This is a genomic window from Enterobacter wuhouensis, from assembly GCF_035835995.1.
GTDB lineage: Bacteria > Pseudomonadota > Gammaproteobacteria > Enterobacterales > Enterobacteriaceae > Enterobacter > Enterobacter wuhouensis.
In genome coordinates this window covers 4464241-4579583 of sequence record NZ_CP142124.1, presented here as the reverse complement: position 1 = coordinate 4579583, position 115343 = coordinate 4464241, and the positions used below count along the sequence as shown (strand labels likewise).

Sequence of the window (115343 nt, the reverse complement as noted above, 5' to 3'; positions counted from 1 at the left end):
AAGTGGTGCGCGAATATGAAAAAACGCTGATAGATGAGCTGAACCTGCTTCGCGAATCCGCGAACGCCATCCAGCTGCGCCGTAACTTCGAAGACAGCCCGATGCTCTATGTGCCTGAGGTCTATTCTGACTACTGCAGTCAGAACATGATGGTCATGGAGCGTATTTACGGCATTCCAGTTTCGGATGTGGTTGCGCTGGAGAAGCAGGGTACCAACATGAAGCTGCTGGCCGAACGCGGTGTGCAGGTCTTCTTTACCCAGGTCTTTCGCGACAGCTTTTTCCATGCGGACATGCACCCCGGCAATATCTTTGTCAGCTATGAACATCCCGAGGATCCGAAGTATATCGGCATCGACTGCGGCATTGTTGGCTCGCTCAACAAAGAGGATAAGCGTTACCTCGCGGAGAACTTCATCGCCTTCTTTAACCGTGACTACCGCAAGGTGGCGGAGCTGCACGTGGACTCCGGATGGGTTCCGCCAGACACCAACGTTGAAGAGTTTGAATTCGCTATCCGCACCGTCTGCGAGCCGATTTTTGAAAAACCGCTGTCAGAGATCTCTTTTGGCCACGTCTTGTTGAACTTGTTTAACACGGCGCGCCGCTTCAATATGGAAGTGCAGCCACAATTAGTTTTACTCCAGAAAACATTACTTTACGTTGAGGGCGTAGGCCGCCAGCTCTATCCTCAGTTAGACTTGTGGAAAACCGCGAAACCTTTCCTCGAATCCTGGATTAAGGATCAGGTCGGCATTCCCGCGCTGGTTCGCTCTCTCAAGGAGAAAGGCCCGTTCTGGATTGAAAAAATGCCTGAAATTCCTGAACTGGTTTACGACAGTTTGCGTCAGAGCAAGAACCTTCAGCACAGCATGGATAAAATCGCGCACGAGCTTCAGACCAGTCGTGCTCGCCAGGGTCAATCACGCTATCTCTTTGGCATTGGCGCGACACTGCTGCTGAGCGGTACGCTGCTGCTGATCAATCGCCCGGACTGGGAGATGATGCCCGCCTGGCTTATGGCCGCAGGCGTCGTGGTGTGGCTTGCAGGTTGGAGAAAAACGCGCTGAATTGGCGTCGCTATCACCGGGTTGCATTTGTATAATGCGATCTGACTAATTAATCATCTATCACTGGGGAATACGTATGGGTGGTATCAGTATCTGGCAATTAGTAATCATTGCCGTCATCGTTGTGCTGCTGTTTGGCACAAAAAAACTCGGTTCTATTGGTTCCGATCTTGGCGCGTCAATCAAAGGCTTTAAGAAAGCCATGGGTGATGACGAGAACAAGCAGGACAAAAACAGCCAGGATGCTGATTTTACTGCAAAGTCTATCTCTGAAAAGCAAGATGACGCCAAAAAGGAAGACGCTAAACGCCACGACAAAGAGCAGGTGTAATTCGTGTTCGACATTGGTTTTGGTGAGCTGCTGCTGGTCTTTGTGATTGGCCTGATTGTACTGGGGCCGCAGCGTTTACCCGTTGCGGTGAAAACCGTCGTGGGTTGGGTGCGTGCGCTTCGCTCGCTGGCAACGACCGTGCAAAACGAACTGGCTCAGGAGCTTAAGCTCCAGGAATTTCAGGACAGCCTGAAAAAGGTTGAGAAGGCGAGCATGGAGAACCTGACGCCGGAGCTGAAAGCTTCTATGGATGAGCTGCGCGAAGCGGCAGAGTCGATGAAGCGCTCTTACAGCATCAACGATCCTGAAAAGGCGAGCGACGAAGCTAACACTATCCATAACCCGGTAGTGAAGGGCAGTGAAGAGGAGCGCGAAGGGGTAACGCCTTCCAGCGCCGAGCATCAGGCTGACGCGCCAGAACAGACGCCGCAGGAGCCTGAAGTGAAAAAGCAGGTACCGTCAGACGAGCCCGTGGTAAAAGCGGCGGAAGCCAAACCTGCCGCACCCGTTTCCGAATCATCCCCATCCTCAAGTGATAAAGCGTAAACATGGCAGTAGATGATACCCAACCGCTCATCGCGCACCTCATTGAACTGCGCAAGCGCCTGTTAAACTGCATTATTGCGGTTTTCCTCATATTCCTGTGCCTGGTCTATTTCGCCAACGATATCTACCAGGTGGTCTCTGCGCCCCTGATTAAACAGATGCCGCTGGGCGCGACGATGATTGCGACGGACGTGGCCTCACCGTTCTTCACCCCAATCAAGCTGACCTTCTGGGTCTCGTTGATTGCGTCTGCACCGGTGATTTTGTACCAGGTCTGGGCCTTCGTCGCCCCGGCGCTGTATAAGCATGAACGCAAGCTGGTGATCCCGCTGCTGGTATCCAGCTCGCTGCTGTTCTATATCGGCATGGCGTTTGCCTATTTCGTTGTCTTCCCCCTGGCCTTTGGCTTCCTGACGCATACCGCGCCGGAAGGGGTTCAGGTATCGACAGACATCGCCAGCTATCTCAGCTTCGTCATGGCGCTGTTTATGGCGTTCGGCGTGGCGTTCGAAGTGCCGGTAGCAATCGTCCTGCTCTGCTGGGTTGGGGTGACCACGCCTGACGATCTCCGTAAGAAGCGCCCCTACATTCTTGTGGGTGCGTTTGTAGTGGGCATGCTGCTGACGCCACCGGATGTCTTCTCCCAGACCCTGCTGGCAATACCGATGTACTGTTTGTTTGAAGTTGGCGTGTTCTTCTCGCGCTTCTACGTGGGCAAACGACGTCCGCAGGAAGATGAAGAAGACGGGTCAGAAAAGACCACAGAAGAGTAAAACCAGCCGCCCGTCAGGGCGGTTGTCATATGGGGATTTGCATGTTTGATATCGGACTTAATCTGACCAGCTCGCAGTTTGCAAAAGATCGCGATGAGGTCGTTGCACACGCCTTTGCTGCCGGGGTGAAAGGGCTGCTGCTGACCGGAACCAACCTGCACGAGAGCGAACAGGCGCAGCTGCTGGCGCAGCGCTATGACGACTGCTGGTCAACCGCAGGTGTCCACCCGCACGACAGCAGCCAGTGGTCGAATGAAAGCGCTGAGTCGCTTTATGCTCTGGCGAAAACGCCCGAGGTGGTGGCTATCGGCGAGTGCGGCCTCGATTTCAACCGCAACTTTTCTACGCCAGAAGAACAGGAAAAGGCATTTACCGCACAGCTCGCGCTGGCCGCAGAACTCGGAATGCCGGTATTTATGCACTGCCGCGACGCGCACGCTCGCTTTCTCACCCTGCTGGAGCCATGGTTGGATAAACTGCCGGGTGCCGTGCTGCACTGCTTTACCGGGTCACATCAGGACGCGCTGGAGTGTCTGGATCGCGGGCTGTATCTGGGCATTACCGGCTGGGTTTGCGATGAACGACGCGGGCTGGAGCTGCGTGAGCTGCTGCCGGCGATACCGGCTGAACGCCTGCTGGTTGAAACCGATGCGCCCTACCTGCTGCCGCGCGATAGGAAGCCCAAACCACCTTCGCGGCGTAATGAACCGGCGTATCTTGGGCATATTGTTGAAAGGGTGGCACTCTGGCGTGGGGAAGATCCACGCCAGCTGTCGGCGCAAACGGATGACAACGTGCGTCGCCTGTTCGGGATAGACTTTTAAACTTTGCGGAAGTCGGTGTTTTTAACGCTCTGCAGCACCTGCTTGTTTAGCAGGTTAAGCAGCAGCATAGAGCGTGCTTCGCCGTCTGGCTCGGCGAATATGGCCTGCAAGCCTTCGAAGGCACCTTCCGTGATCACCACGCTGTCACCTTCATAGGGCGTTTCCGGGTCGGTAATGCCTTCCGGCTGTTGGTAGACAGAAAGTTGATGAATGACCCTGGAAGGAACCGTCGCCGGGCTGGCGCCAAAGCGGACGAAGTGGCTGACCCCGCGCGTTGCGCTGATGGTGGTGGTATGGATCACCTCCGGGTCAAATTCGACGAACAGGTAGTTTGGGAAAAGAGGTTCGCTAACGGTTGCACGTTTCCCGCGCTGCATTTTTTCAAGCGTGATCACGGGTGTCAGACAGTTTACGGACTGACGTTCAAGATGTTCCTGCGCGCGCTGAAGTTGCCCGCGTTTGCAATACAGTAAATACCAGGCCTGCATAATCACTCTTTCCCTTAGTTTCGGGCGCAAGCATATCAAAACCCTGGCGGGATCGCTAAGGTGATTATAATGGCCGATAAGGGGGTAAGTCGCGGAAGTTCACGCTAATTTAACAAAATTACAGCATCCCGCAGGCTTACGCCGTATAATGAAGCGCTTACAGAGAGGCCATGACTAACTGCATGAAATACCACGATCTACGCGACTTCCTGGCGCTGCTGGAAAAGCAGGGCGAACTCAAACGCATTACTCAATCTGTTGATCCTTATCTGGAAATGACAGAGATTGCTGACCGCACCCTGCGTGCCGGTGGCCCTGCTCTGCTGTTTGAAAACCCTAAAGGCTATTCCATGCCGGTGCTGTGCAACCTGTTTGGCACGCCGCGCCGCGTGGCAATGGGTATGGGGCAAGAAGACGTCGCGGCGCTGCGTGAAGTCGGCAAACTGCTGGCCTTCCTGAAAGAACCGGAGCCGCCAAAGGGTTTCCGGGACCTGTTCGATAAGCTGCCGCAGTTTAAGCAGGTGTTGAACATGCCAACCAAACGCCTGCGCGGTGCGCCGTGCCAGCAGAAAGTGCTGGAAGGCGATGCGGTCGATCTGACAAAAATTCCCATCATGCAATGCTGGCCTGACGATGCCGCCCCGCTTATCACCTGGGGGTTGACCGTCACGCGCGGTCCCCACAAAGAGCGCCAAAATCTGGGGATTTACCGCCAGCAGCTGATTGGTAAGAATAAGCTCATAATGCGCTGGCTATCCCATCGCGGCGGCGCGCTTGATTTCCAGGAGTGGTGTGCGGAGCATCCCGGCGAGCGATTCCCGGTATCGGTGGCGCTGGGCGCAGACCCGGCGACCATTCTGGGCGCGGTCACGCCTGTGCCTGATACGCTGTCCGAATACGCCTTTGCAGGCCTGCTGCGCGGGACGAAAACGGAAGTGGTGAAGTGTATTTCGAACGATCTTGAAGTACCGGCCAGCGCAGAGATTGTGTTGGAAGGGTACATTGAGCAGGGTGAGATGGCGCCGGAAGGGCCATACGGCGATCACACGGGTTATTACAACGAAATCGATAATTTCCCGGTGTTTACCGTCACGCACATCACCCAGCGTGAAGACGCTATTTATCACTCCACCTATACCGGCCGACCGCCGGATGAACCGGCGGTGCTGGGCGTGGCGCTGAATGAAGTCTTTGTGCCAATTTTGCAGAAACAGTTTCCGGAAATTGTTGATTTCTACCTGCCACCTGAGGGATGTTCGTATCGTCTGGCGGTAGTAACAATCAAGAAGCAGTATGCGGGTCACGCCAAACGCGTGATGATGGGCGTATGGTCATTCCTTCGCCAGTTTATGTATACCAAATTTGTGATTGTTTGCGATGATGACGTTAACGCCCGCGACTGGAATGACGTTATCTGGGCCATTACCACGCGTATGGACCCGGCGCGCGACACGGTGTTAGTCGAAAACACGCCGATAGATTATCTGGACTTTGCCTCGCCGGTTTCAGGGCTTGGCTCAAAAATGGGACTGGATGCCACAAACAAATGGCCTGGCGAAACCGATCGTGAATGGGGTCGCCCGATCAAAAAAGATCCTGCCGTGACCGCGCGAATTGACGCGATCTGGGACGAACTGGCCATAATGAATAACGGTAAACCCGAATCTGACCGTTAAGCCCTTTAGACTTCCCGACAGAGAGAGCGAATGACAACCTTAAGCTGTAAAGTGACCTCGGTAGATGCTATTACCGACACCGTATATCGCGTCCGTTTAGTGCCAGAAGCGGCATTCTCTTTCCGCGCCGGTCAGTACTTAATGGTCGTGATGGATGAACGTGATAAACGTCCTTTTTCTATGGCCTCTACGCCAGCGGAGCAGGAATTTATTGAGCTTCACATCGGTGCGTCAGAGCTTAACTTGTACGCGATGGCGGTTATGGATCGTATTCTGAAGGAACGCGAAATCGTCGTGGATATGCCGCACGGCGAGGCGTGGCTGCGTGATGATGAAGACCGTCCGCTGATCCTGATTGCCGGCGGCACGGGCTTCTCTTACGTACGCTCCATTCTGCTGACCGCACTGGCGCGTAATCCAGACCGTGATATCACTATCTACTGGGGCGGCCGCGAAGAGAAACATCTGTACGATCTGTCTGAACTGGAAGCGCTGAGCGTAACCCATTCCAACCTGCGCATTGAGCCGGTTGTCGAACAGCCGGAAGAGGGCTGGCGTGGGCGCAGCGGCACGGTGTTGACGGCGGTATTGCAGGATCACGGTACGCTGGCCGGACACGATATCTATATCGCTGGCCGTTTTGAAATGGCGAAAATTGCCCGTGACCTGTTCTGTAACGAACGTGACGCGCGCGAAGACCGCCTGTTCGGCGATGCGTTTGCCTTCATTTAAATAAAAAACCCGCCCCTGACAGGCGGGAAGAACGGCAACTAAACTGTTTCTCTTCGCCAATGACGCCAGTGGCGGTGAGATTCCTCTCGTAGGCCGGGAAAGCGCAGCGCCTCCCGGCAAAAGCCCGATGGCGCGATGCCTATCGGGCCTACGTTATAGCCTTACACTCTCTCAAATACCGTCGCGATACCCTGACCCAGCCCGATACACATCGTTGCCAGACCAAACTGGGCATCTTTGCGTTCCATCAGGTTAATCAGCGTGGTGCTGATACGCGCCCCGGAGCAGCCCAGCGGGTGACCGAGGGCGATCGCGCCGCCGTTGAGGTTAATCTTCTCGTCGATCTGCTCCATCAGCCCCAGATCTTTAATGCACGGCAGTATTTGCGCGGCGAAGGCTTCGTTCATCTCAAACAGGTCGATATCGCTGGCGGTTAAACCCGCTTTTTTCAGCGCCAGCTTCGAGGCCGGAACCGGGCCGTAGCCCATGATTGAAGGATCGCAGCCCACGACCGCCATCGAGCGTACGCGAGCGCGCGGCGTCAGGCCCAGCTCGCGGGCACGGCTTTCGCTCATCACCAGCATCGCGGCGGCACCGTCTGACAGCGCCGACGACGTACCTGCCGTTACCGTGCCGGTAACCGGATCAAATGCCGGACGCAGTGCGGAAAGAGCTTCAACCGTCGTTTCCGGGCGGATGACTTCATCGTAGCTGAACTGCTTCAGTACGCCGTCTGCGTCGTGACCGCCGGTCGGGATGATCTCATTCTTAAAGGCGCCGGACTGTGTCGCCGCCCATGCGCGAGCGTGAGAGCGCGCGGCAAAGGCATCCTGCATTTCACGGCTAATGCCGTGCAGACGAGAGAGCATCTCGGCGGTCAGTCCCATCATGCCCGCGGCTTTCGCCACGTTACGGCTCATGCCCGGGTGGAAATCGACCCCGTGGCTCATCGGAACGTGGCCCATATGCTCCACGCCGCCGACCAGACAGGCCTGCGCATCGCCGGTCATGATCATGCGCGCCGCGTCGTGCAGCGCCTGCATCGACGACCCACACAGGCGGTTCACGGTGACGGCCGGAACCGAGTGGGGGATCTCCGCCAGCAGCGACGCGTTACGGGCGATATTGAAACCTTGCTCCAGGGTCTGCTGCACGCAGCCCCAGTAGATATCGTCCAGCGCAGCAGGATCCAGCGCCGGGTTGCGCGCCAGCAGGCTGCGCATCAGATGCGCGGAGAGGTCTTCCGCGCGCACGTTACGGAACGCGCCGCCTTTTGAACGGCCCATCGGGGTGCGAATCGCATCAACAATGACAACCTTTTCCATTGTGACTCCTTAAGCCGTTTTCAGCTCGCCAACCGGACGGGCTGGCTCAACTGATGGATAGTAGGGTTCGTTATGGCGCGCTTTGTTACGCAGCCCTTCCGGCACGTCGTACAGCGGGCCGAGGTGCTGGTATTGCTGAGCCATATCGAGATAGCGGGCGCTGCCGAGCGTATCCAGCCAGCGGAACGCGCCGCCGTGGAACGGAGGGAAGCCCAGACCATAAACCAGCGCCATGTCGGCTTCCGCCGGGCTGGCGATAATGCCTTCTTCGAGGCAACGCACCACTTCGTTGATCATCGGGATCATCATGCGGGCGACGATCTCATCGTCCGTGAAGTCGCGTTTCGGCGGGCAAACGTCGGCCAGCAGGCCATCGACCACGGCATCTTCTTCTTTCTTCGGTTTGCCTTTGCTGTCTTCTTTATAGCGCCAGAAGCCCAGACCGTTTTTCTGCCCGAAGCGGTTGGCATCGAACAGGGCGTCAATGGCGTCGCGATAATCTTTCTGCATGCGCTGCGGGAAGCCTGCCGCCATGACAGCCTGAGCGTGGTGGGCGGTGTCGATGCCGACCACGTCCAGCAGATACGCCGGGCCCATCGGCCAGCCGAACTGTTTTTCCATCACTTTGTCGATTTTGCGGAAGTCCGCCCCGTCGCGCAGCAGCTGGCTGAAGCCGGCGAAGTACGGGAACAGCACGCGGTTGACGAAGAAGCCCGGGCAGTCGTTGACCACAATCGGCGTTTTGCCCATTTTGCTGGCCCACGCCACCACTTTGGCGATGGTTTCGTCAGAGGTTTTTTCCCCACGGATCACTTCGACCAGCGGCATACGGTGTACCGGGTTGAAGAAGTGCATCCCGCAGAAGTTTTCCGGACGCTTCAGCACGCTCGCCAGTTCGCCGATTGGGATGGTGGAGGTGTTAGAGGCCAGCACGGTTTCCGGACGAACCTTATCTTCCGTTTCGGCCAGCACCGCTTTTTTGACTTTCGGGTTTTCCACGACCGCTTCAACGACCACGTCCACGCGGTCAAAACCGCTGTATTCGAGCGTCGGCTGAATGGTGGAGATCACGCCTGCGAGCTTCAGACCATCAATTTTGCCGCGCTCCAGCTGTTTATTCAGCAGCTTGGCGGCTTCGTTCATGCCGAGCGTCAGGGATTTCTCGCTGATGTCCTTCATCACCACTGGCACGCCTTTCCAGGCAGACTGGTAAGCGATGCCGCCGCCCATAATGCCGGCGCCGAGAACCGCCGCGTGTTTTGGCGTTTCGACGTTTTTAGTCAGCTGTTTGGCTTTGCCTTTAACGAACTGATCGTTGAGGAAGATGCCAACCAGCGCGCGGGCTTCATTGGTGTGGGCCAGCGGCACAAAGCTCTGATTTTCGAGCTTCAGCGCTTCATCGCGGCCCAGACGGGCAGCGGCTTCAATGGTTTTTACCGCCGTGATCGGCGCCGGGTAATGTTTGCCCGCGGTCTGCATCACCATGCCCTTGGCGATGGTAAAGCTCATGGTGGCTTCAATTTTGCTGAGCTTTAACGGCTCCAGCTTCGGCTGGCGTTTGGCTTTCCAGTCGAGATCGCCGTTAATGGCCTGACGCAGAATGGCGAGTGCGCCTTCAACCAGTTTCTCTGGTTTCACGATGCCGTCGACTAGGCCGATTTTCTGCGCCTGTTCGGCGCCAACGTCTTTACCCGCCGCGATGATTTCCAGGGCGCTGTCTGCACCCAGCATGCGCGGCATACGTACGGAGCCGCCGAAGCCCGGCATGATGCCCAGCTTGGTTTCCGGCAGGCCAATGCGCAGATCGGGCGTCGCCAGACGGTAGTCGGTGGCAAGCACGCATTCGCACCCGCCGCCCAGCGCGTAGCCGTTCACGGCGGAGATCGTTGGCACAGGTAAATCTTCCAGACGATTAAAGACGCTGTTAGCAAAGTGCAGCCACTGGCTCAGCTGTTCTTCAGGAACCAGGAACAGCGACAGGAATTCGGTGATATCAGCACCGACAATAAAGGCCGCTTTGTTGGAGCGCAGCAGCAGCCCTTTTAATTCGGATTGTTTTTCCAGTACGTCCAGCGCCTGGCCAAGACTGGCCACCGTCGCGGTATCGAGCTTGTTTACTGAGCCGGGGGCATCGAACACCAGTTCGGCAATGCCGTCTTCCAGCCAGTTAAGATATAGGGTGTCGCCTTTGTAGAGCATGTCAGTCTCCTGAATCCAGCAAGTGGATCTGGTCATACCAGATGAGACGGAGTGTGGAATTTATGTTAATAAAATGCAAATTACTCATTAAGAAATTGCTGCATTGATCACGGTCGGTGGAAATCACGCAGTCGGAGTGAGGTGTGCTAAGATGCGTTGACTTGAGGTCAAAAAAACGAAAGGAAGAATGATGGACTCACTGGCTTCGCTTTATAAAAATCATATCGTTACCCTACAGGAACGTACCCGCGATGTACTGGCGCGCTTCAAGCTGGATGCTCTGCTGATCCACTCCGGCGAGCTGATGAATACGTTCCTTGATGACCATGCCTATCCGTTCAAGGTTAACCCGCAGTTTAAAGCCTGGGTGCCGGTCACGCAGGTGCCAAATTGCTGGCTGCTGGTGGACGGCGTGAACAAGCCAAAACTGTGGTTCTATCTGCCGGTGGATTACTGGCACAACGTGGAGCCGCTGCCGACCTCGTTCTGGACCGAAGAAATTGATGTGATTGCCCTGCCAAAAGCGGACGGTATTGGCAGCCAGCTGCCTGCGGCGCGTGGCAACATCGGCTATATTGGCCCTGTACCGGAACGTGCGCTGGGTCTGGATATTGCAGCCGATAAACTCAACCCGAAAGGGGTGCTGGATTATCTGCACTACTACCGCGCGTATAAGACTGATTACGAACTCTACTGCATGCGTGAAGCGCAAAAAACGGCGGTCAATGGTCATCGTGCGGCGCATGAAGCGTTCCAGTCTGGTATGAGCGAATTCGATATCAACCAGGCCTACCTGACGGCCACCGGCCACCGTGATACCGACGTGCCTTACAGCAATATCGTCGCGCTCAACGAGCATGCGTCCGTTCTGCACTACACCAAACTGGATCACCAGGTTCCGTCCGAGATGCGCAGCTTCCTGCTGGATGCGGGTGCAGAGTATAACGGCTATGCGGCTGACCTGACCCGTACCTGGGCGGCTAATTCAGATACCGATTTCGCGCAGCTGATTAAAGACGTTAATGACGAACAGCTGGCGCTTATCGGCACCATGAAGGCCGGCACCAGCTATGTGGATTACCACATCCAGTTCCATCAGCGCATCGCCAAACTGCTGCGTAAGCATCAGATTGTGAAGGACATGAGCGAAGAGGCGATGGTCGAGAACGATCTGACCGGGCCATTTATGCCGCACGGTATCGGCCACCCGCTGGGCCTGCAGGTTCACGACGTGGCGGGCTTTATGCAGGATGATACCGGCACGCATCTGGCGGCGCCGTCTAAATATCCTTACCTGCGCTGCACCCGTATTCTCCAGCCGCGCATGGTATTGACCTTCGAGCCGGGCATCTACTTTATCGAGTCTCTGCTTGCGCCGTGGCGCGAAGGCCAGTTCAGCAAGCACTTCAACTGGGAAAAAATTGACGCGCTGAAGCCGTTTGGCGGCATTCGCATCGAAGATAACGTGGTTATCCATGAAAACGGTATCGAGAACATGACGCGAGACCTGAAGCTGGCCTGATGGATAGCTGGCTGATACCGGCTGAACCGGTCACCTTTGTTGAGGAAATCAAGAAAAGCCGCTTCATCACGCTGCTGGCGCATACCGACGGCGTAGAGGCGGCAAAGGCGTTCGTTGAGTCCGTGCGCGCTGAGCATCCTGATGCCCGCCACCACTGTGTGGCCTGGGTCGCGGGGCCGCCGAACGATTCACAGCAGCTGGGATTTTCCGATGACGGTGAACCGGCGGGCACGGCCGGTAAACCTATGCTCTCCCAGCTTATGGGCAGCGGCGTGGGTGAAATCACCGCCGTAGTGGTGCGCTACTACGGCGGCATTTTATTGGGCACGGGTGGGCTGGTGAAAGCCTACGGTGGCGGTGTCCAGCAGGCGCTTAATCTGCTGATAACGACCCGCAAAACGCCGCTGACCGAATATACTTTGTTATGCGATTACGCCCAGCTCTCGGGCATTGAATCACTGCTTAAACAGTTTAACGGCGTGATTGCGCACAGTGATTACCAGGCGATGGTGCAATTACGCGTGGCGCTTCCACAGGCGGAACTGGCTGCTTTTTCAGCAAAACTGGCTGATTTTAGTCGCGGTTCGTTGCAATTGCTGCCGATTGAAGAATAATCCCCACCTCACTTTTTGAATACCAAAGGAAGCGGCAGAGATGCATTTTCGTGCCATAACCCGAATCGTTGGACTGCTGGTCATACTTTTCTCCGGGACGATGATTCTCCCTGGATTGGTGGCACTTATCTACCGGGACGGCGCGGGGCGGGCATTTACCCAGACCTTTTTTGTTGCGCTGGCAATCGGTTCGCTGCTGTGGTGGCCAAACCGTCGCGAAAAAGGGGAGCTGAAGTCCCGCGAAGGGTTTCTGATTGTGGTCCTGTTCTGGACGGTGCTGGGAAGCGTCGGTTCGCTGCCCTTTATCTTCTCTGAGCAGCCCAATCTGAGCATTACGGATGCCTTCTTCGAATCCTTCTCGGGTTTAACTACCACCGGTGCCACCACGCTGGTGGGGCTGGATTCGCTTCCGCACGCCATTCTCTTTTATCGTCAGATGCTGCAGTGGTTCGGCGGTATGGGGATCATCGTCCTGGCGGTCGCTATTCTGCCGATTCTGGGCGTGGGGGGGATGCAGCTCTATCGCGCCGAAATGCCCGGGCCGCTGAAAGATAACAAAATGCGCCCGCGTATTGCCGAGACGGCGAAAACCCTCTGGCTTATCTATGTCTTGCTGACGGTAGCCTGTGCGCTGGCGCTATGGTTCGCCGGGATGCCCGCTTTCGACGCCATCGGACACAGCTTTGCGACCATCGCCATCGGCGGGTTCTCTACGCACGATGCCAGCGTGGGCTACTTCGACAGCCCAACGATTAACACGATTATTGCCATCTTCCTGCTGATTTCAGGCTGTAACTACGGTCTGCACTTCTCTTTACTGAGCGGGCGCAGCCTGAAGGTGTACTGGCGTGACCCTGAATTCCGCATGTTTATTGGCGTCCAGCTGACGCTGGTGATCATCTGTACCCTGGTCTTGTGGTTCCACGATGTGTATAGCTCGGCGGTGACGACGCTAAACCAGGCCTTTTTCCAGGTGGTGTCGATGGCGACAACCGCCGGATTTACTACGGATAGCATTGCGCGCTGGCCGTTGTTCCTGCCGGTACTGCTGCTGTGTTCTGCTTTTATCGGGGGCTGTGCGGGATCAACGGGCGGTGGTCTGAAGGTGATTCGTATTTTACTGCTGTTTAAGCAGGGGAACCGTGAGCTGAAACGTCTGGTGCACCCGAACGCGGTATACAGCATCAAGCTCGGGAACCGAGCCCTGCCGGAACGCATTCTGGAAGCCGTGTGGGGATTTTTCTCTGCCTATGCGCTGGTCTTTATCGTCAGCATGCTGGCGATTATCGCGACAGGGGTTGATGATTTCTCCGCCTTTGCTTCCGTCGTGGCAACGCTCAATAACCTTGGACCCGGACTGGGCGTGGTGGCGGATAACTTTGCCAGCATGAACCCGGTTGCGAAATGGATCTTAATAGCCAACATGCTGTTTGGTCGTCTTGAGGTCTTTACGCTGCTGGTTCTGTTTACCCCTACATTCTGGCGCGAGTAAGGAGTCGTCGGTGAAAACACTTATTCTTTTCTCTACGCGAGACGGGCAAACGCGCGAGATTGCCTCTTATCTTGCATCTGAACTCAAAGAGCTGGGGATTTACTCGGATGTCGTGAACCTGAACCGCGCTGAACAGATCGCCTGGCAGGATTACGATCGCGTGGTGATTGGGGCATCTATTCGTTACGGTCATTTCCATCCGGCGCTGGATCGCTTTGTGAAAAAGCATACGGCGGTACTTAGCTCGTTGCCGGGGGCTTTCTATTCTGTAAACCTGGTTGCCCGTAAAGCGGAGAAGCGCACGCCGCAGACCAATAGCTACACGCGTAAGTTCTTACTGAATTCGCCCTGGCAGCCAGACCTGTGCGCGGTCTTTGCCGGAGCGCTGCGCTATCCACGCTATCGCTGGTACGACCGCTTTATGATTCGTCTTATTATGAAGATGACCGGCGGTGAAACCGATACGCATAAAGAAGTGGTTTATACCGACTGGACGCAGGTAGCCGGTTTTGCGCGGGAAATCGCACATTTAACGGGCGATTCGCGGTTTAAATAGGCGTGAAGTTTGAAAATTGAGCGAACGAAAAGTTTTTTGTATTTTATGCTTGTCACTTCAGAATAACTCCCTATAATGCGCCTCCACTGACACGGAACAACGGCTTACAGGCCGCCGGGTTAGCGGGGTTCAGCGATGAACGCCAGCAGAGAAAAGCGAAATAAAAGCTTGACTCTGTAGCGGGGAAGCGTAATATGCACACCCCGCGCCGCTGAGAAAAGCGAAGCGGCACTGCTCTTTAACAATTTATCAGACAATCTGTGTGGGCACTCAAAGTGACATGGATTCTTAACGTCCTCGGACGAAAAATGAATACCAAGTCTCTGAGTGAACATACGTAATTCATTACGAAGTTTAATTCACGAGCATCAAACTTAAATTGAAGAGTTTGATCATGGCTCAGATTGAACGCTGGCGGCAGGCCTAACACATGCAAGTCGAGCGGTAGCACAGAGAGCTTGCTCTCGGGTGACGAGCGGCGGACGGGTGAGTAATGTCTGGGAAACTGCCTGATGGAGGGGGATAACTACTGGAAACGGTAGCTAATACCGCATAACGTCGCAAGACCAAAGAGGGGGACCTTCGGGCCTCTTGCCATCAGATGTGCCCAGATGGGATTAGCTAGTAGGTGGGGTAACGGCTCACCTAGGCGACGATCCCTAGCTGGTCTGAGAGGATGACCAGCCACACTGGAACTGAGACACGGTCCAGACTCCTACGGGAGGCAGCAGTGGGGAATATTGCACAATGGGCGCAAGCCTGATGCAGCCATGCCGCGTGTATGAAGAAGGCCTTCGGGTTGTAAAGTACTTTCAGCGAGGAGGAAGGTGTTGAGGTTAATAACCTCAGCAATTGACGTTACTCGCAGAAGAAGCACCGGCTAACTCCGTGCCAGCAGCCGCGGTAATACGGAGGGTGCAAGCGTTAATCGGAATTACTGGGCGTAAAGCGCACGCAGGCGGTCTGTCAAGTCGGATGTGAAATCCCCGGGCTCAACCTGGGAACTGCATTCGAAACTGGCAGGCTAGAGTCTTGTAGAGGGGGGTAGAATTCCAGGTGTAGCGGTGAAATGCGTAGAGATCTGGAGGAATACCGGTGGCGAAGGCGGCCCCCTGGACAAAGACTGACGCTCAGGTGCGAAAGCGTGGGGAGCAAACAGGATTAGATACCCTGGTAGTCCACGCCGTAAACGATGTCGACTTGGAGGTTGTGCCCTTGAGGCGTGGCTTCCGGAGCTAACGCGTTAAGTCGACCGCCTGGGGAGTACGGCCGCAAGGTTAAAACTCAAATGAATTGACGGGGGCCCGCACAAGCGGTGGAGCATGTGGTTTAATTCGATGCAACGCGAAGAACCTTACCTACTCTTGACATCCAGAGAACTTAGCAGAGATGCTTTGGTGCCTTCGGGAACTCTGAGACAGGTGCTGCATGGCTGTCGTCAGCTCGTGTTGTGAAATGTTGGGTTAAGTCCCGCAACGAGCGCAACCCTTATCCTTTGTTGCCAGCGGTTAGGCCGGGAACTCAAAGGAGACTGCCAGTGATAAACTGGAGGAAGGTGGGGATGACGTCAAGTCATCATGGCCCTTACGAGTAGGGCTACACACGTGCTACAATGGCGCATACAAAGAGAAGCGACCTCGCGAGAGCAAGCGGACCTCATAAAGTGCGTCGTAGTCCGGATTGGAGTCTGCAACTCGACTCCATGAAGTCGGAATCGCTAGTAATCGTAGATCAGAATGCTACGGTGAATACGTTCCCGGGCCTTGTACACACCGCCCGTCACACCATGGGAGTGGGTTGCAAAAGAAGTAGGTAGCTTAACCTTCGGGAGGGCGCTTACCACTTTGTGATTCATGACTGGGGTGAAGTCGTAACAAGGTAACCGTAGGGGAACCTGCGGTTGGATCACCTCCTTACCTTAAAGAACCTGCCTTTGTAGTGCTCACACAGATTGTCTGATGAAAAATAGCAGTAAAAATCTCTGCAGGCTTGTAGCTCAGGTGGTTAGAGCGCACCCCTGATAAGGGTGAGGTCGGTGGTTCAAGTCCACTCAGGCCTACCAAACTCCTTTTAAAGGATGAGCGGTACAGAGATTGCAAACGATGGGGCTATAGCTCAGCTGGGAGAGCGCCTGCCTTGCACGCAGGAGGTCTGCGGTTCGATCCCGCATAGCTCCACCATCCTTTTACTGCGAAATACAAGAAAACTTCAGAGTGAACCTGAAAAGGTGCACTGCGAAGTTTTGCTCTTTAAAAATCTGGATCAAGCTGAAAATTGAAACGACACACCTTAATGGTGTGTTCGAGTCTCTCAAATTTTCGCAATCATGAAGTGAAACATCTTCGGGTTGTGAGGTTAAGCGACTAAGCGTACACGGTGGATGCCCTGGCAGTCAGAGGCGATGAAGGACGTGCTAATCTGCGAAAAGCGCCGGCGAGGTGATATGAACCTTTGACCCGGCGATGTCCGAATGGGGAAACCCAGTGTGTTCCGACACACTATCGTTAACTGAATACATAGGTTAACGAGGCGAACCGGGGGAACTGAAACATCTAAGTACCCCGAGGAAAAGAAATCAACCGAGATTCCCCCAGTAGCGGCGAGCGAACGGGGAGCAGCCCAGAGTCTGAATCAGCTTGTGTGTTAGTGGAAGCGTCTGGAAAGTCGCAGGGTACAGGGTGATACTCCCGTACACGAAAGCACACATGCTGTGAACTCGAAGAGTAGGGCGGGACACGTGGTATCCTGTCTGAATATGGGGGGACCATCCTCCAAGGCTAAATACTCCTGACTGACCGATAGTGAACCAGTACCGTGAGGGAAAGGCGAAAAGAACCCCGGCGAGGGGAGTGAAAAAGAACCTGAAACCGTGTACGTACAAGCAGTGGGAGCCTCTTTATGGGGTGACTGCGTACCTTTTGTATAATGGGTCAGCGACTTATATTCTGTAGCAAGGTTAACCGTATAGGGGAGCCGAAGGGAAACCGAGTCTTAACTGGGCGTTAAGTTGCAGGGTATAGACCCGAAACCCGGTGATCTAGCCATGGGCAGGTTGAAGGTTGGGTAACACTAACTGGAGGACCGAACCGACTAATGTTGAAAAATTAGCGGATGACTTGTGGCTGGGGGTGAAAGGCCAATCAAACCGGGAGATAGCTGGTTCTCCCCGAAAGCTATTTAGGTAGCGCCTCGTGAACTCATCTTCGGGGGTAGAGCACTGTTTCGGCTAGGGGGCCATCCCGGCTTACCAACCCGATGCAAACTACGAATACCGAAGAATGTTATCACGGGAGACACACGGCGGGTGCTAACGTCCGTCGTGAAGAGGGAAACAACCCAGACCGCCAGCTAAGGTCCCAAAGTCATGGTTAAGTGGGAAACGATGTGGGAAGGCACAGACAGCCAGGATGTTGGCTTAGAAGCAGCCATCATTTAAAGAAAGCGTAATAGCTCACTGGTCGAGTCGGCCTGCGCGGAAGATGTAACGGGGCTAAACCATGCACCGAAGCTGCGGCAGCGACGCGTATGCGTTGTTGGGTAGGGGAGCGTTCTGTAAGCCGTTGAAGGTGGCCTGTGAGGGCTGCTGGAGGTATCAGAAGTGCGAATGCTGACATAAGTAACGATAATGCGGGTGAAAAGCCCGCACGCCGGAAGACCAAGGGTTCCTGTCCAACGTTAATCGGGGCAGGGTGAGTCGACCCCTAAGGCGAGGCCGAAAGGCGTAGTCGATGGGAAACAGGTTAATATTCCTGTACTTGGTGTTACTGCGAAGGGGGGACGGAGAAGGCTATGTTAGCCGGGCGACGGTTGTCCCGGTTTAAGCATGTAGGCGGAACGATTAGGTAAATCCGGTCGTTTATTAACGCTGAGGTGTGATGACGAGGCACTACGGTGCTGAAGTAACAAATGCCCTGCTTCCAGGAAAAGCCTCTAAGCATCAGGTAACACGAAATCGTACCCCAAACCGACACAGGTGGTCAGGTAGAGAATACCAAGGCGCTTGAGAGAACTCGGGTGAAGGAACTAGGCAAAATGGTGCCGTAACTTCGGGAGAAGGCACGCTGATATGTAGGTGAAGCCCCTGCGGGTGGAGCTGAAATCAGTCGAAGATACCAGCTGGCTGCAACTGTTTATTAAAAACACAGCACTGTGCAAACACGAAAGTGGACGTATACGGTGTGACGCCTGCCCGGTGCCGGAAGGTTAATTGATGGGGTTAGCGGCAACGCGAAGCTCTTGATCGAAGCCCCGGTAAACGGCGGCCGTAACTATAACGGTCCTAAGGTAGCGAAATTCCTTGTCGGGTAAGTTCCGACCTGCACGAATGGCGTAATGATGGCCAGGCTGTCTCCACCCGAGACTCAGTGAAATTGAACTCGCTGTGAAGATGCAGTGTACCCGCGGCAAGACGGAAAGACCCCGTGAACCTTTACTATAGCTTGACACTGAACACTGGTCCTTGATGTGTAGGATAGGTGGGAGGCTTTGAAGCGTGGACGCCAGTCTGCGTGGAGCCGTCCTTGAAATACCACCCTTTAATGGCTGGTGTTCTAACGTAGACCCGTAATCCGGGTTGCGGACAGTGTCTGGTGGGTAGTTTGACTGGGGCGGTCTCCTCCCAAAGAGTAACGGAGGAGCACGAAGGTTAGCTAATCCTGGTCGGACATCAGGAGGTTAGTGCAATGGCATAAGCTAGCTTGACTGCGAGAGTGACGGCTCGAGCAGGTGCGAAAGCAGGTCATAGTGATCCGGTGGTTCTGAATGGAAGGGCCATCGCTCAACGGATAAAAGGTACTCCGGGGATAACAGGCTGATACCGCCCAAGAGTTCATATCGACGGCGGTGTTTGGCACCTCGATGTCGGCTCATCACATCCTGGGGCTGAAGTAGGTCCCAAGGGTATGGCTGTTCGCCATTTAAAGTGGTACGCGAGCTGGGTTTAGAACGTCGTGAGACAGTTCGGTCCCTATCTGCCGTGGGCGCTGGAGAATTGAGGGGGGCTGCTCCTAGTACGAGAGGACCGGAGTGGACGCATCACTGGTGTTCGGGTTGTCATGCCAATGGCATTGCCCGGTAGCTAAATGCGGAAGAGATAAGTGCTGAAAGCATCTAAGCACGAAACTTGCCCCGAGATGAGTTCTCCCTGACTCCTTGAGAGTCCTGAAGGAACGTTGAAGACTACGACGTTGATAGGTCGGGTGTGTAAGCGCAGCGATGCGTTGAGCTAACCGATACTAATGAACCGTGAGGCTTAACCTTACAACGCCGAAGGTGTTTTGGCGAAGAGACGACACGATTTTCAGCTTTGATACAGATTTAACAGAATTTGCCTGGCGGCTTTAGCGCGGTGGTCCCACCTGACCCCATGCCGAACTCAGAAGTGAAACGCCGTAGCGCCGATGGTAGTGTGGGGTCTCCCCATGTGAGAGTAGGGAACTGCCAGGCATCAAACAAGTGAAGAGGCCATCCGGAAGGATGGCCTTTTTGCGTTTTTGTATCCTCTTCTTCTCCATAAACAAATCACCTATCCCCCCGTATATACGGTAAACTATCCCGGTTTTTGCATCAGGATAGCGTCTATGAACCACTCCCTTAAGCCCTGGAATACCTTTGGTATTCAACGGAATGCTAATCAAATTGTACGTGCCGATAATGCTCAGCAGCTACTGGATGCATGGCAAAACGCAACAGACAACGGTGAACCCGTTCTGATTCTGGGCGAAGGAAGTAATGTCCTGTTTCTTGAAGATTTTGCAGGCACGGCGATCGTCAACCGCATCATGGGCATCGATGTCTCAGAAAGCGCTGACAGCTGGCATCTGCACGTGGGCGCTGGAGAAAACTGGCATCAGCTGGTGCAATACACCCTGGATAAAGGGATGCCCGGCCTGGAAAACCTCGCGCTTATACCTGGCTGCGCCGGATCGTCACCTATCCAAAATATTGGTGCCTACGGCATCGAACTCAAACACGTCTGTGAATATGTCGACTGCATTGAACTGGTGACCGGCACGGCTCTGCGCTTAACGGCAGAAGAGTGTCGTTTTGGCTATCGTGACAGTATCTTCAAACACGAATATCAGGATCGCTACGCGATAGTGGCCGTGGGCCTGCGTCTGTCGAAAAGCTGGAAGCCTGTACTGACCTACGGTGATTTAACTCGACTCGATCCCGCGACGGCTACCGCCCGCGACGTTTTTGATTCCGTATGTCATATGCGCATGACTAAACTTCCCGATCCGAAAGTGAACGGAAATGCCGGAAGTTTCTTTAAAAATCCCGTTATCAGCAGCGAAAGTGCAAAAGAATTCCTCGCCAGCTTTCCAACGGCACCGCACTATCCGCAGCCTGATGGCAGCGTAAAGCTGGCTGCAGGCTGGCTTATCGATCGGTGCCAGTTGAAAGGCGTTGCTGTAGGGGGAGCTGCAGTTCATCGTGAGCAGGCGCTGGTTCTGATTAATCAGGACAATGCGACCAGTGATGATGTTGTGCAGCTAGCGCACCATGTTCGCCAGCGTGTAGGCGAAAAATTCAACGTCTGGCTTGAGCCTGAAGTCCGCTTCATTGGTCGTACAGGTGAAGTCAGCGCCGTGGAGGCTATCGCGTGAAGGACAATACCGTCCCCTTAACCCTGATCGGCATCCTTGCCGACGGCGAGTTTCATTCTGGCGAGCAGTTGGGCGAGCAGCTTGGCATGAGCCGCGCCGCCATCAACAAGCATATTCAGACGCTTCGCGACTGGGGTGTGGATGTATTCACGGTTCCTGGAAAAGGCTACAGCCTGCCGGAGCCGATACAGTTGCTGAATGAAGAGGCGATCCGCAGCCAGGTTGGCTCGGGCAACGTTGCGGTGCTGCCGGTCATTGATTCAACGAACCAATACCTGCTGGATCGGCTTAACGAACTCAAGTCAGGCGATGCCTGCGTTGCCGAGTATCAGCAGGCCGGACGTGGTCGCCGTGGACGTAAGTGGTTTTCCCCTTTTGGCGCCAACCTTTATCTTTCCATGTTCTGGCGTCTCGAGCAGGGACCGGCCGCCGCCATTGGTCTGAGCCTGGTTATCGGCATTGTGATGGCGGAAGTTCTGCACGATCTGGGCGCGGATAACGTACGCGTAAAATGGCCAAACGATCTCTACCTCAACGATCGCAAACTTGCGGGTATTCTCGTCGAGCTGACGGGAAAAACGGGGGATGCAGCGCAGATCGTCATCGGTGCTGGCCTGAATATGGTTATGCGCAACGTACAGAATGATGTCGTAAATCAGGCCTGGACTAACCTGCAGGAGGCGGGGATCACCATCGACCGCAACACGCTTGCTGTACGGATGATTAAAGAACTGCGCAGCTCATTATCGCTCTTTGAGCAGGACGGGCTGGCACCGTTCCTGTCTCGCTGGGAAAAGCTGGATAACTTTATCAATCGCCCGGTGAAGCTGCTGATTGGCGACAAAGAGATCTACGGCATTTCCCGCGGTATCGACGCACAGGGGGCGCTGTTGCTTGAACAGGACGGCGCGATCAAGCCCTGGGTAGGCGGGGAAATTTCGTTAAGAAGTGCAGAATAAGAAAGACCCTCTCCCGGCCGGGAGAGGGTATAGAGCACGTTACTGAGGATAAGGCACCCAGTCGCCGCCGTTCAGGCGAACATAGGGCTTGCCCTGATATTGAATGACGACCGCGTTGGCGTTCTCGGAGACTTCAGCCGTTTGCGGCAGGTTGCTGGTAAGCTGATCCCAGTTCACGCTATCTTCCACAAACAGTTTGCCATCCACCGCGCGGGCAACCAGCTCTGAAATCGCCAGATAGCTGCTTGGCTGGGTAATCTCAACAGGCGCCCCCTGATGCGGAGCCTTCATGCCGAAGAACTTAATCCCGGCGGGCACGTTGGTAATGGACGGGCTTGGGATATCACGCAGGCCGGACACCTGCATCCTGTCGCCTTTTAGCGCGCCGCCGTGTTCTGGCACCATCACCACCATCACTTTACGGCCCGATTTTTCCAGCTCGGTGAAGAACGCGTCCAGCTCGTCAAACAGCTTCTGCGCGCGAACTTTATAATCCGCCGTTTTGCTCACGCCCGGGAAGTGGTTACCGTCGTGCAGCGGCAGCGTGTTATAGAAGGTGGCGCTGCGGGTATTACCGTCCACCTTCTGCAGCCAGCGCTGCAGGACGGCAGTATCGTCGTAGACCGGTGAACCGTCAAAGCCCAGCAGAGACACCGGCAGACCGGTCTGATCCATCAGCGGTGCCTGCATTCCCCCTTCCTGACGTATCTCTTTGAGGAAATCGCCAAACACGCCGTTATGGCCCAGCATCAGGTTCTGCGTGAAGCCCAGTTTGGACAGATTATCGAACAGATAACACTGGTTTCCGGCTGGCTGATACAGGTTCTTGTGCGACGGCTGACCGCAGCTTGCGCGCAGCAAACGAATTGCCGCCGGACCGCTGTACGAGGTGGCAGAGTTGAAGTCTTTAAACTGAATATCAAAGTGCGACCACAGCGGATGCGACATTAAACCAGCAGCATCCACGTCTGCCCATGAGAGGGAGCAGATGTTAATCACCAGCAGCTCGAACGGCTGGGCATCTGCTGGCAGCGCATCCGGGAATTTAGTCTGACGTTTATCTTCTGCGCTGTAGAAGCTGGAAAGCCAGGCGTTAAGATTCGTGGACGTTGGCGGGGCAGTCTGCGTCGGGATGTCACCCACCACCGGCGTATTGCCCGCCGTCGCGACGGTTGCCGCCGCACTGCCACCGGTGGTGGTAACGGTCGTTGTCGCCTGGCCGGCTGGCCACAGGGAGAAGCTTGGGCCTGCCAGCGTCAGCACGTTCAGCCAGATCAGGATCGCCACGACAAACACCGTGACGCGGATCCACTGGGACAGAAAAAGCCATGCAACCAGCAGCACAAACACCGCGCCGATCATCTGCCAGTTAATAAAGCGCTCGGTGAGGTCAAGTATGTAGTCAGCGCTAAAGCCCGCGACCTGCGAGCCCTGGCTCATGATGCTTTCCGGCCCGGGTAGCCAGGTATCATGCCAGAACAGCCCAAAGCCAATGGGGATGGCAATCCAGTGACGCAAGCGGTGCAGCCTGATGTTTGGGATGGGCATCAGGAGGAAGGCCATAAACACCAGGTTAAGCAGCGGATGGAAGTTCAGATAGCCAGCCCACAGCAGGCCAAACTTCACCAGAAAGTAGAAGTTCCAGCCGGAAAGGCCGCGCCAGTATTGCCACAGCGGCGATGGTGACGAAGCGGTGTGAGTAGAATTAGTCATGTTTTCGGTTTGCCTTGACGTGTGAAGCCCGTGTCAGTGTTCCGGCTGGTTTAACGTAGCGAGGTTTTACAAACAGCATTCTGGCCGTATCGCGAATACGACGCAGCGAATGGCGCGCATAGTAGCCAAGCGGGAAAAAGATCAGCGCACAGAGTACGACCAGTTGAATGATATCGCTGAGATTCATGATGATGCGTTCTCCCCATTCTCAGACAGTAAGCGCAGCGGCTCTGGAACCCGACGCCAGACATGTCCGTCATGCTTAGCATTGAGAATCGGTTTGAAATCGCTGGTGATAGCGAGCGGCTTCGTCCAGTTTTCAGGGGTAAGCGTGCGCATTTGCACCAGCTCTGCACTAATCAGGTTATCTTCGAACCAAATCATGCGGTTCGAGAAAATATCCCCGGTAGGCAGGGGGAAAATATGGTTAAGCGCCGTATCGAGGTCGTTAACCCGACAGAAGGATAAAAACAGCACCAGACGATTGTCGCCAATCGTCATGATATCCCCGGTGCGGTTTGGGCGGCACAGGGTTAGCGCTTGCTCAACGCGGATACCCGGTACAGGGCGAAGCGCCACCATAACCCCTTTTCCGTCTGCCGGCAGCAGCGTGTTGTTCATCATGTTGCCAACGGCATCGCAGAATGTATCCCACTTCTGATACCCGCGCAGCTTCATCGGCTGCGTCATGGAGAGCAGCGTTGAAATATCTTCCGGCACGTGGCGATTGAACTGCTGGCCCTGAATGCTCTCGATAAGCGTCAGGCAGCGCGACAGCGGGGCATTCCACGGAATAACCATATTCGCACCGCAGCCCAGCAGAAGGCGTTCATCCGTGGCGCGCAGGCTGGTGGTATTTTCGCGTACGACAATTTTCAGCGCGCTGCCGCGCTGGCGGCGCAGCGTGTGAATGTGCCTGGCCAGCGTTTCGATCTGGTTATTTTGCATCAGCGAGAAAACGATGGTCGCCGCCTGCGTGGTGCGGGCTTCATTAAATAGCGCTTCGTTCGTTTCGAACAGCGACCAGTTTTCAGAAAGCGCGGGTGCACCTTCTAATACCGCGAGATGGCTCAGGATGCGTTTTTCATCGCTGCGCGGCTGCACCACGGTCTCTTCAAGGTGTGCGAGATGCCACTGGCCGTCAATCTGTTTGAGGTTGAGCTGCTGTCTGGCGCTGACGCCTTTTTCATTACACCAGAAGGCAATATCGTAAAGATAGCTGTCGGTCTGGTCATGTATACTCGACAGACCAAAAAGAGAGCGATATTCACCCATTAATAGCGAAAAGAGCTTGTCATTATTACTACCGGGATAAACAACCAAAAGTGTGCAATTTTGAAATCTTGCCCATTTATTGATTTTTTCCAGCCAGCGCAGCAGTTTTTCCGTTGGGATATTCTGAAGTGCGTTATTTGCACATTTTAGTATCACTAAATAGTGATCCGGATCAATTGAGCACTGAATGTCGTGGGTCAAAAAGTATAGACTATCTGCTTCGGCTGGCATGGAAAATAACCGTACAGTCTGTGGGCCACGGTCGTTTTCAAGCGTAATGATTTTTTTCGGATCTTCGCCCATGGTAATGACCGCGACGCGAGAATCCTTTTCCTGCGCGGCGATTGTCTGATTAACCAAACTGATGGCATTTTCGTTGCGATCCGTATTAATCCACCAGACTCCTCCGACTGGCATGTGTCGCAATTCGTCCCATAATGACTGGATGCCAATAGAAAATATGGAGTCCACGGTGTCCCTCTTTTCGTCGAATTTATCTGTATCTCAGTTTACTAGCGAAAGCGTAGAAATAAACCTAACATTGAAATTAAAGAACATCAGATTTAGCATGTAAACGAAATTTGATAGGGCAGGAAGCCTCGTACATCCGATCTTGCGGTTTTACTCAAATGGATGGATTAAGAATGCATAATAATGAATCCGGAACGCCTGTCGACTCTAGCCTGGGTTACACATTCCAAAATGATTTTCTGGCGCTGACGCAGGCCTTTTCATTGCCTGAAATAGATTACACCGATATTTCCCAGCGGGAACAGTTGGCCGCGGCTATTAAACGCTGGCCGTTATTAGCTGAATTTGCCCAACAACAATAAGGGAGCCATTGATGGCCATACTAGGATTACAGGGCGTCCGGGGGGGAGTGGGTACCACTTCCATTACCGCGGCGCTGGCGTGGTCATTGCAGGTATTAGGTGAATCGGTGCTGGTTATTGATGCCTCCTCCGATAATTTGTTGCGCATGTCCTTCAACGTCGACTTTACCCGTACCGAAGGCTGGGCCCGCGCGCTGCTTGATGATAAAGACTGGCGCGATGCGGGGCTGCGCTACACGTCCCAGCTTGATTTGCTGCCGTTTGGTCAGCTAACTGAAGCCGAGCGTGGGAATGAAGCCGCGTACCAGCGCCTGTTTTCCCGGTTTGTCAATGCGCTCCAGAGCCTGAAAGAGCAGGGCCATTACAAGTGGATCCTGCTGGATCTGCCGCACGGTGCTGCCCAGCTGACGCGCCAGCTGATGGCGAAATGCGATCATGTACTCTCCATTGTGAACGTGGATGCGAACTGTCATATCCGCCTGCATCAGCAGGCGCTACCCGCGAACGCCCATCTCCTGATCAACGATCTTCGCATCGGCAGTCAGATTCAGGACGATCTATACCAGGTTTGGCTGCAAAGTCAGCGTCGGCTGCTGCCGATGGTGATCCATCGTGATGAGGGCATGGCGGAGTGCCTCGCCTCCAAGCAGCCGCTCGGCGAATACCGTAGCGATTCACTGGCAGCAGAAGAGATCCTGACGCTGGCGAACTGGTGTCTTCTGCACTTCGCAAGTGAGGCGGAGCCAGCCGGGAGTTCCGTATGAGTCGTCTGTCCACCTGGTTACTCATCCCGCCGGTCAGTTCGCGTTTAAGCGAACATTATCGGCACTACCGCCGACATGGCGCGTCGGCGTTTAGCGCCGCGCTTGGCTGTTTCTGGATGATTCTGGCGTGGATGTTCATCCCCCTTGAACACCCGCGCTGGCAGCGTATTCGCGCGCGGCATAGCGAACTCTATCCGCATATTCATCCTGACAGGCCGCGTCCTCTCGATCCGGCCCGCTATCTCATACAGGCTATCTGGCTGGTGGCAACGACCTCCAGCCCTGATAAAAAGGCCCCGCGCTGGCGCAGCTTCAATCGCGTGGCGAATTTACGTGAACGCTATCACCAGTGGCTGGACAGGCTACCCGATAGCGTCAGCGATAAGACAAGCCATCTGGATAACCACAAAGAGCTCGGACACCTGCATCCGGGCCTTCGCCGTTTTATTCTCGGCGTAATTGTCGTCTTCTCGCTTATTCTGGCGCTGGTCTGTATCACGCAGCCCTTCAACCCGCTGGCGCAGTTTACCTTCCTGATTTTGCTCTGGGGCGTGGCCCTGCTGGTCCGGCGTATTCCTGGGCGTTTCTCTGCCCTGATGCTGATTGTACTGTCGCTAACCGTCTCCTGCCGCTACATCTGGTGGCGCTATACCTCCACGCTGAACTGGGACGATCCGGTGAGCCTGGTGTGCGGGCTGGTGCTGCTGTTTGCCGAAACCTACGCCTGGATTGTGCTGGTCCTGGGCTATTTCCAGGTGATATGGCCGCTCAACCGCCAGCCGGTTCCGCTACCGAAAGACACCGGTCAGTGGCCATCCGTCGACCTGTTTGTTCCCACCTACAACGAAGACCTGAGCGTGGTGAAAAACACGATTTACGCCGCGCTGGGTATCGACTGGCCAAAAGATAAGCTCAAAATCTGGATCCTCGATGACGGGGGTCGCGAAGAGTTCCGTCAGTTTGCGGCAGAGGTGGGCGTGGAGTATATCGCCCGCACCACCCACGAACACGCGAAGGCCGGGAACATCAATAACGCCCTCAAATACGCTAAAGGCGAGTTCGTCTCGATCTTTGACTGCGACCACGTGCCGACGCGCTCGTTCCTGCAAATGACCATGGGCTGGTTCCTGAAGGAGAAAGAGCTGGCAATGATGCAGACGCCGCACCACTTCTTCTCGCCGGACCCGTTTGAACGTAACCTGGGCCGTTTCCGTAAAACCCCGAACGAAGGCACGTTGTTCTACGGCCTGGTGCAGGACGGAAACGACATGTGGGATGCAACCTTCTTCTGCGGCTCCTGTGCGGTTATCCGCCGCGGTCCGCTGGATGAAATTGGCGGTATCGCCGTTGAGACGGTGACCGAAGATGCCCACACCTCGCTGCGCCTGCACCGCCGGGGCCATACCTCCGCGTATATGCGTATTCCGCAGGCCGCGGGTCTGGCAACGGAGTCGCTGTCGGCGCACATCGGCCAGCGTATTCGCTGGGCGCGCGGCATGGTGCAGATTTTCCGTCTCGATAACCCGCTGATGGGGAAAGGGCTTAAACTGGCGCAGCGCCTGTGCTACGTCAACGCCATGTTCCACTTCCTCTCCGGTATCCCGCGGCTTATCTTCCTCACGGCACCGCTGGCGTTCCTGCTCCTTCACGCCTATATCATCTACGCGCCCGCGCTGATGATTGCGCTGTTTGTTCTGCCGCACATGATCCACGCGAGCCTGACGAACTCGAAGATTCAGGGGAAATACCGCCATTCGTTCTGGAGTGAAATCTACGAAACGGTGCTGGCCTGGTACATTGCGCCGCCAACGATGGTGGCGCTGATTAACCCGCATAAAGGCAAATTCAACGTTACCGCGAAGGGGGGGCTGGTGGAGGAGGAGTATGTCGACTGGGTGATCTCCCGTCCGTACATCTTCCTGGTGCTGCTCAACATTGTGGGGGTGATCGCAGGTATCTGGCGCTACTACTACGGTCCTGAAAACGAGATCCTGACGGTCTTCGTGAGTATGGCATGGGTGTTCTACAACCTGATTATCCTCGGCGGCGCGGTGGCGGTATCGGTAGAGAGCAAGCAGGTGCGTCGCGCGCATCGCGTTGAAATCAGCATGCCGGCGGCAATCGCGCGTGAAGACGGCCATCTCTTCTCCTGTACGGTGCACGACTTCTCTGACGGCGGTCTGGGCATCAAAATCAACGGCCAGGCGAAGGTGCTGGAAGGGCAGAAGGTCAACTTACTGCTCAAGCGCGGCCAGCAGGAGTACGTCTTCCCTACGCAGGTGGTGCGTGTGTTAGGCAATGAAGTCGGTCTGCAGCTGATGCCGCTGACCAAAAAGCAGCATATTGATTTTGTGCAGTGTACGTTCGCCCGCGCGGATACGTGGGCTCTCTGGCAGGACAGCTTCCCGGAAGATAAACCTCTGGAAAGCCTGCTTGATATTCTGAAGCTGGGGTTCCGTGGCTATCGTCACCTTGCAGAATTTGCCCCGTCGTCGGTGAAAATAATTTTCCGGTCACTTACTTCGCTGGTTTCCTGGGTCGTGTCGTTCATTCCTCGCCGACCTGAGCGGGATGAGGCGAAGCAGGCGGACCCGGTTATGGCTCAACAATGATGATAACGCGATGAAAACAAAACTTTCCTGGTTATGTGCAGTGGCAATGGGGATGAGTGCGCTCCCCGCAACAATGGCTAACGCAGCGCCCGATGATGCTGCTGCCACACCTGCTCCTACGGTTCCCGTGGTCGCCCAGGCGACCGATCCGGTTATCACCGCGGCGCCGGGTCAAACGGAAAACGTCGTTCCCAACCAGCCGACAGAAGGTAACGTCGTCGGGCAGGTGATGCCGGGCGTGCCGGGCGCCAACGCGCCTGTTGTCGCCCAGAATACCCCATCGCGTGACGTGAAGCTGACGTTCGCGCAGATTGCGCCGCCTCCGGGCAGCATGGTGCTGCGCGGTATCAACCCGAACGGCGGGATTGAGTTTGGGATGCGCAGCGATGAAGTCGTTTCGAATGCCGTGCTAAACCTCGAATACACGCCTTCGCCCGCGCTGCTGCCCGTGCAGTCGCAGCTCAAGGTTTACCTGAACGACGAGCTGATGGACGTTCTGCCGGTGACCAAAGAGCAGCTGGGCAAAAAGACCCAGGCTCAGGTACCCATCAATCCGCTGTTCATCACCGACTTCAACCGCGTTCGTCTGGAGTTTGTGGGCCACTATCGTGACGTCTGCGAAAACCCGGCCAGCAGTACGCTGTGGATGGACGTGGGGCGTAACTCATCGCTGCAGATGACCTACCAGTCGCTGGCGTTGAAAAACGATCTCTCCGCGTTCCCGATCCCGTTCTTCGATCCGCGCGATAACCGCCAGTTAACCCTGCCGATGGTGTTTGCCTCCTCGCCGGACGTTACCGAACAGCTGGCCGCCACCATTGTGGCCTCCTGGTTTGGCTCCCGCTCCGCCTGGCGCGGCCAGAACTTCCCGGTCGTGTATGACAAAATGCCGGACAGAAACGCGATTGTCTTTGCCACCAACGCCAAACGCCCATCCTTCCTGCGCGACTATCCGGATGTTAAAGCACCTACCATCGAGATGATCAGCCATCCTGATAATCCGTACGTGAAGATGCTGGTGGTCTTTGGCCGTGACGATAAAGATCTGGTGCAGGCGGCAAAAGGGATTGCCCAGGGCAATATCCTGTTCCGCGGCAATAGCGTTATCGTGGATGAGGTTAAGCCGCTGCTGGCGCGTAAGCCTTACGATGCGCCAAACTGGGTGCGTACAGACCGCGCCATTACCTTTGGCGAGCTGAAAACCTATGAAGAACAGCTTCAGTCCACGGGGCTTGAGCCTTCGCCCGTTAGCCTGTCGCTCAATCTGCCGCCGGATCTGTATCTGCTGCGCACCAACGGTATTGATATCAATCTGAACTACCGTTACACCGCGCCGTCTACCAAAGACAGCTCGCGCATGGATATCAGCCTGAACAACCAGTTCCTGCAATCCTTCAGCCTGACCAGCAACCAGGACACCAACCGCCTGATGCTGCGTCTGCCGGTCCTGCAAGGCCTGCTGGACGGGAAAACCGATGTGTCTATCCCGGCCCTGAAGCTTGGCGCGATAAACCAGCTGCGGTTTGACTTCCAGTACATGAACCCGATGCCCGGCGGCTCGGTGGATAACTGCATCACCTTCCAGCCGGTACAAAATCACGTTGTGATTGGCGATGAATCCACCATCGATTTCTCAAAGTATTATCACTTCCTGGCGATGCCGGACCTGCGCGCGTTTGCTAACGCCAGCTTCCCGTTCAGCCGCATGGCCGACCTGTCTGAATCCATTGTTGTGATGCCAAAAGCGCCAAATGAAGCTCAGGTCACCACTCTGCTGGATACGATGGCGACCGTTGGCGCGCAGACGGGCCTCCCGGCGATTAACGTCACGTTGACCGACGATGGTAGCCAGATCCAGAACAAAGATGCCGACATCATGGTGATCGGCACCATTCCGGATAAGCTCAAAGACGATAAGCGCGTCGATCTGCTGGTGCAGGCGGCGCAGTCCTGGGTGAACACGCCGCTTCGTCAGACAGAATTCCCGAGCATCATGCCGGATAATAACGACCGTCAGGCCAGCGCGCAGACCACCGTTACGTCTCAGGGACCCATGGCCGCCGTTGTTGGCTTCCAGTCGCCTTACAACGATCAGCGTAGCGTGATCGCCCTGCTGGCAGACAGCCCGCGCGGGTATGAACTGCTCAACAACGCGATGAACGACAGCGGTAAACGCGCGTCCATGTTCGGCTCCGTCTCCGTCATTCGTGAATCGGGCGTCAACAGCCTGCGCGTCGGGGATGTCTACTACGTGGGCCACCTGCCGTGGTTCGAACGCCTGTGGTATGCCCTGTCTAACCATCCGGTGCTGCTGGCGATTCTGGCCGCCGTCAGCGTTGTATTGCTGGCATGGGTGCTGTGGCGTCTGCTGCGTATTATCAGCCGTCGTCGCCTGAACCCGGATAATGAGTAAGCCGTGATGAAAGCCTTTCGCTGGTGTGTATTAGCAGCGTTGATGCTGGCGGCGACGAATCTCCGCGCCGCCTGTACCTGGCCTGCCTGGGAGCAGTTTAAAAAGGATTACATCAGCGAGGGCGGGCGCGTCATTGACCCCAGCGACACGCGCAAAATCAGCACCTCGGAAGGGCAGAGCTACGCGCTGTTCTTCGCGCTGGCCGCGAATGACCGTAAGGCCTTCGATCGGCTGCTGGCCTGGACGCGCGACAACCTTGCTCAGGGCAGCCTGGACGACCATCTGCCCGCCTGGCTATGGGGACAGAAGGATAACGAGACCTGGGCGGTGATTGACACCAATTCCGCCTCGGATGCCGATATCTGGATTGCCTGGACGCTGCTCGAAGCGGGTCGGTTATGGAAAAATCAGGACTACACCCGCATCGGAAAGGCCCTGCTCAAGCGCATTGCCAGCGAAGAGGTGGTGAACGTACCCGGACTTGGCTCAATGCTGCTGCCGGGTAAAGTGGGCTTTGCCGAAGAGCATGCCTGGCGCTTTAACCCCAGCTATCTGCCCCCTCAGCTGGCGAGCTATTTCACCCGTTTTGGCGCCCCCTGGACCACGCTGCGTGAAACCAACCTGCGTTTACTGATGGAGACCGCGCCAAAGGGCTTTTCACCGAACTGGGTGCAGTACCGTAAGGACAAGGGCTGGCAGCTCCAGCAGGATGCGTCGCTGCTGGGCAGCTACGATGCCATTCGCGTCTATCTCTGGGTGGGGATGATGAGCGACAAAGACCCGCAGAAAGCCCGACTCCAGGCGCGTTTCCAGCCGATGGCCGCAATGACGGCAAAACGGGGCCTGCCGCCGGAAAAAGTGGATGTGGCAACCGGGAAACGCACGGGCGATGGCCCGGTGGGGTTTTCCGCCGCTATGCTGCCGTTTTTACAACAGCGTGATGCGCAAGCGGTACAACGCCAGCGCGTTGCCGACCATTTTCCCGATAACAACGCCTACTACAGCTACGTGCTGACGCTCTTTGGGCAAGGATGGGATCAGCATCGTTTTCGCTTCACCAGCAAAGGTGAATTAATACCGGATTGGGGCCAGGAATGCGCAAGTTCACAGTAAATCTACTCAGTTTATCGCTAGGCCTTGCGCTGATGCCGCTGGCCGAGGCCGCCAATTCTCCCCAGCAGCAACAGCTGCTGGAGCAGGTGCGTCTGGGTGAATCGACGCAGCGTGAGGATCTGGTTCGTCAGTCGCTCTATCGTCTTGAGCTGATTGATCCGAACAACCCCGACGTGATTGCTGCCCGCTTCCGCTATCTGCTTCGCCAGGGCGATACCGGCGGGGCGCAAAAAGAGCTGGATCGCCTGAAGGGGATTGCGCCGGGCTCCACTGTCTATCAGTCGTCACGCACTACGATGCTGCTTTCAACGCCCGATGGACGTCAGGCGCTTCAGCAGGCTCGCTTGCTTGCCACGACGGGCCATACGCAGGAAGCGATTGCCGCCTATGACAAGCTCTTCGCCGGCAATCCGCCGAGTGGAGAAGTGGCCACCGAATACTGGAACGTGGTGGCAAAAGATCCTGCCCGCCGCGCGTCGGCGATCGACCAGCTGAAGAAAATCAATGCCAGCAATCCGGGCAATACGCAGCTGCAGGCCACGCTGGCGCAGCTTCTGTTCCAGACCGGACGCCGTGATGAAGCCTTTGCGGTGCTGCAGGAGATGGCAAAATCCAACAGCGGCCGCAATCAGGCGTCTGATATGTGGTATCAGCAGATTAAGGATCAGCCAGCCAGCAGCGCCAGCGTAAGCGCGCTGCAAAAATATCTGAGCGTGTTCAGCGATGGCGATAACGTGACGGCCGCGCGTTCGCAGCTGGAAGCGCAGCAAAAACAGCTTGCCGATCCCACCTTCCGCGCGAAAGCGGAAGGATTAGCCGCGGTGGACGCCGGGCAGGGCGGTAAGGCGGTGGCGGAGCTGCAGAAAGCCGTCAGCGCCAACCATGCCGACAGCGAAGCCGTTGGCGCGCTGGGTCAGGCCTATTCACAAAAAGGCGATCGCGCCCGCGCGGTGGCGCAGTTTGAAAAAGCGATCGCCCTCGATCCCCAGAGCGATAACCGCGGCAAGTGGGATAGCCTGCTGAAGGTTAACCGCTACTGGCTGCTGATCCAGCAGGGCGATGCGGCGTTAAAAGCGAATAATACGGCCCAGGCCGAGCGCTATTACCAGCAGGCGCGCAGCCTCGACAATACCGACAGCTACGCGGTGCTGGGGCTCGGTGACGCGGCGGCGGCGCGCAAAGATAACGACGCTGCCGAACGTTATTATCGCCAGGCGCTGCGCATGGACAGCGGCAACAGCAATGCGGTGCGTGGTCTTGCCAATATTTACCGCACGCAGTCCCCGGAGAAAGCCTCGCAGTTTATCCAGTCGCTCTCGGCCAGCCAGCGCCGCAGCATTGATGACATTGAGCGAAGCCTGACGAACGAACAGCTTTCTGCCCAGGCGGAGCAGCTTGAAAACCAGGGGAAATACGCCCAGGCCGCTGAAATTCAGCGCCGCCGTCTGGCGCTTTCTCCGGGCGACGTGTGGATCACCTATCGTCTCGCGCGCGATCTCTACAGCGCGGGTCAGCGCAGCCAGGCCGATACGCTGATGCGTCAGCTTGCCAGCCAGAAGCCGACCGATCCGGATCAGGTATACGCCAACGGCCTTTATCTGTCGGGTAACGATCGGGACAGGGTCGCGCTGGCACACCTGAACACGCTGCCGCGTAGCCAGTGGAACGGCAATATCCAGGAGCTGGCGGATCGTCTGCAAAGTAACCAGGTGCTGGAAACCGCCAACCGCCTGCGCGACGACGGAAAAGAACGGGAGGCGGAATCCCTGCTTCGCCAGCAGCCCGCGTCAACTCGCATTGATTTAACCCTTGCGGACTGGGCGCAGCAGCGTGGCGACCGCACGGCGGCAAAAACCGCCTACAGCACCGTGCTGCAGCGCGAGCCGCAAAACGAAGATGCTATCCTCGGTCTGACCGAGGTCTATATCAGCGAAGGCAACAAAGACGCGGCCCGCGCCGAGCTGGCAAAACTGCCTGCCGCGCAGAACGGGCAGCCGCTATCGCTCAACGTGCAGCGTCGAATCGCGATGGCGCAGGCTGGCCTGGGCGATACCGCTGCGGCAGAGCAGACGTTTGGTAAAATCATCCCGCAGGCTAAATCACAGCCTGCGTCGATGGAAAACGCGCTGGTATTACGTGATGCTTCCCGCTTCCAGGCACAAAACGGCCAGCCTCAGCAGGCGCTGGAGACGTATAAAGACGCGATGGTGTCGTCCGGCATCACGACGACGCGTCCGACCGACAACGACAGTTTTACCCGTCTGACCCGCAATGATGAAAACGACGACTGGCTGAAGCGCGGCGTGCGCAGCGATGCGGGTGAGCTTTACCAGCAGCAGGACCTGAACGTCACGCTGCAGCATGATTACTGGGGCTCCAGCGGCACGGGCGGTTATTCCGATCTCAAGGCGCACACCACCATGCTGCAGGTTGATGCACCGCTCTCCGACGGACGGATGTTCTTCCGCAGCGATCTGGTGAATATGGATGCGGGTAGCTTTGCGACCAAGGACGGGAAATACGATCCCAAATGGGGGACCTGCGCCGAAACGCCGTGTAGCGGCAACACCAACCAGTCTGCCAACGGCGCAAGCGTGGCGGTTGGCTGGCAGAATAAAACCTGGTCATGGGATATTGGCACCACGCCGATGGGGTTCGACGTGGTGGATGTGGTTGGTGGCGTAAGCTACAGCAATGACCTCGGGCCGATTGGCTACACCCTGAATGCGCATCGTCGTCCGATCTCCAGCTCTGTTCTGGCCTTCGCTGGTCAAAAAGACACCAATACCGATACCACCTGGGGCGGCGTACGTTCGACCGGCGGTGGCGTGAGCCTAAGCTATGACAAAGGTGAGGCGAACGGCATCTGGTCGAGCCTGAACGTGGACAGCCTGACCGGTAAAAATGTGGAAGATAACTGGCGCATCCGCTGGATGACCGGCTATTACTACAAGCTGATCAACGAGAACAACGAACGCCTGACGGTCGGCGTCTCCAACATGCTTTGGCACTACGATAAAGATCTGAGCGGCTACACCCTGGGCCAGGGCGGTTACTACAGCCCGCAGGAGTACGTCTCTTTCGCCCTGCCGGTGACCTGGCGTAAGCGCACCGATAACTGGTCATGGGAGCTGGGCGGCTCCGTCTCCTGGTCGCACTCTAAAACCAAGGATGGCATGCGCTATCCGATCCAGAGTCTGATTCCGGATAACCAGGTGGATGCCGACGGTAAGGACATGTATTCCGACAAAGGCGAGCCTGAAAACGGCAGTTCCTCGTCGGGTACGGGTTACACCGCACGAGCGATTATTGAGCGCCGCGTGACGTCTAACTGGTTCGTGGGTCTGGGCGTCGATATTCAGCAAGCAAAAGACTATACCCCGAGCCATGCCCTTCTGTATGTTCGTTATTCCGCCGCGGGATGGCAGGGCGATATGGACTTACCGCCGCAGCCGCTCATACCCTATGCTGACTGGTAATCAGATTTTACTTAATCCAGCAGCATGTCTCTCTTAAAAGTACAGCAATCGGGTATACTCAGGCGCACCAGGTTTACACCCTGGTGCGCCTTGCGCTTCGAGTTTTGTGGAGAGTCATTTTGCGTGTCAGCCGTTCTTTAACGATCAAACAGATGGCGATGGTGTCTGCCGTCACTATGCTGTTTGTCCTCCTTTTCTGCGTAATTTTGCTGTTTCATTCCGTACAGCAGAATCGCTATAACACGGCTTCGCAATTAGAGAGCATCGCCCGCGCGGTGCGTGAACCGCTTTCTTCCTCCATTTTGAAAGGGGATATCCCGGAAGCGGAAACCATTTTGAAACGCATTCAGCCTGCGGGGATTGTCAGTCGGGCAGACGTGGTACTGCCTAACCAGTTTCAGGCACTGCGGATGAGCTTTATCCCTGAACGTCCCGTTCCGGTAACCGTCATGCGGCTGTTCGAGCTGCCGGTACAAATTTCCTTGCCCATCTATTCCCTTGAGCGGCCCGCTAACCCGCAGCCGTTAGCCTATCTGGTCCTGCAGGCAGACTCCTATCGGATGTATAAATTCGTCATGAGCTGGGTTGTTACGTTAGTGACCACTTGCTTACTTATGACGCTGATCCTGAGCGTGGCGCTGACCTGGTGTATTAACCGGCTGATCGTGCACCCTTTGCGGAAAATCGCCCGCGAACTGAACAACCTCGCTCCGCAGGACCAGGCTAGCCATCAGCTGACCTTGCCCCGCCTCCATCACGACGATGAAATCGGCATGCTGGTGCGCAGCTACAACATAAACCAGCAGCGTATACAGCGTCATCAGGATGAACTGAACAGCAGCGCCACGCGCTTTCCGGTGTCTGATCTGCCTAATAAAGCGTTTCTTATGGCGCTGCTGGAGCAGACCGTTGCGCGCCAGCAAACCACCGCGCTGATGGTGATTGCCTGCGAAACGCTGCAGGATACGGCGGGCGTGCTTAAAGAGAGCCAGCGCGAGATCCTGCTCCTGACGCTGGTGGAAAAGGTCAAATCCGTGCTTGCCCCGCGCATGGTGCTGACCCAGGTCAGCGGCTACGACCTGGTCGTCATCGCCCACGGCGTGAAAGAGCCGTGGCATGCGATTACGTTAGGTCAGCAAGTGCTCACTGTCATTAATGAGCGGCTGCCAATTCAGGGTATCCAGCTGCGCCCGAGCGCCAGCATTGGGATTGCGATGTTCTACGGCGACCTGACCGCAGAGCAGCTCTACAGCCGAGCGATTTCGGCGGCCTTCACCGCCCGTCGGAAAGGTAAAAATCAGATCCAGTTCTTCGACCCGGAACAGATGGAAAAGGCGCAGAAGCGCCTGACCGAAGAGAGCGACATCCTTACCGCGCTTGACAACCGTCAGTTTGCTATCTGGCTCCAGCCGCAGGTGAATTTACTGACGGGAGAAGTCAAAAGCGCGGAAGCACTGCTGCGCGTGCAGCAGCCGGACGGCTCGTGGGAGCTGCCGGAAGGGCTAATCGAGCGCATCGAGTCCTGCGGCCTGATGGTGACCGTCGGTTACTGGGTGCTGGAGGAGTCGTGCCGCCAGCTTGCTGCCTGGCAGGAGCGCGGCGTCACTCTGCCGCTATCGGTGAATCTTTCTGCCCTGCAGCTCATGCACCCGACGATGGTGTCCGAGATGCTCGAGCTTATCCATCGTTACCGAATTCAGCCCGATACCCTCATTCTGGAAGTCACGGAAAGCCGACGTATCGACGATCCCAACGAGGCGGTCGCTATCCTGAAGCCGCTGCGTAACGCCGGTATTCGCATTGCGCTGGACGATTTCGGCATGGGCTATGCCGGGCTGCGCCAGCTTCAGCATATGAAAACGCTGCCGGTGGATGTCCTGAAAATCGACAAAGCCTTTGTCGAAGGGCTGCCGAATGACAGCAGCATGGTGCAGGCGATTATTCAGATGGCGCGAAGCCTGGAACTGCACGTGATTGCAGAGGGCATCGAAACGGAGGCCCAGCGCCGCTGGCTGGCCGAGGCGGGGGTGGAGAGCGGTCAGGGCTTCCTGTTTGCCCGTGCCGTACCTTCTGACGTCTTTGAACAGCGTTACCTTACCGACGCAGACAACCACGCAAAAGCGTAATTTTGTTGCTGGCTTGTGCGAGTCAGCTCAAAGTTCTTAACATTTGTGTTTCAAATTTGAACCTGGTTTATTTCTGTCCTGTTATACGGGTGTTATTTTAAAGCCGCAGGTTAACCATAACCTTAAAAAGCCTGTGGTTTTTCTTTCCAAGGACACCCTATGAAAACCTCTCTCTTCAAAAGCCTTTACTTTCAGGTCCTGACGGCCATCGCAATCGGTATTTTGCTTGGCCACTACTACCCTGAACTGGGCGCACAAATGAAACCGCTTGGCGACGCGTTCGTTAAGCTGATCAAAATGGTCATCGCTCCGGTGATCTTCTGTACGGTAGTGACCGGCATCGCGGGCATGGAAAGCATGAAGGCGGTTGGTCGTACCGGCGCAGTGGCCCTTCTCTATTTTGAGGTGGTCAGCACCATTGCCCTGATTATCGGCCTCATTATTGTTAACGTTGTTCAGCCCGGCGCGGGAATGAACGTTGACCCGTCAACGCTGGATGCCAAAGCGGTGGCGATTTACGCCGACCAGGCGAAGGACCAGGGCGTGGTGGCCTTCCTGCTGGACGTCATTCCTGGCAGCGTTATCGGCGCATTCGCCAGCGGGAACATCCTGCAGGTGCTGCTGTTTGCCGTGATGTTTGGTTTTGCCCTGCATCGCCTGGGCAGCAAAGGCCAGCTCATCTTCAACGTGATTGAAAGCTTCTCGCAGGTCATCTTCGGCATCATCAACATGATCATGCGCCTGGCACCGATTGGGGCCTTCGGCGCGATGGCCTTCACGATTGGTAAATACGGCGTCGGTACGCTGGTACAGCTGGGCCAGCTGATCGTCTGCTTCTACATTACCTGTATCCTGTTTGTGGTGGTGGTGCTCGGTTCCATCGCCCGTGCGGCGGGCTTCAGCATTTTCAAATTTATCCGCTATATCCGCGAAGAGCTGCTGATTGTTCTCGGGACCTCGTCCTCTGAATCGGCGCTGCCGCGTATGCTCGATAAGATGGAAAAGCTGGGCTGCCGGAAATCGGTGGTGGGGCTGGTAATTCCGACGGGCTACTCGTTCAACCTGGACGGCACCTCGATATACCTGACGATGGCGGCGGTATTTATCGCGCAGGCCACCAACAGCCATATGGATATCTTCCACCAGATTACGCTGCTGGTGGTGCTCCTGCTGTCGTCCAAGGGGGCGGCTGGGGTCACGGGCAGCGGCTTTATCGTGCTGGCAGCCACCATCTCTGCCGTGGGGCACCTGCCGGTGGCGGGTCTGGCGCTCATTCTGGGGATCGACCGCTTCATGTCTGAAGCCCGCGCGTTAACCAACCTGGTCGGTAACGGCGTGGCAACGGTAGTGGTCGCGAAGTGGGTGAAAGAGCTGGATCATAAAAAGCTCGACGATACGTTAAACAACCGTAACGCGGGTGACAAAACCGCCGGTTTATCCTCCTGATATCCTGAAAATACCCGCATTCCCTTGTCGGAATGCGGGCTCCTGCGCATAATAACCGCTCATACCTGTCATACTTCGACAAGATTTTTTTTGGGTATATTTCACTTCGAACCGTGACGTTTTGCCGAACACGCGGTCTAATCGACGTGTTTTCATCGTCATCTTTTAGAGTGAAGCGCGTCGCGAGACACTCTTTTTAACCAGGAATGTTGATCAGGGGTTCACATGCAGGGCACAAAAATTCGACTCTTAACCGGCGGTTTGCTGATGATGGCAGCAGCCAGTTATGTGCAGGCAGATGCGCTCCAGCCAGACCCGGCCTGGCAACAAGGGACGTTGGCGAATGGTTTTCAGTGGCAAGTTTTAGCCACCCCGCAGCGTCCCAGCGACCGTATCGAAATCCGTCTGTCAGTGAATACCGGCTCACTCACTGAAAGCACCCAGCAGACCGGCTTTAGCCATTTTATTCCTCGACTGGCGCTCACCCAGAGCGGCAGTTTGCAGGCGGTTCAGGTGCGTTCCCTTTGGCAACAGGCCATCGATCCGAAACGCCCGCTGCCTCCGGCTGTGGTCTCTTACGACTACACCATGTTTAACCTGAGCCTGCCGAACAACCGAAACGATCTGCTAAAAGAAGCGCTAACCTATCTCTCCGATGCCACCGGCAAGCTGGCGATTACGCCGGACACCGTGAATTACGCGCTCAGCAACAGCGATATGGTCGCGACCTGGCCTGTGGACACCAAAGAGGGCTGGTGGCGCTATCGCCTGAAAGGCTCAACGCTGCTCGGGCACGATCCGGCAGAGCCGCTGAAGCAGCCGGTGGACGTTGAGCAGGTCAACTCCTTCTACCAGAAATGGTACACCCCGGACGCAATGACGCTGATCGTGGTCGGCAACGTAGACAGCCGCGCGGTAGTTGAGCAGATCAACAAAGCGTTTGGCGACCTGAAAGGCAAGCGTGAGACGCCAGCCCCTGTACCGACGCTCTCTCCGCTGCGTGCAGAGCCCGTCAGCATCATGACGGACACCGTGCGCCAGGACCGTCTCTCCATGATGTGGGACACCGCATGGCAGCCTATCCGCGAATCAGCCGCGCTGCTGCGCTACTGGCGCGCCGATCTGGCGCGTGAGGCGCTGTTCTGGCACGTCCAGCAGACGCTGAGCAAAAATAACGTGAAGAATATCGGCCTGGGCTTTGACTGCCGCGTGCTGTTCCAGCGTGCGCAGTGCGCCATTAACGTCGAGTCGCCGAGCGATAAGCTGAATGCGAATCTTGGCGTGGTCGCGAAAGAGCTGGAAAAAGTGCGCAAAGATGGCCTCTCTGAAGAAGAGTTCAACGCGCTGGTGGCGCAGAAAAAACTCGAGCTGCAGAAGCTGTTTGCAACCTATGCCCGCGCCGATACGGACATTCTGATTAGCCAGCGCATTCGCTCCTTGCAAAACCAGGTTGTGGATATTGCACCCGAGCAGTATCAGAAGCTGCGTCAGGACTTCCTGAACGGTTTGACCGTTGAAATGTTGAATCAGGATTTACGTCAGCAGCTGTCGCAGGATATGGCGCTGATCCTTCTGCAGCCGAAAGGCGAACCGGAATATGACATGAAGGAGCTGCAGGCGACCTGGAATGGAATTATGGCGCCGGTATCTCAGGCAGCGCAGCCTGCGGTGGCAGATGATTTACACCAGGATGCGACGGATATTCCGCAGGGGCAGTAATCCCCTCACCCTGGCCCTCTCCCTGTGGGAGAGGGAACTACAAACACCCTCGCCCCTTTGGGGAGAGGCAGGGGTGAGGGGCAAAGCCCGTTAAGCAGGCATTGCCTCGCGCGGAATAATCGCCCCTCGATACTGGATCACGGTGCTGGCCGTCTGATGGCCGCGCAGGGCCGAGGCTTCAGGGGTTCCCCCCGTCAGGCGTACCGCCAGATAACCCGCGCTGAAGGAATCACCCGCCGCCGTGGTATCGATCACTTTCTCTTTCGCCAGCTTCACCGCCGGCACGTCTACGACGGCTTCGCCCGCAACGGCAACCAGGCAGGACTCTGCGCCACGCTTAACGACCACTTCACTGACGCCTGCGGCCTGAGTGCGCGCGATAACCTCATCAACCGGCTTCTCGCCCCACAGGGCATCTTCGTCGTCGAGCGTCAGGAACGCGATGTCGGTGCATTGCAGCATCTGCTGATACACCTGCTGCGTCTCTTCGCGGCTCGCCCACAGGCGTGGACGGTAGTTATTATCGAAAATCACCTTGCCGCCGTTGGCGCGGCACTCGCGCAGCAGCGACAGCAGCTTTTCGCGGCTCTCCGGACTTAAGATTGCGAGGCTGATGCCGCTCAGATAGAGATAGTCGAAGGTGGCCAGCTCTTCACAAATGGCGCCTGCGGCCTCGCTCTCCAGCCAGAATTTGGCGGCGGCTTCGTTACGCCAGTAGTAGAAGGTGCGCTCCCCGGTGCTGTCGGTTTCGATGTAGTACAGACCCGGCAGACGATTTTCCATGCGCTGGATCAGCGAGGTTTGAACGTTTTCACTCTGCCAGGCTTCCAGCATCTGCTGGCTGAAGCTATCCGTTCCCAGGGCGGTAACGTAGTTCACGGTAAGTGCCTCGGGGGCAACCTGACGGGCAATATAAACGGACGTGTTTAAGGTATCGCCACCAAAACCGCGGCTAACTTCCGCGCCTTTTTGTGACAGCTCAATCATGCATTCGCCAATCACGGCAATTTTTTTAGACATAGTCGTGAACCTGAACAGAGTAATTAACGGTAGTGTGCGCTGAGTGAATTATGTGGTCAACTATCTTAAAACATCGTTCCATTATTTTTTTTGAGCCAGCACGTGTTCCGGGCAATTTCTGTCATCTTAATTTCATCTTCCCGGCGAATTGAACATAAAGTTCTCAATTGCTGCGCCGATAACCCAGTGACGAGTCCAGAAAGGCCATCCCCAACAACAGGACATCTGAAATGAAGTCAGAGCAGGTTATCCAGCGGCTGAACACTACGCCTGAGGCAAGTATTGAGAACTTGCAGGAGCATCGCTACTGGCTGCAGTGTGAGCGTGAATATACCTATCAGCCGATCTACCGAACGGACGGTCGACTGATGGCGATTGAAATTTTAACGGTCGTTACGCACCCTTCTAATCCTTCGCAGCGCATCGCGCCCGATCGCTATTTTGCCGAAGTTGCCGTTCGCCAGCGTCTGGACGTTCTGGAAGAACAGCTGCGCTTGCTGGCGACGAAACAGCCCTTTTTCGAGCAGCACAATATCCTTGCCTCGGTGAACGTGGATGGTCCGACCCTGCTGGCCTTGCGGCAGAACCCGAAACTGCAGGATTTGATCGCGACCCTGCCGTGGATGCGCTTTGAGCTGGTAGAACACGTCCGCTTACCGCAGGAGTCGTCGTTTGCCTCAATGTGCGAATTTGGTCCGCTGTGGCTGGATGACTTTGGAACGGGCATGGCGAATTTCTCCGCGCTGAGTGAAGTGCGTTACGACTACATTAAAGTGGCGCGCGACCTGTTCATCATGCTGCGACAGACCCCGGAAGGACGGAATCTGTTCACGCTGCTGCTCCAGCTGATGAACCGCTATTGCCAGGGCGTCATCGTCGAAGGCGTTGAAACGCTGGAGGAGTGGCGCGATGTCCAAAACTCACCCGCAGCCGCCGCGCAAGGTTATTTCCTCTCCCGCCCGGTTCCGGTGAATACCCTGGAAACCGTGATAACCCACCTCTGATCTGCCCGCTTCCCTTTGTCTGGACTATAGTTTTATAGGCAAAGTCATCAGGAAAGGGGACGAAAATGACAAAAACAACCAGGGTTATCTCCTGGACAGCAGGGATTTTCTTGTTGTTGATCGCGATCGCTATCATCATTATCGCAACGTTCGACTGGAACCGACTCAAGCCGACCATCAACCAGAAAGTCTCGACCGAGCTAAATCGCCCCTTCGCGATCCGAGGCGATTTGGGCGTGGTCTGGGAACGCCAGAAAGAAGAAACGGGCTGGCGAAGCTGGGTTCCCTGGCCGCACGTTCATGCTGACGACATTGTTCTCGGCAACCCGCCGGACATCCCCGACGTCACGATGGTCCATCTGCCGCGCGTCGAAGCGACGCTGGCACCCTTAGCGCTGCTGACCAAAACGGTCTATCTGCCGTGGATCAAGCTCCAGAAGCCCGATGCGCGACTTATCCGCCTCTCTGAAAAAAACAATAACTGGACGTTTAACCTCGCCAGCGACGGCGAAAAAGATCCCAACGCACAGCCTTCATCCTGGTCTTTCCGCCTCGACAACATTCTCTTCGATCGCGGGCGGATCGCCATTGACGATAAGGTCAGCAAGGCGGACGTGGAGATCCTGGTCGATCCGTTAGGAAAACCGCTGCCTTTCAGCGAAGTCACCGGCAGTAAAGCCAAAGGCGATAACGCTAAAGCCGGCGATTACGTGTTCGGCCTGACGGCGAAGGGGCGGTATAACGGCCAGCCGCTAACCGGCAAGGGGAAAATTGGCGGCATGTTGGCCCTGCGCAGCGAAGGCACGCCGTTCCCGGTGCAGGCGGATTTCCGCTCTGGCAACACCCGCGTGGCGTTCGTGGGCACGGTTAACGACCCGATGAACATGGGCGGCGTCGATCTGCAGCTGAAGTTTGCAGGCGACTCGCTGGGCGAACTGTACGATCTCACCGGCGTCCTCCTGCCGGATACGCCGCCGTTTGAAACGGACGGGCATCTGGTAGCGAAAATTGACACGCAGAAATCCTCGGTCTTTGACTACCGGGATTTCAACGGCCGTATTGGCGACAGCGATATTCATGGTTCGCTGACCTATTCCACCGGAAAACCGCGCCCGAAACTGGAAGGAGATGTGGAATCCCGTCAGCTGAGGCTTGCCGATCTGGGGCCGCTGATTGGCGTCGATTCCGGGAAAGGCACGAAGTCAAAAGAGGTGAAAAAGGACGTACAGCCTTCGGGGAAAGTCCTGCCGTATGACCGCTTTGAAACCGACAAATGGGACGTGATGGACGCGGACGTTCGCTTCAAGGGGCGGAAGATTGAGCATGGCAGCACCTTGCCCATCAGCGACCTTTCAACGCACATCATCCTCAAAAACGCTGACCTGCGCCTGCAGCCGCTGAAGTTTGGCCTGGCGGGCGGGACAATCTCATCCAACATCCACCTTGAGGGCGACAAAAAGCCGATGCAGGGGCGGGCGGAGATCCAGGCGCGCAGGCTTAAGCTGAAAGAGCTGATGCCCAACGTCGAGCTGATGCAGAAAACGCTCGGTGAGATGAACGGCGATGCCGACATTCGCGGCACGGGTAATTCCGTGGCGGCGCTGCTGGGCAGCGGCAACGGCAACCTGAAGCTGCTGATGAACGACGGGCTGATCAGCCGAAACCTGATGGAGATCCTGGGGCTGAACGTCGGTAACTTCATCATCGGGCAAATCTTTGGCGATGATGAGGTTCGCGTGAACTGCGCGGCGGCGAACGTGGATCTTGTCAACGGCGTGGCGCGCCCGCAGATTTTCGCCTTTGACACGGAAAATGCGGTTATCAACGTGACCGGCACCGCCAGCATGGCCTCTGAGCAGCTGGATTTGACCATCGATCCGGAAAGTAAGGGGATTCGTATCATCACCCTGCGCTCGCCGCTCTACGTGCGCGGCACCTTCAAAAATCCGCAGGCGGGCGTGAAGGCCGGGCCGCTGATTGCGCGCGGCGCAGTCGCCGCAGCCCTCGCCACGCTGGTGACGCCAGCCGCAGCGCTGCTGGCATTGATTTCGCCGTCAGAAGGGGATGCTAATCAGTGCCGTAACATTCTTGCGCAGATGAAGAAGTAAGGTGCGGTCTGTTTTTGCCTTTCTCCCTCTCCCTGTGGGAGAGGGCCGGGGTGAGGGCATCAGGCCGCAGTGAATTACAGAGCCTGATGCTTCGTTTCGTGCGTCAGCAGCAGCGCAATAAGCGTCAGCGCGGCCATAGATGCCAGATAGACGCCCACATAGAACAGACCGTAGTTCGCCTGCAGCCAGGTGGCGATGTACGGCGCAACGGACGCGCCCAGAATAGACGAAACGTTGTAGGAGAACGACGCGCCGGTGTAACGCACTTCGGTCGGGAACAGCTCCGGCAGCAGCGCGCCCATCGGGCCGAACGTTAATCCCATCAGGCTCAGGCCAATCAGCAGATACGCCATCACCAGCGCAGGGCTGCCTGAACCCAGCAGCGGCGGGAACACGAACAGCGCAAACAGGATTATCAGCGAGGTGATAACAATCATGCTCGCGCGACGGCCATATTTATCCGCCAGCAGACCGGCAATCGGCACCATCACGCCAAAGCCGATTACCGCCATCATCAGCATCCACAGCACTTCGTTACGCGGCAGGCCCAGGCCAACCGGCACCGCGGCGGTGCTGTACGTCATAGAGTAGACGGTCATGATGTAGAACAGCGTGTAGGTCGCCAGCATGATGAACGTGCCCAGCACGGTCACGCGGACGTGTTTGGTAAGCAGCGTGCCCAGCGGCACTTTAACCTGCTTTTTCGCCGCGGCGACTTTGGCAAACACCGGGGTTTCGTGCAGGGAAACACGCACATACAGGCCAATCAGCACCAGTACGGCTGAGAAGATAAACGGAATACGCCAGCCCCAGCTCATGAACTGTTCATCCGTCAGCAGCCAGGAGAGCAGCAGGAAGGTGCCGTTAGCGAAGAAGAAGCCAATCGGCGCGCCAAGCTGTGGGAAAGAACCGTACAGCGCACGCTTGCGCGCCGGGGCATTCTCGGTTGCCAGCAGCGCCGCGCCACCCCATTCACCGCCAAGACCCAGGCCCTGACCAAAGCGCGCCAGCGCCAGCAGCACGGGAGCCAGAATGCCGATGGTTTCGTAGGTCGGCAGCAGGCCGATCGCGACGGTGGAGATCCCCATGGTCAGCAGCGAGGCGACCAGCGTCACTTTACGACCGATGCGATCGCCAAAGTGACCAAACAGCGCTGAGCCAATCGGACGCGCAACGAACGCGATGGCAAAGGTTGCCAGCGACTGCAGCGTGGCCGCCGTCGGATCGCCCTGCGGGAAGAAGATATGCGGGAAGACGATGACCGCTGCGGTGGCGTAAATGTAAAAGTCGAAGAACTCAATGGCGGTGCCAATCAGCGATGCGACGACAACTTTGTTGCGTGAGTTTACCGGCGTTTGACCGGCCTCAGAGTCGAGTGTGGTGGCTGTTGCTTGCATAATATTTTCTTATTTTTTGACGAACGAACGGCCATATTAGGCATAGCAAAAGCGACATTTCAATCTGTAACAAAGTCGTAAGTTGGCGATAAAAGCAACAAAAAGCGGATAATTTTCAGGCCAGCCAAATCTCTTCCATGAAATGCTTCACAGTTTTTAAATATTAGAGAATAAAACTGGTTTTTGGTTAAATAAAAGTTACGGACTGGATTTATATGCTGAAATGATGAATCGGGCTGAAATTTTCAGCCCGATGGATGAGTTAGCGGTGCGTTTTGCCCGGCATGCGCGGGTCATCTTTGTACTCGGCGGTGGCAATCCACGCGGCGCAGAACAGCGTCAGGCGGGCGAAGAAGTAGAAGAACGCCATCAGCCCCAGCACCGAACCAAACGCCGCGCCGGAAGGCGATTTCACCAGCGACGGCAGGGTGTAGGTCATCACAATTTTAATCACCTCAAAGCCGATCGCCGCAATCAGCGTTCCGCGGATCAGCGCCTTCTTGCGCGGGCGATGGCGGGGCAAGCGCCAGAAGATCCAGAAGAACAGCAGGTAGTTGGCAAAGATGGAGATCGCCAGCCCAATCCCGCGCCAGGCGGGCTTCAGCCATTCAATATAATCGAGATAGAGCGCAGAGATAATCATCTGCTGGGCAGAACCGGCGACGGAGGTAATCGAGAGCGTCACGATCAGCGCAATGAGCAGGCCGATCAGGGAGATAAAGTCGCGTAGATACTTAATCCAAATTTTTTCCTGATCCTGCGGCGTACGCTCCCAGACGTCGCGCGACTGGGCACGGATCGCTTCGCGCAGGTTGCCCATCCAGTTGATTCCCGAGTACAGCGCAATCAGTAACCCCACGATCCCGACGGTGGTACGCTGCTGCACGGCGGTATTAATGGTGCTTTTGAGCGTGGTGGCGAGCGTCGGGTCGCTGACGTTGGTCAGGATTTTATTGAAGATGTCCTGCAGCAGCGTCGGGTGCGACGCAAGCACGAAACCGGCGGCGGCAAATGACACCATCAGGATTGGAATCATCGACAGGAAAGAGAAATAGGTGATGGCCGCGCCAAACTGATTGCCCATGCGGTCATTAAAGCGCTCGGTGGCCCGTATCACATGCGCAATCATGGGGATCTGCTGAATCTTCTCTGCCATGCTGGTGACGGTCCCCAGCGCCCTGGTGGCAGTACCGGGTGATTTTGGCTCTTCAGGCTCGGTTTCCATCTTTTTGATGGGATCATAATCCAAATGTTGAGTTGGTCGTTGCGGGTTATTTTCCGGCGTCACGCGCGTTTTCCTTTTCGTTGAGCTGGAGGTTATTGAATTATAGCCTGCGGTTAATCCACGTAGGCTTTTGTGAGGTCGGTAAGCCACTCCATAAAGAGATGCACCCGGCGGGAGAGGTTACGGCGGTGGGGGTAAATCAGGGAAACCGGCATAGGTTCCGCCCGGTATTGCGGCAGAATTTCGATAAGTTTTTTCGCGCGCAGGGAGTCACGCACGCCGACGCGCGGTACCTGAATAATGCCCAGCCCGGCGATACAGGCTGCATGGTAGGTTTCTGTACTGTTTACCGTCAGTATCCCGCCCGTTTTCACCCACTGCGTTGCGCTGCCGTTATAAAATTCAAAGCCCTGCGGGCGGGTGCCCAGCGTGGCGGCGTAATGAATCACTGCGTGGGAACCGAGATCGTCCAGCGTTTCCGGATAGCCAAAACGCGCAAGATAATCCGGGCTGGCGCAGTTGATCACCGAAAGCCGACCCAGCGGGCGCGCGATCAGCCCCGAATCCTTCAGCGTTCCCACGCGCACCACGCAGTCAAATCCTTCACGAATGACGTCCACAAGGCGGTCGCTGCTGCTCAATTCGAGTTCAATCCCGGGATACTGCTGTAAAAACGCGGGCAGATTGGGGATGACTAAATTTCGAGCAACGCCGACGGGCATATCCACGCGCAACCGTCCGCTGATGCTGGAAGGGTCGTGCTGGAACATCCCGTCGAGTTCGTCGAGGTTGGTCAGCAGGTCTTTTGCCCGTTCGTAATAGACCATTCCGTCCTGCGTCAGGCTGACGCGGCGCGTGGTGCGGTGAAGAAGCTGGGTTCCCAGAAGATTTTCAAGCGCCTGAATCTGACGCGAGACGCTGCCTTTTGGCAGGCTCAACGTCTCTGCCGCGCGGGAAAAACTTTCCAGCTCAGCGACGCGAATAAAAAGCTGCATTGCGTGAATTTTATCCATAGGCAAAGCTCATTGTTGTTATAAGCGAAACAGTGAAGCGCTCAGCACACCCTTTATTGATTTTCTATCACCTAATAAGCTCTTTCTCAATCTTCATAACAGCCGAAACGAGGTTTCTTATGTCTGAACGTATTGCATTAGTAACAGGTGGGAGCCGTGGCCTGGGTAAAAACGCGGTATTGAAGCTGGCAGCAAAGGGGACAGGAATCATCCTGACCTATAACAGCAGCCGGCAGGAGGCGCTCGACGTGGTGCGTCACGTTGAGGAAAAAGGCGGTAAGGCCGCCGCATTACAGCTTAACGTTGGGGATGTTGCCGGTTTTGAGGCGTTTGCCCTGCAAGTTCAGGAAATTCTGAAAACGGTCTGGCAGCGCGACAGGTTTGATTATTTATTAAACAACGCCGGGACGGGGTTGTATGCACCCTATACCGAGACAACGGAAGCGCAGTTTGACGATGCTCTTAACGTGCATTTCAAAGGACCCTTCTTCCTGACCCAACGTCTGCTGCCGCTGATAAACGACGGGGGTCGGATACTCAACGTCTCCAGCGGTCTGGCCCGCTTTACCCAGCCAGGCTCCGGCACTTACGCGGCGATGAAAGGGGCAATGGAAGTGCTGACCCGCTATCAGGCCAAAGAGCTTGGGGCGCGCGGGATTTCCGTCAACGTCATCGCGCCGGGCGCTATCGAAACGGATTTTGGCGGAGGCCGTGTGCGCGATAACGCCGAGCTGAATCAGATGCTGGCTTCGCAAACTGCGCTGGGGCGCGTGGGCTTACCGGACGACATTGGCGATGCAATTGCGGCGCTGCTTAGCGATAGGCTGGGATGGATGACCGCGCAACGCATTGAAGTATCGGGCGGTATGTTCCTGTAAGGTCTTATCTTAAGGGGAGGGAACCCTTTAAGGATATCCTTAAAAAGAATGTTTCTAAATACTGGCATATTTAAAGATCGCGGCTGGATTTGTAACCTTCCCATTCATTGAGTTTTTTCTCAAATTATGCCTCGGTAGAATCCCCCTTCGCTGTTCTCAGAGGGGAAAATAATATGCGAGTAATCATGTTTGACAGGCAGTCATTATTTATTCATGGAGCGAAACACAGTCTGCAGAAGTTGATTCCGGGAATAAATATGACAGGGACCTGTCAGACAGATGAATTATGGGCGTCGCTGGCAGCCTCACCCACAGCCATTGTCATGATTGATGGGAATTTAATTCAGGATGACGGCATCGCTTTTCTGAACGACATAATGGCCCGCTATCCGGCCAGTCGCGTGATAATGGTGCTGTCTAAACGAGAAGCCCAATGGGCCGAGCAGCTGCTGCAGAACAACATAATGGCGATTATTCCCCGCAATGCAAATCCTGAACGGTTCTCCGCCGTGCTGGATTCGGTCTCAAGAGGGATGGTCTGTTTTCCCGGGGAGTGGATCAGCCAACCGCCGTCGCAGCAGGCCGTATTATCGTTAAGCGAACGTCAGCGAGAAGTGCTGAAACTGCTGGCCGCCGGTGAATCGAACAAGGAAATTAGCCGCAGCCTGAATATCAGCGCGGCGACGGTAAAAGCGCATCTGGAAGCACTCTTCCGCCGTCTGGAGGTTAAAAACCGAACCCAGGCAGCCATGTACTATACCCGGGTGATAGCCTGAAGGATCTCGTGAGAAAGGGATGAGATGTCACCCGCACCAAATATCAGCATAACCACGGTGTCGTGCTGCTGTGGGGTTAATGGTCGCGTACCGTTTTCCCGCAGCAGCGTCTCGCATAATTCAAGGTCGTCGAAGAGTAAATATTCGGCCTGGAGGGGCGTTATAAGTTTGGGGAAATGTTCCCACTCGCGGATAACGTGACCATATCCAATAACCCATAATCCCTTATTATCACAATACTTTTCTAGGGATAAACCCTGCTGTTTCTTAATTAATGTGATGGCAGAAGACGATATCTTCAGCGGATAACCTTTCATATTCGTTTCCTCTTAATAGCGATACTCTACTGGAAACGAAACATCGGATATATCCGCCAAATGGCTATCGATCGGCGGTTAAGGGGTACTCGTGTTTCAACAAACCAAACAGCCAGTCATTGTGCCAGCGTCCGCCAAGGTAATAGCTTTCGCGTAGCTCACCTTCCCGTTGAAAGCCGGTTTTTTCCAGCAGGCGTCTTGAGGCACTATTTCCGGCCGTTACGGTGGCGCTTAGCCGACGTATTTTGCCTTCGGTAAAGGCAAATGTGCAGAGCGCCTGCAGGGATTCAAAGCCATAGCCTTTACCCTGCGCGGAGGGGGCGAAGAGAAATCCGACTTCGGCACAGGCTTCCTCGCACTGAATGTAACCCGTCACCCCCAGCGGCGTCTGCGTGGCAGCGTCGCGGACGACGAGACAAAGCCAGTGCGCGCTGCCGGGCGTCCAGGGTGCCAGACGGGAATCAAACGCGTCACGGATCGCCGATACAGGGCGATTATCTGCAACAAAACGCATTACCTCCGGGTTCTGCTGGAGCGCAAGGAAGAAAGGCCAATCCTGCTCCTGCAGCGGCGTACAGGTAAGACGTGCGGTAGTGAAGGCTGGCATTAAGATTCTCCTGAGGCTTTTGTCATGATTATAAGGTTGTCACTTTATTTCAACAGAAAGTCAGGTATGTTTATAACCTCGTATAAATAAAAAGAAAAACCACTCTTGCGTGGTCAGTTTTGATGTATTCGTTGTCTCTCAAGGAAAACAATGACTCTCAGCACATCACATCATATCCGCGAGCAGTTCGAACACTGCCTGGCCGTCATTCGTCAGGCCTCTGTCGAAATCCTGCTTCTCCTGAATGTGCATGTTTCAGAAGGCAAAGATCCGCGCTGGTTTCTGGAGCAGCTGGACACTGCCCGTTTAGGAATGGGCGGATGGGGAGCCGTTGCGAAGCAGCTCAACCTGAATGACGCTGAGATGTCAGACTTCACGCTGCAGCTGCGCCTGCTGCAGCAGCGTGTGCCGCAGTATGAAAGCGGCCAGGATGTCAGTGAAAACCAGCTTATTGCCGCTATGCGCTTTGTCACCGCCCTGGAGCACCTGCGCCTGCAGCAGCCTCTCCTGACCTATAGCACCGAATTGACGCCCGACAACGAGATCCAACAGCAGCAGGCCCACAAGCAGGTGCGGGCGATCGAGCTGATGATAAAGGGGCTGATTCAGCAGGCGTGGCCCGATCAGGTGCGGCTGAGTAATCACCTTAAGACGTTGTTTAACGCCGACCGCGTGCGTCGCTGGCTGAAGCTTGGCGAAATCAACGATATCCTGAGCGGCATGATGTTCAGCGAGCTGGCGCAGCTGCTGGTGGATAAAAAAGAATTCAGTCGCTACTACGCCTCACAGTTTAACGATCCGGCCATGCTGACGCTCCTGGTTGAACCGCGCAAAACGCTGCAAACCTTCCTTAATGACATCCGCAAGATACGCAACTGCATTACCGTGCAGCAGACGCTCAGCTCGGCGCAAATCCAGCTGCTCGATAACTACTATTCACAAATCACTCACCCCGTTCAGCGTGCGTTTGAAGAGGGAAGGACGCGCATCAATCCGGCCGGGATAATGGCGGTCGATGCCAGCGAGCTGCACGCCTTCTGGGAAAAGGCGCAGAAAATGGATCGGGTAACCGGAGGCGATCTGTTTGAGGTCCGCGACACGATTGAAAAGCCTGCCCAGCGCGCACCGCGAACGCCTGAACAGCGTGAGCAGCTCATCTCCAGCATGCTTTGGGTGGCGGTGGGCGTGATGGTCATCGCGATTGTCGTCGGTGGATTTTGGCTGGTGACCAGCGATAAACCTCAGGCCGTCGCCGCAAAGGCTGTAGAAGCCGCGCAGCCGGAAGAGATGCGCGAAGCGCCGTCCTCGCGTGAAACCTTGACGCGCATGGGCGTCACCTGGGACGAAAATAATTTCCGTTCGGCCATCAACCGTAACGATACCCGCGTGGCGCTGCTGTTTTTGCAGGGGGGGATGGACTGGAAGCTCTCATGGACAGAAGAGGCGATGTCGGCAGGCCATGACGCTGTGCTGGAGCTGATCTTGCGCTATCGCAGCAACATGGTGGAAGAAAAGCCGTGCCGCCGCTTTATCAACACGCTCAGCCACGCCATGGCCAACGGTGAATCTCTGACCTCAATGCGGAAGGAGTATTTGAAAGCCTTTTGCACGGTGCCGGCGGTGGTGAAGCGCCAGCAGCACGACGCCGATATGGCCACGCGCCGCGCCAAATCGCAGCCGGATGCGACCACAAAAAAATGGCAGTCCATTCAGACTGCCATTTATGAGGTGATTCGCTAAATTTTTTTCCCCCCTCACCCCAGCCCTCTCCCCAAAGGGGCGAGGGAGATAAAGAGCGCACCGTGCAGTCCCCTCTCCCCTCTGGGGAGAGGGTTAGGGTGAGGGGACCAGTCCGCACTCCCCTCAAGGCTCCCCATACAGCCCAATCAGCCGACGCACCACGCCGTTGGTCCAGCCGAAGCCATCCTGCAGCGGGTATTCACCCCCGCCGCCTTCGCGCGGCGTGCTGCTGGCGATATGGTACTTCTCAATCAGCTTGTGGTGCGTTTTGTAGAAATGATTAACCGTCTGCAGCCAGCTCCAGGCGATCTCATCCCCCAGCGAATCGTTGCCGTACTGTTTGAACCCCTGGATCGCCATCCACTGCAGCGGCGCCCAGCCGTTGGGTTTATCCCACTGCTCACCCGTTTCGTGCTCCGTAGCCAGGATACCGCCCGGCGTCAGCAGGCGGGCTTTCACCGCGTCAGACAGGCGCTCGGCCTGCTCGTGCGTCGCCATGCCAACGTACAGCGGAACAATGCTGGCGGCAGAAAACAGCGCCATCTCTTCGCGTCGCCAGTCGTAATCGCGGTAACAGCCGTTCTCGTCATCCCAAAGATAGCGGTTCACCGCCGCGCGGCGGTCGCTCGCTTTCTGACGGAACTCCTCGGCAACCTCTTTATCCCCTTTGGACGCGGAGATATTGGCGATCGCGCTTTCCAGCTTGAACAGGAAGGCGTTCAAATCGATAGGAATAAACTGCGTGGTGCGGATGCTGGCGAGCCGCGAGGGATCGCGCAGCCAGCGGGACGAGTAATCCCAGCCAGAGGCCGCACCGGCCCGCAGATCGCGATATACCTCATTGGGCGGGCGCCCGGAGTGGCGAGCGGTTTCCACATCCTCAATCCAGGACTCGTCGCGCGGCGTATCACGGTCGTCCCAGTAGCGGTTGAGCAATGAGCCGTCCGGCATGCGCACGGCGCTGCGGTAGGCCTGGTTGAGCAGCAGCGACTCCGCGCCGTCCATCCAGAACGCGTATTCCATCTTGAGGTGATCCAGATAGCGTTTCGCACCGCGCACGCCGTCCTCCTCGAACAGCTCGACCATCAGGGCAAAGACCGGCGGCTGGGAGCGGCTGAGATAGTAGGTGCGGTTGCCGTTCGGAATATGGCCGTAGCGCTCAATCAGCCAGGCGAAGTTGTCCGCCATACACTTCAGCAGATCGTTGCGCCCGCTCTCCGCCAGCCCCAGCATCGAGAAGTACGAGTCCCAGTAGTAGGTCTCGCTGAATCGTCCACCCGGCACAATATACGCCTGCGGCAGCGCCAGCAGAGAGGACCAGGGAATATGATCCTGCGGCTCGCGGGTGAGTACCGGCCACAGGTTATCGATGTGCTCTTTCAGTGACAGACCGGGGTCTGAAACATACTCCTTGCTGTAGTCTTCCGGCAGCCAGAAGTGGTTCTCCACGAAGCGCGCCAGATCGAAATCGCGGTGGCGTCGAACTTTGCGGTAGCGGATGAGGATATCCAGCGGGTCCATTTTCGGCGCGCAGTCGGGGAAGGTTTTGCTGTCCGCAAACAGCCGCGACGACTGCACGTGCTCAAACAGTTCAAGATAGCGGTCTGCGGGCGTCAGCGCATCCGACGCGGGCAGGCCCTCAATCATTTCTGGTTCCGGCTCCGCCTCGATCATCTCATCCAGTTTTAACTCGCAGGGATCGGTCTCGTAGCGCAGCTCTTCTGCAATCTCGAATTCGATGTTCTCGGCAGCCTGTAGTTTCTGGTTGAACATAATGATAAAGACCTCCGGGTATGTGTTCTCAAAGACAGGTTTTTCCGGGCGTCTTATAAGCGTAGACATTCGCTTCGGTAGTTGTGGAGGGATATGTGCGGTGGATCACGATTTTCGGAGCATTCGTTTTGCAACGATTTATGTATGTGAATAAAAAATGCCCCTCTTTAGAGGGGCATCAGGACTAGCGCATCGTAACAAACTCTTCCGCCGCCGTCGGGTGGATCGCCACGGTATTATCGAAGTCTTTTTTCGTTGCGCCCATCTTCAGCGCCACCGCAAAGCCCTGCAGGATTTCGTCCATGCCAAAGCCAATGCCGTGGATACCGACAATCTTCTCGTCCGGCCCCGCGCAGACCAGCTTCATGCGGCACGGCTGACGGTGAGAGGTAACGGCGGTATACATTGCGGTGAACGCCGATTTATACACTTTCACCTGGTCATCGCCGTACTGCTCGCGCGCCTGCGGCTCGGTTAAGCCAACAGTGCCGATTGGCGGATGGCTGAAGACCACGGTCGGGATCAGGTTGTAGTCCAGATGTTCGTCCGGCTTGTTGTTAAACAGGCGCTCGGAGAGACGACGGCCCGCCGCAACGGCGACCGGCGTCAGCTCAACCGCACCGGTGTTATCACCTACCGCGTAGATGCCCGGCACGCTGGTGTTCTGGAACTTATCGACAACGATGTAGCCTTTGTCGTCGGTTTTCACGCCCGTGACGGCCAGGTTGAAGTTGTCGTTCGCCGGTTCACGACCGATCGCCCAGATCAGGCAGTCAACGGTCTGGCTACGGCCATCTTCCAGCGCCAGCGTCAGGCTGCCGTCCGCGTTTTTCACAACGTCTTTCGGCACGGCGTTGGTGTGCAGGGTTGGACCTTCAGCGTTCATCACCTCTACCAGCGTGTCCACGATCAGCGGGTCAAAGCTGCGCAGCGGCGCGTGTTTACGCACGAACAGGTGCGCTTCCGCACCCAGGCCGTTAATCACGCCGGCCAGCTCAACCGCGATATAGCCCGCGCCCACAATGGCAACGCGCTCAGGCAGGGCAGGCAGCTCGAAGAACCCGTCGGAGTCGATACCGTATTCCGCGCCCGGAATGTTCGGGTGGCTCGGACGGCCGCCGGTGGCGATCAGGATGTGATCGGCGGTGATCGTCTCGCCGTTCACTTCGATCGTCTTCGCATCCACGAAACGGGCGAAGCCGCGGATCACGTCAACGTTGTTCTTGCCCAGCACGTTATCGTACGAGGTGTGAATACGGTCGATGTAGGCGGTACGGCTGGCGATCAGCTTGTCCCAGTCAAAGTGATTGATGGTGGTGTCAAAGCCGTAGTCCGGGCCGTACATATGAATCGCTTCGCGGATTTGCGCCGCGTGCCACATCACCTTTTTCGGTACACAACCCACGTTCACGCAGGTGCCGCCAAGTTCTTTGGCTTCAATCAGCGCACACTTCTGGCCGTACATGGCCGCACGGTTGATGGAGGCGATGCCGCCGCTGCCGCCGCCGATTGCGATGTAGTCATAATGCTTAGTCATAGCTTTTGTCCTTAATCGTGAATTGCCGCGATTGTATACCTGAAATCAATAGGTTCCACCAATGCCTGCGATTACTCCGGCACGATCCAACTGACGGTAGCGTGGCCCGTACCGGCAGGCACCAGCGTTTTGTGCAGCCACGGCAGAACGTTGTTCATCTGCGCTTCGAGCTTCCAAGGCGGGTTGATCACAATCATCCCGGAGGCGGTCATGCCGCGCTGATCGCTGTCCGGACGAACTGCCAACTCAATCTGCAGGATTTTGCGGATGCCGGTCGCTTCCAGGTCTTTGATCATGCGTTTGATTTGCGCGCGCAGCACCACCGGATACCACAGCGCATACGTGCCGGTGGCAAAGCGTTTGTACCCCTCGTTGATGCCGGTCACTACCGCCTGATAGTCGGTTTTAATTTCGTACGGCGGGTCAATCAGCACCAGGCCACGACGGGAAACCGGCGGCAGCTTGGCTTTCAGCTGCTGATAGCCATCGGCTTTGTCGACTCGGGCGCGGTTATCTTTCTGGAACTCTGAGCGCAGCAGGGGGAAATCGCTCGGGTGCAGCTCGGTCAGCTGCAGGCTGTCCTGCTCGCGCAGCAGCTGGCGGGCAATCAGCGGGGAGCCAGGGTAGTAGCGCAGCTGGCCGCTGCGGTTGAAGTGATTCACTACGCCAATGTACGGCTCCAGCTCGGCAGGCAGATCGTCCTGCTGCCAGATGCGGGCGATACCCTCAAGGTATTCACCGGTGCGCTCGGCATGTTCACCGCTCAGCTGATAACGCCCCGCGCCCGCGTGGGTGTCCAGGTAGAGAAACGGCTTATCTTTCTCTTTCAGCGCTTCGATGATCAGGCTCTGAACGGTGTGTTTGAGGACGTCGGCGTGGTTGCCAGCGTGGAAGCTGTGGCGATAACTGAGCATGGGTAATGATATTCCGCTGAAAATGACGATTTGCCACAGTTTACAGCAGAACGGCACAGATTACCCGTAGGCCCGGTAAGCGCAGCGCCACCGGGCGTTTTTCGACAACCTCCGGCATTGAAATCCTCTACACTTAACCCCATTACAGAAAACAATATGCACAGCGCCGGATGCGCGCTTCATTCACCTATTTCAACAGGACAGCGTTTATGACCAATCCATTACTGACGCCTTTTTCGTTGCCGCCATTTTCTAAAATCCTCCCTGAGCATGTGGTTCCAGCCGTTAAGCAATCGCTGGACAACTGCCGCGCGGCGGTAGAAAGCGTGGTAGCGCAGGGCGCACCGTACACCTGGGAAAATCTGTGTCAGCCGCTGGCCGAAGTGGACGACGTGCTGGGGCGCATCTTCTCCCCGGTCAGCCACCTGAACTCGGTAAAAAACAGCCCGGAACTGCGCGAAGCCTACGAACAGACCCTGCCGCTGCTCTCTGAGTACAGCACCTGGGTTGGCCAGCACGAAGGGCTCTACAAAGCCTACCGCGACCTGCGCGACGGCGACCACTATGCCGAGCTGAACGCGGCGCAGAAAAAATCGGTCGATAACGCCCTGCGTGATTTTGAGCTGTCCGGGATTGGCCTGCCAAAAGAGAAGCAGGTTCGCTACGGCGAAATCGCGGCTCGCCTGTCCGAGCTGGGCAACCAGTACAGCAACAACGTGCTCGACGCCACCATGGGCTGGACGAAGCTGATTACCGACGAAGCGGAGCTGGCGGGTATGCCGGAAAGCGCGCTGGCGGCGGCAAAAGCCCAGGCCGAGGCGAAAGAGCAGGACGGTTTCCTGTTAACGCTGGATATCCCGAGCTATCTGCCGGTGATGACCTACTGCGACAACCAGGCCCTGCGCGAAGAGATGTACCGCGCGTACAGCACCCGCGCCTCCGATCAGGGGCCGAATGCCGGTAAGTGGGACAACAGCCCGGTGATGGCCGAAATCCTCGCCCTGCGCCACGAGCTGGCACAGCTGCTGGGCTTCGACAGCTACGCCGATAAATCCCTCGCCACTAAAATGGCCGAGAACCCGCAGCAGGTGCTCGACTTCCTGACCGATCTGGCGAAACGCGCCCGTCCTCAGGGTGAGAAAGAGCTGGCCCAGCTGCGCGCCTTCGCAAAAGCGGAGTTCGGCGTGGACGAGCTGCAGCCGTGGGATATCGCGTACTACAGCGAAAAACAGAAGCAGCACCTCTACAGCATCAGCGACGAGCAGCTGCGCCCGTACTTCCCGGAAAACAAAGCCGTTAACGGCCTGTTCGAGGTGGTAAAACGCATCTATGGCATCACCGCCAAAGAGCGTACCGATATCGACGTCTGGCACCCGGACGTGCGCTTCTTCGAGCTGTATGACGAGAAAAACGAGCTGCGCGGCAGCTTCTACCTCGATCTCTACGCGCGTGAGAACAAGCGCGGCGGGGCGTGGATGGACGACTGCGTGGGCCAGATGCGTAAAGCCGACGGTTCTCTGCAGAAGCCGGTCGCCTACCTGACCTGTAACTTTAACCGTCCGGTGAATGGCAAACCGGCGCTCTTCACCCACGATGAAGTGATCACCCTGTTCCACGAGTTCGGTCACGGTCTGCACCACATGCTGACCCGCATCGAAACCGCAGGCGTGGCGGGCATCAGCGGGGTGCCGTGGGATGCGGTCGAGCTGCCAAGCCAGTTTATGGAAAACTGGTGCTGGGAGCCGGACGCGCTGGCGTTTATCTCCGGCCACTATGAGACCGGCGAACCGCTGCCGAAAGCGCTGCTGGATAAAATGCTGGCGGCGAAAAACTACCAGGCGGCGATGTTCATCCTGCGTCAGCTGGAGTTCGGCCTGTTCGACTTCCGTCTGCACGCGGAGTTTAGCCCGGAGCAGGGTGCGAAAATCCTTGAAACCCTCGCCGAGATTAAAAAGCAGGTCGCGGTTATTCCTGGGCCAACCTGGGGCCGCTTCCCGCATGCGTTCAGCCACATCTTCGCAGGCGGCTACGCGGCGGGTTACTACAGCTACCTGTGGGCCGACGTGCTGGCGGCAGATGCCTTCTCTCGCTTCGAAGAAGAGGGGATCTTCAACCGCGAAACCGGCCAGTCGTTCCTCGACAACATCCTGACCCGCGGCGGGTCTGAAGAGCCTATGGAACTGTTCAAACGCTTCCGTGGTCGCGAGCCGCAGCTGGATGCGATGCTTGAGCATTACGGGATCAAAGGCTGATTGTTACGTGAAGATCTGCCTGGTAGATGAAACGGGCGCCGGAGACGGCGCCTTATCTGTTCTGGCGGCCCGCTGGGGGCTGGAGCACGATGAAGAAAACCTGATGGCGCTGGTGATGACCACAGCGCACCTTGAACTACGCAAGCGCGACGAACCGAAGCTCGGCGGGATTTTTGTCGACTTTGTCGGCGGCGCGATGGCGCACCGGCGCAAGTTCGGCGGTGGCCGCGGCGAGGCGGTGGCTAAAGCGGTCGGCATTAAAGGGAGCTACCTCCCGGACGTGGTTGATGCCACGGCGGGGCTGGGGCGCGATGCCTTTGTGCTGGCGTCAGTCGGCTGCCGCGTGCGGATGCTGGAACGTAATCCGGTGGTCGCTGCGCTGCTCGACGATGGGCTGGCGCGCGGCTATGCGGACCCGGAAATCGGCCCGTGGCTGCAGGAACGATTACAGCTGATCCATGCCTCCAGCCTGACGGCATTGACGGATATCTCCCCGCGCCCGCAGGTGGTCTATCTCGACCCGATGTTCCCGCATAAGCAGAAAAGCGCGCTGGTGAAGAAAGAGATGCGGGTATTTCAGTCGCTGGTGGGGCCGGATTTAGATGCCGATGGCCTGCTGGAGCCTGCTCGTCAGCTCGCGACGAAGCGGGTGGTGGTGAAGCGCCCTGACTATGCGCCGCCGCTGGCGGACGTTGCCACGACTAACGCGGTGACCACCAAAGGGCACCGGTTTGATATTTATATCCCCTCACCCCAACCCCTCTCCCCATAGGGGCGAGGGGCTCGATCGTTCCCTCTCCCTGTGGGAGAGGGTTAGGGTGAGGGGAATTTAACGCACTTACTCGTCTTCTTCGTCACGCAGCGGAACAATCAGCATATCCACGTGAACGGTGTTAATCAGCTGGCGCGCTGAAGACATCAGCTTGCTCCAGAAGTCCTGATGGTGACCGCACACCACCAGGTCCATGTCGTATTTCTTGATTGCATCAACCAGCACCTGACCCAGGTCGCCGCTGCCGCTCAGGGTTTCGGTGATCGGATAGCCTGCGTTGGTAGACAGTTCGCTCAGGGCGTGGTGCGTCTCTTCGGAAATGCGTTTTTGCATATCGCCGAGATTCACGTCGATCAGACCGGTGTAGAGATCGGAGTAATTCACGTCAACGTGAATCAGAGAAACTTTCGCGTTGTAGGGGCGTGCCATGGATACCGCTTTATCAACCAGCACTTTGCTCTCCGGGGAGAGGTCTACCGCGATGAGAATGTGTTTGTAAGCCATAGTGTTACTCCTTCCTTAAGTTATCGATGACTAAATGGGAAAGCCGTCGTCTGATGCTTTCATTACGGCCCAGTTAAACATATTTTTCAAGCTTTGGTGTTGATAACGATTAACCTTGTGGCAAAAAAATTAACGGATCTCCTACACTATTTAATGAGCCGTTCGGATATTAAAACGCGAACCGGATCGACTTTTAGTCATTCTTTCACTGAACTGTCTGTCAGGGCATTGGGGTGCGGTAGCTCAGAAGCCTTGCTTCGTGGGCGGACGCCGGGGAGGATGTATGATTAGCACCGTCGCATTGTTTTGGGCGTTATGCGTAGTTTGCATAGTGAATATGGCGCGCTACTTCTCATCGTTACGTGCGCTGTTAGTGGTACTTCGTGGTTGCGATCCGTTGCTTTATCAGTATGTGGATGGTGGAGGGTTCTTCACCTCGCATGGACAGCCCAGCAAGCAGATGCGTCTGGTGGGATACATCTACTACCAGCGCTACCGCGATCATCACGATGAAGAGTTTATTCGTCGCTGCGAGCGCCTGCGTCGTCAGTTCATTTTGACCAGTGCCCTGTGCGGGCTGGTCGTGGTCAGTATGATTGCATTGATGATTTGGCACTGAGCATAAAAAAAGCGGGTCAGTTTCCTGACCCGCTTTTTGTCGCCTTTCAACCGATTAAATCAGCTTCAGCGAAAGCCAGTACAAGCCGCCGGACAGCAGGATGGATGCCGGGAGCGTGAACACCCAGGCCATCAGAATGTTGGTCACGGTTTTGCGCTGCAGACCGCCGCCGTCAACAATCATGGTACCTGCCACGGACGAAGAGAGTACGTGGGTAGTGGATACCGGCATACCGGTGTAGCTCGCCAGACCGATGGAAACGGCCGCCGTCATCTGCGCGGACATACCCTGCGCATACGTCATGCCTTTCTTACCAATCTTCTCGCCGATGGTGGTTGCCACACGACGCCAGCCAATCATCGTACCGATACCCAGCGCCAGCGCGACCGCCATGATGATCCAGATTGGCGCGTACTCGATGGTATTGAGCATATCGCCTTTCAGTTTCTTCAGCAGACGCTGATCGTCAGCGCTGACTTCCGGCAGCTTCGCGACCTTATCGGTCACGTCAGAGATGCAGAGCATAATACGACGCAGCTGCCCACGCTGTTCAACGGCCAGCTTGTCGTAGCTTTCGATATCGCCCAGCATACCTTTCGCACGTTCCAGCGCGTTAATCGCGTTTGCCGGATGGCAGTGGAACTCGCCCGGTGCAGTGGTAGCGCCGGCTTCCGGAGAAGGGATCAGCTGGTCAACGCCGGTCGCTTTCTTCAACAGCTCAGGGTGCTGCTGGAAGTAAATTTCGACGTTGTTGACCGCATCACGGGTACGGGTGATTTCATAACCGGACGCATTCATGTTAACCACGAAGCCTGCCGGTGCGACACCAATCAGTACCAGCATGACCAGACCAATGCCTTTCTGACCGTCGTTCGCACCGTGTGAAAACGCCACGCCGATAGCGGAAATGATCAGGGCAATACGTGTCCAGAACGGCGGCTTTTTCTTGCCGTCTTTCTTCTCACGTTCTGCTGGCGTCAGGTGAATACGGGAGCGTTTTTTGGTATTGCTCCAGTAGCGACGCAGGATGAAAATCAAACCACCTGCAACCACCAGACCCACGATAGGGGAGATGATCAGAGAAGCGAAAATCCCAACAACTTTTGGGATGTTAAGTGCGTCAACGACGGACGTGCCGGTCATCAGGGCATTCGTTAATCCGATACCGATAATCGCGCCGATGAGGGTGTGAGAACTGGATGCAGGCAGGCCGAAATACCAGGTACCGAGGTTCCAGATAATTGCAGCAAGCAGCATTGAGAACACCATAGCAAGGCCATGGCCAGAACTAACGTTAAGAAGCAGATCCGTTGGCAGCATATGCACGATCGCATACGCAACGCTCAGTCCGCCCAGGAGGACACCAAAGAAGTTAAATACCGCCGCCATAACGACCGCAAGCTGCGATCGCATTGCGCGAGTGTAGATAACCGTTGCTACTGCGTTTGCAGTGTCGTGGAAGCCGTTGATCGCTTCGTAAAACAGTACAAAAACCAGAGCAAGCAATAATAAAAGCCCGGTATGTAAATCCAGGCCGGCAAACAAATGTAGCATAGGACGTTACGCCATTTTGAGGACATGAACGCGGCGCATTATCCAGGACAAATGCGCAACGGGCAAAGTGAAATATAGACTTTTTTTGACATACCACCTGATTTGAGAAATGTGCCTGAAAGGATATTCTTTATATTTCAACGGTATGGCTTTGTAATATCTTTTTACGCTGGTGTGACCACAGAGGAAACTTTACAATCCGCGGCAGTTAACCAAGAGGATTTTGACGTGGAAAGGTTTGATGCCGTAGTAATTGGCGCCGGTGCGGCGGGTATGTTCTGTGCGGCAATGGCCGGGCAGGCGGGTCGTCGCGTGCTGCTGCTGGATAACGGTAAAAAGCCTGGCCGCAAGATCCTGATGTCGGGCGGCGGACGCTGCAACTTCACTAATCTCTATGTGGAACCGGCAGCCTATTTGAGCCAGAACCGTCATTTTTGTAAATCTGCTCTGGCGCGCTATACCCAGTGGGATTTCATCGACCTGGTGGGCAAGCACGGTATTGCATGGCACGAGAAAACCCTGGGCCAGCTGTTCTGCGACGACTCCGCGCAGCAGATCGTCGATATGCTGGTGGCCGAGTGCGAGAAGGGCGGCGTGACGATGCGCCTGCGCACTGAGGTGCTGGAGGTTTCGCGCGACGAGCAGGGCTATACGCTACAGCTAAACGGTGAAACCGTTAGCGCCGAGAGCCTGGTGATCGCCAGCGGCGGCCTGTCCATGCCGGGGCTTGGCGCTTCTCCGTTCGGCTATAAAATTGCCGAACAGTTTGGCCTCAAGGTGCTGCCAACGCGCGCGGGCCTGGTGCCGTTTACGCTGCATAAACCGCTTCTGGAACAGCTTCAGACGCTTTCTGGCGTCTCGGTTCCATCGGTCATCACCGCCGAAGACGGTACGGTGTTCCGCGAAAACCTGCTCTTTACCCATCGCGGCCTCTCTGGCCCGGCGGTGCTGCAAATCTCCAGCTACTGGCAGCCGGGTGAGTTTGTTACGGTGAATCTGGTGCCGGACTGCGATCTGGACGCGTTTCTCAACGAACAGCGCACGGCGCATCCGAACCAAAGTTTGAAAAACACGCTGGCGATGCAGCTGCCGAAGCGTCTGGTGGAATGTTTGCAGGTGCTAGGGCAGATTCCGGATGTGTCGCTCAAGCAGCTTAACAGTCGCGAGCAGGACGCGCTGGTCGAGACGCTCACGAACTGGCGCGTGCAGCCAAACGGCACCGAAGGCTACCGCACGGCGGAAGTGACGCTGGGCGGCGTCGACACGCACGAGCTTTCCTCGCGCACCATGGAAGCCCGCAGCGTGCCGGGGCTGTACTTTATCGGCGAAGTCATGGACGTCACCGGCTGGCTCGGCGGGTATAACTTCCAGTGGGCGTGGGCCAGCGCCTGGGCGTGTGCGCAGGCGCTGGCAGAAAAGAACGGTTAATATTGATTTTTTAGCGTGCCGCTTTTCTTAAAGGTACGCTTTTCTCTACTGGCCCCGGCCAGTCTGCATGGTGCTGTGTTTTGCCTCCAAAAAAGGGTTGTGTATGTCTGCTGCTCATCTCGGTTTCCCGACGGAAACCGTTGTTGTCTTTGTCGTGATGGCCGTTGGGGCGATGTTTATCGACCTCTTCATGCACCGCCACGATAAGCCTGTCTCGCTAAAAAGCGCGGCGATGTGGTCCATCTTCTGGGTCATGATGGCGATGGCCTTCGCCGGATTCCTCTATGTTCACCACGGCGCTGAAATGGCGAGCCTGTTCCTCACCGGCTATGCGCTGGAAGAGGTGCTCTCCGTAGATAACCTGTTCGTGATGATGGCGATCTTCGCCTGGTTCGGCGTGCCGGATAAGTATCGTCACCGCGTCCTCTACTGGGGCGTGCTGGGGGCGATTGTTTTCCGCGGTATTTTTGTGGCGATCGGCACCAGCCTGTTGAGCCTGGGGCCGTACGTCGAGGTGATTTTCGCGCTGGTCGTCGGCTGGACGGCGGTGATGATGCTCAAGCGTAACGAAGAGAGCGACGAAGTTGAAGATTACTCCGGACACCTCGCGTATCGTCTGGTGAAGCGCTTCTATCCCGTGTGGCCGAAAATCAGCAGCAATGCCTTTATTCTGACGCAGAAAGAGGTTGATGCAGAGCTGGAGAAGCCGGAAAACCAGGACGTGATGGTTGGACGCGTGAAAAAGGCAAAGCGCTACGCGACGCCGCTGCTGCTTTGTGTGGCGGTGGTGGAACTCTCCGACGTGATGTTCGCGTTTGACTCCGTACCGGCCATTATCGCCGTGAGCCGCGAGCCGCTGATTATCTACAGCGCAATGATGTTTGCCATCCTCGGCCTGCGTACCCTGTACTTCGTGCTGGAGGCGCTGAAGCAGTATCTGGTGCATCTGGAGAAAGCGGTGGTGCTGCTGCTGTTCTTCGTGGCCTTCAAGCTGGGGCTGAATGCCACCGATCACTTCTGGCATCACGGTTACAGCATTGGCGCGACGGCCAGCCTGTTTGTGGTATTGGGCGTGCTGGCGCTGGGGATTATTGCGAGCGTGATGTTCCCGGGGAAACGTACTGCCTGATATATCGTTTGTCTCCCTCTCCCTGTGGGAGAGGGCCGGGGTGAGGGCACCAGACCGCACCTAACCCTTAATCGGTGAATTCCGGCGCTTGCGCGGATGATGAAAGTGACGCCAGTGCGGATCTTGCGCTGCGGCCAGCAGTTCATGATCGCCGCGGGTATCGCCCCAGGCGCGCAGGTGGTATTCGTTCAGATTGCCGTACACCTTTTCCAGCCTCGCCACCTTCTGGGCGCAGCGGCAGTTGTTGCCGGTGATGCGCCCGGTCAGCTTGCCGTTTTTCACTTCCAACTGCGTGCCAATCAGCTTAATGCCGAGCTTATCGGCCCACGGCTGGAGCACCAGCGCCGGAGAAGCGGAGCAGATCGTCACTTCCGCACCGGAATTCACCTCAGCCGCAACGGCCAGCACGCCTTCAGGGCGCATCAGCCTGGTCCAGTATTTTTCACAAAAGGCTTCTGCCTGCTGGCGTAACCAGTGTTCATCCACGCCCGTCAGGAACGTTTTAATCAGCACCTCCTTCAGCTCGTCGCGCGTCAGCTTGCGGCGCACGCAGTGGAGCGTTGGCAGCGCCATACGCACCAGTCGACCGGCGAAGTAACGTTTGCCGAAAGCAAAGCGCAGGAAGGGAATAAAGCTGTCGTGGTGCGTCAGCGTTCCATCAAAGTCAAAGACAGAAAGCACGTTGGATTTCGCCACTGTCTCGTCGGCAATCATATTGGTCATAAATACGTCTTAGCTGAAATACACATTCTGCTGATTAGTTTACCTGCTTTACCCCGACAGTCCTGCAATCGGGTACATTTTTTTCTCATTCTTGCGACCTGGCGGAGCAGTCCAAAAACAGACTCGATAAATATTGGTTGAAAAGTGAGCTGCCTATATTATCGCCACATCGAAAGATATTTCAGGGGAACATTGGCCCCACTGGTAAGGAAAAAATCACTCGCTTCTTCTATCTTGATATGACTCTTAGATCGCTTATTTCAATACTCTCGTTAAGTTTTGTCTCTTTTTCCGCGTTGAGTTTTCAACTGCCCGCGTCAATGCTGTCGACCAACAGCGAGCTGGCGGTATCGCCTGCCAGGGCTGCGCTGCTGCATCAGGAAACCGGCCCGCTTCGCTCACGCATTCTTGACCAGTATCAGAAGTGGAAAGGCACCCACTATCAGTGGGGCGGCACCTCGCACCATGGGGTGGATTGCTCTGCGCTGATGCAGCATTTGTTTAGCGATGCGGCCCATTTGAACCTGCCGCGCACGACGGGCGAACAGATCCACCGCGGCGTGCAGGTGGCGCAGTATCGTTTGAAGGCGGGCGATCTGGTGTTCTTCCAGACCGGTCCGCACCGCAGGCACGTAGGCGTCTACATTGGTGATAGCCAGTTTATTCACGCCTCGAGCAGCCAGGGCGTAACGGTGTCCACCCTGACCGACGATTACTGGCAAGAGCACTACATCACCGCCCGCCGGGTTGCCGGCAGTGCAGCCTGACAGACATCAGATGATGTCGTCCACCACGCCACCGTCGACGCGCAGCGCCGCGCCGGAGGTGGCGGAGGCCTGCGTTGAGCAGACATAGACCACCATATTGGCCACTTCTTCTACCGTGGCGGCACGCTGGATGACCGAGCTTGGGCGGTTAGCCATCACAAACTCTTTCGCCAGCTGTTCCAGCGATTTGCCGGTTTTCTCGACTTCGTCCTTCATCATTTCGGCGAAGCCGTCCGACATCGTTGGGCCTGGCAATACGCTGTTGACCGTCACGCCGCTCCCCGCCGCGAACTTCGCCAGCCCGCGCGCCAGGGAGAGCTGTGCGGTTTTGGTCACGCCGTAGTGGATCATGTCTGCGGGAATATTGCAGGCCGACTCGGATGAGATAAACACCACGCGTCCCCAGCCTTTTTGCATCATGCCCGGCAGCAGGGCGCGGGAGAGACGCACGCCGGACATCACGTTGGTCTGCCAGTAGCGCTCCCAGGTATCGTCATCGGTGTCGTAAAAATCCTGCGGGCCGTATATCCCGGCGTTATTCACCAGAATGTCGACGTTGTTTGCCACCTTCAGCAGCGACTCAACGCCTTCTGCCGAGCCGAGATCGGCAATGGCGGCGCGAACCTGCACGCCCGGTACGACCTGCTGAAGCTGCTGGATGCCTTTGTTGACTGACTCCGTGCTGCGGCCATTCACTATCACCTCTGCGCCGCTTTCAGCCAGCCCCCTCGCGATAGCAAAGCCAATCCCGCCGGTAGAGGCGGTTACCAGCGCCACTTTCCCCGTAAAATCGATTTTCATCATCTGGTCCTTATCGTTTCCAACGTTCGGACCTTAAAGCGTAGCAGTTGATGGTTACGGCTCCTGGCTAAAAAGGCGCAATAGCGTCTCAACCTGATCGTCCAGCGGGGCGAGGGAGCGCTTGACGATCAGGTGCAGCGGCGTGGCGCGGCGTACGCCGTGGCCGAGCGGCAGCGTTTTCAGAACGCCTTGTTCCAGCTGGGTTTGAATACGTTCTTCCGGCAGCCAGCCGTAACCCACCTGAAACATCACCGCTTCGATGGCGGCATCAATGGTTGAAAACGTCCAGGACTCGCCGGCAGGGCGGGCGGCGGGCTGGCTGTCCGCAATCTGAACCAGCGGCCACGGGCGGAGCAGCTCGTCGTTTAGCGGCGCATCGAGGCTGAACAGCGGGTGATCCCGATGGGCAACGGCGACAAAATCAACGTTCATCAGCCATTCGCCCAGGCCGGTAATGTCCTGTCGGCGGGTAAGAACCATCACGTCGGCTTCATCGTTGAGCGCGTCGGCGCGCGTGTTTTCCAGCACCTCGGTGAGCCGCACCTGGGTCTGCGGATAGCGCTGCTGGAACTCTCTTAAAATGGCGAACAGTCGGCGGCGCGGGAAAATACTGTCTACCATAAGATCGATGCGGGTGCGCGCGCCGCTCTTCAGCGTCGCGGCTCGCGTTTCGACGTAGGAGAAGGCTTTCAGCAGCGGCTTCACCTGATTTAACAGCAGTTCTCCCGCGGGCGTCAGCACCGCCCGTCGTCCTTCCGCCACCAGCAGCGCGACGCCCAGGCGTTCCTGCAGCAAAGAGAGGTTGTAGCTCACGGAAGACTGGCTCCGGTTGGTCTGCTCTGCCGCTTTGGCAAAGCTGCCGGCCTCGACCACTTTTTCCAGTAATGACCATTGCTCAAGGGTTGTTTTGTGCATGGCATATCTAAATTTTGAATTAATTTGATTCAAACATAGCGTTATTCATTCATTTTTTGAAGGGGTACGATACGTTCATCAACACAAAGGAGACACATCATGAGCAACTTTGATAAACACGATTTAAGCGGCTTCGTCGGTAAACATTTGGTTTATACCTACGATAACGGCTGGAACTACGAAATTTACGTTAAAAATGAAAACACCCTCGACTACCGTATTCACAGCGGCCTGGTGGGTAACCGTTGGGTGAAAGATCAGCAGGCGTACATCGTCCGCGTAGGCGAAAGCATCTATAAAATTTCCTGGACGGAGCCAACCGGCACCGACGTCAGCCTGATCGTGAACCTGGGCGACAGCCTGTTCCACGGCACCATCTTCTTCCCGCGCTGGGTGATGAACAATCCAGAAAAAACGGTATGTTTCCAGAATGACCATATTCCGCTGATGAACAGCTACCGCGATGCAGGCCCGGCGTACCCGACAGAGGTGATTGATGAATTTGCCACCATCACCTTCGTGCGAGACTGCGGAGCCAACGACGACAGCGTTATTGCCTGCGCGGCCAGCGAATTGCCAAAAGATTTTCCTGCTAATCTAAAATAAGCGCGACAATTAACATTAATAAAAAGTTCCCGGAGGGTATCGTCTTTCAGTCGAAATCCGCCGGGATTTTATTTTTGTTGAGATTTCATTTACGTTTATTATTATTTTCATGAAAGCGAAATAAAATTCTATACGTCCTGCCGTGAATCGCCTCACAAAAAAAGCAAAAATAAAATTATCTCCTATCGCTATGTTGTAAAACACATTTTTCATCCTCCCTCCATCCCGGCTTCATTGTGCTTTAACCCCGTCTTAATTTTTTCCTAAGAAAAGCGCGCTACTTTGCGTTAGTTGATGGTTTGTTGACATAAATGAAGCAACGACTAAATTTTATTTGGTCTTTATTTAAAAACCATCTTGCATGATCGACTGAGCTGCCCATTTTGACAGTGCAGTAAAAAATGACGCCTTATATACAGCAAGGAAATTAATAATGAGTGATTTTCTGCCTTTTTCGCGACCGTCGATGGGCGCGGAAGAAATCGCGGCGCTTCAGGACGTTTTGATGTCGGGTTGGATCACCACGGGGCCGAAAAATCAGGCGCTTGAAGAGGCATTCTGCCAGCTCACGGGGAATCATCATGCGATTGCGGTTAGCTCTGCCACGGCAGGAATGCACGTCACGCTGATGGCGCTGGGCATTGGCCCGGGTGATGAGGTGATAACTCCCTCTCTGACGTGGGTCTCAACGCTGAATATGATCGTGCTGCTGGGCGCGACGCCGGTAATGATCGACGTGGATAAAGACACGCTGATGGTCACGCCGGAGGCGGTCGACGCCGCGATTACGCCGCGTACCAAAGCGATTATTCCGGTTCACTATGCGGGCGCGCCGTGCGATATCGACGCCATTTGCGCCGTCGGTGAACGCCACGGTATTCCGGTGATAGAAGATGCGGCGCATGCTGCCGGAACCTACTACAACGATCGTCACGTAGGCTGGCAGGGCACCGCGATTTTCTCTTTCCACGCCATTAAAAACATGACCTGCGCCGAAGGCGGGCTAGTGGTGACGGATGACGCCGCGCTGGCTTCGCGTATCCGTAGCCTGAAGTTTCACGGGCTGGGCGTCGATGCCTACGATCGCCAGACGCACGGGCGTGCGCCGCAGGCAGAGGTTATCTCCCCCGGCTTCAAATACAACCTGGCGGATATCAACGCCGCCCTGGCGCTGGTGCAGTTAGGCAAACTGAAAGAGGCCAACTGGCGCCGTCAGGAAATCGCAGAACGCTACCTGCGGGAGCTTGCCGATACGCCGTTCCAGCCGCTCTCCCTTCCGTCATGGCCGCACCAGCACGCCTGGCATCTTTTTATTATTCGTGTGGATGAAGCCCGCTGCGGCATCTCCCGCGACAGCCTGATGGCGGCGCTGAAAGAGAAGGGGATCGGCACTGGCCTGCACTTCCGCGCGGCACACACGCAAAAATACTACCGCGAGCGTTTTCCAGATGTATCGCTCCCGAACTCTGAATGGAATAGCGCGCGTATTTGTTCTCTCCCTCTTTTCCCGGACATGACTCATGACGACACAACCCGCGTCATTACCGCACTCCATCAGCTTGCAGGAAATTGATATGTTCAGCGCACCGCCTGTACAAAAAGTTTCCGTGGTAATCCCGGTCTATAACGAGCAGGAAAGCCTGCCCGAACTGATCCGCCGCACAACCGCCGCCTGCGACACCCTGGGCAAGGCTTACGAAATTCTGCTGGTGGATGACGGCAGTAGCGACGAATCCGCAATGATGCTGACCGAAGCCGCCCAGGCGGAAGGTAGCCATATCGTTGCCGTGCTGCTCAACCGCAACTACGGCCAGCATTCGGCGATCATGGCTGGATTCAGCCACGTAACGGGCGATCTGATCATCACCCTGGACGCCGATCTGCAAAATCCGCCGGAAGAGATCCCGCGCCTGGTCGCCAAAGCCGATGAAGGCTATGACGTGGTCGGCACGGTACGCCAGAACCGCCAGGACAGCCTGTTCCGCAAGCTGGCCTCGCGCACGATTAACCGACTGATTCAGCGTACCACCGGTAAAGCGATGGGCGATTACGGCTGCATGCTGCGCGCCTATCGCCGCCACATTATCGATGCGATGCTGCACTGCCACGAACGCAGCACCTTCATTCCTATTCTGGCAAACACCTTTGCCCGTAAGGCGACGGAGATCCCGGTGCTGCACGCCGAGCGCGAGCACGGCGAGTCGAAGTACAGCTTTATGCGTCTCATCAACCTGATGTACGACCTGATCACCTGCCTGACCACCACGCCGCTGCGTCTGCTGAGCGTCTTCGGCAGCATCATTGCCGTGGCCGGATTTGCGCTCTCCGTTCTGCTGGTCGTGCTGCGGCTGGTCTTTGGCCCCCAGTGGGCGGCGGAAGGGGTCTTTATGCTGTTTGCCGTACTGTTCATGTTCATCGGCGCCCAGTTTATTGGGATGGGCCTGCTCGGTGAGTACATCGGCCGTATCTATAACGATGTTCGCGCACGTCCGCGCTACTTTATTCAACGTGTTGTCCGTCAGGAACACAAAGCGTCTCAAGAGGAAATTCACCCATGAAAGCTGTTGTATTTGCCTATCACGATATGGGGTGCACGGGCACGCTGGCCCTGCTGGAAGCAGGCTATGATATTGCTGCCATCTTTACCCACCCGGACGCTGCCGGAGAGAATAACTTCTTCGGATCCGTGGCGCGTATTGCCGCAGAGCGCGGGATTCCGGTGTACGCGCCGGAAGACGTGAACCACCCGCTGTGGGTGGACCGTATTCAGCAGCTTTCGCCTGATGTCATTTTCTCTTTCTACTACCGCAATCTGCTGAGTGACGACATCCTCAGCGTGGCGGCAAAAGGCGCATTTAACCTGCACGGTTCCCTGCTTCCCGCCTACCGTGGCCGCGCGCCGCTGAACTGGGTGCTGGTGAACGGCGAAACCGAAACCGGCGTCACCCTGCACCGTATGGTGCGCCGCGCCGATGCGGGCGCTATCGTGGCGCAGCAAAAAGTGGCTATCGATGCCGATGAAACCGCGCTCCAGCTGCACCACAAGCTGAATGCGGCGGCACACGCGCTGCTTCGCGACGCGCTGCCGGCAATTCTTAGCGGCACCTTCAGCGAAACCGCACAGGATGAGAGCCTGGCAAGCTGCTTTGGCCGCCGTACGCCAGAAGATGGCCGTCTGGACTGGAACAAACCGGCGCGTCAGCTGCACAACCTGGTCCGCGCCGTGACCGATCCGTGGCCGGGCGCGTACAGCTATGCGGGCGTAAGCAAATTTATCGTCTGGAAATCACGCGTGCGTGACGACATTCCCGCCGCCAGGCCGGGCACCGTGGTGTCCGTCTCGCCAATGATTGTGAGCTGCGGCGAGCAGGCGCTGGAGATCGTCACCGGACAAACCGACAATGGCCTGTACGTGCAGGGTACCCAGCTGGCGCAGTCTCTGGGTCTGGTGGCGGGCGCGCTGATCACCAGCGCGCCGGTGGTGGCGATCAAGCGCCGCACGCGGGTACTGATCCTCGGCGTGAACGGCTTTATCGGTAATCACCTGACCGAACGCCTGCTGAAGGACGATAACTACGAAATTTACGGCCTGGATATTGGCTCTGACGCCATCAGCCGCTTCCTGGAGAACCCGCGCTTCCACTTCGTGGAAGGGGATATCAGCATCCACTCGGAGTGGATCGAATACCACATTAAGAAATGCGACGTAGTGCTGCCGCTGGTCGCCATTGCCACGCCGATTGAGTACACCCGTAACCCGCTGCGCGTGTTCGAGCTGGACTTCGAAGAGAACCTGAAGATTATCCGCGACTGCGTGAAATACGATAAGCGCATCATCTTCCCGTCCACCTCCGAAGTGTACGGCATGTGTACCGACAACAACTTCGATGAAGATACCTCCAACCTGGTGGTAGGGCCGATTAACAAACAGCGCTGGATCTACTCCGTTTCCAAGCAGCTGTTGGATCGCGTCATTTGGGCCTACGGCGAGAAAGAGGGGCTGCGCTTTACCCTGTTCCGTCCGTTTAACTGGATGGGCCCGCGTCTGGATAACCTCAACGCGGCGCGTATCGGCAGCTCGCGCGCCATCACCCAACTGATCCTGAACCTGGTAGAAGGCTCGCCGATCAAGCTCATCGAAGGCGGCAAGCAGAAGCGCTGCTTTACCGATATCAGCGACGGTATCGAAGCGCTGTTCCGCATCATCGAAAACAAAGACAACCGCTGTAACGGCCAGATCGTCAACATCGGTAACCCGGAAAACGAAGCGAGCATTCGTGAACTGGCCGAGATGCTGCTGGCGAGCTTTGAGCGCCATCCGCTGCGCGACAAGTTCCCGCCGTTTGCCGGCTTCCGTGAAGTGGAAAGCAGCAGCTACTACGGAAAAGGCTATCAGGACGTTGAGCACCGCAAGCCAAGCATCCGCAACGCGAAGCGCTGCCTGAACTGGACGCCGACCGTTAAGATGGATCAGACCATTGATGAAACGCTCGATTTCTTCCTGCGCACCGTGGAGCTGTCGGAACAGACCTCATGAAAAAAGTCGGTTTACGCATTGATGTCGACACCTTCCGGGGGACGCGTGACGGCGTGCCCAGGCTGCTGGAACTGCTGAGCAAGCACGACGTGCGCGCCAGCATTTTCTTCAGCGTGGGGCCAGACAACATGGGACGCCACCTGTGGCGTCTGGTTAAACCGGCATTTCTGTTCAAAATGCTGCGCTCGCGCGCGGCATCCCTCTACGGCTGGGATATTCTGCTGGCCGGTACCGCCTGGCCCGGCAGGCGCATCGGCGCGGGGAATGAAGATATTCTCCGCGACGCGGCGCAGCATCATGAAATCGGGCTGCATGCCTGGGATCACCATGCCTGGCAGGCCTGGGCTGGCGTCTGGGATATTCCGCGCCTGACGCGTGAAGTGGAGCGCGGGGTGATGGAGCTTGAAGCCATTATCCGCCAGCCCGTGACCTGCTCTGCCGTGGCGGGCTGGCGTGCCGATCAGCGGGTGGTTAAGGCCAAGGAGCCGTTCGCGTTTCGCTATAACAGCGATTGCCGCGGTACCGGCCCGTTTTTACCGCAAATAGGGGAAAGCAGGCTGGGTGCGGTGCAAATCCCGGTCACGCTACCGACCTGGGATGAAGTGGTTGGACGCGAGGTGAGCGCCGAGGGATTTAACCGCTATATTCTGGACCGCATCCACCGCGATGAGGGAACGCCGGTGTATACGATCCACGCCGAAGTAGAAGGGATCGCCTATCAGCATGATTTTGACGCGCTGCTGACGATGGCGGCTGAAGAGGGCATTCAGTTCTGCACGCTCAGCGAACTATTGCCGGACGATCTCAGCACGCTGCCCGTGGGCAAAATTGTGCGCAATGACATGGCTGGCCGGGAAGGCTGGCTTGGCTATCAACAAACCGTGAGCCCGGTATCATGAAAACAGCCCGTTATGGCGTAGCGCTTCTCGCACTGTTTATCGTTTACTACGTAATTCCGGTCGATATCCGCCTGCTATGGCAGCCTGATGAGACGCGTTATGCGGAGATCAGCCGCGAAATGCTGGCGTCGGGAGACTGGGTTGTCCCGCACTTCCTGGGGCTGCGCTACTTTGAAAAGCCGATTGCCGGCTACTGGATCAACAGCATCGGGCAGCTGCTTTTTGGCGAGACCAATTTTGCCGTGCGCGCGGGGGTAATTTTCTCTACCGGGCTAACGGCGCTGCTGGTTATCTGGATGGCCTGGCGTCTCTGGCAGGATAAGCGCGTGGCGATCTTCTCCGGCCTTATCTTCCTGACGCTTTTCCTCGTCTACGGCATCGGCACCTATGCCGTACTGGACCCTATCATCACCCTGTGGCTGGTGGCCGCCATGTGCAGCTTCTGGCTGGCTTCGCAGTCCAAAACGGTAGCCGGAAAGGCGGGGGGCTACGTGCTGCTTGGTCTTGCCTGCGGTATGGGCGTGATGACCAAAGGTTTCCTGGCGCTGGCGGTTCCGGTGATTGGCGTGCTGCCGTGGGTGATAGCGCAGAAGCGCTGGAAAGAGGTGCTGATATTTGGCTGGCTGGCGATCCTGAGCTGCGTGTTAATCGTTCTGCCCTGGGGGCTGGCGATTGCCCATCGCGAACCGGATTTCTGGCGCTACTTCTTCTGGGTTGAACATATTCAGCGCTTCGCCCAGAGCGATGCCCAGCATAAAGCGCCGTTCTGGTATTACCTGCCGTTCCTGATTGCGGGCAGTTTGCCTTGGCTGGCGCTATTGCCGGGCGCACTGCGTCTGGGCTGGCGCGAGCGTCACCACGCGGGCGGCGGGATATACCTGCTCGGCTGGGTGGTGATGCCGCTGATTTTCTTCAGCATTGCCAAAGGTAAGCTGCCAACCTATATCCTGCCGTGCTTCGCGCCACTGGCGATCCTGATGGCCCGCTATGCCGTCAGCGCGGCGGATAAAGGGGCAAAAGTGCTGCGTATAAACGGCGGCATCAACCTGGCGTTCGGGGCGATTGGCGTGATAGCCGCGCTGGTCGTCTCGCCGTGGGGGCTAACCAAACATCCGGTCTGGACGTCGGTCGAGCTGTATAAAGTCTTCTGTGCGGTCATGGCTTTCCTCATCTGGGCTGCCGTGGGCTGGTTTACGCTTAAACGAAGCCCGCAGCGATGGTGGCTGGCGGCGCTGTGTCCGGCCGGTCTTGCCCTGCTGATTGGGTTTGCCATCCCCAACCTGGTGGTGGATTCAAAACAGCCGCAGTCGCTGGTGGATACCGTGCGTTCTCCGTTGGCGCAGAGCACCTTCGTCCTCGCGAATAACGTGGGGCTGGCGTCGGGGCTTGCGTGGGAGCTAAAGCGCAATGACATCATTCTGTTCGGCCAGAGCGGCGAACTGCGATACGGTCTGGACTTCCCGGACGTAAAGGGGCGTTTTGTGGGCAAGGCGGATTTCACGCAATGGCTGGATGAGCATCGTCAGCAGGGGACAATATCGCTGGTGATCCTGCTGTCGAAGAACGACGACCTTGCGCGCGCAAACCTGCCCAAACCGGATAGCCTGTACGTTCAGGGGCGTCTGGCCTACCTGCAGTATCTGCCGCAGTGATGACCTGGATCGGGCTGATACTGGCAAGCCTGCTGAGCTGCGCGGGGCAGCTGTGCCAGAAACAGGCGACGCGTCCGGCGAAAGCCGGACGGCGTAGCGCGCATATCATGCTGTGGCTTGGTCTTGCCCTGCTGGCGCTCGGCTGCGGTATGCTGGTCTGGCTGGCGGTGTTGCAGCAGCTTCCCGTCGGGATTGCCTACCCGATGCTGAGCCTCAATTTTGTCTGGGTCACGCTGGCGGCGAAGGCCATCTGGCATGAAAAGGTCGCCCCGCACCACTGGCTGGGCGTCGGGTTTATCATCATCGGGATTATCCTGCTGGGAGGAAGCCTGTGAAGGGTGCGTTCTGGGCCTTGTGCAGCGTCGGGCTGGTCAGCGTGGCACAGCTGCTGCTGCGCTCTGCCATGGTGGCGCTGCCGCCCGTCGGCGACGTTTACGCGTTTATCTCCGCGCTGCTGCATTTCTCACCGGGTACCGGCGCGCTGCTGCTGGGGCTGATGGGATACGTGGCGTCGATGGGGTGTTGGTATCTGGCCCTGCACCGGATGGCGCTCAGCAAAGCCTACGCCCTGCTGAGCCTCAGCTACATCCTGGTGTGGGGAACGTCTATCCTGCTGCCCGGCTCTGGAGAGCGCTTCTCCTGGCTCGGGCTGGCGGGGGTTGGATTTATCATTCTTGGCGTACTGACTATCTTCCGGCCAGCGCCTCGTCAGGGGAATGGACCCGGGACGTCGTAAGCTCAAAAGGCGTGGCGGTGCAAACCGCAAGGCTCAGCGATCCCACCTGACACTGGCTGACCGAATGGAGTTCGCTGGCAGCGCTATCAAAGCTGACGATTTGCCAGGCGTGCGCGCCGCGCTGTTTAACAATGGCCTCTTTCCGCGTCCAGATGCGCCAGAATGCGTCCAGCTGGCTTTCCGGCGTCTCATGTTCCAGCTCGCGATGTTCGGCATTGCTGAAAACGGCATTGGCGAGCGTGCGCCAGTTGTCCTGGTAGCGGATCTGCTCCAGCGAGCAGCCTACGCTCCCTTCATCGCTGACGATCAGCGCAATATCGTCTTCACACTGGCTAACGCTAAACCACAGCGGGTAATCATTGGCAAAGCCGGGCTTTCCCTGTTCGCTGTAAACAATCTCTGGCAAGGGCCGGGGGGATAAGAGACGTGAAAGCAAACCGCGACCGGCCAGCCAGCGGGCGCGGCGCGCGCCTTCCGGAGCGTGTCGGGAGAGGGCCTCGGCCCAGCGATCGGTGCTCAGCGAGGAGATTTTTCCCAGAAAAACCTGGTACATATAACGTCTGGCCTTCAGTCAAAACAGAGAGAGCCGCAAAGTTGCGCAGCGAAACCATTACTATAATCCATTGATACTGATAATAGCTAACCGTGGGAGGCAATTACCCCGGCAATCGGCTCTTCGGACGCCCTGGTCCGAGCAGTATTGCCAGCTTGCTGCCGCCTTTGGTGGTCTCCATCCAGATTTTACAGACGCTGGTGAGCGGAACGGAAAGCAGCATCCCCACCGGCCCCAGCAGCCATCCCCACACCAGTAACGACAGAAACACCACCAGCGTGGACATCCCCAGACGGTGCCCCATCATGCGCGGCTCAAGGATATTGCCCAGCACCATATGCACGACAAGGAACAGCGCGCCCACCAGCATACATTCGTAAAACCCATTGAACAGAAACGCCTGGATCATCGGCGGCACGGCGGAGAGCACCGCCCCGATGTTTGGCACATAGTTCAGGAGGAACGCCAGCACGCCCCACATCAGCGCGAACTGCACGTCCAGCAGCACCAGCCCCAGCCAGACGATGACGCCGGTCCACAGGCTTAATAGCGTTTTGAGCGCCAGATACTTCGAGACGCCCTTCAGTGCACGGTGTAAACCTGCAATGTGGATCTGCGGATTGTTGAGCGCAAAGCGCAGTTTGTAGGGAACATGACGAACTTCAAACAGCATAAACACGACGGTCATCACCAGCAGCAGAATGCTGGCCATCGCGCCGGAAAGGCCGGTCATCAGCGTGGTGGCGTAGGTCATCACCTTCTCGGAGTCCATCCTGCGCAGCATCCGTTCTGGCGAAATATGCAGGTTGATAAACGGCATCATCTCCTGCAAATCAACCAGCTTGCGGGTGAGCTCTTTGTTGTACTGCGGCAGCATGGTCGAGAACTCGCTCAGGGAGGCGGCGAGCACGCCAAACAGCGCCGTCAGGACGATTAGCATGACGATAACCACAATGGTGATCGCCACCGGGCGGCTGACGCCCCGGCGCAAAAACCAGGTCACCAGCGGGTTGAGGACAATGGCGAAAAAGAGCGCCAGCAGGAGCTGAACGATTATGTCGGCGGCAGCATGGATACCCGCGAGGATAACCACAAGGCAGGCGAGTTTTAAGAGGATGTGAAGACCTGCTTTGTCGGTCTGGTTGGGTATCATGCTTTTTCCTTAGTGAGTTAGCCCGTTAAGTGTAGTGCGCGGGCTCCGCTTCGTCTGGGCGGCTATTCTGAAAGTCACTGCTGATTTTCTCATCCGGTCGTGGTAATAGTGAAACACTGTTGTAAAAATCCAGGTATAACCCATGCCCGAACCTGCCGCCGAACCGGCGCTGAGCGGATTGCGCCTCAATCTGCGCATTGTCTCCGTCGTTATTTTTAATTTTGCCAGCTATCTGACGATTGGCCTGCCGCTGGCGGTCCTGCCGGGGTACGTCCACGACGTGATGGGCTATAGCGCCTTCTGGGCGGGGCTGGTGATCAGCCTGCAGTATTTCGCCACCCTGATGAGCCGCCCCCATTCCGGTCGCTATGCCGATCTCTTTGGTCCAAAAAGCATTGTCGTCGTGGGGCTTTGCGGCTGTTTTCTGAGCGGGCTGAGCTACTTTCTGGCGGCCACCGCCGGCCACTGGCCGCTGGTTAGCCTGACGCTGCTGTGCCTGGGACGCGTGATTCTGGGCGTCGGGCAAAGCCTCGCGGGCACCGGCTCAACGCTGTGGGGCGTGGGCGTCGTGGGCGCGCCGCATATCGGCAGGGTGATCTCGTGGAACGGGATTGTGACCTACGGCGCGATGGCGATCGGCGCGCCGCTGGGCGTGGTGTGTTATGCGTATGGTGGATTGTACGGCCTGTCCATCACCATTATGGCCGTTGCGCTGCTGGCGATCCTGCTGGCGCTGCCGCGCCCGAAGGTGAAGGCCAGCAAGGGCAAGCCGCTGCCGTTTCGCGCGGTGCTCGGGCGCGTCTGGCCCTACGGTATGGCGCTCGCACTTGCCTCCGCGGGCTTCGGCGTGATTGCCACCTTCATAACCCTTTTCTACGATGCGAAAGGCTGGGACGGCGCGGCCTTTGCCTTAACGCTGTTTAGCTGCGCGTTTGTGGGCGCACGCCTGCTGTTCCCGAACGGAATTAATCGCCTGGGCGGGCTGAACGTCGCCATGATCTGCTTTGCCGTCGAAATCGTTGGGCTGCTGCTCACCGGTATCGCCAGCGCGCCCTGGATGGCGAAAATCGGGGTGTTCCTCGCAGGCGCAGGCTTCTCGCTGGTCTTCCCGGCGCTGGGCGTAGTAGCGGTGAAGGCCGTGCCGCAGCAAAACCAGGGCTCTGCGCTGGCAACCTACACCGTGTTTATGGATATGTCGTTGGGCATTACCGGGCCGCTGGCCGGGCTGGTGATGGCCTGGGCGGGGGTGCCGGTTATCTACCTTGCGGCGGCGGGGCTGGTGGCGATTGCGCTGATGCTGACGTGGCGGTTAAAAAAATGGCCCCCGGCGCAAGCGCCGGAGGCCACGTCATCCTCGTGAAGCGTTACTGAATGACGAGGGTGTTGATGATGTTTTCAGCTGCGGTCTGCGCTTTCTGCTGATCGTCTGCTGGCAGGGTGATCTGGATGGTCAGCAGCTTGTTATCCACTTTGCCCAGCACCACGGATGAGTATGCGGTCTGGCCCTTGGCGGAGATGATGCTGTCCAGCTGTTGCAGGGTATGGCCTTTCAGTTCGATGGACTTGTTGGTCACGACCTGCAGCTGCGGGTCGCGGCTGCGCTGCTGATCTTCAAGGCGTTTAGACAGCACGCCCAGCTCTTCGCTGGTGTCGTCGCCCACAATCACAATCACGGCTTTCTGACCCGTAGCATCGGAATAGACGTGCATGTTGTTCGCCTGCGTACCCAGCTTGCCGCTCTGGTCGGTCATATCTGCCGGCAGAGAGAAACTGAGTTTGCCGTCCAGCAGGCTCACCGGCTGACCGGTCGCGTTGCTCTCTGCAGACGCGCCCTGAGCAGGCGTTTTGGTGTCGCTGTTATCACAGGCTGCAAGGCCAACAACCAGCAGGCCAATCCCGACATATTTAACCAGATTGCGCATTGACTTCTTCCTTTCGATAAACGGCCATAGCGGCTCATTCGCCCATCTTATCACAACTGATAAAGCGAACCCTTAACCTGCCTGCAATGCCGTGATTTCAGATTTATCTGCCAGTCTTTTCAGCAGCATATTCAACAGCACGCCGTACATCGGCAGGAAGAACGCAATGCTGATAAGCACCTTGAAGCAGTAGTCCACCAGGGCGATCTCCATCCAGTGTTCGGCCATAAAGGCATCCGGGCTGCGCCAGAAGGCGATGAAGAAGAAGGCCAGCGTATCGCTCACGTTACCGAACAGCGTGGAGGCCGTTGGCGCCATCCACCAGCGGTGGTTCTGACGCAGGCGATTAAAGACGTGTACGTCGAGGATTTGCCCCAGGGCGTAGGCCATAAAGCTGGCGGCGGCGATACGGGCAACAAACAGGTTGAAGTGCATCAGCGCCTCAAAGCCCTGCCAGCTTCCCATGTAAAACAGGGAAGAGATGCCGTAGGAGATAAACAGCGCCGGGAGCATCACCGCGAAGATAATGCGGCGCGCCAGCGGTGCGCCAAAGATACGCACGGTCAAATCGGTGGCGAGGAAAATAAACGGAAAACTGAACGCGCCCCAGGTGGTATGGAAACCAAAAATGGAGATTGGGAGCTGCACTAGATAGTTGCTGGAGGTGATCACCAGCAGATGAAAAAGCGATAGCCAGAACAACGCTTTTACGCGCTGCGATTGGGAAAACTGCGTCATATTGTGACCTTTTTGAGAGTTGGGGTGAGGGAACCCAATAAAATCGGCTGCATGATACTGCTTTCATTCGTCTTTGCAATGGTTGATTTTCACGCAATCGTTAACCTGGTTTGCTTTGACGCTGGCGGGGCGTAAACTACAGCCGTTTTATTATCATCGAGAAGCCCATGACCGACCTGTTTTCCAGCCCAGACCACACCCTTGACGCCCAGGGCCTCCGCTGCCCGGAGCCGGTAATGATGGTGCGCAAAACCGTGCGCAACATGCAGACCGGCGAAACGCTGCTGATTATCGCCGACGATCCGGCCACTACCCGCGATATTCCCGGTTTTTGTACGTTTATGGAACACGAGCTGGTGGCGCAGGAAACGGACGCGTTGCCGTACCGGTATGTGATTCGAAAGGGGTAAGTGCGGCAAGATGCCCTCACCCCGACCCTCTCCCACGGGGAGAGGGAGAAAACCTTTCTAAACCATCGTTTCAAAATTTCGCGCTTTTGTGAGGCGCTTCACCTCCGCTTTTCCAGCCGTAGTCTAATTTTTAAGCGTATAAAAATAAAACGCCGTTTTAACGCTTACCTCACTACCCTGGAGTTGACTCGATGAAAACGACCCTCAAGCCGTTACTGGCCGCGCTGTGTCTGTCAGCATTTGCCTGTTCCGTTTCTGCCCAAACCATTAAAGCTGCCGATGTGCACCCCGAAGGCTACCCGAACGTGGTGGCGGTTCAGCACATGGGTGAAAAGCTCAAGCAGCAAACCGACGGCAAGCTGGAGATTAAGGTCTTCCCCGGCGGCGTGCTCGGGGATGAAAAGCAGATGATCGAGCAGGCGCAGATGGGGGCCATCGACATGATCCGCGTCTCCATGGCGCCGGTTGCCGCCATCCTGCCGGATATCGAAGTCTTTACGCTGCCGTACGTGTTCCGCGACGAAGACCACATGCACAAGGTGATCGACGGCGATATCGGCAAGCAGATCGGCGACAAGCTGACCGCGAACCCGAAATCGAAGCTGGTGTTCCTTGGCTGGATGGACTCCGGCACCCGCAACCTGATCACCAAAGAGCCGATCGTCAAACCGGACGATCTGAAAGGGAAAAAAATCCGCGTACAGGGTAGCCCGGTGGCGCTCGCCACGCTGAAGGATATGGGGGCAAACTCGGTGGCGATGGGCGTGAGCGAGGTCTACAGCGGGATGCAGACCGGCGTGATCGACGGCGCGGAGAACAATCCGCCAACCTTTATCGCCCATAACTACATGCCGGTCGCCAAAAACTACACCCTGAGCGGCCACTTTATCACCCCGGAAATGCTGCTCTATTCGAAAGTGAAATGGGACAAGCTCAGCGCCGACGAGCAGCAAAAGGTCCTGACGCTGGCCCGCGAGGCGCAGTTCGAGCAGCGCAAGCTGTGGAATGCCTACAACGACCAGGCGCTGGCGAAAATGAAGGCGGGCGGGGTGCAGTTCCACGATATCGATAAATCAGTCTTCATCAAGGCCACAGAGCCGGTGCGCGCCCAGTATGGCGACAAGCATCAGGATCTCATGAAAGCCATCGCTGACGTCCAGTAAACCGGAGTACGTATGTCCGAACTCTACCTGAAGTGGATGGACCGCCTGTACCTCCTCGCCATGACGGTGGCGGGCGTCTCGCTGCTGGTGATGACGATCGTGATCCCGATTGGCATCTTCTCGCGCTACGTGCTCAACCGCGGGGAGTCCTGGCCGGAGCCGATCGCCATTATCTGCATGGTGACCTTTACCTTTATCGGCGCGGCGGTAGGGTATCGCGCCGGGTCGCACATCGCGGTGAATATGCTCACCGACCGGCTGCCCGATATGCTTAAAAACCTCTGCGCCCGCGTGGTCGATCTGCTGATGCTGCTGATCTCCGCGCTGATGTTCTGGTACAGCCTCTGGCTGTGCGTCGACCTCTGGGAACAGCCCGTCGCGGAGTTCCCGCTTCTGACGTCCGGCGAAAGCTATCTGCCGCTGCCCGTCGGGTCAGCCATTCTGATCCTGTTTGTGATTGAACGCCTGCTGTTTGGCTCGCAGGAAAACCGTCCCGTCGTGCTCATCGGCAACCACAGCTAAGGGGTGAACAATGGATGCATTCGTGTTGTTATTCACCCTCGCCATCCTGCTGGCGCTGGGAATGCCGGTGGCCTTCGCCGTCGGCCTAAGCGCCGTGGCGGGCGCGCTGTGGATTGATTTGCCTCTCGAGGCGCTGATGATCCAAATCACCAGCGGGGTGAACAAATTTACCCTGCTCGCGATCCCGTTCTTCATCCTCGCCGGGGCGATCATGGCGGAAGGGGGCATTGCCCGACGGCTGGTGAATTTCGCCTACGTGTTTGTCGGCTTTATTCGCGGCGGGCTGTCGCTGGTGAATATTGTTGCGTCAACGTTCTTCGGGGCGATTTCCGGCTCGTCGGTGGCGGATACGGCCTCCATCGGCAGCGTGATGATCCCAGAGATGGAGAAGAAGGGCTATCCGCGCGAATACGCGGCGGCGGTGACGGCCAGCGGGTCGGTGCAGGCGATTTTAATCCCGCCCAGCCATAACTCGGTGATTTACTCGCTGGCGGCAGGCGGCACGGTCTCTATTGCCACGCTGTTTATCGCGGGCGTGCTGCCGGGGCTGCTGCTGGGGTTGTGCCTGATGATCCTTTGCCTCGGCTTCGCCCATAAGCGCGGCTATCCGAAGGGCGAGAAAATCCCGTTTAAGCAGGCGGTAAAGATTTTACTTGATGCCCTGTGGGGGCTGATGACCGTGGTGATTATCCTCGGCGGGATCTTGTCCGGGATTTTTACCGCAACCGAATCCGCCGCCGTGGCCTGCCTGTGGGCGTTCTTCGTCACCATGTTCATCTACCGCGATTATAAGTGGAGCGAGCTGCCGAAGCTGATGTGCCGCACGGTCAAAACCGTCACCATCGTGATGATTTTAATCGGCTTTGCGGCAGCGTTTGGCGCGGTGATGACCTACATGCAGCTGCCGACGCGCATCACCGAGTTCTTTACCTCGCTCTCCGATAACAAGTACGTGATCCTGATGTACCTCAACGTCATGCTGCTGCTGATTGGCACGCTGATGGACATGGCGCCGATCATTCTGATCCTGACGCCGGTGCTGCTGCCGGTGACCAACTCGCTGGGGATCGACCCGGTGCATTTCGGGATGATCATGATGGTGAACCTGGGGATCGGGCTGATCACCCCGCCGGTCGGATCGGTGCTGTTCGTGGCCAGCGCGGTAAGCAAGCAGAAGATTGAAACCGTGGTGCGGGCGATGCTGCCGTTTTACGGCATGCTGCTGGTGGTGCTGGGGATGGTGACGTATATCCCGGCGATATCATTGTGGCTGCCGAGGGTGTTAGGGATGCAGTGACGCCGTTTTATGCCGGGTGGCGGCTACGCCTTACCCGGCCTACGGTTACGGTTCAGAGCCGTTGTAGGCCCGGTAAGGCGCAGCCGCCACCGGGCGTTTTTACCGACGGCGCAACAGCCGCAACGCGTTCGCCGTAACCAGCACCGTCGCCCCCGTATCCGCCAGTACCGCCAGCCACAGTCCGGTCATGCCGAGCAGGGTGGTGACGAGGAAAATCCCCTTCAGCCCCAGCGCAATGCCGATGTTCTGGCGAATATTGGCGCGCGTCGCCCGCGCCAGGCAAATCATCTGCGCCAGCCCGATCAGGCGGTTGTGCGTGAGCGCCGCGTCCGCCGTCTCCAGCGCCACGTCGGTGCCGCTGCCCATCGCAATGCCGATGGTGGACGCCTTCATCGCCGGCGCATCGTTGATGCCGTCACCGACCATCGCCAGCGGCGCGTGAGCGTTCAGCTCCGTGACCGCGCTGACTTTATCCGCGGGCAGCAGTCCGGCCTTGAATTCCAGCCCCAGCTCACCGGCAATTGCCGCCGCCGCGCGCGGGTTATCACCAGTGAGAATAACGCCCTGCACGCCAAGCTGATGCAGCGCCGCCACGGCCTCTTTGGCGTCATCGCGCAGGGTGTCGCGCAGCGCCAGCATTCCCTTCGCGACGCCGTCCTGCATGACGGTCACGACGGTTTGTCCGGTCTGTTCTAACGCCTCAACCTCTGGGTTCGAAGACTTACCCGCCGCGACAATCAGCACTTTTTTACCGTTAACGGTGGCCTCAATCCCCGACCCGACCAGCGCCCGCTGTGCCGTTGCCGTCGGAATTGCCAGCCCGCGCGACTGCGCTTCACGCACAATCGCCTGCGCCAGCGGGTGAGTGGAACCCTGCTCCACGGCGGCGGCCAGCGTAAGCAGTTCATCTTCACCGATATCCTGCGGATACACGCCGGTCACCTGCGGCTTGCCGACGGTCAGCGTGCCGGTTTTATCGAACGCGATGTGCTGAACCTGACTCAACTGCTCCAGCGCCGCGCCGCCCTTAATCAGCGCCCCGCGACGCGCCGCCGCCGCCAGCCCGGAGGTAATCGCAGCCGGGGTGGAGATCACCAGCGCGCACGGGCAGCCGATCAGCAGCAGCGTCAGCCCTTTATAAATCCAGCCCTCCCACGGCGCGCCGAAGAGCAGCGGCGGCACGATAGTCACCAGCAGGGCAACGAGCATGATGGCAGGGGTGTAAATCCGGCTAAAACGGTCGATGAAACGCTCAACGGGCGCGCGGCGCTCCTCGGCTTCTTCTATCAGCCTGAGGATGCGGTCGATGGCGCTGTCGCCCGGTTCGGAAAGGACCGTCAGCTGCACCAGACGGTCGACGCTGGTAGCGCCAGCAGGCACTTTCTCGCCTGCCGCGCGCTCAACCGGAATCGATTCCCCGGTCAGGGCGCTTTCGTCGAAGCTGGCGGTGGCGGTAACCAGCGCACCATCGGCGGGTAAACGACCGCCTGCGGGAACTTCAATCACGTCCCCCGGACGCAGGGTGGTAATCGCCACCGTTTCACGATTGCCGTTGCTTACCCGTGTGGCGGTTTCAGGTTTCAGCGCCATCAGCGCGCTCACCCCTTTACGCGCCCGGCTTGCCGCCCAGCCTTCAAGGCGTTCGCCGATCAGAAACAGCAGCAGCACCATCGCCGCTTCCGCCGTCGCGCCGATGAACAGCGCGCCGATAGCCGCCACGCTCATCAGCGTTTCAATGGCAAACCAGCTGCCGCTTTTCATCAGGCGCAGCGCCTGGCGGGCAATCGGGAACAGCCCGACCAGGGTGGTGGCGATAAACGCCAGGTTGCCGAACGGATGGTTAATCTGCTCCAGCCCCCAGCTCAGGGCCATCATGATGACGAGGGTAATAAGCGGCAGGTTTTCCTTCAGGGAGGACGCTTTTTCGGCGGGTGCCGTTTCGCTGCGCAGGGTATAGCCCGCCTTGCTGACGGCGGCTTCAACCTGTTTGCTGACGTCGCTATCGGCGCTAATAAGCAGTTTTTCGGTGGCGAACAACACCTGAACGTGATTAACGCCCGGTACCTGCTTAACCGCATTTTCGACTTTACGCGCGCAGGCCGCGCAGTCCATGCCGTTAACCACCCAGCTGTAGCGATTGCCGTTTTCAGGTAGCGGCTGCGTTTGCGTTTCACACGCGCCTGCACAGCAGCAGTCGTCTTTCGGTACAACCGGGCTGAGCTTAAGTGCCGAGAATTGTGGGACTTTTTTAGGTGTTTCTGGAGTCGACATGGCAGTCTCCGGTAATGATAATTTTCTCATTAACCGCAGCATACACTCTGGAGTCGACTCCAGAGTCAAGGCTTATTTAAATATACAGCGAACGCACGATCAGGAAGTGCCCGGCAAAGTAGCAGGCGGCCGCAATCGCGTTATCCGCGCGGAATCGGCGGCGGTAGTGGCTGCCCAGCCAGACGATATTGCCGATCAGCAGCAGCGCGGCGCCGAAGAACGCCGACATCGCCTGAGACGTCGGACGGAAGAACCACAGCTCGCCCGCCAGCCACACCATCACCAGCGTCATGGCGATAAAGGTACAGACCGGCAAACGCATCTCTTCGAGACGCGTCCAGATCACCGCAATCAGCAGCGCGCCAATCACCAGCAGCACCAGCGGCAGCGGCCAGAAGAACGACAGCGTCATCTGGCTGGCAAAGTAGATTGTGTAGAGCAGATGCGACAGGAAGAACGCGCCGACGGCATAGAGCAGGCGCTGGCGCGGCAGCAGCGTTAAGGCATCGCCCACGAGAGATGCACACAGCCCTGCAAGGACCAGATAGCTGACGGCGTTAAACATCGGCGCTTGCCAGGCCAGCAGCAGCAGGAGCAACAGCGTGACGGGTTTAAACAGCCAGCGCTGCCAGGTGGGACCCCGGTAAGACGCATCGACAAAAAGCCATGCGGACAAACAGACGGCGATAAATGACCAAAGCATATTAACTCCCTGTATCTGTTGAGGCTGAATAATCAGTTTCTGACTCCAGTGTAGTGACGCGTGCGGGCGTTTGGCAATGCCGGTGCAGGCAAGGTATCCTGAATTCCGCAAAATCTGATGGGATTTATCAATGAGCAAGATGCCGCTGTTTTTCATTATCGTGGTGGCGATTATCGTCATTGCCGCCTCGTTTCGCTTCGTGCAGCAGCGCCGTGAGAAGGCCGACAACGATGCCGCGCCGCTGATGCAAAAGCGCGCGGTGGTGACCAACAAACGCGAGAAGCCGCTCAACGACCGACGTTCGCGCCAGCAGCAGGTGACGCCTGCGGGTGCTGCCGTGCGCTATGAAGCCAGCTTTAAGCCGGAAACGGGCGGCCTGGAGATGACCTTCCGCCTGGAGGCGCAGCAGTACCATCAGCTGACGGTAGGGGAGAAAGGAACGTTGAGCTACAAAGGGTCGCGGTTTGAAGGGTTCAGGGCGGAATAATGCACGAACGGTCCCCTCTCCCTCTGGGAGAGGGTTAGGGTGAGGGTGTTACTTCCTCACCTGCGCCTTAAACTTCTTCATCCACACCAGCAGTTCAAACACGCCAAAAATAAACACGCGCAGCTGCTGCCAGCCGGTCATCTGCGGCCCGTCTTTCGGCAGGCCGTTTTTGAGCATCACCATCTGCAGGGCGTGCATAAACGACGTGAAAATCAGCGCCACGTTAACGAAAATGTTCATCGGGCGCGGGAACGGGTGCACCAGATTCAGGATCAGGAACGCCCAGACGCCCAGCATCAACAAACGTCCCAGGTTAATCAGTACTGGCATCGGATCCTCCTTGTGCCTGACGGTGATAAAGACGATAAGCAACCTGACCAGCCACCTTTTCGCGGTGCAGATCCCAGTGCGCGGGCACCGGCGGCAAACCGTTTTCTACTTCGCTTTCCACATAGATTAGCGCGTCATCCGCCAGCCAGCCGTTTTGCTCCAGCAGGGATAACGTCTCCTCCAGCAGCCCCTTGCGGAACGGCGGGTCGACAAACACCACGTTATGCGGCGTGCCTTTCTGCGCAAGAAAACTCAGCGTGTTGGTGTTCACGACTTTGGCGTTGCTCGCCTTCAGCGTCGCCAGATTTTGCTGCAGCGTCTGCGCGACGCCGCGCTCCATCTCCAGCAGCGTGGCGCTGGCGGCATAGCGCGACAGCGCTTCCAGCCCGAGCGCGCCGCTTCCGGCGAAGCAGTCCAGGCAGCGGGCGTCTACCATTGACGGGGCGAGCCAGTTAAACAGCGTCTCGCGCACGCGGTCGGTAGTAGGGCGTAAACCGGGGCTGTCCGGAACCGGTAATTTCCGGCCTCGCCACTGACCGCCGATAATACGAATTTGACCGGCCGGGGCGCGGTTGGGTTTCTTCATCTCAGGAAAGCTCTGTTAACAATTGGCCTGCGATTGCGGGCGGTGATGTCAATTAAGTAAAGTGTTAGACTATTTCATCATTTTTTTAGCTTCCATGTATATAGCGCCGCGAGGAGTGTAGTCGCAGATGGCAAAACAAAAAAAACGTGGCTTCTTTTCCTGGCTGGGCTTCGGTGAAAAAGAGCAAGAAACAGAACAGAAAACCGAAGAACAACAGGTTGTTGAAGAGCAGCCGCAGCCTGAAACGCCTGTCGAAACCGCCGCGATAGTCGAAGCGGAAGAAACGGCGCACAGCAAAGAAGAGATTGAATCCTTTGCTGAAGAGGTGGTTGAGGTCACTGAACAGGTTCAGGAGAACGAGAAGCCCGGACCGGCGGTGATTGAACCCGTTACCGACGCGCCGCAGGCCGTTATCGAACACGAAGAGCTGCCGCTGCCGGAAGAGGTAAAAGCCGAAGAGGTTTCACCGGAAGAGTGGCAGGCCGAAGCGGAAACCGTTGAAATTGTTGAAGCGGTGGAAGAAGAAGCGGCGCTTGAGCCTGAGCTGACCGACGAAGAGCTGGAAGCCCAGGCGCTGGCGGCGGAAGCGGCTGAAGAAGCGGTTATCGTGGTGCCGGTGGAAGAAGAACCGGAAGAAGAGATCGTTCAGGAGCAGGAAAAACCGACCAAAGAAGGTTTCTTCGCGCGCCTGAAGCGTAGCCTGCTTAAAACCAAAGAAAACTTAGGTTCCGGATTTATCAGTCTGTTCCGCGGCAAGAAGATCGACGACGATCTGTTTGAAGAGCTGGAAGAGCAGCTGCTTATTGCGGACGTGGGTGTGGAAACCACCCGTAAGATTATTGCCAACCTGACCGAAGGGGCGAGCCGCAAGCAGCTGCGCGACGCCGAGGCGCTGTACGGCCTGCTGAAAGACGAGATGGGCGAAATTCTCGCAAAAGTTGACGAACCGCTTAATATTGAAGGCAAAACGCCATTTGTTATTCTGATGGTTGGCGTCAACGGCGTGGGTAAAACCACCACCATCGGCAAGCTGGCGCGTCAGTTCGAGCAGCAGGGCAAATCGGTGATGCTGGCGGCGGGCGATACCTTCCGTGCGGCGGCGGTTGAGCAGCTGCAGGTTTGGGGCCAGCGCAACAATATTCCGGTGATTGCCCAGCATACCGGCGCGGATTCCGCATCCGTGATCTTCGACGCCATCCAGGCTGCGAAGGCGCGCAACGTGGACGTGCTGATTGCCGATACCGCAGGGCGCTTGCAGAACAAATCGCACCTGATGGAAGAGTTGAAGAAAATCGTTCGCGTCATGAAGAAGCTGGACGAAGACGCACCGCACGAAATTATGCTGACTATCGACGCCAGCACCGGGCAGAACGCCATCAGTCAGGCGAAGCTGTTCACTGAAGCGGTAGGACTGACGGGGATCGCGCTGACCAAGCTGGACGGCACCGCCAAAGGCGGGGTGATCTTCTCCGTGGCCGACCAGTTCGGCATTCCTATCCGCTACATCGGTGTGGGCGAGCGTATTGAGGATTTACGTCCGTTTAAGGCGGACGACTTTATTGAGGCATTATTTGCCCGAGAGGACTAACAATGATTCGCTTTGAACACGTCAGCAAGGCCTATCTCGGTGGGAGACAAGCGCTGCAGGGGGTGACATTCCACCTGCAGCCGGGCGAGATGGCATTCCTGACCGGCCATTCCGGCGCGGGGAAAAGTACCCTGCTCAAGCTTATCTGTGGGATCGAACGGCCTAGCGCCGGGAAAATCTTTTTCAGCGGCCATGACATCAGCCGCCTGAAAAACCGTGAGGTGCCGTTCCTGCGTCGCCAGATCGGCATGATTTTCCAGGATCACCACCTGCTGATGGATCGCACCGTTTTTGATAACGTCGCTATCCCGCTGATTATTGCCGGCGCCAGCTACGATGATATTCGCCGTCGCGTCTCTGCGGCGCTGGATAAGGTCGGGCTGCTGGACAAAGCGAAGAACTTCCCGATCCAGCTCTCCGGCGGTGAGCAGCAGCGCGTGGGCATCGCCCGTGCGGTGGTGAACAAGCCTGCCGTACTGCTGGCGGATGAACCGACCGGTAACCTGGACGATGCCCTGTCCGAAGGGATTTTGCGTCTGTTTGAGGAATTCAACCGCGTTGGGGTCACGGTATTGATGGCGACGCACGACATTGGGCTGATTTCCCGTCGTTCGTACCGCATGCTGACCCTGAGCGACGGGCATTTGCACGGAGGCCACGGTGAACAAGCGTGATGCAATGAACCAGATTCGGCAGTTCGGGAACCGGTTTGACCGTTTCCGCAAGCCGCAGGGCGGCGGTGACGGCAATCGCAATGCGCCAAAGCGCGCGAAGGCCGCGCCGAAGCCGAACTCCCGCAAAACTAACGTCTTCAACGAGCAGGTGCGCTATGCCTTCCAGGGCGCGCTGCAGGACCTGAAAAGCAAGCCGCTGGCAACGTTCCTGACGGTGATGGTGATTGCCATCTCCCTGACGCTGCCAAGCGTCTGCTACATGGTCTATAAGAACGTTAACCAGGCGGCGTCGCAGTATTATCCGTCGCCGCAGATCACCGTCTATCTGGATAAAGCGCTGGACGATAACGCCGCCGCGCAGGTGGTCGGGCAAATCCAGGCCGAGCAGGGCGTAGAGAAGGTTAACTATCTTTCGCGCGATGAAGCGCTGGGCGAGTTCCGCAACTGGTCAGGCTTCGGCGGCGCGCTGGACATGCTGGAAGAGAACCCGCTGCCCGCCGTGGCGGTGGTGATCCCGAAGCTCGATTTCCAGGGCACCGATTCGCTCAATACCCTGCGCGACCGCATTACCCGTATCAACGGGATTGATGAAGTGCGCATGGACGACAGCTGGTTCGCGCGTCTCTCTGCCCTGACCGGGCTGGTAGGGCGCGTGGCGGCGATGATCGGCGTGCTGATGGTGGCGGCGGTGTTCCTCGTCATCGGTAACAGCGTGCGTCTGAGCATCTTTGCCCGTCGCGACACCATCAACGTACAGAAACTGATTGGCGCGACGGATGGTTTCATCCTGCGTCCGTTCCTCTACGGTGGCGCATTGCTCGGTTTTTCCGGCGCATTTCTTTCACTGATATTGTCAGAAATTTTGGTGATGCGGCTGTCCTCTGCCGTCACCGACGTGGCGCAGGTTTTCGGAACCAAGTTTGATATCAGCGGCTTAGGCTTCGATGAGTGCCTTCTTTTGCTGCTGGTATGCTCCATGATCGGCTGGATTGCGGCATGGCTGGCAACGGTCCAACATTTACGCCACTTTACTCCCGACTAATAAAAGCGTGATATAATCTTTCCCTGCACCGAGATGTTCGCTCTGCAGGGAAAGCGTCCCTGTTGTCACTTCCCCTGTTATCATCTTCATGTCACATTTTGTGCGTAATTTATTCACTGTTGCAGCTGGAACTTGTGGATAAAATCACTGTCTGATAAAAGTGTGAATGCTAATCTCGCTGCTCAAACGCTTTGGCATGGTTGTTGCCTGACGGGGACGACCTGGACCAGAAGAAACATTGAGAGGAATGAATGACCAAAGAAATGCAAACTTTAGCTTTAGCCCCTGTTGGTAACCTGGAGTCTTACATCCGGGCTGCGAACACCTGGCCGATGTTAACGGCCGAGGAAGAAAAGGAGCTTGCTGAAAAGCTGCATTACCAGGGCGATCTGGAAGCAGCTAAGACGCTGATCCTGTCTCACCTGCGCTTTGTTGTTCACGTTGCTCGTAACTACTCGGGCTACGGCCTGCCGCAGGCGGACTTGATTCAGGAAGGTAACATCGGCCTGATGAAGGCTGTACGTCGCTTTAACCCGGAAGTGGGTGTGCGACTAGTCTCCTTCGCCGTGCACTGGATCAAAGCTGAAATTCACGAATACGTTCTGCGTAACTGGCGTATTGTGAAAGTCGCCACGACAAAAGCGCAGCGCAAACTGTTCTTCAACCTGCGTAAAACCAAGCAGCGTCTGGGCTGGTTCAATCAGGATGAAGTCGAAATGGTGGCGCGCGAGCTGGGCGTATCCAGCAAAGACGTTCGTGAGATGGAATCCCGCATGGCCGCACAGGACATGACCTTTGATATGTCCTCCGACGACGACGCCTCCGACAGCCAGCCGATGGCGCCGGTTCTGTATCTCCAGGATAAAACCTCGAACTTTGCCGACGGCATCGAAGAGGATAACTGGGAAGATCAGGCCGCGAACAAGCTGAGCTTTGCGATGGAAGGCCTCGACGAGCGTAGCCAGGACATCATCCGTGCCCGCTGGCTGGACGAAGACAACAAGTCCACGCTCCAGGAGCTGGCCGACCGCTACGGCGTCTCCGCTGAACGCGTGCGTCAGCTTGAAAAGAACGCCATGAAAAAACTTCGCGCCGCTATCGAAGCGTAATTTCCGCGAAGTACACCGAGAACCCCTGGATGAGAGTCCGGGGGTTTTGTTTTTTTAGCGCCCGCTCTGGCGAATTTCTCCCCCCTGGCAAACACTTACTGATGCGCTAAGCAGGCGACTTTCTGAGGGTGACAGGGTGAAAAATAACGAACTGAACGACCGGCGTTTACAGGCAACGCCGCGCGGCATCGGCGTGATGTGTAATTTCTATGCCGATAAAGCCGAAAACGCCACGGTGTGGGACGTGGAAGGCAATGAGTACATCGACTTCGCCGCCGGGATCGCGGTGCTGAATACCGGGCATCGCCATCCAAAGGTCATCGCCGCCATCGAAAAACAACTCCACGCCTTCACCCACACGGCCTACCAGATTGTGCCGTATGAGGGCTATGTCGCGCTTGCCGAACGCATCAACCAGCGCGTGCCGATTGACGGCCCGGCCAAAACCGCCTTCTTCTCTACGGGCGCAGAGGCGGTTGAAAATGCGGTAAAAATTGCGCGTGCGTATACCAAACGCCCTGGCCTTATCACCTTTGGCGGCGCCTTCCATGGCCGTACCTTTATGACCATGGCGCTGACCGGCAAAGTTGCACCCTACAAGCTGGGCTTCGGCCCGTTCCCCGGCTCGGTGTACCACGCGCAGTTTCCGAACGATCTGCACGGCATCAGCACGGCGGAAGCGTTAAAAAGCCTCGAACGCATCTTCAAAGCGGATATTGCTCCCGATCAGGTGGCGGCTATCATCCTTGAACCGGTTCAGGGCGAGGGCGGGTTTAACGTCGCCCCCGCTGATTTTATGCAGGCGCTGCGTGCCCTGTGCGATACCCACGGGATTTTGCTGATCGCCGACGAAGTCCAGACCGGCTTCGCGCGGACCGGCAAGCTGTTCTCAATGGAAAACCACTGCGTGAAGCCGGATCTCATCACCATGGCGAAAAGCCTGGCGGGCGGGATGCCGCTCTCGGCGGTGTCTGGTCGGGCAGAGGTGATGGACGCGCCCGCGCCGGGCGGGCTGGGCGGCACCTACGCCGGTAATCCGCTGGCGATAGCGGCGGCTCACGCGGTGCTGGACGTGATTGACGAAGAAGATCTCTGCACGCGCGCCGCGCATCTGGGCCATCATCTGGTGGAAGTGCTGCATAAAGCGAAGGACGCCTGTCCGTATATTGCCGATATTCGGGCGCAAGGCTCGATGGTGGCCGTGGAGTTCAACGATCCGCAGTCCGGGCACCCGTCGCCGGAGTTTACCCGCGAGGTGCAGGCGCGCGCGCTGCAGGAAGGGCTGCTGCTCCTGAGCTGCGGCGTGTACGGCAACGTGATTCGCTTCCTCTATCCCCTGACCATCCCCGAAGCGCAGTTCCGTCAGGCGCTGGATATTATTTCCGCCTCGCTGACACGATAAAGCCAAAAGCCCGGCGCATAACGGTGCCGGGCATAGCATAGATACATTTCAAATTAGCTATTCCAAAATCATAAAAATCGGGTATGTTTTAGCAGAGTATGCTGAAAAAGCGCGAGCGGCACACCTATAATTGAAATAAAGCGCTACACAACAACATCACAACAATCGTTATAACCAGAACAATGGGGATTCTCAGGATGAACATGAAGGGTAAAGCGTTACTGGCAGGATGTATGGCGTTGGCATTCAGCACCATGGCTCAGGCAGATATTAAGGTCGCGGTTGTCGGCGCAATGTCCGGTCCGGTGGCGCAGTACGGCGACCAGGAGTTTACGGGCGCAGAGCAGGCGGTTGCCGATATTAATGCCAAGGGCGGCATCAAGGGCGAAAAGCTGCAGATCGTAAAATATGATGATGCCTGTGACCCGAAACAGGCGGTCGCGGTCGCGAACAAAGTGGTGAACGACGGGATCAAATACGTTATCGGTCACCTGTGCTCCTCCTCTACGCAGCCCGCGTCTGACATCTACGAAGACGAAGGCATTCTGATGATCACCCCGGCCGCCACCGCACCGGAGCTGACCGCGCGCGGCTATAAGCTGATCCTGCGCACCACCGGTCTGGACTCCGATCAGGGCCCAACCGCCGCCAAATACATCGTTGAAAAAGTGAAGCCGAAGCGCATCGCTATCGTTCACGACAAGCAGCAGTACGGTGAAGGCCTGGCGCGCTCCGTGCAGGATAACCTCAAGAAAGCCAATGCCGACGTGGTGTTCTTCGACGGCATCACCGCCGGTGAGAAAGACTTCTCCACCCTGGTGGCGCGTCTGAAGAAAGAGAATATTGATTTCGTTTACTACGGTGGCTACCACCCGGAAATGGGCCAGATCCTGCGCCAGGCGCGTGCTGCCGGTCTGAAAACCCAATTTATGGGGCCGGAAGGCGTGGCGAACGTGTCTCTGTCTAACATCGCGGGTGAATCTGCCGAAGGCCTGCTGGTGACCAAGCCGAAGAACTACGACCAGGTTCCTGCGAACAAACCCATCGTAGATGCGATTAAGGCGAAGAAACAGGATCCAAGCGGCGCGTTCGTCTGGACCACCTACGCGGCGCTGCAGTCGCTGCAGGCGGGGCTGAACCAGTCAGCCGATCCGGCTGAGATTGCCACCTGGCTGAAAGCGAACTCCGTGGAAACCGTGATGGGGCCGCTGTCCTGGGATGAGAAGGGCGATCTGAAGGGCTTTGAGTTCGGCGTGTTTGACTGGCATGCGAACGGGACTGCTACTGACGCAAAATAATGCTGGTGCGGGTTGATGCCCTCACCCCGGCCCTCTCCCACAGGGAGAGGGAGAACACCGAGCATCCCCTCTCCCCGTGGGAGAGGGTTAGGGTGAGGGCATCAGGCCGCACAAATCAACCCTGCCGCTTCTCCCACCCGTTCGCCTGCGCCGTAAACCCTAACGCCTGCATAAATGCCGCCATCACGCCGCGGTCTTCCACGCCCACGTCGGCCATCCACCAGGAGGTCACGCTCGGGTTCTCGCGGAGCACTTCTTCAATCAAATATTGCCCAACGCCGCGGCGGCGGGTCACGTCGCGCACGCGCAGCGAATCCAGCGCCCCTTCCGTGCCGCTGAGCGTTACGCGAACGGCGGCCAGCAGGCGCTCGTTAAAGCGCGCGGCATAAATACGGTGGTTCTCGTCAACGGCCAGCGACGAAGGGGAATATTCCGGCCAGATTTTGCCCAGGTCGATATGATCCTGGTCGCTAAAGGTCACCAGACGCACGATAGTCAGTTTCATTAGCTGCTTGTCCAAATCTAAAAGAGTAGGGGGGAGTGTACTCAATTTATTTGCTCAGGGGCTTTCTCTTTTTATTCCCATTTACCAGGTGATTAGTTTTTTGGCAGCCCAATGCGCAGTTCGAAAACACATGGATCGAAAAATAAGCAGGATTTTAACCTGAAAGGTAGTGAATTATTCGGCGCTTTGTACCGTTATTTTATGCTGCCAACCGCGCTTTTATTTGTTTATCTCTGCCTGATTTCAGAATATTATCTTTGCTTAATCGCCTGAAAAATAGAGATATTAGTCTGGTTTTTGATAAAAAACCTCGCTAAACCATTAAAGGCACTGGTAAAAATAGCGTTGTTCATTAAAAGTACAGAATGCTTTTTAACCATAATAAAACAAAATATAAACATCACGTCACGAATGGGGATTCAGAGATGAAAAGGAACGCGAAAGCATTAATCGCGGGAATGGTTGCACTGGCAATTTCGCAGGCCGCGATGGCGGAAGACATTAAAGTTGCGGTGGTCGGTGCGATGTCCGGTCCTGTTGCCCAGTGGGGCGATATGGAGTTCAACGGCGCGCGTCAGGCCATCAAAGACATCAACGCCAAAGGCGGCATCAAGGGCGACAAGCTGGTGGGCGTGGAGTATGACGACGCCTGCGATCCAAAACAGGCCGTCGCGGTTGCCAACAAAATCGTTAACGACGGCATCCAGTACGTTATCGGTCACCTGTGCTCATCCTCCACCCAGCCCGCGTCTGACATCTACGAAGACGAAGGCATCCTGATGATCACCCCGGGCGCGACCAACCCGGAGCTGACCCAGCGCGGCTACCAGCACATCATGCGTACCGCTGGCCTGGACTCCTCGCAGGGGCCAACGGCGGCTAAATACATCCTCGAAACCGTCAAGCCGCAGCGCATTGCCATCATCCATGACAAGCAGCAGTACGGTGAGGGCCTGGCGCGCTCCGTGCAGGACGGCCTGAAAAAAGGCGGCGCGAACATCGTCTTCTTCGACGGCATCACCGCCGGTGAGAAGGACTTCTCCGCGCTGATCGCCCGTCTGCAAAAAGAAAATATCGACTTCGTCTACTACGGCGGCTACTACCCGGAAATGGGGCAGATGCTGCGCCAGGCGCGCGCCACCGGTCTGAAAACCCAGTTCATGGGGCCTGAGGGCGTCGGCAACGCCTCCCTGTCGAACATCGCGGGCGACGCGGGCGAAGGCATGCTGGTCACGATGCCAAAACGCTATGACCAGGATCCGGCGAACAAGGCTATCGTAGATGCGCTCAAGGCGCAGAAGAAGGATCCGAGCGGTCCGTACGTGTGGATCACCTATGCCGCCGTGCAGTCTCTGGCCACCGCGCTGGAGCGTACCGGCAGCAAAGAGCCGCTGGATCTGGTGAAAGATTTAAAAGCACACGGGGCGAACACCGTGATTGGGCCGCTGAACTGGGATGAGAAAGGCGATCTGAAGGGATTTGAATTTGGTGTCTTTAAGTGGCACGCCGACGGGTCTTCCTCGGCCGCCAAATAATTATCCCACCGCCCGGCTCGCCGGGCGGGTATAAAAAGGTTTGTATATGTCCGAGCAGTTTCTCTATTTCCTGCAGCAGATGTTTAACGGCGTCACGCTGGGAAGCACCTACGCGCTGATCGCCATCGGCTACACGATGGTTTACGGCATTATCGGCATGATCAACTTCGCCCACGGCGAGGTGTACATGATCGGTAGCTACGTCTCCTTTATGATTATCGCCGCGCTGATGATGATGGGCATCGACAGCAGCTGGCTGCTGGTTGCCGCCGGGTTTGTCGGGGCGATTATCATTGCCAGCGCCTACGGCTGGAGCATCGAACGCGTGGCCTATCGGCCCGTGCGCAGCTCCAAGCGCCTGATCGCGCTCATCTCCGCCATCGGGATGTCTATTTTCCTGCAAAACTACGTCAGCCTGACCGAAGGCTCGCGCGACGTGGCGCTGCCAAGCCTGTTTAACGGCCAGTGGATTGTGGGCGCCAGCGAGAACTTCTCTGCCTCTATCACCACCATGCAGCTGGTTATCTGGGTGGTAACCTTCCTGGCGATGCTGGCCCTGACCCTTTTCATCCGCTATTCACGCATGGGGCGCGCCTGCCGCGCCTGTGCGGAAGACCTGAAGATGGCGAGCCTGCTCGGCATCAACACCGACCGCGTGATTGCCCTGACCTTCGTGATTGGCGCCGCGATGGCGGCGGTGGCGGGCGTCCTGCTCGGCCAGTTCTACGGCGTAATCAACCCGTACATCGGCTTTATGGCCGGGATGAAAGCCTTCACCGCGGCGGTTCTGGGCGGTATCGGCAGTATTCCGGGCGCGATGATCGGCGGCCTGATCCTGGGCGTGGCGGAAGCGCTCTCCTCGGCGTACCTGAGCACTGAATATAAAGACGTGGTGTCGTTTGCCCTGCTGATTCTGGTTCTGCTGGTGATGCCTACCGGTATTCTGGGCCGTCCGGAGGTAGAGAAAGTATGAAACCAATGCATTTTGCAATGGCGCTGCTCTCTGCCGCCATGTTCTTCGTGCTGGCGGGCGTCTTTATGGGCGTCCAGCTGGAGCTGGACGGCACTAAGCTGGTGGTCGACACTGCTCCCGACATCCGCTGGCAGTGGGTCTTTATCGGCACCGCCGTGGTGTTCCTGTTCCAGCTGCTGCGTCCGGCGTTCCAGAAGACGTTGAAAAACGTCTCCGGGCCGAAGTTCGTGCTGCCGGCGATCGACGGTTCTACCGTGAAGCAGAAGCTGTTCCTCGTCGCGCTGCTGGTGGCCGCCGTGGCGTGGCCGTTCGTGGTGTCGCGTGGCACCGTGGATATTGCCACCCTAACCATGATCTACGTGATTCTGGGTCTCGGTCTGAACGTGGTGGTGGGGCTGTCAGGCCTGCTGGTGCTGGGCTACGGCGGCTTCTACGCCATCGGTGCCTACACCTTCGCGCTGCTGAACCACTATTACGGCCTCGGCTTCTGGACCTGCCTGCCGCTGGCGGGGCTGGTCTCTGCCGCCGCGGGCTTCCTGCTCGGCTTCCCGGTGCTGCGCCTGCGCGGTGACTACCTGGCGATTGTGACCTTAGGCTTCGGGGAAATCGTCCGTATCCTGCTGCTCAACAACACCGAAGTGACCGGCGGCCCGAACGGCATCAGCCAGATCCCGAAACCGACCTTCTTCGGCCTGGAGTTTAGCCGTACCGCCCGCGAAGGCGGCTGGGATACCTTCAGCAACTTCTTCGGCATCAAGTACGATCCGTCCGACCGCGTGATCTGGCTTTATCTCGTGGCGCTGCTGCTGGTGGTGATTACCCTGTTCGTGATCAACCGTCTGCTGCGCATGCCGCTGGGCCGCGCGTGGGAAGCGCTGCGCGAAGATGAGATCGCCTGCCGCTCGCTGGGCCTGAACCCGACCCGCATCAAGCTGACCGCGTTCACCATCAGCGCCGCGTTTGCCGGTTTCGCCGGAACGCTGTTTGCCGCGCGTCAGGGCTTCGTCAGTCCGGAATCCTTCACCTTTGCCGAATCGGCCTTCGTGCTGGCGATCGTGGTGCTCGGCGGGATGGGCTCGCAGTTCGCCGTTATCCTCGCGGCCATCCTGCTGGTGGTCTCGCGCGAGCTGATGCGCGACTTTAACGAATACAGCATGCTGATGCTGGGTGGTTTGATGGTGCTGATGATGATCTGGCGTCCGCAGGGCCTGCTGCCGATGACTCGTCCCCAGCTGAAGCTGAAGAACGGGCAAGCGAAAGGAGAGCAGGCATGAGTCAGCCATTATTATCCGTTAACGGCCTGATGATGCGTTTTGGCGGCCTGCTGGCGGTCAACAACGTGAATCTGGATCTGCACAAGAAAGAGATTGTCTCCCTGATTGGCCCGAACGGCGCGGGAAAAACCACGGTCTTTAACTGCCTGACCGGCTTCTACAAGCCGACGGGCGGCACCATCATGCTGCGCGACCAGCACCTGGAAGGGCTGCCGGGCCAGCAGATTGCCCGCATGGGCGTGGTGCGTACCTTCCAGCACGTGCGTCTGTTCCGCGAGATGACGGTGATTGAGAACCTGCTGGTGGCACAGCACCAGCAGCTCAAAACCGGCCTGTTCTCCGGCCTGCTGAAAACCCCGGCCTTCCGCCGCGCGCAGGAGGAGGCGCTCGACCGCGCCGCCACCTGGCTCGACCGTATCGGCCTGCTCCAGCACGCCAACCGCCAGGCAAGCAACCTGGCCTACGGCGACCAGCGGCGGCTCGAGATTGTGCGCTGCATGGTGACGCAGCCGGAAATTCTGATGCTCGACGAACCGGCGGCAGGGCTTAACCCGAAAGAGACCAAAGAGCTGGACGAGCTGATTGCCGAGCTGCGCGACCATCACGACACCACCATCCTGCTGATTGAGCACGACATGAAGCTGGTGATGGGCATTTCGGACCGTATCTACGTGGTAAACCAGGGCACGCCGCTGGCAAACGGGACGCCGGAAGAGATCCGCAACAACCCGGACGTGATCCGCGCATACCTTGGTGAGGCATAAGATGGAAAAAGCGATGTTAACGTTCGACAAGGTCAACGCGCACTACGGCAAGATCCAGGCGCTGCACGACGTCAGTCTGCACATCAATCAGGGCGAAATCGTGACCCTGATCGGAGCCAACGGCGCGGGTAAAACCACGCTGCTCGGCACCCTGTGCGGCGACCCGCGCGCGACCAGCGGGCGGATTGTGTTCGATGATAAAGACATTACCGACTGGCAGACCGCCAAAATCATGCGCGAAGCGGTAGCGATTGTCCCGGAAGGGCGTCGCGTGTTTTCCCGCATGACGGTGGAAGAGAACCTGGCGATGGGCGGCTTCTTTGCCCACCGAGACCAGTTCCAGACCCGCATCAAGTGGGTATACGAGCTTTTCCCGCGCCTGTGGGAGCGCCGTATCCAGCGTGCGGGCACCATGTCCGGCGGTGAGCAGCAGATGCTGGCGATTGGCCGCGCATTGATGAGCCAGCCGCGCCTGCTGCTGCTGGACGAACCGTCGCTCGGGCTTGCGCCGATCATCATCCAGCAGATCTTCGACACCATCGAACAGCTGCGCAAAGAGGGGATGACCATCTTCCTCGTCGAGCAGAACGCTAACCAGGCGCTGAAGCTCGCGGATCGCGGCTACGTGCTGGAGAACGGGCGCGTGGTGCTCTCGGATACCGGCGACGCGCTGCTGGCGAACGAGGCGGTGCGGAGCGCGTATTTAGGCGGCTAATCGCGTTTCCCCCTCACCCTAACCCTCTCCCTCAAGGGAGAGGGAACCGATCGCCTTTCTCCCTCTCCCTGTGGGAGAGGGCCGGGGTGAGGGCATCAGACCGCACTCAAACCAAACCCCAACCCCTTCACACAACCATCATCCCCCTGACGCCTGGCTGTCACTTATCTGTAAACAAACAGTTATTTTTCTGTCATTCGAGCATGTCATGTTACCTCGCGAGCATAAAACGCGTGATATCGCGCATCCGGCACAATAAGAGAGATGACAATGACATCGTTACGACACACGGCTTTGGGTCTGGCAATCGGTCTGGCTTTTGCGACGAACGCAATGGCTGTGACCACCATTCCATTCTGGCATTCCATGGAAGGGGAGTTGGGTAAAGAGGTTGACTCCCTGGCGCAGCGTTTCAACGACACCCACCCGGATTACAAAATTGTGCCGGTGTATAAAGGCAACTACGAGCAGAGCCTGAGCGCGGGCATCGCCGCCTTCCGTACCGGCAACGCGCCGGCCCTGTTACAGGTTTATGAAGTCGGCACCGCCACCATGATGGCCTCCAAAGCCATCAAGCCGGTCTACGAAGTGTTCAAAGATGCGGGCATCAACTTCGACGAATCACAGTTCGTGCCGACTGTCGCGGGTTACTACACCGATTCCAAAACCGGCCACCTGCTGTCCCAGCCGTTTAACAGCTCTACGCCGGTGCTGTACTACAACAAAGACGCCTTCAAAAAAGCCGGTTTAGACCCGGAGCAGCCGCCAAAAACCTGGCAGGATCTGGCCGAGTACACCGCGAAGCTGAAAGCGGCGGGAATGAAGTGCGGCTACGCCAGCGGCTGGCAGGGCTGGATCCAGATTGAAAACTTCAGCGCCTGGCACGGCCTGCCGGTGGCGACCAAAAACAACGGCTTCGACGGCACCGACGCGGTACTGGAGTTCAACAAGCCGGAGCAGGTGAAGCACATCGCGCTGCTTGCCGATCTGAACAAGAAGGGCGACTTCAGCTACTTCGGCCGTAAAGACGAATCCACCGAGAAGTTCTACAACGGCGACTGCGCCATTACCACCGCCTCGTCCGGCTCGCTGGCGGATATCCGTCACTACGCCAAATTCAACTACGGCGTGGGCATGATGCCTTACGACGCTGACGTGAAGGGCGCGCCGCAGAACGCCATTATCGGCGGGGCGAGCCTGTGGGTGATGCAGGGTAAAGACAAGGGCACCTACAAAGGCGTAGCCGAGTTCCTCGACTTCCTGGCGAAGCCTGAAAACGCCGCCGAGTGGCACCAGAAAACCGGCTACCTGCCGATCACTAAAGCCGCGTACGACCTGACCCGCGAGCAGGGCTTCTACAGCAAGAGCCCGGGCGCGGACATCGCGACGCGCCAGATGCTGAACAAGCCGCCGTTGCCGTTCACCAAGGGCCTGCGTCTGGGCAACATGCCGCAGATCCGCACCATCGTAGATGAAGAGCTGGAAAGCGTGTGGACCGGTAAGAAAACGCCACAGCAGGCGCTGGATTCTGCGGTAGAGCGTGGAAATCAGCTGCTGCGCCGCTTTGAGCAGTCGACCAAATCGTAATTCAAACTAATCCCCCTCACCCTAACCCTCTCCCCAAAGGGGAGAGGGGACGATTACACCCTCGCCCCTTTGGGGAGAGGGCCGGGGTGAGGGGTGAATACCTACAGAGTAAACCTATGTCATCATCCCGTCCGGTGTTCCGGTCCCGCTGGCTGCCGTATCTGCTGGTCGCGCCGCAGCTGGTCATCACCGTTATTTTCTTTATCTGGCCTGCGGGCGAAGCGCTGTGGTACTCGGTACAAAGCGTCGATCCCTTCGGGCTTTCCAGCCAGTTTGTGGGCCTGGATAACTTCGCCGCCCTCTGGCACGACAGCTACTATATCGACGCCTTCTGGACGACGATAAAATTCAGCACCCTGGTGACCGTCAGCGGCCTTCTCGCCTCGCTGTTTTTCGCCGCGCTGGTGGATTACGTGGTGCGCGGCAGCCGCCTGTATCAAACGCTGATGCTGCTGCCCTACGCCGTGGCTCCCGCGGTGGCGGCCGTGCTGTGGATCTTCCTGTTTAACCCGGGGCGCGGGCTGATTACCCACTTCCTGGCCGAACTGGGCTACGACTGGAACCACGCCCAGAACAGCGGCCAGGCGATGTTCCTGGTGGTGTTTGCCTCGGTGTGGAAGCAGATCAGCTACAACTTCCTGTTCTTCTTTGCCGCGCTGCAGTCTATCCCGCGCTCGCTGGTGGAAGCCGCCGCGATTGACGGCGCAGGCCCGGTTCGCCGCTTCTTTAAGCTGGCGCTACCGCTGATCGCCCCGGTGAGTTTCTTCCTGCTGGTGGTTAACCTCGTATACGCCTTCTTCGACACCTTCCCGGTGATCGACGCGGCGACCGCAGGCGGCCCGGTGCAGGCGACAACGACGCTTATCTACAAGATCTACCGCGAAGGTTTCGCCGGTCTGGATCTCTCCGCCTCTGCCGCGCAGTCCGTCGTGCTGATGTTCCTCGTCATCATCCTCACGGTGGTGCAGTTCCGCTATGTCGAAAGTAAGGTGCGCTACCAATGATTGAGAACCGTCGCGGGCTGACGATTTTCAGCCATACCATGCTGATTTTAGGGATTATCGTCATCCTCTTCCCGCTGTACGTGGCGTTTGTCGCCGCCACGCTGGACACCAACGCGGTGTTCGACACGCCGATGACGCTGATCCCAGGCACACATCTGTTCGAGAACATGAAGACCATCTGGACCCAGGGCGTGGGCGCCAACAGCGCGCCGTTCTGGCTGATGATGCTCAACAGCTTCATCATGGCGTTTAGCATTACCGTCGGCAAAATCACGGTGTCGATGCTGTCGGCCTTCGCCATCGTCTGGTTCCGCTTTCCGCTGCGTAACCTCTTCTTCTGGATGATTTTTATTACTCTGATGCTGCCGGTGGAAGTGCGTATCTTCCCGACGGTGGAGGTGATCGCCAACCTGAAGATGCTCGACAGCTACGCGGGCTTAACCCTGCCGCTGATGGCTTCGGCGACCGCCACCTTCCTGTTCCGCCAGTTCTTTATGACCCTGCCGGACGAGCTGATTGAAGCCGCGCGTATCGACGGGGCCTCGCCGATGCGCTTCTTCCGCGACATCGTGCTGCCGCTGTCGAAAACCAACCTTGCGGCGCTGTTTGTGATCACCTTTATCTACGGCTGGAACCAGTACCTGTGGCCGCTGCTGATTATTCAGGACGTCAACCTCGGCACCGCCGTGGCGGGCATCAAGGGCATGATCGCCACCGGCGAAGGCACCACACTCTGGAACCAGGTGATGGCGGCAATGCTGCTCACCCTTATCCCACCCGTAGTCATTGTTTTAGCCATGCAGCGTGCGTTTGTCCGTGGCCTGGTCGATAGCGAGAAATAAGATGGCAGGTTTAAAACTTCAGGCAGTAACCAAAAGCTGGGACGGCAAAACCCAGGTCATTCAGCCGCTCACGCTCGACGTGGCGGACGGGGAATTCATCGTGATGGTCGGCCCGTCCGGCTGCGGCAAATCCACCCTGCTGCGCATGGTGGCGGGGCTTGAGCGCGTGACGTCCGGGGATATCTGGATTGACCGCCAGCGCGTCACCGAGATGGAACCCAAAGACCGCGGCATCGCGATGGTGTTCCAGAATTACGCCCTCTATCCGCACATGAGCGTGGAGGAGAACATGGCCTGGGGGCTGAAAATCCGCGGCATGGGCAAAGGCCATATCGACGAGCGCGTCAAGGAGGCGGCGCGCATTCTTGAGCTGGACGGCCTGCTCAAGCGCCGCCCGCGCGAGCTTTCCGGCGGCCAGCGCCAGCGCGTGGCGATGGGGCGCGCCATCGTGCGCGATCCGGCGGTATTCCTCTTCGACGAGCCGCTCTCTAACCTCGACGCCAAGCTGCGCGTGCAGATGCGTCTTGAGCTGCAGCAGCTGCACCGTCGTCTGAAAACCACCTCCCTGTACGTGACTCACGATCAGGTCGAAGCCATGACCCTCGCCCAGCGCGTGATGGTGATGAATAAAGGCATCGCCGAGCAGATTGGCACCCCGGTGGAGGTGTACGAAAAACCGGCGACCCGCTTCGTGGCGAGCTTTATCGGCAGCCCGGCCATGAACCTGCTGGAAGGGCGCATCAGCAGCGCGGGCACGCACTTTGAGATGGAAAGCGGTATGGCAATGCCGATCGGCTGGTACTATCGTGGCTACGCCGGGCGTAAGATGACGCTCGGCATCCGCCCTGAGCATATCGGTTTAACCTCCCAGGCGGACGGCGGCGTGCCCCTGGTGATGGACACGCTTGAGATGCTGGGTGCAGATAACCTCGCACACGGGCGCTGGGGCGAGCAAAAAATAGTTGTACGCCTCGCGCATCAGGAGCGCCCTAAAGCAGGCAGCACGCTGTGGCTGCATCTGCCGGAACATCACCTGCACTTATTTGACGGTGAAACAGGACAACGAGTATGAGCAACTGGCCTTATCCCCACGTCGTCGCCCACCGCGGCGGCGGTAAGCTGGCGCCGGAGAACACCCTGGCGGCCATCGATACGGGCGCGCATTACGGTCACACCATGATCGAATTTGACGCCAAGCTGTCGAAAGATGGCGAAATTTTCCTGCTGCACGACGATAACCTTGAGCGCACCAGCAACGGCTGGGGCGTGGCGGGGGAGCTGCCGTGGCGCGATCTGCTGAAGGTGGACGCCGGAAGCTGGTACAGCGGCGAGTTCAAAGGCGAACCGCTGCCCCTGCTGTCTGAGGTGGCCGATCGCTGCCGCCAGCACGGGATGATGGCCAACATCGAAATCAAACCGACCACCGGCACCGGGCCGCTGACCGGCAAAGTCATCGCGCTGGCCGCGCGCGAGCTGTGGGAAGGGGTGACCGCGCCGCTGCTGTCGTCGTTTGAGATCGACGCGCTGGAAGCCGCGCAGGCGGCCGTGCCGGAGCTGCCGCGCGGGCTGCTGCTGGACGAGTGGCGCGAAGACTGGCGCGAGCTGACGACGCGCTTAGCGTGCGTTTCTATTCATCTCAATCACAGGCTGCTGGATGAGGCGCGGGTGAAGATGCTGAAAGACGCGGGTCTGCACATTCTGGTCTACACCGTCAACAGGCCCCAGCGCGCGGCAGAGCTACTGCGCTGGGGCGTCGACAGCATTTGTACCGATGCGATTGACCGCATCGGCCCTGACTTTAATTCTGCGAATTATTAAGCATGCTGCCGTTAGACTGCGGCGTCAGCATATGCTGCTGGCCGCTGTTTAACGTGCTTCCCCCGCTCAGCATCCCGCCGTTTTTATTCTGCAATGGCTGCTCGCGCACCTGGCCCTGCTGAATACGCTGCGTGTTGGCGTTCATCTGATTTTGCAGGCTCTGCTGCTGCATCTGGGTCTGCGTTCTCAGCTGCTGATTGAGCATCCCTTTTTGCTGCTGCTGCTGGCTCATCATCTCCGTCTGCATGCGCTGCTGGCTAGGAATGACGTAGCCCTGCTGGTTAGGGTTGTTCATGGTGTTAAGCGGCTGTGCAAGCGCTGCGAACGGGAGCAGCGCGGTAATAATCAGTAAGCGTTTCATTGTCATCTCCTCCTTTTGAGGCTTCTCTTAAGTTTACCCTGATTCCACCATAACGATGATTTTTTAGGAGTTGTGAACCAGGCTTAAGCGGGGAATATGGGCCCCTTCACCTGGAGAACAATAATGATGAAACCAACGTTTTTGCGCTGGATAGCGATCGCTGCGCTGATGGCCGGCGGCACATTCACCGTGGCGGCCAACCCGCCGGCGGCTCCGCCAGTCTCCTACGGCGTGGAGGAAGATGTTTTTCATCCCGTGCGGGCGACGCACGGCATGGTGGCCTCGGTTGACGCGCTGGCAACCCAGGTGGGCGTCGATATCCTCAGGCAGGGCGGTAACGCGGTGGACGCGGCGGTCGCCGTCGGGTACGCGCTGGCGGTCACGCACCCGCAGGCGGGTAACCTCGGCGGCGGCGGATTTATGATGCTGCGCACCAAAGACGGCAAAACCACCGCCATCGACTTCCGCGAGATGGCACCAAACCAGGCCTCCCGCGATATGTTCCTCGACGACCAGGGCAACCCGGACAGCAAAAAATCCCTGACCTCGCACCTTGCCTCCGGCACGCCGGGCACCGTTGCGGGCTTCTCGCTGGCGCTGGAAAAATACGGCACGCTGCCGCTGAACAAGGTGGTGCAGCCTGCTATCAGGCTGGCGCGCGACGGTTTTGTGGTCAATGACGCGCTGGCGGATGACCTCAAAACCTACGGCAGCGAAGTCATTCCGAATCACGAAAACAGCAAGGCTATCTTCTGGAAGGACGGCGAGCCGCTGAAAAAGGGCGATAAGCTGGTGCAGAAGAACCTCGCCAAAAGCCTGGAGCTGATTGCGGAGCACGGCCCGGACGCCTTCTACAAAGGCGCGATTGCCGACCAGATTGCGGAAGAGATGCAAAAGAACGGCGGGCTTATCACCAAAGCGGATCTGGCGGAATACAAGGCGGTGGAGCGCGAGCCGATTAGCGGCACCTATCGCGGCTACGAGGTCTTCTCCATGCCGCCGCCGTCTTCCGGCGGTATTCATATCGTGCAGATCCTCAATATTCTTGAAAACTTCGACATGCACAAGTTCGGCTTCGGCAGCGCGGACGCCATGCAGGTGATGGCGGAAGCGGAAAAACGCGCCTACGCCGATCGTTCGGAATATCTCGGCGATCCGGACTTCGTGAAGGTGCCGTGGCAGGCGCTGACCAATAAGGCCTATGCCAAATCCATTGCCGATGAGATCGACATCAACAAGGCGAAGCCGTCGAGTGAGATCCGTCCCGGCAAGCTGGCGCCGTATGAAAGTAACCAGACCACCCACTTCTCGGTAGTGGATAAAGACGGTAACGCGGTGGCGGTGACCTACACGCTCAACACCACCTTCGGCACCGGGATTGTGGCGGGCAACAGCGGCATTCTGCTGAACAACGAGATGGATGACTTCTCTGCCAAGCCGGGCGTGCCGAACGTTTACGGGCTGGTGGGCGGTGATGCCAACGCCGTCGGGCCGAAGAAGCGCCCGCTGTCGTCGATGTCGCCCACCATCGTGGTGAAAGACGGTAAGACCTGGCTGGTGACCGGCAGCCCGGGCGGCAGCCGAATTATCACCACCGTGCTGCAGATGGTGGTGAACAGCATCGACTTTGGGATGAACGTCGCTGAAGCCACCAACGCGCCGCGTTTCCACCACCAGTGGCTGCCGGACGAGCTGCGCGTCGAGAAGGGCTTCAGCCCGGATACGATCAAGCTGCTTGAACAGCGCGGGCAAAAAGTGGCGGTGAAAGAGGCGATGGGCAGCACCCAGAGCATTATGGTCGGGCCGGACGGGGCGCTGTTTGGCGCTTCGGACCCGCGTTCGGTGGATGATTTAACGGCGGGATATTAACGGTTCCCCTCACCCCGTCCCTCTCCCCAAAGGGGAGAGGGTGTAATCGTTCCCTCTCCCCTTTGGGGAGAGGGCTAGGGTGAGGGGTATGTATTACTTCATTCTCGCCATATAATACGCATCCACATACTCGCCGTTGCGCAGGGCAAATTTCCTGCCGGTGCCTTCGATTTCAAAACCAAACTTCCGGTACAGCGCCAGTGCTGCGGGGTTATCGGCAAAAACCGTTAGCTCAATACGCTCGATGCGCATCCAGTTGTCGCACAGGTTGATCATCTCGCGCATGAGCGCGCTCCCCACGCCGCGCCCCTGCGCATGTGCCGCTACGCTAATGCCAAACGTTGCCACGTGGCTGCGTCGCGGGCTGGCTTCTACCTGCAGCGCCAGGTCGCCGACGATGTTCTCGTCAATGCAGGCGACCAGACGTTTTAGGCCGGGTTTAGGATTCAGGCGTTCTTGCCACATCTCAAGGGAAGGGTGAGGTAGCTGTAGCGTGTCGTGATACACCCCGGGATGCATATAGTTTTGGCGTAAAGCGTCGGCATCTTTCGGTTCAGCGTGGCGTATCACAATCTCACTCATTCCATGTTCCTCAGTCAGTTAAGCGTCCTGTCCAACATCAATGACTTTAAAATTTGAGTCAACCGCAATTTTTTGCAAAAAGTGTTGGACAAGTGCGAATGAGAATGATTATTATTGCTCTGCATTCAGGAAGACCGCTACGGGAACCTGAAAGCACGACATTGCTCACATTGCTTCCAGTATTACTTTAGCCAGCTTCTCGCTGGCTTTTTTTTTGGTTTTTTCTCCCTCTCCCCGTGGGAGAGGGCTGGGGTGAGGGCAAAACTTGCGCTATGGTTGCAGTCAATAACCTTCCAAAAGGACTGAGCCATGACACTACATTGCGCATTTATTGGATTTGGTAAAAGTACGACCCGCTACCACCTGCCGTATGTTCTCAACCGTAAAGACAGCTGGCACGTAGCCCATATCTACCGCCGCCGCGCGAAGCCGGAAGAGCAATCCCCGCAGTATTCTCATATCCATTTCACCAGCGATCTCGATGAGGTGCTTAACGACCCGCAGGTCAAACTGGTTGTCGTCTGCACCCACGCCGACAGCCATTTCGACTACGCGAAGCGCGCGCTGGAGGCGGGCAAAAACGTGCTGGTGGAAAAGCCGTTCACCCCGACTATCGCCGAAGCGAAGGAACTGTTCGCGCTGGCGAAAAGCAAAGGCCTGACCGTTACGCCATATCAGAACCGTCGCTTTGACAGCTGCTTCCTGACGGCGAAAAAGGCGATTGAAAGCGGCAGGCTGGGCGACATCGTGGAGATCGAAAGCCACTTCGATTACTACCGCCCGTTCGCGGAAACCCAGCCCGGCCTGCCGCAGGACGGCTCGTTCTATGGTCTGGGCGTGCACACCATGGACCAGATCATCTCTCTGTTTGGTCGCCCGGACCACGTGGCGTATGACATCCGCAGCCTGCGCAATAAAGCCAACCCGGACGATACCTTCGAGGCGCAGCTGTTCTACGGCGACCTGAAGGCCATCGTCAAAACCAGCCATCTGGTGAAAATCGACTATCCAAAATTTATCGTTCACGGCACCAAAGGCTCATTTATCAAGTACGGCATCGACCAGCAGGAGACCAGCCTGAAGGCCAACATCATGCCGGGCGAACCGGGCTTCGCGGCGGATGATTCCGTGGGCGTCCTGGAGTATGTGAACGACGAGGGCGTAACGGTCAGGGAAGAGCTGATGCCGGAAATTGGCGACTATGGCCGCGTCTACGATGCGCTGTATGAAACCCTCACAGCCGGCGCGCCGAATTACGTCAAGGAATCTGACGTTCTGACCAACCTTGAAATCCTGGAACGCGCCTTTGAGCAGGCCTCTCCTGCCACGGTAACCCTCGCGAAATAAGCAAAAACGGCTCCTCTGCGCTTGTTCATAATTTTTGAACAGAGGAGTCAATTTTCACCCTCTATGATCCCCGGCGGTTTGCGTCCACACTTACTCCATCGAAACGAACTGAGGGTGAAAACAATGATCTACTTACGCAAAGCAAACGAACGTGGTCACGCAAATCATGGCTGGCTGGACTCATGGCATTCATTCTCGTTTGCCGACTACTACGACCCGAACTTCATGGGCTTCTCCGCACTGCGCGTCATTAACGACGACGTGATTGATGCAGGCCAGGGCTTCGGTACCCACCCGCACAAGGACATGGAAATCCTGACCTACGTGCTGGAAGGGGCGGTTGAACACCAGGACAGCATGGGCAACAAAGAGCAGGTGCCGGCGGGCGAGTTCCAGATCATGAGCGCGGGTACCGGGGTGCGTCACTCCGAGTACAACCCGAGCAAAACGGAAAAACTGCACCTGTATCAAATCTGGATCATTCCAGAAGAAACCGGCATCACGCCGCGCTACGAGCAGCGCCGCTTCGACGCGAAGCAGGGCAAACAGCTGGTGCTGTCCCCGGATGCGCGTGAAGGTTCCCTGAAGGTGCATCAGGATATGGAACTGTACCGCTGGGCGCTGGCGAAAGACGAACAGTCCGTGCACCAGATTGCCGCCAACCGCCGCGTGTGGATCCAGGTGGTGAAAGGTGAAGTGTCTATCAACGGCACCAAAGCCACCACGGCGGACGGCCTGGCCGTCTGGGACGAGCAGGCGCTCTCCGTACACGCCGACAGCGAAAGCGAAATTTTGCTGTTTGACCTGCCGCCGGTCTAAATAATTTCTCAACCTTCCCTTTAAACGGGGAAGGTTGAGCTTTGTCCGTGATAAACTGAGAAAATCTCTCACTTCAAGATTTCTCAGGACGATGAAAAAGAAACGCCCCGTACTTCAGGATGTCGCCGATCGCGTCGGTGTGACCAAAATGACGGTCAGCCGTTTTTTACGTAACCCGGAACAGGTTTCCGTGGCGTTGCGTGGCAAGATTGCCGCGGCCCTTGATGAACTGGGTTATATCCCCAACCGCGCTCCCGATATTCTCTCCAATGCAACCAGCCGTGCGGTGGGCGTCCTGCTTCCTTCCTTAACCAACCAGGTGTTTGCCGAGGTGTTGCGCGGTATTGAAAGCGTGACCGATGCCTTTGGCTATCAGACCATGCTCGCGCACTACGGGTACAAGCCGGAGCTGGAAGAGGAACGTCTTGAATCCATGCTTTCCTGGAACATCGACGGCCTGATTTTAACGGAACGTACCCACACCGCCCGCACGCTCAAAATGATTGAAGTGGCCGGTATCCCGGTAGTGGAGCTGATGGACAGCCAGTCGCCGTGCCTCGATATTGCCGTTGGGTTCGATAACTTCGAAGCGGCGCGCCAGATGACGGCGGCCATCATCGCCCGTGGGCATCGTCATATCGCCTACCTGGGTGCGCGCCTGGATGAACGTACTATCATCAAACAGAAGGGATACGAGCAGGCGATGCTCGACGCCGGTTTAACCCCGTACAGCGTAATGGTGGAGCAATCCTCCTCCTATACGTCGGGTATTGAGCTGATGCGTCAGGCGCGACGCGAGTATCCGCAACTGGACGGTATTTTCTGTACCAACGATGACCTTGCGGTCGGCGCGGCGTTTGAGTGCCAGCGTCTGGGGCTGAAGATCCCCGACGATATGGCGATTGCCGGTTTCCACGGCCACGACATCGGCCAGGTGATGGAGCCGCGTCTGGCGAGCGTCCTGACCCCGCGCGAGCGCATGGGCCGCATCGGTGCAGAACGCCTGCTGGCGCGCATTCGTGGTGAGGCAGTTACCCCTAAAATGTTAGATTTAGGTTTCACCTTGTCACCGGGTGGATCTATTTAATCCGACAAATTTGAAGTAGCTCACACTTATTCACTTCGCGCACGTTTGGATATTGCTTCTCTTTTGCACCGGCAGGACAATGTTACCGATAACTGTTACCCGTAACAATTGACTGAGGGACACCCTTTGAGCACGACTAATCACGATCACCACGTTTACGTCCTGATGGGCGTGTCTGGTAGCGGTAAATCTGCCGTGGCGAGCGAAGTGGCGCATCAACTCCATGCCGCGTTTCTTGATGGCGACTTCCTCCATCCGCGCAGCAACATTACCAAAATGGCCGCAGGCGAGCCGCTGAACGACGACGATCGCAAACCGTGGCTGCAGGCGCTGAATGACGCTGCGTTCGCGATGCAGCGTACCAACAAAGTCTCCCTGATCGTCTGCTCCGCGCTGAAAAAAACCTACCGCGATCTGTTGCGCGACGGCAACCCGAACCTCTCTTTCATCTACCTGAAAGGCGATTTCGAGGTGATTGAAAGCCGCCTGAAGGCGCGTAAAGGCCACTTCTTCAAAACCCAGATGCTGGTCACGCAGTTTGAAGCGCTGCAGGAGCCGGGTGCGGATGAGCAGGACGTATTAGTGGTTGATATCGATCAGCCGCTGGACGGTGTTGTTGCCAGCACCATCGAGGTCATTAACAAAAGGCAGTAAGTTTTGAGTACATTAACGCTTGTTTTGACAGCAGTGGGTTCCGTATTGCTGCTGCTGTTTTTAGTGATGAAGGCGCGTATGCATGCCTTCGTTGCTTTGATGGTGGTTTCTATTGGTGCAGGTCTCTTTTCCGGTATGCCGCTCGATAAAATCGCGGCGACCATGGAAAAAGGGATGGGCGGCACGCTGGGCTTTCTGGCGATTGTGGTCGCGCTCGGCGCGATGTTCGGCAAGATTTTGCACGAGACGGGCGCGGTCGATCAGATTGCCGTCAAGATGCTGAAATCCTTCGGGCACAGCCGCGCGCACTACGCGATTGGCCTGGCCGGCCTGATCTGCGCGCTGCCGCTGTTCTTCGAGGTGGCAGTGGTGCTGCTGATTAGCGTTGCGTTCTCGATGGCGCGCCACACCGGCACCAACCTCGTGAAGCTGGTCATACCGCTGTTTGCGGGCGTGGCGGCGGCGGCGGCGTTTCTGCTGCCGGGGCCTGCGCCGATGCTGCTGGCGTCCCAGATGCACGCTGACTTTGGCTGGATGATCCTGATTGGCCTGTGCGCCGCGATCCCGGGGATGATTATCGCCGGTCCGCTGTGGGGTAACTTCATCAGCCGCTACGTTGAGCTGCACATTCCGGACGACATCACCGAGCCGCACCTGGGCGAGGGCAAAATGCCGTCCTTCGGCTTCAGCCTGTCGCTGATCCTGCTCCCGCTGGTGCTGGTTGGCCTCAAAACCATCGCCGCGCGCTTTGTGCCGGTCGGTTCCAGCGCCTACGAGTGGTTTGAGTTTATCGGCCACCCGTTCACCGCGATCCTGGTGGCGTGTCTGGTGGCGATTTACGGCCTGGCAATGCGTCAGGGGATGCCGAAAGACCGCGTGATGGAGATTTGCGGCGCCGCGCTGCAGCCTGCGGGCATCATCCTGCTGGTGATCGGTGCCGGTGGCGTG

99 protein-coding genes, 2 tRNA genes, 3 rRNA genes and 1 pseudogene (2 of these 105 only partly in view) are annotated in these 115343 nt (G+C 57.2%); 74 read left to right on the top strand and 31 right to left on the bottom strand.

Annotated features, from left to right (window positions below; all coding sequences use genetic code 11):
* The 5 genes from ubiB to tatD all read left to right on the top strand — a co-directional run.
* Nucleotides 1-1070: the 3' portion of a ubiquinone biosynthesis regulatory protein kinase UbiB gene (ubiB, locus tag VPX56_RS21850; RefSeq protein ID WP_131635670.1), read on the top strand. It extends 571 nt beyond the left edge of the window; the window shows 1070 of its 1641 coding nt (coding positions 572-1641); the start codon falls outside the window, past its left edge; it ends in the stop codon at nt 1068-1070.
* A gap of 76 nt (nt 1071-1146) precedes the next feature.
* Nucleotides 1147-1401: a Sec-independent protein translocase subunit TatA gene (tatA, locus tag VPX56_RS21845; RefSeq protein WP_263611293.1), complete on the top strand. Its 255-nt coding sequence runs from the start codon at nt 1147-1149 to the stop codon at nt 1399-1401.
* A gap of 3 nt (nt 1402-1404) precedes the next feature.
* Complete coding sequence (gene tatB, locus VPX56_RS21840; protein ID WP_326468889.1) at nt 1405-1947, top strand: Sec-independent protein translocase protein TatB; 543 nt, start codon at nt 1405-1407, stop codon at nt 1945-1947.
* A gap of 2 nt (nt 1948-1949) precedes the next feature.
* A complete protein-coding gene (gene tatC / locus VPX56_RS21835) occupies nt 1950-2720 on the top strand; it encodes a Sec-independent protein translocase subunit TatC (RefSeq protein WP_326468887.1) in 771 nt (256 codons plus the stop codon).
* A 41-nt stretch (nt 2721-2761) separates the two neighbouring features.
* Nucleotides 2762-3544: a 3'-5' ssDNA/RNA exonuclease TatD gene (gene tatD / locus VPX56_RS21830; protein ID WP_326468885.1), complete on the top strand. Its 783-nt coding sequence runs from the start codon at nt 2762-2764 to the stop codon at nt 3542-3544.
* On the opposite strand, the gene rfaH is transcribed toward tatD, so the two are convergent.
* Complete coding sequence (rfaH, locus tag VPX56_RS21825) at nt 3541-4032, bottom strand: transcription/translation regulatory transformer protein RfaH (RefSeq protein ID WP_131635665.1); 492 nt, start codon at nt 4030-4032, stop codon at nt 3541-3543. The genes tatD and rfaH overlap by 4 nt on opposite strands.
* A gap of 170 nt (nt 4033-4202) precedes the next feature.
* Between rfaH and ubiD the strand changes: the two genes are divergently transcribed.
* Together ubiD and fre are read left to right on the top strand one after the other, a co-directional pair.
* Entirely contained in the window at nt 4203-5708 is a 1506-nt protein-coding gene (ubiD, locus tag VPX56_RS21820; protein WP_131635664.1) for a 4-hydroxy-3-polyprenylbenzoate decarboxylase, read from the top strand.
* A 30-nt stretch (nt 5709-5738) separates the two neighbouring features.
* On the top strand, nt 5739-6440 hold the full coding sequence (fre, locus tag VPX56_RS21815; RefSeq protein WP_263611296.1) for an NAD(P)H-flavin reductase: 702 nt from the start codon (nt 5739-5741) through the stop codon (nt 6438-6440).
* A gap of 161 nt (nt 6441-6601) precedes the next feature.
* Here the strand turns inward: fre and fadA are convergent, their stop codons facing one another.
* Together fadA and fadB are read right to left on the bottom strand one after the other, a co-directional pair.
* Nucleotides 6602-7765, bottom strand: a complete 1164-nt coding sequence (fadA, locus tag VPX56_RS21810; protein ID WP_263611297.1) for an acetyl-CoA C-acyltransferase FadA — start codon at nt 7763-7765, stop codon at nt 6602-6604.
* A gap of 9 nt (nt 7766-7774) precedes the next feature.
* Nucleotides 7775-9964, bottom strand: a complete 2190-nt coding sequence (gene fadB / locus VPX56_RS21805; protein ID WP_326468879.1) for a fatty acid oxidation complex subunit alpha FadB — start codon at nt 9962-9964, stop codon at nt 7775-7777.
* A 190-nt stretch (nt 9965-10154) separates the two neighbouring features.
* Here fadB and pepQ point away from each other — a divergent pair, with 190 nt between their 5' ends.
* The 11 genes from pepQ to birA all read left to right on the top strand — a co-directional run bounded on the left by pepQ (nt 10155) and on the right by birA (nt 21715).
* A complete protein-coding gene (pepQ, locus tag VPX56_RS21800; protein WP_326472168.1) occupies nt 10155-11486 on the top strand; it encodes a Xaa-Pro dipeptidase in 1332 nt (443 codons plus the stop codon).
* On the top strand, nt 11486-12100 hold the full coding sequence (locus tag VPX56_RS21795; protein ID WP_326468877.1) for an IMPACT family protein: 615 nt from the start codon (nt 11486-11488) through the stop codon (nt 12098-12100). The genes pepQ and VPX56_RS21795 overlap by 1 nt, the downstream gene beginning before the upstream one ends.
* Before the next feature lie 40 nt (nt 12101-12140).
* Nucleotides 12141-13592, top strand: a complete 1452-nt coding sequence (gene trkH, locus VPX56_RS21790) for a Trk system potassium transporter TrkH (protein ID WP_119936288.1) — start codon at nt 12141-12143, stop codon at nt 13590-13592.
* Between the two features lie 10 nt (nt 13593-13602).
* Nucleotides 13603-14148 (top strand): menaquinone-dependent protoporphyrinogen IX dehydrogenase, encoded by a 546-nt coding sequence (gene hemG, locus VPX56_RS21785; RefSeq protein ID WP_326468875.1) that lies wholly within the window; start codon nt 13603-13605, stop codon nt 14146-14148.
* Nucleotides 14149-14524: 376 nt separating this feature from the next.
* Nucleotides 14525-16064: ribosomal RNA gene (locus VPX56_RS21780) — 16S ribosomal RNA — on the top strand.
* Between the two features lie 69 nt (nt 16065-16133).
* Nucleotides 16134-16210, top strand: a tRNA-Ile gene (locus VPX56_RS21775).
* Nucleotides 16211-16252: 42 nt separating this feature from the next.
* Nucleotides 16253-16328, top strand: a tRNA-Ala gene (locus VPX56_RS21770).
* Between the two features lie 173 nt (nt 16329-16501).
* Nucleotides 16502-19407 (top strand): 23S ribosomal RNA (locus VPX56_RS21765).
* A 70-nt stretch (nt 19408-19477) separates the two neighbouring features.
* A 5S ribosomal RNA gene (gene rrf / locus VPX56_RS21760) occupies nt 19478-19593 on the top strand.
* The 16S, 23S and 5S rRNA genes sit together here with 2 tRNA genes alongside, the layout of an rRNA operon.
* 134 nt (nt 19594-19727) lie before the next feature.
* Nucleotides 19728-20756 carry a UDP-N-acetylmuramate dehydrogenase gene (gene murB / locus VPX56_RS21755; RefSeq protein WP_326468873.1) on the top strand — a complete coding sequence of 343 codons (1029 nt, stop codon included), beginning with the start codon at nt 19728-19730 and terminating at the stop codon, nt 20754-20756.
* A complete protein-coding gene (gene birA / locus VPX56_RS21750) occupies nt 20753-21715 on the top strand; it encodes a bifunctional biotin--[acetyl-CoA-carboxylase] ligase/biotin operon repressor BirA (RefSeq protein ID WP_326468871.1) in 963 nt (320 codons plus the stop codon). Before murB ends, birA begins: the two co-directional genes overlap by 4 nt.
* A 39-nt stretch (nt 21716-21754) precedes the next feature.
* Here the strand turns inward: birA and bcsG are convergent, their stop codons facing one another.
* From bcsG to bcsE, 3 genes are read right to left on the bottom strand one after another with little or no spacing between them, the layout of a single operon-like run.
* Complete coding sequence (gene bcsG, locus VPX56_RS21745; protein ID WP_131635232.1) at nt 21755-23428, bottom strand: cellulose biosynthesis protein BcsG; 1674 nt, start codon at nt 23426-23428, stop codon at nt 21755-21757.
* On the bottom strand, nt 23421-23615 hold the full coding sequence (gene bcsF, locus VPX56_RS21740; protein WP_263610817.1) for a cellulose biosynthesis protein BcsF: 195 nt from the start codon (nt 23613-23615) through the stop codon (nt 23421-23423). Before bcsF ends, bcsG begins: the two co-directional genes overlap by 8 nt.
* Nucleotides 23612-25174, bottom strand: coding sequence for a cellulose biosynthesis c-di-GMP-binding protein BcsE (gene bcsE / locus VPX56_RS21735; protein WP_131635230.1), 1563 nt, complete (start codon nt 25172-25174; stop codon nt 23612-23614). Before bcsE ends, bcsF begins: the two co-directional genes overlap by 4 nt.
* Before the next feature lie 173 nt (nt 25175-25347).
* Between bcsE and bcsR the strand changes: the two genes are divergently transcribed.
* The 9 genes from bcsR (at nt 25348) to VPX56_RS21690 (ending at nt 41208) form a co-directional block, all read left to right on the top strand.
* Nucleotides 25348-25536 carry a cellulose biosynthesis protein BcsR gene (gene bcsR, locus VPX56_RS21730; RefSeq protein WP_010426045.1) on the top strand — a complete coding sequence of 63 codons (189 nt, stop codon included), beginning with the start codon at nt 25348-25350 and terminating at the stop codon, nt 25534-25536.
* Between the two features lie 11 nt (nt 25537-25547).
* On the top strand, nt 25548-26300 hold the full coding sequence (bcsQ, locus tag VPX56_RS21725) for a cellulose biosynthesis protein BcsQ (RefSeq protein WP_263610819.1): 753 nt from the start codon (nt 25548-25550) through the stop codon (nt 26298-26300).
* Nucleotides 26297-28912 carry a UDP-forming cellulose synthase catalytic subunit gene (gene bcsA / locus VPX56_RS21720; protein ID WP_326468866.1) on the top strand — a complete coding sequence of 872 codons (2616 nt, stop codon included), beginning with the start codon at nt 26297-26299 and terminating at the stop codon, nt 28910-28912. The genes bcsQ and bcsA overlap by 4 nt, the downstream gene beginning before the upstream one ends.
* A 10-nt stretch (nt 28913-28922) precedes the next feature.
* Complete coding sequence (bcsB, locus tag VPX56_RS21715; RefSeq protein ID WP_326468864.1) at nt 28923-31325, top strand: cellulose biosynthesis cyclic di-GMP-binding regulatory protein BcsB; 2403 nt, start codon at nt 28923-28925, stop codon at nt 31323-31325.
* Nucleotides 31326-31331: 6 nt separating this feature from the next.
* The gene (gene bcsZ / locus VPX56_RS21710; RefSeq protein ID WP_131635241.1) at nt 31332-32438 is read left to right on the top strand and encodes a cellulose synthase complex periplasmic endoglucanase BcsZ; all 1107 of its coding nucleotides are present in this window, start codon (nt 31332-31334) and stop codon (nt 32436-32438) included.
* Entirely contained in the window at nt 32420-35917 is a 3498-nt protein-coding gene (bcsC, locus tag VPX56_RS21705) for a cellulose synthase complex outer membrane protein BcsC (protein WP_326468862.1), read from the top strand. Before bcsZ ends, bcsC begins: the two co-directional genes overlap by 19 nt.
* Before the next feature lie 119 nt (nt 35918-36036).
* Entirely contained in the window at nt 36037-38043 is a 2007-nt protein-coding gene (gene hmsP, locus VPX56_RS21700) for a biofilm formation regulator HmsP (RefSeq protein WP_263610823.1), read from the top strand.
* A 159-nt stretch (nt 38044-38202) separates the two neighbouring features.
* Nucleotides 38203-39489: a dicarboxylate/amino acid:cation symporter gene (locus VPX56_RS21695; protein ID WP_131635223.1), complete on the top strand. Its 1287-nt coding sequence runs from the start codon at nt 38203-38205 to the stop codon at nt 39487-39489.
* Between the two features lie 225 nt (nt 39490-39714).
* Nucleotides 39715-41208, top strand: a complete 1494-nt coding sequence (locus tag VPX56_RS21690; RefSeq protein ID WP_263610824.1) for a M16 family metallopeptidase — start codon at nt 39715-39717, stop codon at nt 41206-41208.
* A gap of 90 nt (nt 41209-41298) precedes the next feature.
* Here VPX56_RS21690 and kdgK read toward each other — a convergent pair whose 3' ends face one another.
* Nucleotides 41299-42228, bottom strand: coding sequence for a 2-dehydro-3-deoxygluconokinase (gene kdgK, locus VPX56_RS21685; RefSeq protein WP_326468859.1), 930 nt, complete (start codon nt 42226-42228; stop codon nt 41299-41301).
* Nucleotides 42229-42458: 230 nt separating this feature from the next.
* On the opposite strand from kdgK, the gene pdeH reads away from it, so the two are divergent.
* Nucleotides 42459-43232 carry a cyclic-guanylate-specific phosphodiesterase gene (gene pdeH, locus VPX56_RS21680; RefSeq protein ID WP_263610826.1) on the top strand — a complete coding sequence of 258 codons (774 nt, stop codon included), beginning with the start codon at nt 42459-42461 and terminating at the stop codon, nt 43230-43232.
* A gap of 65 nt (nt 43233-43297) precedes the next feature.
* On the top strand, nt 43298-45340 hold the full coding sequence (locus VPX56_RS21675) for an AsmA family protein (RefSeq protein WP_131635219.1): 2043 nt from the start codon (nt 43298-43300) through the stop codon (nt 45338-45340).
* A gap of 74 nt (nt 45341-45414) precedes the next feature.
* On the opposite strand, the gene VPX56_RS21670 is transcribed toward VPX56_RS21675, so the two are convergent.
* The 3 genes from VPX56_RS21670 to VPX56_RS21660 form a co-directional block, all read right to left on the bottom strand.
* Nucleotides 45415-46737 (bottom strand): MFS transporter, encoded by a 1323-nt coding sequence (locus VPX56_RS21670; protein ID WP_131635218.1) that lies wholly within the window; start codon nt 46735-46737, stop codon nt 45415-45417.
* A gap of 262 nt (nt 46738-46999) precedes the next feature.
* On the bottom strand, nt 47000-48025 hold the full coding sequence (gene yhjD / locus VPX56_RS21665) for an inner membrane protein YhjD (RefSeq protein ID WP_131635217.1): 1026 nt from the start codon (nt 48023-48025) through the stop codon (nt 47000-47002).
* A 50-nt stretch (nt 48026-48075) separates the two neighbouring features.
* On the bottom strand, nt 48076-48975 hold the full coding sequence (locus VPX56_RS21660) for a LysR family transcriptional regulator (protein ID WP_326468853.1): 900 nt from the start codon (nt 48973-48975) through the stop codon (nt 48076-48078).
* A gap of 119 nt (nt 48976-49094) precedes the next feature.
* Between VPX56_RS21660 and VPX56_RS21655 the strand changes: the two genes are divergently transcribed.
* Together VPX56_RS21655 and VPX56_RS21650 are read left to right on the top strand one after the other, a co-directional pair.
* Nucleotides 49095-49853 (top strand): SDR family NAD(P)-dependent oxidoreductase, encoded by a 759-nt coding sequence (locus VPX56_RS21655; RefSeq protein WP_326468851.1) that lies wholly within the window; start codon nt 49095-49097, stop codon nt 49851-49853.
* A 173-nt stretch (nt 49854-50026) separates the two neighbouring features.
* The gene (locus tag VPX56_RS21650) at nt 50027-50629 is read left to right on the top strand and encodes a response regulator transcription factor (protein WP_131635214.1); all 603 of its coding nucleotides are present in this window, start codon (nt 50027-50029) and stop codon (nt 50627-50629) included.
* Here VPX56_RS21650 and VPX56_RS21645 read toward each other — a convergent pair.
* Nucleotides 50608-50946: a glycoside hydrolase family protein gene (locus tag VPX56_RS21645; protein ID WP_131635213.1), complete on the bottom strand. Its 339-nt coding sequence runs from the start codon at nt 50944-50946 to the stop codon at nt 50608-50610. The two genes, VPX56_RS21650 and VPX56_RS21645, sit on opposite strands and share 22 nt — an antisense overlap.
* Before the next feature lie 64 nt (nt 50947-51010).
* The gene (locus VPX56_RS21640) at nt 51011-51553 is read right to left on the bottom strand and encodes a GNAT family N-acetyltransferase (RefSeq protein WP_326468848.1); all 543 of its coding nucleotides are present in this window, start codon (nt 51551-51553) and stop codon (nt 51011-51013) included.
* A gap of 150 nt (nt 51554-51703) precedes the next feature.
* Here VPX56_RS21640 and VPX56_RS21635 point away from each other — a divergent pair, with 150 nt between their 5' ends.
* Nucleotides 51704-53293: an STY4199 family HEPN domain-containing protein gene (locus VPX56_RS21635; RefSeq protein WP_326468846.1), complete on the top strand. Its 1590-nt coding sequence runs from the start codon at nt 51704-51706 to the stop codon at nt 53291-53293.
* 123 nt (nt 53294-53416) lie between these two features.
* Here the strand turns inward: VPX56_RS21635 and VPX56_RS21630 are convergent, their stop codons facing one another.
* The 3 genes from VPX56_RS21630 to VPX56_RS21620 form a co-directional block, all read right to left on the bottom strand.
* Entirely contained in the window at nt 53417-55066 is a 1650-nt protein-coding gene (locus VPX56_RS21630) for an alpha,alpha-trehalase (protein WP_131635210.1), read from the bottom strand.
* A 184-nt stretch (nt 55067-55250) separates the two neighbouring features.
* Nucleotides 55251-56603 carry a glutathione-disulfide reductase gene (gene gorA, locus VPX56_RS21625; protein WP_326468843.1) on the bottom strand — a complete coding sequence of 451 codons (1353 nt, stop codon included), beginning with the start codon at nt 56601-56603 and terminating at the stop codon, nt 55251-55253.
* Between the two features lie 71 nt (nt 56604-56674).
* Nucleotides 56675-57517, bottom strand: a complete 843-nt coding sequence (locus VPX56_RS21620) for a 23S rRNA (adenine(2030)-N(6))-methyltransferase RlmJ (protein WP_326468841.1) — start codon at nt 57515-57517, stop codon at nt 56675-56677.
* 209 nt (nt 57518-57726) lie between these two features.
* Between VPX56_RS21620 and prlC the strand changes: the two genes are divergently transcribed.
* Both prlC and rsmJ read left to right on the top strand, forming a co-directional pair.
* Entirely contained in the window at nt 57727-59769 is a 2043-nt protein-coding gene (gene prlC / locus VPX56_RS21615) for an oligopeptidase A (protein ID WP_326468839.1), read from the top strand.
* Between the two features lie 7 nt (nt 59770-59776).
* Nucleotides 59777-60541, top strand: a complete 765-nt coding sequence (gene rsmJ / locus VPX56_RS21610) for a 16S rRNA (guanine(1516)-N(2))-methyltransferase RsmJ (protein ID WP_131635206.1) — start codon at nt 59777-59779, stop codon at nt 60539-60541.
* Between the two features lie 66 nt (nt 60542-60607).
* Here rsmJ and uspA read toward each other — a convergent pair whose 3' ends face one another.
* On the bottom strand, nt 60608-61045 hold the full coding sequence (gene uspA, locus VPX56_RS21605) for a universal stress protein UspA (protein WP_003861223.1): 438 nt from the start codon (nt 61043-61045) through the stop codon (nt 60608-60610).
* Between the two features lie 283 nt (nt 61046-61328).
* On the opposite strand from uspA, the gene uspB reads away from it, so the two are divergent.
* Nucleotides 61329-61664 carry a universal stress protein UspB gene (uspB, locus tag VPX56_RS21600; RefSeq protein WP_003861224.1) on the top strand — a complete coding sequence of 112 codons (336 nt, stop codon included), beginning with the start codon at nt 61329-61331 and terminating at the stop codon, nt 61662-61664.
* Between the two features lie 54 nt (nt 61665-61718).
* On the opposite strand, the gene pitA is transcribed toward uspB, so the two are convergent.
* A complete protein-coding gene (gene pitA / locus VPX56_RS21595) occupies nt 61719-63218 on the bottom strand; it encodes an inorganic phosphate transporter PitA (RefSeq protein WP_263610846.1) in 1500 nt (499 codons plus the stop codon).
* A 228-nt stretch (nt 63219-63446) separates the two neighbouring features.
* Here pitA and VPX56_RS21590 point away from each other — a divergent pair, with 228 nt between their 5' ends.
* Together VPX56_RS21590 and VPX56_RS21585 are read left to right on the top strand one after the other, a co-directional pair.
* A complete protein-coding gene (locus tag VPX56_RS21590) occupies nt 63447-64646 on the top strand; it encodes a BaiN/RdsA family NAD(P)/FAD-dependent oxidoreductase (protein ID WP_326468834.1) in 1200 nt (399 codons plus the stop codon).
* A 103-nt stretch (nt 64647-64749) separates the two neighbouring features.
* Complete coding sequence (locus tag VPX56_RS21585) at nt 64750-65775, top strand: TerC/Alx family metal homeostasis membrane protein (RefSeq protein ID WP_131635203.1); 1026 nt, start codon at nt 64750-64752, stop codon at nt 65773-65775.
* A gap of 60 nt (nt 65776-65835) precedes the next feature.
* Here the strand turns inward: VPX56_RS21585 and VPX56_RS21580 are convergent, their stop codons facing one another.
* The gene (locus VPX56_RS21580) at nt 65836-66498 is read right to left on the bottom strand and encodes an HAD family hydrolase (protein ID WP_131635202.1); all 663 of its coding nucleotides are present in this window, start codon (nt 66496-66498) and stop codon (nt 65836-65838) included.
* A gap of 239 nt (nt 66499-66737) precedes the next feature.
* Here VPX56_RS21580 and VPX56_RS21575 point away from each other — a divergent pair, with 239 nt between their 5' ends.
* On the top strand, nt 66738-67265 hold the full coding sequence (locus tag VPX56_RS21575; RefSeq protein WP_131635201.1) for an NlpC/P60 family protein: 528 nt from the start codon (nt 66738-66740) through the stop codon (nt 67263-67265).
* A 6-nt stretch (nt 67266-67271) separates the two neighbouring features.
* On the opposite strand, the gene VPX56_RS21570 is transcribed toward VPX56_RS21575, so the two are convergent.
* Together VPX56_RS21570 and VPX56_RS21565 are read right to left on the bottom strand one after the other, a co-directional pair.
* Complete coding sequence (locus tag VPX56_RS21570; RefSeq protein WP_326472165.1) at nt 67272-68066, bottom strand: SDR family NAD(P)-dependent oxidoreductase; 795 nt, start codon at nt 68064-68066, stop codon at nt 67272-67274.
* Between the two features lie 54 nt (nt 68067-68120).
* Complete coding sequence (locus VPX56_RS21565) at nt 68121-68981, bottom strand: LysR family transcriptional regulator (RefSeq protein ID WP_131635200.1); 861 nt, start codon at nt 68979-68981, stop codon at nt 68121-68123.
* 99 nt (nt 68982-69080) lie between these two features.
* Between VPX56_RS21565 and VPX56_RS21560 the strand changes: the two genes are divergently transcribed.
* The 8 genes from VPX56_RS21560 (at nt 69081) to arnF (ending at nt 77411) form a co-directional block, all read left to right on the top strand.
* Nucleotides 69081-69587: a phenolic acid decarboxylase gene (locus tag VPX56_RS21560; RefSeq protein ID WP_131635199.1), complete on the top strand. Its 507-nt coding sequence runs from the start codon at nt 69081-69083 to the stop codon at nt 69585-69587.
* Nucleotides 69588-70020: 433 nt separating this feature from the next.
* Complete coding sequence (arnB, locus tag VPX56_RS21555; RefSeq protein WP_326468826.1) at nt 70021-71160, top strand: UDP-4-amino-4-deoxy-L-arabinose aminotransferase; 1140 nt, start codon at nt 70021-70023, stop codon at nt 71158-71160.
* 1 nt (nt 71161) lies between these two features.
* Nucleotides 71162-72145: an undecaprenyl-phosphate 4-deoxy-4-formamido-L-arabinose transferase gene (arnC, locus tag VPX56_RS21550; RefSeq protein ID WP_131635239.1), complete on the top strand. Its 984-nt coding sequence runs from the start codon at nt 71162-71164 to the stop codon at nt 72143-72145.
* Nucleotides 72142-74124, top strand: coding sequence for a bifunctional UDP-4-amino-4-deoxy-L-arabinose formyltransferase/UDP-glucuronic acid oxidase ArnA (arnA, locus tag VPX56_RS21545; protein ID WP_263610850.1), 1983 nt, complete (start codon nt 72142-72144; stop codon nt 74122-74124). The genes arnC and arnA overlap by 4 nt, the downstream gene beginning before the upstream one ends.
* Complete coding sequence (gene arnD / locus VPX56_RS21540) at nt 74121-75023, top strand: 4-deoxy-4-formamido-L-arabinose-phosphoundecaprenol deformylase (protein WP_326468824.1); 903 nt, start codon at nt 74121-74123, stop codon at nt 75021-75023. Before arnA ends, arnD begins: the two co-directional genes overlap by 4 nt.
* Nucleotides 75020-76675, top strand: coding sequence for a lipid IV(A) 4-amino-4-deoxy-L-arabinosyltransferase (gene arnT / locus VPX56_RS21535; RefSeq protein ID WP_326468822.1), 1656 nt, complete (start codon nt 75020-75022; stop codon nt 76673-76675). Before arnD ends, arnT begins: the two co-directional genes overlap by 4 nt.
* Nucleotides 76672-77010: a 4-amino-4-deoxy-L-arabinose-phosphoundecaprenol flippase subunit ArnE gene (gene arnE / locus VPX56_RS21530; RefSeq protein ID WP_131635194.1), complete on the top strand. Its 339-nt coding sequence runs from the start codon at nt 76672-76674 to the stop codon at nt 77008-77010. The genes arnT and arnE overlap by 4 nt, the downstream gene beginning before the upstream one ends.
* Nucleotides 77007-77411, top strand: coding sequence for a 4-amino-4-deoxy-L-arabinose-phosphoundecaprenol flippase subunit ArnF (arnF, locus tag VPX56_RS21525; RefSeq protein ID WP_263610854.1), 405 nt, complete (start codon nt 77007-77009; stop codon nt 77409-77411). The genes arnE and arnF overlap by 4 nt, the downstream gene beginning before the upstream one ends.
* On the opposite strand, the gene acpT is transcribed toward arnF, so the two are convergent.
* A complete protein-coding gene (acpT, locus tag VPX56_RS21520; RefSeq protein ID WP_326468816.1) occupies nt 77362-77964 on the bottom strand; it encodes a 4'-phosphopantetheinyl transferase AcpT in 603 nt (200 codons plus the stop codon). The genes arnF and acpT overlap by 50 nt on opposite strands.
* A 103-nt stretch (nt 77965-78067) precedes the next feature.
* A complete protein-coding gene (locus VPX56_RS21515) occupies nt 78068-79117 on the bottom strand; it encodes an AI-2E family transporter (RefSeq protein ID WP_131635191.1) in 1050 nt (349 codons plus the stop codon).
* Nucleotides 79118-79225: 108 nt separating this feature from the next.
* Here VPX56_RS21515 and VPX56_RS21510 point away from each other — a divergent pair.
* Nucleotides 79226-80477 (top strand): annotated as a pseudogene (locus tag VPX56_RS21510) (MFS transporter).
* A 4-nt stretch (nt 80478-80481) separates the two neighbouring features.
* Here VPX56_RS21510 and VPX56_RS21505 read toward each other — a convergent pair.
* Nucleotides 80482-81039 (bottom strand): DcrB family lipoprotein, encoded by a 558-nt coding sequence (locus tag VPX56_RS21505; RefSeq protein ID WP_131635189.1) that lies wholly within the window; start codon nt 81037-81039, stop codon nt 80482-80484.
* 72 nt (nt 81040-81111) lie between these two features.
* Entirely contained in the window at nt 81112-81777 is a 666-nt protein-coding gene (locus tag VPX56_RS21500) for a 7-cyano-7-deazaguanine/7-aminomethyl-7-deazaguanine transporter (RefSeq protein ID WP_131635188.1), read from the bottom strand.
* Nucleotides 81778-81944: 167 nt separating this feature from the next.
* On the opposite strand from VPX56_RS21500, the gene tusA reads away from it, so the two are divergent.
* The 4 genes from tusA (at nt 81945) to VPX56_RS21480 (ending at nt 85169) form a co-directional block, all read left to right on the top strand.
* A complete protein-coding gene (tusA, locus tag VPX56_RS21495; protein WP_119937551.1) occupies nt 81945-82187 on the top strand; it encodes a sulfurtransferase TusA in 243 nt (80 codons plus the stop codon).
* Between the two features lie 191 nt (nt 82188-82378).
* Nucleotides 82379-83350: a TRAP transporter substrate-binding protein gene (locus VPX56_RS21490; protein WP_131635186.1), complete on the top strand. Its 972-nt coding sequence runs from the start codon at nt 82379-82381 to the stop codon at nt 83348-83350.
* A gap of 12 nt (nt 83351-83362) precedes the next feature.
* Nucleotides 83363-83872, top strand: a complete 510-nt coding sequence (locus VPX56_RS21485) for a TRAP transporter small permease (protein ID WP_010436519.1) — start codon at nt 83363-83365, stop codon at nt 83870-83872.
* Nucleotides 83873-83882: 10 nt separating this feature from the next.
* Nucleotides 83883-85169, top strand: coding sequence for a TRAP transporter large permease (locus VPX56_RS21480; RefSeq protein ID WP_131635185.1), 1287 nt, complete (start codon nt 83883-83885; stop codon nt 85167-85169).
* Nucleotides 85170-85268: 99 nt separating this feature from the next.
* On the opposite strand, the gene zntA is transcribed toward VPX56_RS21480, so the two are convergent.
* Both zntA and VPX56_RS21470 read right to left on the bottom strand, forming a co-directional pair.
* A complete protein-coding gene (gene zntA / locus VPX56_RS21475; protein ID WP_326468807.1) occupies nt 85269-87440 on the bottom strand; it encodes a Zn(II)/Cd(II)/Pb(II) translocating P-type ATPase ZntA in 2172 nt (723 codons plus the stop codon).
* A gap of 76 nt (nt 87441-87516) precedes the next feature.
* On the bottom strand, nt 87517-88143 hold the full coding sequence (locus tag VPX56_RS21470; protein WP_131635183.1) for a lysoplasmalogenase: 627 nt from the start codon (nt 88141-88143) through the stop codon (nt 87517-87519).
* A gap of 130 nt (nt 88144-88273) precedes the next feature.
* Between VPX56_RS21470 and VPX56_RS21465 the strand changes: the two genes are divergently transcribed.
* The gene (locus VPX56_RS21465; RefSeq protein WP_326468804.1) at nt 88274-88630 is read left to right on the top strand and encodes a DUF2500 domain-containing protein; all 357 of its coding nucleotides are present in this window, start codon (nt 88274-88276) and stop codon (nt 88628-88630) included.
* 48 nt (nt 88631-88678) lie between these two features.
* Here the strand turns inward: VPX56_RS21465 and VPX56_RS21460 are convergent, their stop codons facing one another.
* Both VPX56_RS21460 and rsmD read right to left on the bottom strand, forming a co-directional pair.
* A complete protein-coding gene (locus VPX56_RS21460; protein WP_326468802.1) occupies nt 88679-88960 on the bottom strand; it encodes a DUF1145 family protein in 282 nt (93 codons plus the stop codon).
* Nucleotides 88944-89546, bottom strand: coding sequence for a 16S rRNA (guanine(966)-N(2))-methyltransferase (gene rsmD / locus VPX56_RS21455; RefSeq protein WP_326468801.1), 603 nt, complete (start codon nt 89544-89546; stop codon nt 88944-88946). Before rsmD ends, VPX56_RS21460 begins: the two co-directional genes overlap by 17 nt.
* 127 nt (nt 89547-89673) lie before the next feature.
* On the opposite strand from rsmD, the gene ftsY reads away from it, so the two are divergent.
* The 6 genes from ftsY to livJ all read left to right on the top strand — a co-directional run bounded on the left by ftsY (nt 89674) and on the right by livJ (nt 96659).
* Nucleotides 89674-91134, top strand: coding sequence for a signal recognition particle-docking protein FtsY (gene ftsY / locus VPX56_RS21450; RefSeq protein WP_326468799.1), 1461 nt, complete (start codon nt 89674-89676; stop codon nt 91132-91134).
* Between the two features lie 2 nt (nt 91135-91136).
* Nucleotides 91137-91808, top strand: coding sequence for a cell division ATP-binding protein FtsE (gene ftsE, locus VPX56_RS21445; protein WP_119937559.1), 672 nt, complete (start codon nt 91137-91139; stop codon nt 91806-91808).
* A complete protein-coding gene (gene ftsX / locus VPX56_RS21440; protein WP_131635179.1) occupies nt 91795-92850 on the top strand; it encodes a permease-like cell division protein FtsX in 1056 nt (351 codons plus the stop codon). The genes ftsE and ftsX overlap by 14 nt, the downstream gene beginning before the upstream one ends.
* Nucleotides 92851-93101: 251 nt before the next feature.
* Nucleotides 93102-93959: an RNA polymerase sigma factor RpoH gene (gene rpoH / locus VPX56_RS21435; protein ID WP_131635178.1), complete on the top strand. Its 858-nt coding sequence runs from the start codon at nt 93102-93104 to the stop codon at nt 93957-93959.
* A gap of 136 nt (nt 93960-94095) precedes the next feature.
* Nucleotides 94096-95361, top strand: coding sequence for a 4-aminobutyrate--2-oxoglutarate transaminase (locus tag VPX56_RS21430; protein ID WP_326468794.1), 1266 nt, complete (start codon nt 94096-94098; stop codon nt 95359-95361).
* Between the two features lie 197 nt (nt 95362-95558).
* Entirely contained in the window at nt 95559-96659 is a 1101-nt protein-coding gene (gene livJ / locus VPX56_RS21425; RefSeq protein WP_131635176.1) for a branched chain amino acid ABC transporter substrate-binding protein LivJ, read from the top strand.
* Nucleotides 96660-96774: 115 nt separating this feature from the next.
* Here the strand turns inward: livJ and panM are convergent, their stop codons facing one another.
* Nucleotides 96775-97164: an aspartate 1-decarboxylase autocleavage activator PanM gene (gene panM / locus VPX56_RS21420; protein ID WP_131635175.1), complete on the bottom strand. Its 390-nt coding sequence runs from the start codon at nt 97162-97164 to the stop codon at nt 96775-96777.
* Nucleotides 97165-97589: 425 nt separating this feature from the next.
* On the opposite strand from panM, the gene livK reads away from it, so the two are divergent.
* From livK to ugpQ, 10 genes are all read left to right on the top strand, one after another.
* Nucleotides 97590-98699, top strand: a complete 1110-nt coding sequence (gene livK / locus VPX56_RS21415; RefSeq protein ID WP_131635174.1) for a high-affinity branched-chain amino acid ABC transporter substrate-binding protein LivK — start codon at nt 97590-97592, stop codon at nt 98697-98699.
* 46 nt (nt 98700-98745) lie between these two features.
* Nucleotides 98746-99672, top strand: coding sequence for a high-affinity branched-chain amino acid ABC transporter permease LivH (gene livH, locus VPX56_RS21410; RefSeq protein WP_131635173.1), 927 nt, complete (start codon nt 98746-98748; stop codon nt 99670-99672).
* Complete coding sequence (gene livM / locus VPX56_RS21405) at nt 99669-100946, top strand: branched chain amino acid ABC transporter permease LivM (protein ID WP_131635172.1); 1278 nt, start codon at nt 99669-99671, stop codon at nt 100944-100946. Before livH ends, livM begins: the two co-directional genes overlap by 4 nt.
* The gene (gene livG, locus VPX56_RS21400) at nt 100943-101710 is read left to right on the top strand and encodes a high-affinity branched-chain amino acid ABC transporter ATP-binding protein LivG (protein ID WP_028015149.1); all 768 of its coding nucleotides are present in this window, start codon (nt 100943-100945) and stop codon (nt 101708-101710) included. Before livM ends, livG begins: the two co-directional genes overlap by 4 nt.
* A 1-nt stretch (nt 101711) precedes the next feature.
* A complete protein-coding gene (livF, locus tag VPX56_RS21395; protein ID WP_131635171.1) occupies nt 101712-102425 on the top strand; it encodes a high-affinity branched-chain amino acid ABC transporter ATP-binding protein LivF in 714 nt (237 codons plus the stop codon).
* A gap of 270 nt (nt 102426-102695) precedes the next feature.
* A complete protein-coding gene (ugpB, locus tag VPX56_RS21390; protein WP_326468787.1) occupies nt 102696-104012 on the top strand; it encodes a sn-glycerol-3-phosphate ABC transporter substrate-binding protein UgpB in 1317 nt (438 codons plus the stop codon).
* 116 nt (nt 104013-104128) lie between these two features.
* Nucleotides 104129-105016 (top strand): sn-glycerol-3-phosphate ABC transporter permease UgpA, encoded by an 888-nt coding sequence (ugpA, locus tag VPX56_RS21385; RefSeq protein WP_263610866.1) that lies wholly within the window; start codon nt 104129-104131, stop codon nt 105014-105016.
* Nucleotides 105013-105858 carry a sn-glycerol-3-phosphate ABC transporter permease UgpE gene (gene ugpE / locus VPX56_RS21380; protein WP_326468784.1) on the top strand — a complete coding sequence of 282 codons (846 nt, stop codon included), beginning with the start codon at nt 105013-105015 and terminating at the stop codon, nt 105856-105858. Before ugpA ends, ugpE begins: the two co-directional genes overlap by 4 nt.
* A gap of 1 nt (nt 105859) precedes the next feature.
* Nucleotides 105860-106930 carry a sn-glycerol-3-phosphate import ATP-binding protein UgpC gene (locus VPX56_RS21375; protein ID WP_131635167.1) on the top strand — a complete coding sequence of 357 codons (1071 nt, stop codon included), beginning with the start codon at nt 105860-105862 and terminating at the stop codon, nt 106928-106930.
* Nucleotides 106927-107676 (top strand): glycerophosphodiester phosphodiesterase, encoded by a 750-nt coding sequence (ugpQ, locus tag VPX56_RS21370; protein ID WP_326468781.1) that lies wholly within the window; start codon nt 106927-106929, stop codon nt 107674-107676. Before VPX56_RS21375 ends, ugpQ begins: the two co-directional genes overlap by 4 nt.
* On the opposite strand, the gene VPX56_RS21365 is transcribed toward ugpQ, so the two are convergent.
* Nucleotides 107657-108037, bottom strand: a complete 381-nt coding sequence (locus VPX56_RS21365; protein ID WP_326468779.1) for a DUF2756 family protein — start codon at nt 108035-108037, stop codon at nt 107657-107659. The genes ugpQ and VPX56_RS21365 overlap by 20 nt on opposite strands.
* A gap of 126 nt (nt 108038-108163) precedes the next feature.
* Here VPX56_RS21365 and ggt point away from each other — a divergent pair, with 126 nt between their 5' ends.
* Entirely contained in the window at nt 108164-109906 is a 1743-nt protein-coding gene (gene ggt, locus VPX56_RS21360; protein ID WP_131635238.1) for a gamma-glutamyltransferase, read from the top strand.
* A 93-nt stretch (nt 109907-109999) separates the two neighbouring features.
* On the opposite strand, the gene yhhY is transcribed toward ggt, so the two are convergent.
* Nucleotides 110000-110488 carry an N-acetyltransferase gene (gene yhhY, locus VPX56_RS21355; protein WP_131635164.1) on the bottom strand — a complete coding sequence of 163 codons (489 nt, stop codon included), beginning with the start codon at nt 110486-110488 and terminating at the stop codon, nt 110000-110002.
* A 309-nt stretch (nt 110489-110797) separates the two neighbouring features.
* Between yhhY and VPX56_RS21350 the strand changes: the two genes are divergently transcribed.
* The 5 genes from VPX56_RS21350 to gntU form a co-directional block, all read left to right on the top strand.
* Nucleotides 110798-111835, top strand: a complete 1038-nt coding sequence (locus VPX56_RS21350) for an oxidoreductase (RefSeq protein ID WP_326468776.1) — start codon at nt 110798-110800, stop codon at nt 111833-111835.
* Between the two features lie 123 nt (nt 111836-111958).
* Nucleotides 111959-112654, top strand: coding sequence for a pirin family protein (locus tag VPX56_RS21345; protein ID WP_003861565.1), 696 nt, complete (start codon nt 111959-111961; stop codon nt 112652-112654).
* Nucleotides 112655-112745: 91 nt separating this feature from the next.
* Complete coding sequence (gene gntR / locus VPX56_RS21340) at nt 112746-113741, top strand: gluconate operon transcriptional repressor GntR (protein WP_089598541.1); 996 nt, start codon at nt 112746-112748, stop codon at nt 113739-113741.
* Nucleotides 113742-113867: 126 nt separating this feature from the next.
* A complete protein-coding gene (gene gntK, locus VPX56_RS21335) occupies nt 113868-114395 on the top strand; it encodes a gluconokinase (RefSeq protein ID WP_131635161.1) in 528 nt (175 codons plus the stop codon).
* Between the two features lie 3 nt (nt 114396-114398).
* On the top strand, nt 114399-115343 hold the 5' portion of the coding sequence (gene gntU, locus VPX56_RS21330; RefSeq protein WP_010436459.1) for a gluconate transporter. 396 nt of this gene lie beyond the right edge of the window; only the first 945 of its 1341 coding nucleotides appear in the window; its start codon is at nt 114399-114401; the stop codon falls past the right edge of the window.

Coding starts and splice junctions, on each gene's coding strand:
- fadB (WP_326468879.1), bottom strand. CDS start 9,964: ATGCTCTACAAAGGCGACACCCTATATCTTAACTGGCTGGAAGACGGC.
- gorA (WP_326468843.1), bottom strand. CDS start 56,603: ATGACTAAGCATTATGACTACATCGCAATCGGCGGCGGCAGCGGCGGC.
- VPX56_RS21560 (WP_131635199.1), top strand. CDS start 69,081: ATGAGCAACTTTGATAAACACGATTTAAGCGGCTTCGTCGGTAAACAT.
- VPX56_RS21575 (WP_131635201.1), top strand. CDS start 66,738: ATGACTCTTAGATCGCTTATTTCAATACTCTCGTTAAGTTTTGTCTCT.
- VPX56_RS21580 (WP_131635202.1), bottom strand. CDS start 66,498: ATGACCAATATGATTGCCGACGAGACAGTGGCGAAATCCAACGTGCTT.
- arnB (WP_326468826.1), top strand. CDS start 70,021: ATGAGTGATTTTCTGCCTTTTTCGCGACCGTCGATGGGCGCGGAAGAA.
- tusA (WP_119937551.1), top strand. CDS start 81,945: ATGACCGACCTGTTTTCCAGCCCAGACCACACCCTTGACGCCCAGGGC.
- livK (WP_131635174.1), top strand. CDS start 97,590: ATGAAAAGGAACGCGAAAGCATTAATCGCGGGAATGGTTGCACTGGCA.
- VPX56_RS21650 (WP_131635214.1), top strand. CDS start 50,027: ATGCGAGTAATCATGTTTGACAGGCAGTCATTATTTATTCATGGAGCG.
- arnD (WP_326468824.1), top strand. CDS start 74,121: ATGAAAAAAGTCGGTTTACGCATTGATGTCGACACCTTCCGGGGGACG.
- prlC (WP_326468839.1), top strand. CDS start 57,727: ATGACCAATCCATTACTGACGCCTTTTTCGTTGCCGCCATTTTCTAAA.
- VPX56_RS21645 (WP_131635213.1), bottom strand. CDS start 50,946: ATGAAAGGTTATCCGCTGAAGATATCGTCTTCTGCCATCACATTAATT.
- livJ (WP_131635176.1), top strand. CDS start 95,559: ATGAACATGAAGGGTAAAGCGTTACTGGCAGGATGTATGGCGTTGGCA.
- VPX56_RS21350 (WP_326468776.1), top strand. CDS start 110,798: ATGACACTACATTGCGCATTTATTGGATTTGGTAAAAGTACGACCCGC.
- fre (WP_263611296.1), top strand. CDS start 5,739: ATGACAACCTTAAGCTGTAAAGTGACCTCGGTAGATGCTATTACCGAC.
- VPX56_RS21470 (WP_131635183.1), bottom strand. CDS start 88,143: ATGCTTTGGTCATTTATCGCCGTCTGTTTGTCCGCATGGCTTTTTGTC.
- bcsZ (WP_131635241.1), top strand. CDS start 31,332: ATGAAAGCCTTTCGCTGGTGTGTATTAGCAGCGTTGATGCTGGCGGCG.
- tatD (WP_326468885.1), top strand. CDS start 2,762: ATGTTTGATATCGGACTTAATCTGACCAGCTCGCAGTTTGCAAAAGAT.
- bcsQ (WP_263610819.1), top strand. CDS start 25,548: ATGGCCATACTAGGATTACAGGGCGTCCGGGGGGGAGTGGGTACCACT.
- fadA (WP_263611297.1), bottom strand. CDS start 7,765: ATGGAAAAGGTTGTCATTGTTGATGCGATTCGCACCCCGATGGGCCGT.
- rpoH (WP_131635178.1), top strand. CDS start 93,102: ATGACCAAAGAAATGCAAACTTTAGCTTTAGCCCCTGTTGGTAACCTG.
- pdeH (WP_263610826.1), top strand. CDS start 42,459: ATGAAGTCAGAGCAGGTTATCCAGCGGCTGAACACTACGCCTGAGGCA.
- yhhY (WP_131635164.1), bottom strand. CDS start 110,488: ATGAGTGAGATTGTGATACGCCACGCTGAACCGAAAGATGCCGACGCT.
- ftsY (WP_326468799.1), top strand. CDS start 89,674: ATGGCAAAACAAAAAAAACGTGGCTTCTTTTCCTGGCTGGGCTTCGGT.
- VPX56_RS21640 (WP_326468848.1), bottom strand. CDS start 51,553: ATGCCAGCCTTCACTACCGCACGTCTTACCTGTACGCCGCTGCAGGAG.
- VPX56_RS21500 (WP_131635188.1), bottom strand. CDS start 81,777: ATGACGCAGTTTTCCCAATCGCAGCGCGTAAAAGCGTTGTTCTGGCTA.
- trkH (WP_119936288.1), top strand. CDS start 12,141: ATGCATTTTCGTGCCATAACCCGAATCGTTGGACTGCTGGTCATACTT.
- bcsA (WP_326468866.1), top strand. CDS start 26,297: ATGAGTCGTCTGTCCACCTGGTTACTCATCCCGCCGGTCAGTTCGCGT.
- bcsC (WP_326468862.1), top strand. CDS start 32,420: ATGCGCAAGTTCACAGTAAATCTACTCAGTTTATCGCTAGGCCTTGCG.
- VPX56_RS21490 (WP_131635186.1), top strand. CDS start 82,379: ATGAAAACGACCCTCAAGCCGTTACTGGCCGCGCTGTGTCTGTCAGCA.
- VPX56_RS21795 (WP_326468877.1), top strand. CDS start 11,486: ATGGATAGCTGGCTGATACCGGCTGAACCGGTCACCTTTGTTGAGGAA.
- uspB (WP_003861224.1), top strand. CDS start 61,329: ATGATTAGCACCGTCGCATTGTTTTGGGCGTTATGCGTAGTTTGCATA.
- bcsR (WP_010426045.1), top strand. CDS start 25,348: ATGCATAATAATGAATCCGGAACGCCTGTCGACTCTAGCCTGGGTTAC.
- VPX56_RS21675 (WP_131635219.1), top strand. CDS start 43,298: ATGACAAAAACAACCAGGGTTATCTCCTGGACAGCAGGGATTTTCTTG.
- arnT (WP_326468822.1), top strand. CDS start 75,020: ATGAAAACAGCCCGTTATGGCGTAGCGCTTCTCGCACTGTTTATCGTT.
- gntR (WP_089598541.1), top strand. CDS start 112,746: ATGAAAAAGAAACGCCCCGTACTTCAGGATGTCGCCGATCGCGTCGGT.
- VPX56_RS21570 (WP_326472165.1), bottom strand. CDS start 68,066: ATGAAAATCGATTTTACGGGGAAAGTGGCGCTGGTAACCGCCTCTACC.
- arnC (WP_131635239.1), top strand. CDS start 71,162: ATGTTCAGCGCACCGCCTGTACAAAAAGTTTCCGTGGTAATCCCGGTC.
- VPX56_RS21585 (WP_131635203.1), top strand. CDS start 64,750: ATGTCTGCTGCTCATCTCGGTTTCCCGACGGAAACCGTTGTTGTCTTT.
- kdgK (WP_326468859.1), bottom strand. CDS start 42,228: ATGTCTAAAAAAATTGCCGTGATTGGCGAATGCATGATTGAGCTGTCA.
- livG (WP_028015149.1), top strand. CDS start 100,943: ATGAGTCAGCCATTATTATCCGTTAACGGCCTGATGATGCGTTTTGGC.
- pitA (WP_263610846.1), bottom strand. CDS start 63,218: ATGCTACATTTGTTTGCCGGCCTGGATTTACATACCGGGCTTTTATTA.
- rsmD (WP_326468801.1), bottom strand. CDS start 89,546: ATGAAGAAACCCAACCGCGCCCCGGCCGGTCAAATTCGTATTATCGGC.
- tatC (WP_326468887.1), top strand. CDS start 1,950: ATGGCAGTAGATGATACCCAACCGCTCATCGCGCACCTCATTGAACTG.
- ggt (WP_131635238.1), top strand. CDS start 108,164: ATGAAACCAACGTTTTTGCGCTGGATAGCGATCGCTGCGCTGATGGCC.
- uspA (WP_003861223.1), bottom strand. CDS start 61,045: ATGGCTTACAAACACATTCTCATCGCGGTAGACCTCTCCCCGGAGAGC.
- ftsE (WP_119937559.1), top strand. CDS start 91,137: ATGATTCGCTTTGAACACGTCAGCAAGGCCTATCTCGGTGGGAGACAA.
- rfaH (WP_131635665.1), bottom strand. CDS start 4,032: ATGCAGGCCTGGTATTTACTGTATTGCAAACGCGGGCAACTTCAGCGC.
- acpT (WP_326468816.1), bottom strand. CDS start 77,964: ATGTACCAGGTTTTTCTGGGAAAAATCTCCTCGCTGAGCACCGATCGC.
- VPX56_RS21375 (WP_131635167.1), top strand. CDS start 105,860: ATGGCAGGTTTAAAACTTCAGGCAGTAACCAAAAGCTGGGACGGCAAA.
- VPX56_RS21660 (WP_326468853.1), bottom strand. CDS start 48,975: ATGGATAAAATTCACGCAATGCAGCTTTTTATTCGCGTCGCTGAGCTG.
- panM (WP_131635175.1), bottom strand. CDS start 97,164: ATGAAACTGACTATCGTGCGTCTGGTGACCTTTAGCGACCAGGATCAT.
- VPX56_RS21630 (WP_131635210.1), bottom strand. CDS start 55,066: ATGTTCAACCAGAAACTACAGGCTGCCGAGAACATCGAATTCGAGATT.
- VPX56_RS21695 (WP_131635223.1), top strand. CDS start 38,203: ATGAAAACCTCTCTCTTCAAAAGCCTTTACTTTCAGGTCCTGACGGCC.
- VPX56_RS21480 (WP_131635185.1), top strand. CDS start 83,883: ATGGATGCATTCGTGTTGTTATTCACCCTCGCCATCCTGCTGGCGCTG.
- murB (WP_326468873.1), top strand. CDS start 19,728: ATGAACCACTCCCTTAAGCCCTGGAATACCTTTGGTATTCAACGGAAT.
- VPX56_RS21465 (WP_326468804.1), top strand. CDS start 88,274: ATGAGCAAGATGCCGCTGTTTTTCATTATCGTGGTGGCGATTATCGTC.
- VPX56_RS21565 (WP_131635200.1), bottom strand. CDS start 68,981: ATGCACAAAACAACCCTTGAGCAATGGTCATTACTGGAAAAAGTGGTC.
- arnA (WP_263610850.1), top strand. CDS start 72,142: ATGAAAGCTGTTGTATTTGCCTATCACGATATGGGGTGCACGGGCACG.
- bcsF (WP_263610817.1), bottom strand. CDS start 23,615: ATGAATCTCAGCGATATCATTCAACTGGTCGTACTCTGTGCGCTGATC.
- VPX56_RS21345 (WP_003861565.1), top strand. CDS start 111,959: ATGATCTACTTACGCAAAGCAAACGAACGTGGTCACGCAAATCATGGC.
- zntA (WP_326468807.1), bottom strand. CDS start 87,440: ATGTCGACTCCAGAAACACCTAAAAAAGTCCCACAATTCTCGGCACTT.
- ugpQ (WP_326468781.1), top strand. CDS start 106,927: ATGAGCAACTGGCCTTATCCCCACGTCGTCGCCCACCGCGGCGGCGGT.
- VPX56_RS21670 (WP_131635218.1), bottom strand. CDS start 46,737: ATGCAAGCAACAGCCACCACACTCGACTCTGAGGCCGGTCAAACGCCG.
- VPX56_RS21620 (WP_326468841.1), bottom strand. CDS start 57,517: ATGCTCAGTTATCGCCACAGCTTCCACGCTGGCAACCACGCCGACGTC.
- VPX56_RS21655 (WP_326468851.1), top strand. CDS start 49,095: ATGTCTGAACGTATTGCATTAGTAACAGGTGGGAGCCGTGGCCTGGGT.
- VPX56_RS21515 (WP_131635191.1), bottom strand. CDS start 79,117: ATGATACCCAACCAGACCGACAAAGCAGGTCTTCACATCCTCTTAAAA.
- pepQ (WP_326472168.1), top strand. CDS start 10,155: ATGGACTCACTGGCTTCGCTTTATAAAAATCATATCGTTACCCTACAG.
- VPX56_RS21485 (WP_010436519.1), top strand. CDS start 83,363: ATGTCCGAACTCTACCTGAAGTGGATGGACCGCCTGTACCTCCTCGCC.
- bcsB (WP_326468864.1), top strand. CDS start 28,923: ATGAAAACAAAACTTTCCTGGTTATGTGCAGTGGCAATGGGGATGAGT.
- tatA (WP_263611293.1), top strand. CDS start 1,147: ATGGGTGGTATCAGTATCTGGCAATTAGTAATCATTGCCGTCATCGTT.
- ugpB (WP_326468787.1), top strand. CDS start 102,696: ATGACATCGTTACGACACACGGCTTTGGGTCTGGCAATCGGTCTGGCT.
- bcsG (WP_131635232.1), bottom strand. CDS start 23,428: ATGACTAATTCTACTCACACCGCTTCGTCACCATCGCCGCTGTGGCAA.
- VPX56_RS21690 (WP_263610824.1), top strand. CDS start 39,715: ATGCAGGGCACAAAAATTCGACTCTTAACCGGCGGTTTGCTGATGATG.
- ubiD (WP_131635664.1), top strand. CDS start 4,203: ATGACTAACTGCATGAAATACCACGATCTACGCGACTTCCTGGCGCTG.
- livF (WP_131635171.1), top strand. CDS start 101,712: ATGGAAAAAGCGATGTTAACGTTCGACAAGGTCAACGCGCACTACGGC.
- VPX56_RS21505 (WP_131635189.1), bottom strand. CDS start 81,039: ATGCGCAATCTGGTTAAATATGTCGGGATTGGCCTGCTGGTTGTTGGC.
- VPX56_RS21460 (WP_326468802.1), bottom strand. CDS start 88,960: ATGCCAGTACTGATTAACCTGGGACGTTTGTTGATGCTGGGCGTCTGG.
- livM (WP_131635172.1), top strand. CDS start 99,669: ATGAAACCAATGCATTTTGCAATGGCGCTGCTCTCTGCCGCCATGTTC.
- VPX56_RS21365 (WP_326468779.1), bottom strand. CDS start 108,037: ATGAAACGCTTACTGATTATTACCGCGCTGCTCCCGTTCGCAGCGCTT.
- ugpA (WP_263610866.1), top strand. CDS start 104,129: ATGTCATCATCCCGTCCGGTGTTCCGGTCCCGCTGGCTGCCGTATCTG.
- VPX56_RS21635 (WP_326468846.1), top strand. CDS start 51,704: ATGACTCTCAGCACATCACATCATATCCGCGAGCAGTTCGAACACTGC.
- ugpE (WP_326468784.1), top strand. CDS start 105,013: ATGATTGAGAACCGTCGCGGGCTGACGATTTTCAGCCATACCATGCTG.
- livH (WP_131635173.1), top strand. CDS start 98,746: ATGTCCGAGCAGTTTCTCTATTTCCTGCAGCAGATGTTTAACGGCGTC.